Origin of the sequence: Sphingomonas panacisoli, assembly GCF_007859635.1 — a bacterium.
Taxonomy (GTDB): Bacteria; Pseudomonadota; Alphaproteobacteria; order Sphingomonadales; family Sphingomonadaceae; genus Sphingomonas; species Sphingomonas panacisoli.
In genome coordinates this window covers 2,638,386-2,737,500 of sequence record NZ_CP042306.1, presented here as the reverse complement: position 1 = coordinate 2,737,500, position 99,115 = coordinate 2,638,386, and the positions used below count along the sequence as shown (strand labels likewise).

The 99,115-nt window shown below is 65.3% G+C and carries 95 protein-coding genes, 1 tRNA gene, 2 rRNA genes and 2 pseudogenes (1 of these 100 running past the window's edge); 48 read left to right on the top strand and 52 right to left on the bottom strand.

Translation table 11 applies throughout. The features are described 5' to 3' along the window. Positions 1 to 212: 212 nt before the first annotated feature. The 3 genes from FPZ24_RS13595 (at position 213) to FPZ24_RS13585 (ending at position 3,454) form a co-directional block, all read left to right on the top strand. Positions 213 to 3,005: ribosomal RNA gene (locus tag FPZ24_RS13595) — 23S ribosomal RNA — on the top strand. A 164-nt stretch (positions 3,006 to 3,169) separates the two neighbouring features. Next, positions 3,170 to 3,284 (top strand): 5S ribosomal RNA (rrf, locus tag FPZ24_RS13590). 93 nt (positions 3,285 to 3,377) lie between these two features. Further along, positions 3,378 to 3,454: transfer RNA gene (locus FPZ24_RS13585), tRNA-Met, on the top strand. A 503-nt stretch (positions 3,455 to 3,957) separates the two neighbouring features. On the opposite strand, the gene FPZ24_RS13580 is transcribed toward FPZ24_RS13585, so the two are convergent. From FPZ24_RS13580 to FPZ24_RS13550, 7 genes are all read right to left on the bottom strand, one after another. Continuing rightward, positions 3,958 to 4,434 carry a recombinase family protein gene (locus FPZ24_RS13580; protein ID WP_146572846.1) on the bottom strand — a complete coding sequence of 159 codons (477 nt, stop codon included), beginning with the start codon at positions 4,432 to 4,434 and terminating at the stop codon, positions 3,958 to 3,960. 36 nt (positions 4,435 to 4,470) lie between these two features. Then, complete coding sequence (locus FPZ24_RS13575) at positions 4,471 to 5,025, bottom strand: recombinase family protein (RefSeq protein WP_146572844.1); 555 nt, start codon at positions 5,023 to 5,025, stop codon at positions 4,471 to 4,473. 685 nt (positions 5,026 to 5,710) lie between these two features. Next, on the bottom strand, positions 5,711 to 6,463 hold the full coding sequence (locus tag FPZ24_RS13570; RefSeq protein ID WP_240047477.1) for a PP2C family protein-serine/threonine phosphatase: 753 nt from the start codon (positions 6,461 to 6,463) through the stop codon (positions 5,711 to 5,713). Then, positions 6,460 to 7,473, bottom strand: coding sequence for a type VI secretion system-associated FHA domain protein (locus FPZ24_RS13565; protein ID WP_146572842.1), 1,014 nt, complete (start codon positions 7,471 to 7,473; stop codon positions 6,460 to 6,462). Before FPZ24_RS13565 ends, FPZ24_RS13570 begins: the two co-directional genes overlap by 4 nt. A gap of 15 nt (positions 7,474 to 7,488) precedes the next feature. Then, positions 7,489 to 9,177, bottom strand: a complete 1,689-nt coding sequence (locus tag FPZ24_RS13560) for a serine/threonine-protein kinase (protein ID WP_240047476.1) — start codon at positions 9,175 to 9,177, stop codon at positions 7,489 to 7,491. Continuing rightward, positions 9,174 to 9,914 (bottom strand): LysM peptidoglycan-binding domain-containing protein, encoded by a 741-nt coding sequence (locus FPZ24_RS13555; protein ID WP_146572840.1) that lies wholly within the window; start codon positions 9,912 to 9,914, stop codon positions 9,174 to 9,176. Before FPZ24_RS13555 ends, FPZ24_RS13560 begins: the two co-directional genes overlap by 4 nt. Then, positions 9,911 to 11,320, bottom strand: coding sequence for a putative bifunctional diguanylate cyclase/phosphodiesterase (locus FPZ24_RS13550; protein ID WP_240047474.1), 1,410 nt, complete (start codon positions 11,318 to 11,320; stop codon positions 9,911 to 9,913). Before FPZ24_RS13550 ends, FPZ24_RS13555 begins: the two co-directional genes overlap by 4 nt. 567 nt (positions 11,321 to 11,887) lie before the next feature. On the opposite strand from FPZ24_RS13550, the gene FPZ24_RS17645 reads away from it, so the two are divergent. After that, positions 11,888 to 13,216: a PEPxxWA-CTERM sorting domain-containing protein gene (locus FPZ24_RS17645; RefSeq protein WP_146572838.1), complete on the top strand. Its 1,329-nt coding sequence runs from the start codon at positions 11,888 to 11,890 to the stop codon at positions 13,214 to 13,216. 482 nt (positions 13,217 to 13,698) lie between these two features. On the opposite strand, the gene FPZ24_RS17270 is transcribed toward FPZ24_RS17645, so the two are convergent. From FPZ24_RS17270 to FPZ24_RS13530, 4 genes are all read right to left on the bottom strand, one after another. Next, positions 13,699 to 14,013, bottom strand: coding sequence for a hypothetical protein (locus FPZ24_RS17270; protein ID WP_186728864.1), 315 nt, complete (start codon positions 14,011 to 14,013; stop codon positions 13,699 to 13,701). A 310-nt stretch (positions 14,014 to 14,323) separates the two neighbouring features. Further along, complete coding sequence (locus FPZ24_RS13540) at positions 14,324 to 15,478, bottom strand: hypothetical protein (RefSeq protein ID WP_146572836.1); 1,155 nt, start codon at positions 15,476 to 15,478, stop codon at positions 14,324 to 14,326. A gap of 150 nt (positions 15,479 to 15,628) precedes the next feature. Beyond that, on the bottom strand, positions 15,629 to 16,684 hold the full coding sequence (locus FPZ24_RS13535) for a glycosyltransferase family 2 protein (protein ID WP_146572834.1): 1,056 nt from the start codon (positions 16,682 to 16,684) through the stop codon (positions 15,629 to 15,631). Beyond that, complete coding sequence (locus FPZ24_RS13530) at positions 16,681 to 19,149, bottom strand: DegT/DnrJ/EryC1/StrS family aminotransferase (protein WP_146572832.1); 2,469 nt, start codon at positions 19,147 to 19,149, stop codon at positions 16,681 to 16,683. Before FPZ24_RS13530 ends, FPZ24_RS13535 begins: the two co-directional genes overlap by 4 nt. Positions 19,150 to 19,275: 126 nt before the next feature. On the opposite strand from FPZ24_RS13530, the gene FPZ24_RS13525 reads away from it, so the two are divergent. The 4 genes from FPZ24_RS13525 to FPZ24_RS13510 are packed head-to-tail and all read left to right on the top strand — an operon-like array spanning position 19,276 to position 22,076. Further along, positions 19,276 to 19,623: a poly(R)-hydroxyalkanoic acid synthase subunit PhaE gene (locus FPZ24_RS13525; protein WP_146572830.1), complete on the top strand. Its 348-nt coding sequence runs from the start codon at positions 19,276 to 19,278 to the stop codon at positions 19,621 to 19,623. A 3-nt stretch (positions 19,624 to 19,626) separates the two neighbouring features. Continuing rightward, complete coding sequence (locus tag FPZ24_RS13520) at positions 19,627 to 20,697, top strand: PHA/PHB synthase family protein (RefSeq protein ID WP_240047473.1); 1,071 nt, start codon at positions 19,627 to 19,629, stop codon at positions 20,695 to 20,697. Then, positions 20,694 to 21,227 carry a GNAT family N-acetyltransferase gene (locus FPZ24_RS13515; RefSeq protein ID WP_146572828.1) on the top strand — a complete coding sequence of 178 codons (534 nt, stop codon included), beginning with the start codon at positions 20,694 to 20,696 and terminating at the stop codon, positions 21,225 to 21,227. Before FPZ24_RS13520 ends, FPZ24_RS13515 begins: the two co-directional genes overlap by 4 nt. A gap of 57 nt (positions 21,228 to 21,284) precedes the next feature. Beyond that, positions 21,285 to 22,076, top strand: coding sequence for an esterase/lipase family protein (locus FPZ24_RS13510; protein ID WP_146572826.1), 792 nt, complete (start codon positions 21,285 to 21,287; stop codon positions 22,074 to 22,076). Here the strand turns inward: FPZ24_RS13510 and FPZ24_RS13505 are convergent. From FPZ24_RS13505 to FPZ24_RS13495, 3 genes are read right to left on the bottom strand one after another with little or no spacing between them, the layout of a single operon-like run. Then, the gene (locus tag FPZ24_RS13505) at positions 22,073 to 22,648 is read right to left on the bottom strand and encodes a hypothetical protein (protein WP_205012842.1); all 576 of its coding nucleotides are present in this window, start codon (positions 22,646 to 22,648) and stop codon (positions 22,073 to 22,075) included. The two genes, FPZ24_RS13510 and FPZ24_RS13505, sit on opposite strands and share 4 nt — an antisense overlap. Positions 22,649 to 22,659: 11 nt before the next feature. Continuing rightward, positions 22,660 to 23,037 (bottom strand): phasin family protein, encoded by a 378-nt coding sequence (locus tag FPZ24_RS13500; protein WP_146572824.1) that lies wholly within the window; start codon positions 23,035 to 23,037, stop codon positions 22,660 to 22,662. Then, positions 23,037 to 24,557 (bottom strand): WS/DGAT/MGAT family O-acyltransferase, encoded by a 1,521-nt coding sequence (locus FPZ24_RS13495; RefSeq protein WP_146572822.1) that lies wholly within the window; start codon positions 24,555 to 24,557, stop codon positions 23,037 to 23,039. Before FPZ24_RS13495 ends, FPZ24_RS13500 begins: the two co-directional genes overlap by 1 nt. Before the next feature lie 386 nt (positions 24,558 to 24,943). Here FPZ24_RS13495 and FPZ24_RS13490 point away from each other — a divergent pair, with 386 nt between their 5' ends. Continuing rightward, a complete protein-coding gene (locus FPZ24_RS13490) occupies positions 24,944 to 25,390 on the top strand; it encodes a DUF6265 family protein (RefSeq protein ID WP_240047472.1) in 447 nt (148 codons plus the stop codon). An 82-nt stretch (positions 25,391 to 25,472) separates the two neighbouring features. Here FPZ24_RS13490 and FPZ24_RS13485 read toward each other — a convergent pair whose 3' ends face one another. The 5 genes from FPZ24_RS13485 to FPZ24_RS13465 form a co-directional block, all read right to left on the bottom strand. Next, positions 25,473 to 25,724: an ATP synthase F1 subunit epsilon gene (locus FPZ24_RS13485; protein ID WP_146572820.1), complete on the bottom strand. Its 252-nt coding sequence runs from the start codon at positions 25,722 to 25,724 to the stop codon at positions 25,473 to 25,475. Between the two features lie 161 nt (positions 25,725 to 25,885). Further along, complete coding sequence (atpD, locus tag FPZ24_RS13480; protein ID WP_240047470.1) at positions 25,886 to 27,418, bottom strand: F0F1 ATP synthase subunit beta; 1,533 nt, start codon at positions 27,416 to 27,418, stop codon at positions 25,886 to 25,888. Positions 27,419 to 27,519: 101 nt separating this feature from the next. Beyond that, complete coding sequence (locus FPZ24_RS13475) at positions 27,520 to 28,404, bottom strand: F0F1 ATP synthase subunit gamma (RefSeq protein ID WP_146572818.1); 885 nt, start codon at positions 28,402 to 28,404, stop codon at positions 27,520 to 27,522. A gap of 86 nt (positions 28,405 to 28,490) precedes the next feature. After that, complete coding sequence (atpA, locus tag FPZ24_RS13470) at positions 28,491 to 30,020, bottom strand: F0F1 ATP synthase subunit alpha (protein WP_146572816.1); 1,530 nt, start codon at positions 30,018 to 30,020, stop codon at positions 28,491 to 28,493. A gap of 5 nt (positions 30,021 to 30,025) precedes the next feature. After that, a complete protein-coding gene (locus FPZ24_RS13465) occupies positions 30,026 to 30,580 on the bottom strand; it encodes a F0F1 ATP synthase subunit delta (protein ID WP_146572813.1) in 555 nt (184 codons plus the stop codon). A gap of 171 nt (positions 30,581 to 30,751) precedes the next feature. Here FPZ24_RS13465 and FPZ24_RS13460 point away from each other — a divergent pair, with 171 nt between their 5' ends. Genes FPZ24_RS13460 through FPZ24_RS13430 form a run of 7 tightly spaced genes read left to right on the top strand, consistent with a single transcriptional unit; the run spans position 30,752 to position 35,689 of the window. Beyond that, complete coding sequence (locus FPZ24_RS13460) at positions 30,752 to 31,594, top strand: hypothetical protein (RefSeq protein ID WP_146572811.1); 843 nt, start codon at positions 30,752 to 30,754, stop codon at positions 31,592 to 31,594. Next, positions 31,591 to 32,268, top strand: a complete 678-nt coding sequence (locus FPZ24_RS13455) for a M24 family metallopeptidase (protein ID WP_240047469.1) — start codon at positions 31,591 to 31,593, stop codon at positions 32,266 to 32,268. Before FPZ24_RS13460 ends, FPZ24_RS13455 begins: the two co-directional genes overlap by 4 nt. A gap of 31 nt (positions 32,269 to 32,299) precedes the next feature. Beyond that, positions 32,300 to 32,686, top strand: coding sequence for a hypothetical protein (locus tag FPZ24_RS13450; RefSeq protein ID WP_146572809.1), 387 nt, complete (start codon positions 32,300 to 32,302; stop codon positions 32,684 to 32,686). Next, positions 32,686 to 33,201, top strand: coding sequence for a GNAT family N-acetyltransferase (locus tag FPZ24_RS13445; RefSeq protein ID WP_186728862.1), 516 nt, complete (start codon positions 32,686 to 32,688; stop codon positions 33,199 to 33,201). The genes FPZ24_RS13450 and FPZ24_RS13445 overlap by 1 nt, the downstream gene beginning before the upstream one ends. 49 nt (positions 33,202 to 33,250) lie before the next feature. Beyond that, positions 33,251 to 34,285 carry a bifunctional DNA-binding transcriptional regulator/O6-methylguanine-DNA methyltransferase Ada gene (ada, locus tag FPZ24_RS13440; protein ID WP_146572805.1) on the top strand — a complete coding sequence of 345 codons (1,035 nt, stop codon included), beginning with the start codon at positions 33,251 to 33,253 and terminating at the stop codon, positions 34,283 to 34,285. After that, complete coding sequence (locus FPZ24_RS13435) at positions 34,285 to 34,752, top strand: DUF1203 domain-containing protein (RefSeq protein ID WP_146572803.1); 468 nt, start codon at positions 34,285 to 34,287, stop codon at positions 34,750 to 34,752. The genes ada and FPZ24_RS13435 overlap by 1 nt, the downstream gene beginning before the upstream one ends. Before the next feature lie 37 nt (positions 34,753 to 34,789). Then, a complete protein-coding gene (locus tag FPZ24_RS13430) occupies positions 34,790 to 35,689 on the top strand; it encodes a CPBP family intramembrane glutamic endopeptidase (RefSeq protein ID WP_146572801.1) in 900 nt (299 codons plus the stop codon). Here the strand turns inward: FPZ24_RS13430 and FPZ24_RS13425 are convergent. The 3 genes from FPZ24_RS13425 to FPZ24_RS13415 are packed head-to-tail and all read right to left on the bottom strand — an operon-like array spanning position 35,665 to position 41,050. After that, the gene (locus tag FPZ24_RS13425; protein WP_146572799.1) at positions 35,665 to 37,215 is read right to left on the bottom strand and encodes a S1C family serine protease; all 1,551 of its coding nucleotides are present in this window, start codon (positions 37,213 to 37,215) and stop codon (positions 35,665 to 35,667) included. The genes FPZ24_RS13430 and FPZ24_RS13425 overlap by 25 nt on opposite strands. A gap of 49 nt (positions 37,216 to 37,264) precedes the next feature. After that, complete coding sequence (locus FPZ24_RS13420; protein ID WP_146572797.1) at positions 37,265 to 38,839, bottom strand: hypothetical protein; 1,575 nt, start codon at positions 38,837 to 38,839, stop codon at positions 37,265 to 37,267. A 42-nt stretch (positions 38,840 to 38,881) separates the two neighbouring features. After that, positions 38,882 to 41,050 carry a primosomal protein N' gene (locus tag FPZ24_RS13415; protein ID WP_146572795.1) on the bottom strand — a complete coding sequence of 723 codons (2,169 nt, stop codon included), beginning with the start codon at positions 41,048 to 41,050 and terminating at the stop codon, positions 38,882 to 38,884. 39 nt (positions 41,051 to 41,089) lie between these two features. Here FPZ24_RS13415 and FPZ24_RS13410 point away from each other — a divergent pair, with 39 nt between their 5' ends. After that, entirely contained in the window at positions 41,090 to 41,980 is an 891-nt protein-coding gene (locus FPZ24_RS13410; protein ID WP_146572793.1) for a tyrosine recombinase XerC, read from the top strand. On the opposite strand, the gene FPZ24_RS13405 is transcribed toward FPZ24_RS13410, so the two are convergent. Further along, entirely contained in the window at positions 41,977 to 42,576 is a 600-nt protein-coding gene (locus tag FPZ24_RS13405) for a DedA family protein (protein ID WP_146572791.1), read from the bottom strand. The two genes, FPZ24_RS13410 and FPZ24_RS13405, sit on opposite strands and share 4 nt — an antisense overlap. Positions 42,577 to 42,638: 62 nt before the next feature. Between FPZ24_RS13405 and FPZ24_RS13400 the strand changes: the two genes are divergently transcribed. Next, entirely contained in the window at positions 42,639 to 43,130 is a 492-nt protein-coding gene (locus FPZ24_RS13400) for a GAF domain-containing protein (RefSeq protein ID WP_146572789.1), read from the top strand. On the opposite strand, the gene gshB is transcribed toward FPZ24_RS13400, so the two are convergent. From gshB to rsmI, 4 genes are all read right to left on the bottom strand, one after another. Continuing rightward, positions 43,111 to 44,064: a glutathione synthase gene (gene gshB, locus FPZ24_RS13395; protein WP_146572787.1), complete on the bottom strand. Its 954-nt coding sequence runs from the start codon at positions 44,062 to 44,064 to the stop codon at positions 43,111 to 43,113. The two genes, FPZ24_RS13400 and gshB, sit on opposite strands and share 20 nt — an antisense overlap. Before the next feature lie 115 nt (positions 44,065 to 44,179). Beyond that, positions 44,180 to 44,545 carry a YraN family protein gene (locus FPZ24_RS13390; RefSeq protein WP_186728861.1) on the bottom strand — a complete coding sequence of 122 codons (366 nt, stop codon included), beginning with the start codon at positions 44,543 to 44,545 and terminating at the stop codon, positions 44,180 to 44,182. Continuing rightward, entirely contained in the window at positions 44,530 to 44,904 is a 375-nt protein-coding gene (locus FPZ24_RS13385; RefSeq protein WP_146572785.1) for a hypothetical protein, read from the bottom strand. The genes FPZ24_RS13390 and FPZ24_RS13385 overlap by 16 nt, the downstream gene beginning before the upstream one ends. Then, positions 44,901 to 45,746 (bottom strand): 16S rRNA (cytidine(1402)-2'-O)-methyltransferase, encoded by an 846-nt coding sequence (gene rsmI / locus FPZ24_RS13380; protein WP_146572783.1) that lies wholly within the window; start codon positions 45,744 to 45,746, stop codon positions 44,901 to 44,903. The genes FPZ24_RS13385 and rsmI overlap by 4 nt, the downstream gene beginning before the upstream one ends. A gap of 12 nt (positions 45,747 to 45,758) precedes the next feature. Between rsmI and FPZ24_RS13375 the strand changes: the two genes are divergently transcribed. Beyond that, on the top strand, positions 45,759 to 46,943 hold the full coding sequence (locus tag FPZ24_RS13375; protein ID WP_146572781.1) for a penicillin-binding protein activator: 1,185 nt from the start codon (positions 45,759 to 45,761) through the stop codon (positions 46,941 to 46,943). A gap of 121 nt (positions 46,944 to 47,064) precedes the next feature. Here FPZ24_RS13375 and hemW read toward each other — a convergent pair. From hemW to FPZ24_RS17640, 4 genes and pseudogenes are all read right to left on the bottom strand, one after another. Further along, a pseudogene (gene hemW / locus FPZ24_RS13370) lies at positions 47,065 to 48,280 on the bottom strand (radical SAM family heme chaperone HemW). After that, positions 48,246 to 48,875 (bottom strand): RdgB/HAM1 family non-canonical purine NTP pyrophosphatase, encoded by a 630-nt coding sequence (gene rdgB, locus FPZ24_RS13365; RefSeq protein WP_146572779.1) that lies wholly within the window; start codon positions 48,873 to 48,875, stop codon positions 48,246 to 48,248. The pseudogene hemW and the gene rdgB overlap by 35 nt, the downstream one beginning before the upstream one ends. Beyond that, positions 48,875 to 49,588: a ribonuclease PH gene (gene rph, locus FPZ24_RS13360; protein WP_146572777.1), complete on the bottom strand. Its 714-nt coding sequence runs from the start codon at positions 49,586 to 49,588 to the stop codon at positions 48,875 to 48,877. Before rph ends, rdgB begins: the two co-directional genes overlap by 1 nt. A gap of 140 nt (positions 49,589 to 49,728) precedes the next feature. Then, a complete protein-coding gene (locus tag FPZ24_RS17640; protein ID WP_240047468.1) occupies positions 49,729 to 50,490 on the bottom strand; it encodes a PEPxxWA-CTERM sorting domain-containing protein in 762 nt (253 codons plus the stop codon). Positions 50,491 to 50,651: 161 nt separating this feature from the next. Between FPZ24_RS17640 and hrcA the strand changes: the two genes are divergently transcribed. The 3 genes from hrcA to FPZ24_RS13340 all read left to right on the top strand — a co-directional run bounded on the left by hrcA (position 50,652) and on the right by FPZ24_RS13340 (position 53,799). Next, positions 50,652 to 51,695: a heat-inducible transcriptional repressor HrcA gene (hrcA, locus tag FPZ24_RS13350; RefSeq protein ID WP_146572775.1), complete on the top strand. Its 1,044-nt coding sequence runs from the start codon at positions 50,652 to 50,654 to the stop codon at positions 51,693 to 51,695. Between the two features lie 295 nt (positions 51,696 to 51,990). Next, on the top strand, positions 51,991 to 52,530 hold the full coding sequence (locus tag FPZ24_RS13345; RefSeq protein ID WP_146572773.1) for a nucleotide exchange factor GrpE: 540 nt from the start codon (positions 51,991 to 51,993) through the stop codon (positions 52,528 to 52,530). Between the two features lie 42 nt (positions 52,531 to 52,572). Beyond that, positions 52,573 to 53,799, top strand: a complete 1,227-nt coding sequence (locus tag FPZ24_RS13340; protein WP_146572770.1) for a threonine synthase — start codon at positions 52,573 to 52,575, stop codon at positions 53,797 to 53,799. An 85-nt stretch (positions 53,800 to 53,884) separates the two neighbouring features. Here the strand turns inward: FPZ24_RS13340 and FPZ24_RS13335 are convergent, their stop codons facing one another. From FPZ24_RS13335 to FPZ24_RS13325, 3 genes are all read right to left on the bottom strand, one after another. Further along, positions 53,885 to 55,051: a PrnB family protein gene (locus FPZ24_RS13335; protein ID WP_146572768.1), complete on the bottom strand. Its 1,167-nt coding sequence runs from the start codon at positions 55,049 to 55,051 to the stop codon at positions 53,885 to 53,887. Positions 55,052 to 55,113: 62 nt separating this feature from the next. Next, positions 55,114 to 55,560, bottom strand: coding sequence for a vgr related protein (locus tag FPZ24_RS13330; protein WP_146574529.1), 447 nt, complete (start codon positions 55,558 to 55,560; stop codon positions 55,114 to 55,116). Between the two features lie 35 nt (positions 55,561 to 55,595). Beyond that, positions 55,596 to 56,033, bottom strand: a complete 438-nt coding sequence (locus FPZ24_RS13325) for a copper chaperone PCu(A)C (RefSeq protein WP_146572766.1) — start codon at positions 56,031 to 56,033, stop codon at positions 55,596 to 55,598. Between the two features lie 178 nt (positions 56,034 to 56,211). Between FPZ24_RS13325 and dnaK the strand changes: the two genes are divergently transcribed. Both dnaK and dnaJ read left to right on the top strand, forming a co-directional pair. Beyond that, a complete protein-coding gene (gene dnaK / locus FPZ24_RS13320) occupies positions 56,212 to 58,125 on the top strand; it encodes a molecular chaperone DnaK (protein WP_146572764.1) in 1,914 nt (637 codons plus the stop codon). Between the two features lie 69 nt (positions 58,126 to 58,194). Beyond that, a complete protein-coding gene (gene dnaJ, locus FPZ24_RS13315) occupies positions 58,195 to 59,316 on the top strand; it encodes a molecular chaperone DnaJ (RefSeq protein ID WP_146572762.1) in 1,122 nt (373 codons plus the stop codon). Positions 59,317 to 59,601: 285 nt separating this feature from the next. Here dnaJ and FPZ24_RS13310 read toward each other — a convergent pair whose 3' ends face one another. The 3 genes from FPZ24_RS13310 to purB form a co-directional block, all read right to left on the bottom strand. Beyond that, positions 59,602 to 60,990, bottom strand: a complete 1,389-nt coding sequence (locus FPZ24_RS13310; protein ID WP_146572760.1) for a DUF1501 domain-containing protein — start codon at positions 60,988 to 60,990, stop codon at positions 59,602 to 59,604. A 1-nt stretch (position 60,991) separates the two neighbouring features. Next, a complete protein-coding gene (locus tag FPZ24_RS13305) occupies positions 60,992 to 62,704 on the bottom strand; it encodes a DUF1800 domain-containing protein (protein WP_146572757.1) in 1,713 nt (570 codons plus the stop codon). 160 nt (positions 62,705 to 62,864) lie between these two features. Beyond that, positions 62,865 to 64,178, bottom strand: coding sequence for an adenylosuccinate lyase (gene purB, locus FPZ24_RS13300; RefSeq protein ID WP_146572755.1), 1,314 nt, complete (start codon positions 64,176 to 64,178; stop codon positions 62,865 to 62,867). A gap of 305 nt (positions 64,179 to 64,483) precedes the next feature. On the opposite strand from purB, the gene FPZ24_RS13295 reads away from it, so the two are divergent. Further along, positions 64,484 to 65,143: an EF-hand domain-containing protein gene (locus FPZ24_RS13295; RefSeq protein ID WP_338061654.1), complete on the top strand. Its 660-nt coding sequence runs from the start codon at positions 64,484 to 64,486 to the stop codon at positions 65,141 to 65,143. A gap of 87 nt (positions 65,144 to 65,230) precedes the next feature. Here FPZ24_RS13295 and radC read toward each other — a convergent pair whose 3' ends face one another. Next, the gene (radC, locus tag FPZ24_RS13285) at positions 65,231 to 65,857 is read right to left on the bottom strand and encodes a RadC family protein (protein ID WP_240047467.1); all 627 of its coding nucleotides are present in this window, start codon (positions 65,855 to 65,857) and stop codon (positions 65,231 to 65,233) included. A 247-nt stretch (positions 65,858 to 66,104) separates the two neighbouring features. Between radC and FPZ24_RS13280 the strand changes: the two genes are divergently transcribed. From FPZ24_RS13280 to uvrC, 8 genes are all read left to right on the top strand, one after another. After that, positions 66,105 to 66,395: an AtpZ/AtpI family protein gene (locus FPZ24_RS13280; protein WP_146572751.1), complete on the top strand. Its 291-nt coding sequence runs from the start codon at positions 66,105 to 66,107 to the stop codon at positions 66,393 to 66,395. Next, a complete protein-coding gene (locus FPZ24_RS13275; RefSeq protein WP_146572749.1) occupies positions 66,395 to 67,177 on the top strand; it encodes a F0F1 ATP synthase subunit A in 783 nt (260 codons plus the stop codon). Before FPZ24_RS13280 ends, FPZ24_RS13275 begins: the two co-directional genes overlap by 1 nt. 56 nt (positions 67,178 to 67,233) lie before the next feature. Then, positions 67,234 to 67,446 carry a F0F1 ATP synthase subunit C gene (locus FPZ24_RS13270; protein ID WP_420853401.1) on the top strand — a complete coding sequence of 71 codons (213 nt, stop codon included), beginning with the start codon at positions 67,234 to 67,236 and terminating at the stop codon, positions 67,444 to 67,446. Positions 67,447 to 67,469: 23 nt separating this feature from the next. After that, on the top strand, positions 67,470 to 67,964 hold the full coding sequence (locus FPZ24_RS13265) for a F0F1 ATP synthase subunit B family protein (RefSeq protein WP_146572745.1): 495 nt from the start codon (positions 67,470 to 67,472) through the stop codon (positions 67,962 to 67,964). Further along, positions 67,957 to 68,505 (top strand): F0F1 ATP synthase subunit B family protein, encoded by a 549-nt coding sequence (locus FPZ24_RS13260; RefSeq protein WP_146572743.1) that lies wholly within the window; start codon positions 67,957 to 67,959, stop codon positions 68,503 to 68,505. The genes FPZ24_RS13265 and FPZ24_RS13260 overlap by 8 nt, the downstream gene beginning before the upstream one ends. Positions 68,506 to 68,587: 82 nt before the next feature. Then, a complete protein-coding gene (locus tag FPZ24_RS13255; RefSeq protein ID WP_186728859.1) occupies positions 68,588 to 68,887 on the top strand; it encodes a chorismate mutase in 300 nt (99 codons plus the stop codon). A gap of 66 nt (positions 68,888 to 68,953) precedes the next feature. Next, positions 68,954 to 69,277, top strand: coding sequence for a hypothetical protein (locus FPZ24_RS13250; RefSeq protein ID WP_146572741.1), 324 nt, complete (start codon positions 68,954 to 68,956; stop codon positions 69,275 to 69,277). A gap of 40 nt (positions 69,278 to 69,317) precedes the next feature. Further along, positions 69,318 to 71,243: an excinuclease ABC subunit UvrC gene (uvrC, locus tag FPZ24_RS13245; protein ID WP_146572739.1), complete on the top strand. Its 1,926-nt coding sequence runs from the start codon at positions 69,318 to 69,320 to the stop codon at positions 71,241 to 71,243. Positions 71,244 to 71,331: 88 nt separating this feature from the next. Here uvrC and FPZ24_RS13240 read toward each other — a convergent pair whose 3' ends face one another. Continuing rightward, positions 71,332 to 72,213 (bottom strand): SDR family oxidoreductase, encoded by an 882-nt coding sequence (locus tag FPZ24_RS13240; RefSeq protein ID WP_146572737.1) that lies wholly within the window; start codon positions 72,211 to 72,213, stop codon positions 71,332 to 71,334. 102 nt (positions 72,214 to 72,315) lie between these two features. Here FPZ24_RS13240 and FPZ24_RS13235 point away from each other — a divergent pair, with 102 nt between their 5' ends. Genes FPZ24_RS13235 through FPZ24_RS13215 form a run of 5 tightly spaced genes read left to right on the top strand, consistent with a single transcriptional unit; the run spans position 72,316 to position 77,003 of the window. Then, positions 72,316 to 73,266, top strand: coding sequence for a polysaccharide deacetylase family protein (locus FPZ24_RS13235; protein WP_186728857.1), 951 nt, complete (start codon positions 72,316 to 72,318; stop codon positions 73,264 to 73,266). A 26-nt stretch (positions 73,267 to 73,292) separates the two neighbouring features. After that, positions 73,293 to 74,192 carry a GNAT family N-acetyltransferase gene (locus FPZ24_RS13230; protein WP_240047466.1) on the top strand — a complete coding sequence of 300 codons (900 nt, stop codon included), beginning with the start codon at positions 73,293 to 73,295 and terminating at the stop codon, positions 74,190 to 74,192. 9 nt (positions 74,193 to 74,201) lie between these two features. Then, positions 74,202 to 74,813, top strand: coding sequence for a DNA repair protein RecO (gene recO / locus FPZ24_RS13225; RefSeq protein ID WP_146572733.1), 612 nt, complete (start codon positions 74,202 to 74,204; stop codon positions 74,811 to 74,813). A gap of 43 nt (positions 74,814 to 74,856) precedes the next feature. Next, positions 74,857 to 75,906 (top strand): 3-isopropylmalate dehydrogenase, encoded by a 1,050-nt coding sequence (gene leuB, locus FPZ24_RS13220; protein WP_146572731.1) that lies wholly within the window; start codon positions 74,857 to 74,859, stop codon positions 75,904 to 75,906. Further along, the gene (locus FPZ24_RS13215; protein WP_146572729.1) at positions 75,903 to 77,003 is read left to right on the top strand and encodes a glycosyltransferase; all 1,101 of its coding nucleotides are present in this window, start codon (positions 75,903 to 75,905) and stop codon (positions 77,001 to 77,003) included. The genes leuB and FPZ24_RS13215 overlap by 4 nt, the downstream gene beginning before the upstream one ends. A 95-nt stretch (positions 77,004 to 77,098) precedes the next feature. Here FPZ24_RS13215 and FPZ24_RS17635 read toward each other — a convergent pair whose 3' ends face one another. The 11 genes and pseudogenes from FPZ24_RS17635 to FPZ24_RS13170 form a co-directional block, all read right to left on the bottom strand. After that, positions 77,099 to 77,680 carry a dolichyl-phosphate-mannose--protein mannosyltransferase gene (locus tag FPZ24_RS17635; protein WP_240047465.1) on the bottom strand — a complete coding sequence of 194 codons (582 nt, stop codon included), beginning with the start codon at positions 77,678 to 77,680 and terminating at the stop codon, positions 77,099 to 77,101. After that, complete coding sequence (locus tag FPZ24_RS17630) at positions 77,626 to 78,375, bottom strand: phospholipid carrier-dependent glycosyltransferase (RefSeq protein ID WP_240047464.1); 750 nt, start codon at positions 78,373 to 78,375, stop codon at positions 77,626 to 77,628. Before FPZ24_RS17630 ends, FPZ24_RS17635 begins: the two co-directional genes overlap by 55 nt. A 47-nt stretch (positions 78,376 to 78,422) precedes the next feature. After that, positions 78,423 to 79,094 (bottom strand): dihydrofolate reductase family protein, encoded by a 672-nt coding sequence (locus FPZ24_RS13205; RefSeq protein WP_146572727.1) that lies wholly within the window; start codon positions 79,092 to 79,094, stop codon positions 78,423 to 78,425. Beyond that, entirely contained in the window at positions 79,087 to 79,569 is a 483-nt protein-coding gene (locus FPZ24_RS13200) for an SRPBCC domain-containing protein (protein ID WP_146572725.1), read from the bottom strand. Before FPZ24_RS13200 ends, FPZ24_RS13205 begins: the two co-directional genes overlap by 8 nt. Then, a complete protein-coding gene (locus FPZ24_RS13195) occupies positions 79,566 to 80,060 on the bottom strand; it encodes a VOC family protein (protein WP_146572723.1) in 495 nt (164 codons plus the stop codon). The genes FPZ24_RS13200 and FPZ24_RS13195 overlap by 4 nt, the downstream gene beginning before the upstream one ends. Before the next feature lie 24 nt (positions 80,061 to 80,084). Continuing rightward, positions 80,085 to 80,867: a VOC family protein gene (locus FPZ24_RS13190; protein ID WP_146572720.1), complete on the bottom strand. Its 783-nt coding sequence runs from the start codon at positions 80,865 to 80,867 to the stop codon at positions 80,085 to 80,087. Between the two features lie 23 nt (positions 80,868 to 80,890). Then, positions 80,891 to 81,613, bottom strand: coding sequence for a DUF1428 domain-containing protein (locus FPZ24_RS17970; protein WP_146572718.1), 723 nt, complete (start codon positions 81,611 to 81,613; stop codon positions 80,891 to 80,893). Further along, a complete protein-coding gene (locus FPZ24_RS17870; RefSeq protein ID WP_338061653.1) occupies positions 81,610 to 81,972 on the bottom strand; it encodes a glutathione binding-like protein in 363 nt (120 codons plus the stop codon). Before FPZ24_RS17870 ends, FPZ24_RS17970 begins: the two co-directional genes overlap by 4 nt. Before the next feature lie 139 nt (positions 81,973 to 82,111). Further along, a pseudogene (locus tag FPZ24_RS17865) lies at positions 82,112 to 82,309 on the bottom strand (glutathione S-transferase N-terminal domain-containing protein); the annotation flags it as partial. Next, positions 82,306 to 82,965, bottom strand: a complete 660-nt coding sequence (locus FPZ24_RS13175; RefSeq protein WP_146572716.1) for a glutathione S-transferase family protein — start codon at positions 82,963 to 82,965, stop codon at positions 82,306 to 82,308. The pseudogene FPZ24_RS17865 and the gene FPZ24_RS13175, both read right to left, overlap by 4 nt. Positions 82,966 to 83,141: 176 nt before the next feature. Further along, positions 83,142 to 83,579, bottom strand: a complete 438-nt coding sequence (locus FPZ24_RS13170; RefSeq protein WP_146572714.1) for a VOC family protein — start codon at positions 83,577 to 83,579, stop codon at positions 83,142 to 83,144. A gap of 65 nt (positions 83,580 to 83,644) precedes the next feature. Here FPZ24_RS13170 and FPZ24_RS13165 point away from each other — a divergent pair, with 65 nt between their 5' ends. Continuing rightward, positions 83,645 to 84,331, top strand: coding sequence for a winged helix-turn-helix transcriptional regulator (locus tag FPZ24_RS13165; protein ID WP_146572712.1), 687 nt, complete (start codon positions 83,645 to 83,647; stop codon positions 84,329 to 84,331). Between the two features lie 72 nt (positions 84,332 to 84,403). Further along, positions 84,404 to 85,408, top strand: a complete 1,005-nt coding sequence (gene cobS, locus FPZ24_RS13160) for a cobaltochelatase subunit CobS (protein ID WP_146572710.1) — start codon at positions 84,404 to 84,406, stop codon at positions 85,406 to 85,408. A 3-nt stretch (positions 85,409 to 85,411) separates the two neighbouring features. Here cobS and FPZ24_RS13155 read toward each other — a convergent pair whose 3' ends face one another. Beyond that, positions 85,412 to 85,975 (bottom strand): hypothetical protein, encoded by a 564-nt coding sequence (locus FPZ24_RS13155; RefSeq protein ID WP_146572708.1) that lies wholly within the window; start codon positions 85,973 to 85,975, stop codon positions 85,412 to 85,414. A gap of 82 nt (positions 85,976 to 86,057) precedes the next feature. Between FPZ24_RS13155 and FPZ24_RS13150 the strand changes: the two genes are divergently transcribed. The 8 genes from FPZ24_RS13150 to FPZ24_RS13115 all read left to right on the top strand — a co-directional run bounded on the left by FPZ24_RS13150 (position 86,058) and on the right by FPZ24_RS13115 (position 94,948). Continuing rightward, on the top strand, positions 86,058 to 87,035 hold the full coding sequence (locus tag FPZ24_RS13150; RefSeq protein WP_146572706.1) for a helix-turn-helix transcriptional regulator: 978 nt from the start codon (positions 86,058 to 86,060) through the stop codon (positions 87,033 to 87,035). Between the two features lie 18 nt (positions 87,036 to 87,053). Then, positions 87,054 to 88,877, top strand: a complete 1,824-nt coding sequence (gene cobT, locus FPZ24_RS13145) for a cobaltochelatase subunit CobT (protein WP_146572704.1) — start codon at positions 87,054 to 87,056, stop codon at positions 88,875 to 88,877. Continuing rightward, positions 88,874 to 89,551 carry a DUF6445 family protein gene (locus FPZ24_RS13140; protein WP_146572702.1) on the top strand — a complete coding sequence of 226 codons (678 nt, stop codon included), beginning with the start codon at positions 88,874 to 88,876 and terminating at the stop codon, positions 89,549 to 89,551. The genes cobT and FPZ24_RS13140 overlap by 4 nt, the downstream gene beginning before the upstream one ends. Next, positions 89,548 to 89,811 carry a ribbon-helix-helix domain-containing protein gene (locus FPZ24_RS13135; RefSeq protein ID WP_146572700.1) on the top strand — a complete coding sequence of 88 codons (264 nt, stop codon included), beginning with the start codon at positions 89,548 to 89,550 and terminating at the stop codon, positions 89,809 to 89,811. The genes FPZ24_RS13140 and FPZ24_RS13135 overlap by 4 nt, the downstream gene beginning before the upstream one ends. Before the next feature lie 70 nt (positions 89,812 to 89,881). After that, entirely contained in the window at positions 89,882 to 92,401 is a 2,520-nt protein-coding gene (locus FPZ24_RS13130) for a TonB-dependent receptor (RefSeq protein ID WP_146572698.1), read from the top strand. A gap of 20 nt (positions 92,402 to 92,421) precedes the next feature. Beyond that, complete coding sequence (locus FPZ24_RS13125) at positions 92,422 to 93,135, top strand: tetratricopeptide repeat protein (protein WP_240047462.1); 714 nt, start codon at positions 92,422 to 92,424, stop codon at positions 93,133 to 93,135. Then, on the top strand, positions 93,129 to 93,812 hold the full coding sequence (locus tag FPZ24_RS13120) for a Fe2+-dependent dioxygenase (protein ID WP_146572694.1): 684 nt from the start codon (positions 93,129 to 93,131) through the stop codon (positions 93,810 to 93,812). Before FPZ24_RS13125 ends, FPZ24_RS13120 begins: the two co-directional genes overlap by 7 nt. 8 nt (positions 93,813 to 93,820) lie before the next feature. Further along, positions 93,821 to 94,948 carry a PepSY-associated TM helix domain-containing protein gene (locus tag FPZ24_RS13115; RefSeq protein WP_146572691.1) on the top strand — a complete coding sequence of 376 codons (1,128 nt, stop codon included), beginning with the start codon at positions 93,821 to 93,823 and terminating at the stop codon, positions 94,946 to 94,948. Positions 94,949 to 95,097: 149 nt separating this feature from the next. Here FPZ24_RS13115 and FPZ24_RS13110 read toward each other — a convergent pair whose 3' ends face one another. Beyond that, positions 95,098 to 99,115, bottom strand: partial view of an NAD-glutamate dehydrogenase gene (locus FPZ24_RS13110; RefSeq protein ID WP_146572689.1) — the 3' portion only. The gene runs 590 nt beyond the window's last position; only the last 4,018 of its 4,608 coding nucleotides appear in the window; the start codon falls outside the window, past its right edge; its stop codon occupies positions 95,098 to 95,100.

Genomic DNA, 99,115 nt, shown 5'->3' with positions numbered 1-99,115 from the left:
AACTTGCGGCCGGTTCAATCACTACAGGGCGGCGATTATGGCTTCGGCTGTAAGCGTACGCCCATCAATCTGGCTGAGATTATAATCATCCACACCAAGATACTGCGCTACACTGCTCTGCCGAGTTTCGTGTCGTGTGTAGTTCTCCGTCGGAGCTCGCTCCGCCGGTTGGCCTAGACCGATCCAGTGTTGTCGTTGGTGGTGTGGACTCTCAAGCGTGAGGTAAGGGCAATTCGTGGATGCCTTGGCGTATACAGGCGATGAAGGACGTGGCACGCTGCGATAAGCTGCGGTGAGGTGTGAGCAACCTTTGACCCGCAGATTTCCGAATGGGGAAACCCACCCATCCCGTTTAACTTCTCTTCGAGCTTGCTCGGAGTGAAACTAAATTGGGTGAGGTATCACTTAGCTGAATAAAATAGGCTTCGTGAAGCGAACCCGGTGAACTGAAACATCTCAGTAGCCGGAGGAAAAGACATCAACCGAGATTCCGTTAGTAGTGGCGAGCGAACGCGGACCAGGCCAGTGCCTGTAATTCAACTAGCAGAACACTTTGGAAAGAGTGGCCTTAGCGGGTGACAGCCCCGTATGCGAAAGTGATGTTACAGGACTTGAGTAGGGCGGGACACGTGTAATCCTGTCTGAATATAGGGGGACCACCCTCTAAGCCTAAATACTCGTATACGACCGATAGCGAACTAGTACCGTGAGGGAAAGGTGAAAAGCACCCCGATGAGGGGAGTGAAACAGTACCTGAAACGGATTGCCTACAAGCAGTTGGAGGGTTCTTGAGACCTGACAGCGTACCTCTTGCATAATGGGTCTGTGACTTAATGTTTCAAGCAAGCTTAAGCCGATAGGTGTAGGCGCAGCGAAAGCGAGTCTGAATAGGGCGATTTAGTTTGAAGTATTAGACCCGAAACCCGGCGATCTAGGCATGACCAGGATGAAGGTGCGGTAACACGCACTGGAGGTCCGAACCGATTAACGTTGAAAAGTTACCGGATGAGTTGTGTTTAGGGGTGAAAGGCCAATCAAGCCGGGAAATAGCTGGTTCTCCGCGAAAACTATTGAGGTAGTGCCTCGCATGTTTACCGTAGGGGGTAGAGCACTGGATGGGCTAGGGGGTCGCGAGATCTACCAAACCTAACCAAACTCCGAATACCTACGAGTATAGTGCGGGAGACAGACGGCGGGTGCTAAGGTCCGTCGTCAAAAGGGAAACAGCCCTGACCTACAGCTAAGGTCCCCAAGTCATCACTAAGTGGGAAAGCATGTGGGAATCCCAAAACAACCAGGAGGTTGGCTTAGAAGCAGCCATCCTTTAAAGAAAGCGTAACAGCTCACTGGTCTAAATAAGGGTTCCTGCGGCGAAGATGTAACGGGGCTAAAGTGATGCACCGAAGCTTAGGGTGTGCAGCAATGCACGCGGTAGCGGAGCGTTCCGTAAGCCGTTGAAGCGATCTGGTAATGGGTCGTGGAGGTATCGGAAGTGCGAATGCAGACATGAGTAGCGATAAAGAGGGTGAGATGCCCTCTCGCCGAAAGACCAAGGGTTCCTGCGCAAGGCTAATCCGCGCAGGGTGAGCCGGCCCCTAAGACGAGCCCGAAGGGGGTAGTCGATGGGAATGCGGTTAATATTCCGCAGCCTGGTGGTGTGTGACGGATGCCGTGAGTTGTATGTCCTTAACGGATTGGACATGCTTCGAAGGTGTTCCAGGAAATAGCCCCACCGTATAGACCGTACCCGAAACCGACACAGGTGGTCAGGTAGAGTATACCAAGGCGCTTGAGAGAAGTGTCCTGAAGGAACTCGGCAAATTGCCTCCGTACCTTCGGAAGAAGGAGGCCCTCACTATGCGCAAGCATTTTGAGGGGGCACAGGCCAGGGGGTAGCGACTGTTTAGCAAAAACACAGGGCTCTGCTAAGTCGGCTTCAAGACGACGTATAGGGTCTGACGCCTGCCCGGTGCCTGAAGGTTAAGTGGAGGGGTGCAAGCTCCGAAATGAAGCCCAGGTAAACGGCGGCCGTAACTATAACGGTCCTAAGGTAGCGAAATTCCTTGTCGGGTAAGTTCCGACCTGCACGAATGGCGTAACGACTTCCCCACTGTCTCCAGGACATGCTCAGCGAAATTGAATTCCCCGTGAAGATGCGGGGTACCCGCGGTTAGACGGAAAGACCCCGTGCACCTTTACTGCAGCTTCAGAGTGGCATTAGGAAAGAACTGTGTAGCATAGGTGGGAGGCTTTGAAGCATCGGCGCCAGCCGGTGTGGAGCCATAGGTGAAATACCACCCTGTTGTTTTCTGATGTCTAACCTCGATCCATGAAACTGGATCAGGGACCCTCTGTGGCGGGTAGTTTGACTGGGGCGGTCGCCTCCTAAAGAGTAACGGAGGCGTGCGAAGGTTGGCTCAGGTCGGTTGGAAACCGACCGTTAGAGTGCAATGGCATAAGCCAGCCTGACTGCGAGACTGACAAGTCGAGCAGAGACGAAAGTCGGTCATAGTGATCCGGTGGTCCCTCGTGGAAGGGCCATCGCTCAACGGATAAAAGGTACGCCGGGGATAACAGGCTGATAACCCCCAAGAGCTCATATCGACGGGGTTGTTTGGCACCTCGATGTCGGCTCATCACATCCTGGGGCTGGAGCAGGTCCCAAGGGTTTGGCTGTTCGCCAATTAAAGTGGTACGTGAGCTGGGTTCAGAACGTCGCGAGACAGTTTGGTCCCTATCTGCCGTGGGCGTCGAAATTTGAGAGGAGTTGACCCTAGTACGAGAGGACCGGGTTGAACGTACCTCTGGTGTACCTGTCGTCGTGCCAACGGCGCAGCAGGGTAGCTATGTACGGACGGGATAACCGCTGAAAGCATCTAAGCGGGAAGCCTCCCTCGAGATAAGATTTCTTAGGACGGTGGTAGACCACCACCTTGATAGATCGGATGTGGAAGCGCGGTAACGCGTGGAGCTAACCGATACTAATTGTCCTATTCGCGCTTGAGAGTTCCACCATCAATGACAGCTCTGGCTGACATTGCGGTTGGATGATTGAGTTCGACGCCAGATTTTGAATACAATACGGTCGTCAGCTGCGATGCTTCGCAAGCTGGGCGTCTAAAAGTGCACGATTTTAAGAACCGCTTCACCGCATCCGCCGGCTTCATTGCCTGGTGGCCATAGCGTCGGTGTCCCACCCGATCCCATCCCGAACTCGGCCGTGAAACCCGACTGCGCCGATGGTACTATCGCTTAAGCGATGGAAGAGTAGGTCGTCGCCAGGCATTGTAGCTGGCGGGTGTGCGCGAAGCGTTTCTTTATGAACCCATTCACATGTCGATCGTCCCATCCCCCCTCCCCGGGGCGGTCGGCGCTGGCGCGGGGTGGAGCAGCCCGGTAGCTCGTCAGGCTCATAACCTGAAGGTCACAGGTTCAAATCCTGTCCCCGCAACCAACGCTAACAGACGATCCAAATCGGCCTCGCCTCGTGCGGGGCCGTTTGCGTTTGTGAGCGAGAGGATTGCTGCTAGCCTCCCTTGCACCGATAGTTCTACGCCCATTTCGCCTTCGCGGCGTGTCGCCACGATGTTGCTCAGGATTCCCCGGATTATCTCGCGAGCCTCGCCGGCGTTGGGGTTCTCCAAGCTAACCGCTTTCGCCAAGTCGGCAATCCTCGTCCGATATTGATCGGCAATGCCGGGGTGCAGTGCGACCACGGGCTCCGCGCCAAGATCAGCCAACTCCGACTTCGACTGGTCACGCTCGGCCGCGACGCTGCGCATCCGCGCGTTCAGCTCTTGCATCGTTCCTCGACCATCCGCGATTGCGTTGACCAAACGATCGATCTGACCTTGCGCGCGTGCAAGTTTGCGTTCGAGCACGACGCGGCCGCTAAGCCGTTCGCATCGACCTTCTTGCATTGCCCGATGATATTCGTGCACGAACACCGATATCACGTCAGCGGAGCGCACCGAGCACGCGGCTTTCTAGCTGTGCGGTCGATATCGTCGCACCGTTCCGACACCCTCGGCCATTCTGGCGGCCGCTACATCCCCAACGCTCCGCGCCGATCACAGTGTAACTGCCGCCGCACTCCCCGCATGTGACCAGCCCCGAAAATAGCCGCTTGGGCCGTCGCCGCTGTTGCGGCGGAATATCGGCCAGGGTCGCAAAGGCGTTGTGGACTGTGTCCCATGCCCCCCGGTCAACGATCGCCAGAGCAGGAACCTCCGTTATCACCCAATCGTCGCGCGGGTTGAGCTTCGCCACCCGCTTACGGGTCACCGGATGCTTCTCGAATCGTTGCCGATTGTAGACGATACGGCCGATGTAGAGGTCGTTGTTGAGGATGCCTGTGCAACGGCGCCGGTTGCCCAGGATCGTGGACACGTTCCACTTTCCTCCCCTTGGGGACCGTATGCCTTCCCGGTTCAACTGCTCGACAGTTGCCTTGGGGCTGCGCCCTTGGACCTATTCAGCGAAGATCCTGCGGACTACGTTGGCCTGTTCTTGGTCGATCGCGCGCTGGCCGCGATCCGGGCGCCCTTGCGCATCGATGGCCGGAATCAGCGCGTAACCGTATGACAAGCCTCCTGGTATGCGCCCGATCGCTACGCGGCCGAGTTGGCCGCGCCGCGTCTTCTCGCCGAGTTGGCGGAGAAACAGCGCCGCCATTGTGCCGTTGAGCCCGACGTGGATTTCCCCAACCTCGCCTTCCGAAAGCGTAATCAGTTGCACGCCGGCGAACCGAAGCTGCTTGTAGATCGCCGCGATGTCCTCTTGGTCGCGGCTGATCCGATCGATTGATTCTGCAAGCACCACGTCGAAACGGTCGAGTTGCGCGAGCAACACATTGAGTCCGGGCCGATCGCGCGTGGTGCCCGACAGGGCTAAATCGGGGTATACCCCAATGACATCCCATCCCTCGCGATCCGCACGCGACTTGCACAGCCGCGCCTGATCCTCGGCTGACTTCTCAGACTGCTTGTCGGTCGAGAATCGGGCGTAGATCGCGACACGGGTCATGACGTTCCTTGGATTCGCGAGCAAGATGCTCCGCTGCTAGCGCGCGCAAGGGCACGAGCCAACTCACGGAATTCGCGCGCTTTCGACCGTCACGGGTCTGGCCGTAGATGTGCAAATTCATGCGCGGAGGAGAACAATGCCTGCGCGTTCAAAATGGCGGTGAAAGCCATTGCTCGCCTTCTAAGGGCGCACAAAAAAACCCACCGGAAATCTCCGGCGGGCTGTTTAGGACGCTAATCTGCGATCCTTCTACCTATGTCAAATGGTTCTCTAATGTCAACCTTACGAGAATCCGCGCATATTCAATAGTATAAATAGGGAGCGTATCTTGGCTACGGCGCCTTGGAACGTTATTTTGCCGGCAAAAGCTCGATACTGCGGTCCAGCGGTTCAAGGTGGCCACTTGAAGTACGGCTAAGTTCATAATCGAAAAGTTAGTCATGGGCCGCAGCGCGCCCCAGAGTCGGTCATTGGCTGGCGATTGCTGCGTCCCCGAAACCGGTCATTCTATCGGTCCGATCAAGAACGGCGGCTAATGGGTGGAAACCTGTCGCTGGTGTCCGCCCCTCACATGGCGGCTTTTGGGCCAGTAGCCGCCTGGCAGCTCCCAGTTTGATAGGTAGACCAGCGGCCGTTCAGCCCTCGAGTGGGCGTTTCAACGAAATCCCTGTTTCCTCAGCGGAGATCAGCGCGACTTCAAAGGTCGGCAATCAATCAGAATCAGTGACACGTTGTCGCTTCCATCGCGGGCCAGAGCATTGGCGAGCATCCGGTCGGCCAGTCGGTCGATAGCTTCGCTGTCGGCGTCTCCGGCGGCGAGCGAACGCGAAAGCCCGTCGGAGCACAGTAGTAACCGGTCGCCAGGCAACAAACGAATGCTGACCGTCTGCAAGCGCGGATCATCGTCGACGCCGAGCGCACGCGTCACGACGTGCGACTGAGGATGACGTTCGGCGCGATCGGGCGTCAGCAGGCCGGCATCGACCAGTTCCTGCACTACGCTGTGATCGCGGGTCAGCAGTTCGAGACCGCCGCCGCGCAGGCGATACGCGCGGCTGTCGCCCGCCCAGGCGACGTGCGCGGTACCGTCTTGGATCATCGCAGCGACCACCGTCGTACCCGCCGCCGCGCCGAACCGCTCGTTGCGCTGGCGAATGTCGCCGTTCGCCTGCCCAAGTGCGACCAGCATGTCGGTAAAGCGGATCATGCCCTCGCCCGCGGTCAGCAAACGGAGCCGGTCGATTACCGCTTGGGCGGCGAGATCGCCGCCGGCATGGCCGCCCATGCCGTCGGCGACAGCCCAGACTCCTCGATCCGGACAATCGAATACGCGATCCTCGTTGATGATGCGGACCAGCCCGACATGACTGCGCGCAACCGAGGTAATGGTCGCCGACGTCGGGGCGGCGACGAAGCGGCCGAACGACATGGCGGTCATTGCGCGATACTCGCATTGGCTTGTGCTTCGGCAGCATCGTAGGCGGTGACGAATGCGCGTTCGAGCGATCCCCCTTCGCCGTCGGCGAGCTGCTTCGTCAGGTCGGCGTGACGAATCACTATCTCCTCAGCCTGGAGCGCGCCGCGGCTCTTGAGCAGCGACACGCGCGGCTCGATTGCGGCGTCGAGCGATTTGGGGTCGAAACTGCCGATCGCAGCGCGCAGGCTCCCATGCAGTCCTGCGAAGGTCGCGATCAAATGGCGCTTGATATCGCGAAACGATGCCTGGAGCGCCGCCGGACCCGAAAGAAAGCTGCCCGACCCGGCCAGCAGCAGGTCGATCGCCAGCCGTTGCGTCGGGGCCCACTTGAAGGGGTTGTTGTTGGCGCCGCCGATGGTCGTCCGCGATAATTTATATTGCCCGCGCGCCCGATCGCGTTCGGCCATCAGATCGCCGATACCCAGCACCATCTGGCGATAGACGGCACCGGCGCGGCGCATGATCTCGGCCGGGTCCTCGCTCGACAGCAACGATGCGTCGAGTCCTGCCCCCTCGCAGAATGCTTCGAGCAGCGAGCCGTTGGCGCTCGGCAGGATGACGCAGGCGTCGCTCCAGTCGTCGGGCACCGCAGTCGAATGGCCGAGCGGCGGGGTCATCACCATCGTGCGCGCGGGATCGACCGGCTCGTCTCCGTGCGGCGCGCGGCTCGCCTTCAGCCGGAACCGGCCGAAACGCAATGTCGACGGGATCGGCATCGCGACTTCGACCGCGTCGGGGAACCGCGTGCCGGTCGCGTCGTCGAACACGCCATTGGCGCCGAGCGCGCGTAGTGTCAGCCCGCCCTCGGCGACCGCCAGCTCGCAATGCGCGCGCGATAATTCGCAATCGGGATCAGCGATCGACCAATCGGCGGCGCTGTCGCGACCGATCCTCATCAGGCCGTCGCGGAGCAGCCGGGCGTCGATCGGCTGGACCTCGTTCGCCGTGTCGAACAGCTGGAGCATGAACATCGCGCGTGTTCCTCCTCAGGCGGCCAGGCGCGACGAGATGACTGTCGCGCGGACCTGGGCTTCACCGTCATTGGTGCTGGCCGTTGCGAGCCGTGGCTCGACCGCCGCCGCCGCGCGGTTGAACGCGTCGAACGCGGCGCCGAATTCATCACGCCGATGATGCGATATCCGCAACGCGAACCCCGCCTCCGGCGCGGCGTCGAGCGCCTTGCGCAATCGCGCAAGCGGCCGCGCGACCATCGCGCCGCTGAGATAGCCGATCAATAGCACGACCAGCATTACGACGGCCGACAGGACGATCAATGACGTCAACGTACTGGACAGCGCCGCGTCGAGCGAAGCGCGTCTGACCACCAGATCGACCCGGCCGAAATCGGCGCCGGCGTAGCGGATCGGTTGCAGGAAGCGGATGCCAGTACCCTGCCCGCGATCGGCGGCGGACGCCACTTGCGCGCCGTCGCCCGACTCGATCAGGGGCTCGCCGATGGGCTGGGCATAGCGCTTGCCGACCAGGCTGGCGTCGCCCGCCGCACGGACGATCCCGCCCATGTCGACCACCACCAGATCGCGGATCGCCGGATCCTTGCCGGCGGAGACCGCGAACGCCTGCAGCGCAGACCAATCCTGCTGGTCGGCAGGCAGCCCGGCATTTTCGGCCGCCAGCACGGCCGCATTGTTGGTGACGAAGGTCGCGGTCGATTTGCCGGCCACGATCGCCATGTGCTCAAGCGTCTGACGCTCGCGGCCAAGCGCCGTGGTGACGCAGATGGCAAGCGCGATCGCGGTGACGCTGGCGAGCGCCAGCGGCAATTTGATCCGCAGCGGCAGTCCGCGCTTGCCCGCCGGCGCGTCGCCCTGCGCGGCAATCTCGCGCGCCAGCGCGGCGGCTAGCGCGTCGCCGTCGGCGAAACGCTGTTCAGGCTTTTTGGCCAACAACTTGTCGATGATGAAGCGCAGGCCCGGCGGGCAATCGCCCGCGCTGCGATCGATCGGTTCGACCTTCTCCTGCGCGATCTGGATGGCGAGCGTCGCCAGCGCCGTGCCGGGAAACGCGACCTTACCAGTGATCATTTCATACAGCACGACGCCGAGCGAGAAGAGGTCGGAGCGCTGATCGACCGGCAGACCGAGCGCCTGTTCGGGACTCATATAGCGCGGCGTGCCGATCAGCTGACCGACCTGCGTTTGCGCGAACTTGCGGTCGGCGGTCGCGGCATCCATCTCGCCGACCCGAGCGACACCGAAATCGAGCAGCTTCGCCGTCTTGCCGTCGGCCGACAGCAGGATATTCGACGGCTTTATGTCGCGGTGCACGACGCCGCAGCGATGCGCATAGGCCACCGCGGCGGCGAGTTGCGCGCCGATCGTCAACACGCGTTCGTACGGGATCCGCCCTTGTTGCTGGAGAGCGACGTCGAGCGGTTGTCCGTCGATCAGCTCCATCGCGATATAGGCCGCACCCTGCGCTTCGCCGACATCGTAGATCGTCGCGATATTGGCGTGGCTGAGCGCCCCCGCAGCGCGCGCTTCGCGCAAGAACCGACCGGCAAGTTCGGGGTCGCGCGCGAACTCCGGCTTGAGAACCTTGATCGCCACCGTCCGGCCGATATCGGGGTCGTGTGCGCGATAGACGTCGGCCATCGCGCCTTCACCCAGACGGCCGTCCATCCGGTAGCGGCCCAGCATGGCATCGGACGTCGTCACTTGCGCGCCCGTACCGTCGCGGCGATCCGCTCGGCGCGGGTCAGGTCGCGCGCGATCAGCGGATTGGACGGATCGAGCTGCTTTGCCCGGCGCAGAAGGCCGACCGCGCGATCGACCCCGCCTTGATTGAGCGCCGCCAGTCCTGCCGTCCGCAACTGGCGCGCCGCGACGGGATTGGTGCCGGGATTGGTCGCAGGCGCTGCCGGCTTGACCGCTACGACCCTGGGCTTCGGCGCCGCGGGAGCGGCGACCGGTCTGGCTGGCTCGGGTTCCGCACGCCGCACGGGTTCGGGCCGCGGCGGCTCGCCCGGAATGCGAAGCATCTGCCCCCCAGCCAGCGTCACCGGAGCCCTCAGGCCATTGTAGCGGACCAGCTGATACGCTTTGAGCCGATTGCCGAGGAAGCGCTGCGCCAGCCCCTCCATCGTATCGCCGGCTCGCACCGTGTAGGGATAGCTCTGCGGACCGAGCAGATCCTTGGGATCGCCTTTGATCGACCCGGCGAGCATCGTGGCCGTGGGATTCATCGGATCGCGCTTCAGGATCGATTTGAGCTTGCCTGCGGCGGAGCCTTCCTTGCCCTGCATGAGCAGGCCGAACGCCAGCTCGGTCTCGTTCGCCGCCGTGACCCCGGCGGTGGGCGGCGTCGGGGCGGGGTTGACTCGGCTTGGCCCGCCGCACCCCGCCAGTACCGACGCGCCCAGCCCCGCGGCGATGATCCCGATACGCATACTCATGCCCTCAACTTTTCTTCGATCTGGTCCGGCGTGACGCCGAGCCGCAACAAGTCAGTCAGTCTCGCAGTATCTCGAACGAACGCGACGAACGCGTCGTTGCTCATCGGTCGCGCGAAATAATATCCCTGGAAGTGCCGACATCCATGGCGGCGCAGCCATTCATATTCCTCTCGCCGCTCGACGCCTTCGGCAAGCACGCGAATGCCGAGACCGCGGCCGAGCGCGACGATCGACTGGCAGATCGCCTGGCTGTCCGTGCGCATATCGACGTCGGCAACGAATTCTCGATCGATCTTGATCTTGTCGAAGGCGAGCGCCCGCAGCGAGCTGAACCCCGAATAGCCGGTGCCGAAATCATCGACCGCCAGCTTCACTCCCATCGCGCGCAATTCCTGGAATATACGTCGGCAATGCTTGGCGTCGCTGGTCGCAACGCTCTCCGTCAGCTCGATCTCGAGCGCGGTGGGCCCAAGCTCGTGCCGTTCGAGCGTACGCTGGACGAGGATCGGCAAGTCGTCGCGCTCGAGCTGCAGCCCCGACACGTTCACCGCGACCCGCAACGGATCGAGCCCCTGCGCCGCCCACTGCTGCACCTCTCGCGCGGCGGCGTTCAATGCCCACATGCCGATCTCGCTCGCCATCCCCATCGCCTCGACGATCGGAATGAAGCGCGCCGGCGGGATCGCGCCGCGCTCGGCATGATCCCAGCGGATCAGCGCTTCGGCGCCGCAAACGCGTCCCGCCCCGGCATCGATCAGCGGCTGGAATTCGAGCCGCAATTCGCGCCGCGACATGGCTTGCCGTAAATCCTGTTCGAGGGCGTAGCGATCGCGCGCGAGGCCGGCATAATCGACGACCGGTTGATCTGGCGTCGCGGTCGCCCCCGTCGCGAGCGTGAACGATGCCAGCGTGCGCGCGACGAAGGCCCCGGCCTCGATCCCATCCGCCTCGTCGAACCGCGCTTGCCGGATCTTGATTTGGGGAATGATGACGGTACCGTTGTCCTCGATCTCTTCGCCGAGCGCATAGCCGATCGCATCGAGTTCGGCGTGCGCGGCCGCTTCGTCGACGTCGCCGCCGAACCACAGCCCGACATGCCCGCGATCGACCTGCGCGACGAAACGGCTCGGAGGCAGCATGCTGCGCAGCCGCGAGGTCGACGCAGCAAAAATGCGCTCACCGAGCGCTGGGTCGAACGCAGTCAAACGGTCGAAATCGGCAAAAGCGATCGCGCCGAGCAAGCCGGCGCGGTCTGCCTTCATCTGCGCGAGCAACGCCTCGCGCATCGGCAAGCCGCTGATCGGATGCGCCGTCGCTAGCCGGTGGTTGAGCGACGCGATCTGCTCTTCGATCGCGGCGACGTCGTTACCGAGCCTATGCGATGACGACATATCGCTGCTCGCCACGTCGTTCCGCTGTGCCGCAATGCTGACGTCCCGCCGCAGTCGCCAGGCCCACACAAGCAGGCCGATGGCCGTCACCCCGAACAAAGCCGCGGCACTGATATTGATTGTGGAGGCCGCGAAAACGGCGGCCGCAACTGTCGCGCACGGTAGTGCGAAGCGAATCGCGGTAGATGGCTTGATCGAGCGTTCCACACCTTCGACCTAAGTCAAAAAGGATACGACGCCGTTAAAGCAAACTTGATGCAAATCAGCATCTTGGTGTTCGTCCGCGGAGCTCCGGCGCGGTCGCGTTAAATTGGAGCCCGCCTTCACGCGGGCGACGGCCGTCCTGTATCATAATCGACTTGATGCAGTCCGGAAAAGCGCAAGTCCCGCACAAAACCGCGATCAATTCTGGAAAAAAACTGGGACAGAATCTTTTCCGACTGTCCGCAGGATCATTTCGCGCCTTTTAACCAAGCCATCCCCACGGGAAGTGGCCGCACATCGCGCGACTCCACCATTCCCGCGCTGAATTACGCCGACGCGCAAAACGCGGCGGACACGTCAACATGGGGAGTTCGAGAGATGCAAAACAAAGTGGCGGCGGCGGCTGGGTTTGCGGCGCTGACTTTCGTTACGGTTCCGGCAAGTGCGCAAGTCGCGCCTGGTGGTGATCCGGTCCTGTACTGGAACCAAATAGCGATGGCGAATATCGACGGCGATCCAGGTCTCGGCGGGCGGGCGTATGCGATGGTCAATATCGCGGTGCATGACGCAATCAACGCGACCATGGGCTCGCCGGACCGCAGCTACACCGGCAGTGTCGCCAACGGCGGCGGCGATTCGCGCGCGGCGGCTGCGGTTGCGGCCCACGACGTCCTGGTGAACCTTTATCCGACAAAGACGGCAGCGTTCGACGCGGCGCTGACTGCCAGCCTCGCGACAATCGGCAATGGCAGCGCCAAGACGACAGGCATGGCAACCGGCCAGGCTTTCGCCAGCGCGACGATCGCCGCGCGCGCGAGTGATGGGTTTATCGCGCCGTTTCCGACCTACACACCTACCGGGCAACCTGGAAATTATGTGCCTACCACCCCGGGGCCAGGATTTCCCGTCGACGGTCAGTTCGCGACCGCGACGCCGTTCGTGATGACGTCGCCGACGCAATTTCGACCGGGACCACCACCGGCGCTCGACAGCATTGCCTATGCGGTTTCGCTCAACGACGTCGAGGCGATAGGCTCGATTAACAGCATCGTTCGAACTGCGGATCAGACGGCCAGCGCATTCTTTTGGGAAAACGATCCAGAGCGCCCCTATCTCGCAGCCGCGATCGACCAATCACTGGCGAGCGGAAAGTCCCCACTGGAAAACGCTCGCATTTTCGCGACGCTGACCACTGCAATCGCCGACGCGCCGATTACCGCGTTCGACGCTAAGAACCTGTATAACATCTGGCGCCCCGTGACCGCGATCCAGAACGCAGACATCGACGGCAACCCACTCACGACCGCCGATCCGACATGGCAGTCGTTGCTGGTAGCGCCACCGTTCCAGAGCTACATTTCCGCGCATTCGACCGTCGCCGGTACCGCGGCAAGTATTCTTGATCTTGTATATGGGACCGGGGTCGGATTCTGCGCCACCAACACTGTCGGTACACGTTGTTGGGATAGCTTCGATGCGGCAGCGCTCGATGATTCGAAGAGCCGGGAATACGGCGGCATCCACTTTAGCTTCGATGATCAGCAGGGATTGGCCTCTGGCTATCAGCTTGGTGCCTACGCCTTTAATCGGAACCTGTTTGGCGCAGTGCCCGAGCCGGCGACGTGGGCAATGATGATTGTCGGGTTCGGGGCGATCGGGGCTTCGATGCGGCGACGCCAATCTGCTGCGCGGGTGCGCTACATCTAAAAGTTTTCAATGGTGTGGGAGAGGCCGCCGGCCAGTCATCGGCGGCGTCATCAAGCCTGCTAGGTGTAGGCACAACGGCGGCTTTTGACGATATTTTGCGAACAGCTGCCTGACAGTTCTCGACCCAGGAGCAGCCGCACCGTGCGGGCGACGCTCTGCGCGGCAATGAATCGCATCAGCGTGTCGTGATTTTCGAGCAGGACGGGCAGAATACCTTGGGCGCGCGCATCCGCGATCGGCTGGTCGGTGGAGCTCGCTCAACGGATAGGGGTGGCGCGCACTTGCGACCTGCGGGCGTGAATATCCAAAACCTCGCGCGCACATCTGCATCCAAATGTTGGCCAATGGTGCTGACTGACCAACAGGGTATCCTCGTGTCACGACCGGGAGTTAAATAGCGAAACAATAAAGCCAATCAAAAACACGAATGTGTCTGAGACCAATCAGTTTCGCGCGCAACGCGCTGCCGCACCGCATTGCGGCTAAGTAGGACAAGAGGACCCAACCGGGGGCGTTTGTGCGTTGCGCTTTGTCGAAAAGCTTCCAAGGTTGAAAGGTTTGAGGAAGCATATGGCCCCAAACAGATTCATATAAGTAGCAGATAATACTTTGATATTTTCCTTGATCTGGAAGGTTGGAAGCATTGGAAGGGTTTTAGGATTGCGCGCACACATGCGCGCATGTGTGCGGAAGAATGTAAGAGACCCTTCCAACCCTTCCAAACCCGCTGAAAACTGCGCCCCCGCCATTCCATCGACCCTTCCAAGACCCTTCCGATTGGAAGGATGCAGCGTCATTGGCGGTCCCCACATATAGATCCGGCTTGAGGATGCTGATCAGGCTTGGCCAGCTTTACCAAAACAACCTCTGCTTCAACTCTCCGGACAGTTGAAACAGCCGCTTTGCGAATAGTTTCCGGAATCGTGACGTTTAGGGTGCGTCTAAGCCGATACGCGACACAACGTACTGCAGCGCATTAATCCTGTCCCCGCAACCAACGCCACCACGCAAATAAGCCCGCGAGTCCTAGCGACCGCGGGCTTTTTCGCGTCCTGCGCGCTCGGATGCCGGCGCGGGCATGTCCGCGAGCGCCCTCGCTGCGTTCGCCTAGCGCACGCGCACCGTCGCCGGCGCGCGAGAGAATTCCTTGGTGCTCGTCTGCGCGGAAATGAGCTGGTTGAGCAAGGCGATAACCTGCAGCGATCGGTCGACGATCGCACCCGAACCAGCCTCGCGGTCGCCGATGTCCGATGCGTAGATCGACCAGCGCGACCCGCGATGATCGATCGCGACCGCGGCGGCGCCCGGTACGTCGCGGCCGACCCTGAACAGCACGTCGCCGTCGGTATCGGTGTCAGGGATCTTGCCTTCCATCGTCGCCCGCAGCCGCTCGCCGAGATAATAGACGATGCCGTCGGTCGATCGAAACACGATGTTCATCGACAACTCGTTGCGCGGCGCATCCGGCCGCCGGTCGCCGCCTGCGGTGATCAGGCCGCTGACGCTCACCGCCTCGGCGGTCGATTCCACCAATCCCTTGAAGCTGCTGGTCTCGCGATTGGGCTTAGTCAGGAACGTCCGGCACGTCGACGCGAACTCCTGCGGCAGCCGCGCATCCAGGTTCTGGTCCGCCTTGGCGGTCATCGTGACGGTCGTGAGCGTCGGGTCGATCGGCGACGCGGTCTCCGTGATGTCGAACTTGTCGAGCGCGCCGCCGGCCAGCAACTTCATCGCATCCTTGCCCGGCACGGTGGCGGTATAGACATCGCCCTTCGCCAGCGGTCCGGTGTAGAACACGATCTTCTCGAACGATGCGGCGGTCACGCCCGGCGTGTAGCCGCCGGGTTCGTTGCGAACTTCGCCGATCACCTGATCCTGGTAGAGACATTCGACCTTCTGCACGACCAGCGGCGCGAGCATCTTGGGACGCCAGCCCTGCGACAGGAACAATCGGATCGTGTCTGGGCCGATCGGGGCGAGCATACCTTTGGAGAATTCGTCGCTGTTGAGCGGGATGATCGCAAAGGTCGGCGCGTTGGCGAAGCTGCCGCTGACGGTGGGCGTCACCGATGCGGGGCCGGGGCCGATCAGGTTGGCGGCATCCGCGCCGACCGACCCGCTCATGCTCAAACTCCCCTCGATCTGCGTGAACGCGGTATAATAGGTCGGCTCGCGATAGGCCGATCGGACGACGTTCAGCAGGATCATGCGGTCGCGCGTGTCGGCGACGACGCGGTTATAATCGACCGAGAAGCTCGTCATCGTCGGTCGCATCGATACGCAGCCCGATATCGCCGATCCGGCCAAGGCCAGCACGAGCCATCGTGATCCTGTCACCATCGCTTATCCCCCCCCCGCGCGGCATCGGACGACAAAGCCGCGCGACAGTCAAGCGGTCGCGCGGGAAGGGGGTCAGGCCGCGCGGTTGCGGCGGATGGCGTTGCGCGCGCCGCCGACCATGGTGGCGGTCAGCAGTTCGTCGACGCTCGAATAGCCCATGCCGAGATGATCGGGGCGTACCGCCATCGCGGCGGCGAGGCCGATCGTACCCGCCTTGAGCGCGGTGCGAACGACCTTGCCCCAACGAAGCGCGGTTTCCCAACGGATCATCGCCAGGCTTTCCTCGTCGACCGCGCGGCTCGCGAGGAAGTCGGCCTGCAGTTCGCCGATCAGTTCGCCCAGCCGTTCGAGCGTCATGCGATCGGGCACGGGGGTGCCGCGCATCAGATGATCGACGATCAGCCGCGCATCGGCATAGGGGTTCTGCGCACCGGCGGCGGCATAGCTTTCCTCGAGCACGCGCGTTGCGCTGGCCTGCATCGTATCGACATAGCGTTTCGACGCGCCGCGCTCATGCTTGCGGTAGAGAAGCGACGGATCGTCGAGCCGTGCGATCCCGCCGATCCGCGCCATTCGATTGTAGAGATCGAAATCCTCCGCATAGAGGAAATCGGGCCGCGTAAAGTCGCCTGCGGGTACGGCGTTACGGCGGACCATCACCGTCGACCAGACCAGCGGATTTTCGATGTGCAGGAGCCATTCGACCAGCCGTGGTGTTGTGACCGGCGATTTGATGCTCGACGTGACCGTGCCGTCCTCCAGGATCGCGGCGGCGGTCCCGAGCAGAACGATGTCGAGATGGGCATCGAGATAGGCGACCTGGCGGGCAAAGCGTTCCGGCAGGCAGATATCGTCCTGGTCGAGCCCGGCAACGTACCGCCCGCGTGCCTTGGCGAAGGCGCGGTTCCGACTGCGGACCGGGCCGGCGTTGTGCTTGGCGGCGATGATGCGCAGGCGCGGATCGGGGCAGGCGCGCAAGACGTCGAGCGTGTCGTCGGTCGAACAATCGTCGACGACGATGACTTCGAAATCGGCGAAGCTTTGTGCCCACAGGCTGTCGAGCGTCTCGCCGATCAGGTCAGCACCGTTATACGCCGCCATGACGACGCTGACGACCGGCTGGTTCATGCGACCGCGCGCTCCTGTTCGCCGAGCACTTGATCGACGATCATTTGCCCAACGTCGTTCTGCCACAACCACAAGCCGTTGGCCTGGCCCCTGAAGCTTGCCTCGCCGCCGAGGCGGCCCCACGGGACGAAGCCGGCGGCAAGGCCGATGCCGAATACGCCCGGGATCGGTCGGTCGTTCGCATCGAGCACGCGGCAATGCGGATCGACCATCGGCCGGCCGTCATGCGCGGCGAGTGCGATCGGTTGGCCGGCGACGTCGAACAGCGGCAGCGCGTGCGGGCGATAGCCGAGCGCCCCGATGACGAGATCGGCATCTTCGATCATCCGCCGCGCGGCGTTCTCGTTGTCGCCAATCAGGTGCGACGCGACACGCGGATCGGGCGCGCGGCCATCGACCTGCAGCATCCGCAGCACGAGCTCGCGCGCTTCGAGCCGGAAGCCGCCGAGGCGGTAGACGAAGCCCGATACCGGGCAGATGTCGTCGTCGGTGAAGTCGTCGAAGCTGTCGGCGCGCGCGGCCTCGGCGCTGTGATAGAAGGGGCGAAGCGGGCGTCGATGGAGCAGGGTGATCCCGCCGGCGCCGAACGCGATGCCGGGGCGGCTGCGGAGCATCAACGCGACGCTGGCGAGCGCACTGGTCGAGCCGCCGATGACCACGACCTTGGGATTTCGTTTGCTGCGCAGCACATCCGCAGCACGATCGAGCCCGCCGAGCGCCAGCAATTCGTCCGACTGCATCAGCTTGCCGTCGGCGAGTTGATGGAGCGGCACGCCGGCGACGTGCTGGCCGACGAGACGATTGAGCGGCTGGTGACCCCCTGTCGCGATCACGATGGTTGTCGAGCGATGGTCGCTAATCGCGCCGTCGGACAGTCGCCGCACGCGCGTGGACCAGCCGCCGTCGGGCTGGCGGCGCGCGTCGATAACTTCATGCCCCGTTGCGACGCGACCACCGTTCGCCGAGACGATCTGCGCCAGCCGATCGCCGGTCACGCGCAGCAGCGGCCCGGCATCGACCAGCGGCACGCCGAGCGCGCCGGCGAACTTCGCCACTTGGCGCGCCGCGGGATGATCGACCAACGCCGCGATCTCGGGATGCGGGTTGTCCTTGACCGCGCTGAGGAAGGTCTCTGCGGTCGAGTCCGAGGAAATGGCGTAGCGTCCAAGGCGTCCGCCGCCGAGCGCGTCGTCGCGTTCGACGATGGTCAGGCCGGCTTGCGCCAGGTCCGCGAGCTTGCCCTGCTTCGACGCTGCGGTGAGCAAAGCGGTGCCCGCGGGGCCGCCGCCGATCACCAGCATGGAATCGATTGCACTCGGGCGTGTCGAGATGCCTTGCGCGGCGACGATCGCATCGACCTGTGTCGCGATCGCGCGCGCATCCGCCGGGGTCATCGCGTCGGTGATCGGCAGAGAAATGACGCGCGCGGCGACGTCGTCGGCGACCGGTGTCGGTCCGGCCAGCGCATGGTCGCGGAACCAAGGCTGCTGCCCCAAATGCGGGCTGAAATACGCGCCGCAACCGATGCCTTCGGCCGCCAGCGCGGCAATCACGCGGTTGCGATCGACGTGAACTGGCAGCAGTGCCGGCATGAATTGCGTCGCACGGCGTTCGCCTGCGACCTGCTGCAGGGTCACGTTGGCCATCACATCGCGATAGGCCGTTTCGACCTCCGCGCGACTGGCGACCACCCGATCGATCTCGGCGAGCTTGAGCCGCGCCATGGCGGCGACGATCTCCGGCATCTTGGCGTTCAGCCCCGGCATCGTCGCCGCTCGGCTGCCGGCGAACCCGAAATTGCCCATCCGGCGCAGCTCGTCGATCACGGCAGGGTCGCCGCAATGGATCAACCCGCCCTCGGCCACGGCAAAGGTCTTGGTGGCGTGAAGCGAGTAGACGATCGCGAACGGCGCACCGGTACCGAACCCTTGTCCCTCGGCGTCGATCGTGCCCAGCGAAGCGGCGGCGTCGATCACCACACCCACCTGATAGCGCCGCATCAGCCAGGCATAGCGGTCGAGATCGATCGCGGTGCCGAACGTCGCATAGGGGATGACCGCGGCGATCCGATCGCCATGCCGTTGCAGCAGCCGCTCTTCGGCCGCCGCGCACATCGTCCAGTCGCCGGGATCGATATCGGCGAGCAGCGGCGTCAGTCCGCACCATTCGGCCGCCTGCGCGGTTGCCGCAAAAGTGAAGACTGGCATCAAAGCGAGCTTGCCGTGCCCGGGGGCTCGGCCGATCGCGTGCCGGATCGCCAGCATCAGGCCCAGCGTGGCGTTGCCGACCCCAAGGCAGGCGCCCTGGCCGTCGAACAGCTTCGCCGTCGCTTCCGCTTCGAACGCGCGCAGTTCCGGGCCGTTGTTGGAGTAGATTCCCGATTCCTCGACCCGCTTCAGCACGTCCAGATGCTCGCTCAGCCGCGGCGGGTTGGGATCGATCAGCGGATAGCGCAGGGCAGCCATGGTCGCCGCTATGCCAGACGGGACCTAAGAACCGGTTACGTGTGACGATGCAGCCGCCGCTGTGCCGTCCCACCGCAGCGAAAATGCTCGCTTGACGTATCCGGCAAGCGGACTCAGGATGTGCGCATGACTAGCACCGATCCGGCCGCGATGTTCCGCGAGATGCTGGGCGAATGGGAGAAGATGGCGAACAGTCTTGGCGGCGGCGTCGCCAAGTCGGACGAATTCACGCGCTTCATGCACGGCGCCACCGCCGCGCAAATGAACAATCAGGAAGCCGTGAATGCCATGATGACCCGTGCGCTGGCCGCCGCCAACATGCCGAGCCGCGCCGAAATCGAGGACCTGTCCGCTCGGCTCGCCCGAATGGAGGCGACGTTGGGCCGGATCGAGGAGAAACTCGGCGGTCCGCCGGAGCGCGCCAGCCGGCCCAAGCCGAGCCGGACGCGCAAACCCCCGGCGGCCAAGGGCTGACGCTTGGCGACCGCCGCCCTCGACATGGCCGACGCAGCGCGCGTCGAGTTTGAACGGGCGATGCAGCGCAACCTGAAAGGGCTCGAATACTTCCAGACCAGCGGGCCGACACTCGGCGCGACGCCCAAGGACGTGCTGATCGAACGCGGCACGATGCGGCTCTATCACTACCATCCGCGTACCGACGACGTGTATCGCGTGCCGATCCTGCTGGTGATGGCGACGACCAACCGCGGTTATATCTTCGACATGGTGCCGGGGCAAAGCCTGGTCGAATATCTCCTGGACGCCGGGTTCGACGTGTTCATGCTCGACTGGGATGCGCCGCGCGCCGACGAGAAGAATCTGACGCTGGAAAGCTATGTGCTCGATTTCCTGCCGGCCGCGGTCGCGCGGGTGAAGGCGGAGACGGGCGAGGATGACATCAACGTCGTCGGCTATTGTTTCGGCGGCGTGTTGTCGCTGCTTTGGGCGGCGCTGCATCCCGACGCGGGGCTCGCGAACCTCGTCACCTTCACCACGCCGGTCGATTTTTCGCAGATGGAGATGTTCCAGACCTGGGCCGATCGGCGCTTCTTCGACGTCGATAAGCTGGTCGATACGTTCGGCAATTGCCCGGGCGACTACCTCTACACGGCGTTCGATATGCTGCGCCCCGCCGCGCGCACCGCGGGCAATATCCGGCTCTACGACAATCTGTGGAACGACGAGTTCGTGAAGTCGTATCGCATGTTCGATCGCTGGACCTCGGACAGCCTGCCGCTGGCGGGCGAGTATTTCCGCCAGACGACGAAGAAACTGATGTGGGGCAATGAGTTGCTCGCGGGGACGCTCGATGTCGGTGGGCAGATAGTCGATCTGTCCGAGATCACGGTGCCGTTCCTTCACGTCACGGCCGAGCACGACCATATCGTCCCGACCGCGGCGTCCGCACCGCTGATCGACATGGTCGGATCGACCGACAAGCAGGGCATCATGCTCAAGGGCGGGCATGTCAGCTTGGTCGCCGGCCCGAACGCGATCAAGCGGCTGTGGCCAAACCTCGTCGCGTGGCTGGGAGAGCGATCGACATGAGCCACGTCATCCGCCGCTTCCGTCCCGAGGACCGCGACAAGGTGATCGCCTTCGCCGCGAGCCTGCCCGAGCACGATCTGCTGTTCCTCAGCCGCGACGTGCGCGAACCGCGTGTGGTCACGGCATGGCTCGATGCGATCGAAACCGGGGAGATCGACAGTCTGGTTGCCGAGGATGGCGGCGCGATCGTCGCGACCGCGGCGTTGGTCCACGATCCGCTCAGCTGGTCGCGCCATGTCGGTGAGGTGCGGTTGCTCGTTGCGTCCGGCCGACGCGGATCGGGGCTGGGGAGCGACTTGCTCCAGGCGATCTTCATGATCGCGCAGCAACGCGGCCTCGCCAAGCTGACCGCGCGGATGACGGTGGACCAGACCGGGTCGATCGCGCTTTTCGAAGGCGTCGGTTTCCGCGCGGAGGCGATGTTGAAAGATCAGGTGCGCGGGGCGGACGGCACAAGCCACGACATCGCCATCCTCAGCTACGACGCCGCGCGCGTCGCGGCGCGACATCAGGCGATCGGTATCGAATAGGGATCGAATCGGCGAGACGGCGCGTAGATGCCGCTCGCCATGCAGGGAGAAGAGTTGATGGCCAGTGCAGTACCCCCAACGAGCGTCAAGGCGCCGTCCGCGCTGCTCGCGCTGACCGAATTGCCGCGTGCTTTGTTCGAATTGGGCACATTGCCGTGGGCCGCGCCGATGCTGGCGACCGCGCCCAAGGGCGACGGGCATCCGGTCATCGTGCTGCCGGGCTTCGTCACCAGCGACCGGTCGACCGGTATCCTGCGCGGCTTCCTCAAGCGGCACGGTTATGCCGCGCATACCTGGGATCTCGGCCGCAACTTGGGTCCCAAGGCGATCGGGCATCAGGGCGAGAAGCTGATCGAGCGCGTGCTCGCGGTGCACGAGGCGAGCGGGCAGAAGGTCAGCCTGGTCGGCTGGAGCCTCGGTGGCGTCATGGCGCGACTGGTCGCCAAGCGCATCCCGCACGCGATCCGCCAGGTCATAACGCTCGGCTCGCCCTTTTCGGGCAGTCCCAAGGCGTCGAACGTCTGGCGTGCCTACGAAATGCTGACCGGCCAGAAGATCGACGCCGACCATACCAAGGCGCAACTCCACGAAGTCTCCGCGCCGCCCCCAGTGCCCTCGACCGCGATCTATTCGCGGGCCGACGGCGTCGTCGCGTGGCAGAATTGCTGCGAGGAAATCGGACCGATGTCCGACAATATCGAGGTCCATGGCAGTCATTGCGGCCTCGGGGTCAACGCCAGCGTGCTGTACGCGATCGCGGACCGGTTGGCGCAGGCCGAGGACGACTGGCACCCGTTCGAACGCAGCGGGCTGCGCGCTTTGGTCTATCCGTCGGCCGGACACGCCTAGCCGGTAGAGCGCGTCCTCAGCGTATCGACCGCGACCCAATTGCTCTCCCACGTCGCGCCGCCATCCGTCGAGAAAGCCTGGTCGAAATGCGCCTCGCTCGGTGAGACCAGGGTGATGACGAACCGCACCATCACGGCGCGCCCATCGACCATGTCCTGACCGTAGAAGACGCCGCGCTTCGACTCCCCGAACCCGCCATAGACCGGCGCGGTGAGCATCCCGTTGCGCAAAGACGCGAAGTTGAGGCTCCATTGCCGCGTCTGCGGATTGTAGAGCCGTAGCGATCCACCCTCGATCTTGCCCTTGGCGCCTGCGACCGAAAGCTCGACGAAATTGGCGCGCCCGTCGAGCAACGGCTTAACGACGCTGGTGCCCGTATATTCGGCCCAGTCGGGCGTCTGGCCGGATAGCGAGTTGCGCAGCACGCGAACCGACGTGGTCCACGTGCCGATTTCGAAGTCGAAATCCTTCTGGCCGTCGCGCGCCGCCGACAGTACCTCTTGGGCATGCGCCGGCAACATGCCGGCGGCCAGGCAGGCAAGCGCGATGGCCCCCAGAATGACGCGCAACATCGGCGAACGTCCTACTTCTTTTCCGTCCCGGTCGCCTCGCGGCCGATCTGCATGATCATCTCGCCGATCTCCCGCGCGTGCGCGAGCGAGCGGGCGCCCTGCTGGCGCAGATAGTCGCCCTGGATTTTCGCGACTTCGGCCGGGTTCGCGGCGGCCGCGGCGGCTCGCATCGCGGCGAACGCTTCGCGGGTGTTGAGTTCGGCCTGCTCGATCACCTTGAGGCTGACCGCCGAGCCCTGCTTGGCGATCTTCTCGCCCGATTTGCGGACGCGGTCGCCGGCCGCTTCGACGCGATCGGCGACGCCCTTCGCCGCCGTCGCCGCGCGGTCGGTCGCGTCCTTCGCGCGCTTGGCGCCTTTCTCGATCGCGTCCTTGACCTTCTTCGCCATCACTTCGCTCCTTTGGCAGCGCGCTTGGGCGCGGGTTTGGGCTTGGCCGGTGCCTTGCGCGGCGCCGGCTTGTTCTCGTTAGCTTCCTTCTTCGCGGCAGCGGGCTTGAGCGCCGCCGCTTTCAGCGCCTCGAACGACGACCGCAGCGCGGCCGCATAGACGTCGGGATCGGGCAGCATGTCGCGATCGGCGGTGAACGACACCGCGATCGTATCGACATAGGAATAGACCGGGTGGATCAACCCCATGCTGTCGAACACCGGCGCCGTTCCCGCCATCGCGACCATCTTCGCGCCGCAGAAATAGAGCGGCACCTTGGGGCCGGGTACGTTGGTCACGACGCAGTTGAACGCGGGCGCGTGCATATTCGCCGCGCCCACCCGCGTGTAGAGCCGCGCGCCCAGGCCCGCGAGGCCTGAGGGGATGAGCTTGCTGTAATCTGCCAGCGTCTTCGCCCCGACCGCGTTGGTCATCGCCTTCGAATTGACCGCGTCGTCATGGACGAAGCGCAGGCGTTCGAGCGGATCCTCGATCTGCGTGCCGAGCCCCACCACCATCGCCGACACGAGATTGCCGAGCGCCGCCTTCTCGCCCTCCTGCCGCACCGAAATCGGCGCCATCGCGGTCAGCGTTTCCTTGGGCAGGTCGCCTTTGTCCTTGAGGTAGCTGCGCAACGCCCCGCCGACGACCGTCAGGATCACATCGTTGACCGTCGCATCCGGCACCGCTTCCTTGATCGCGCGGACCTCGGCGAGCTTGAACGGCACGGCGTCCCACACGCGATGCGCGGAGACCTTGCCGTTGAAGCGCGTCTTGGGCGCGGGGCGGGTGTTCTTGAGACTGACGTCGCCCTTGCCGGCCTGCACCGCGAGCTTCGCCATGCCGGGCAGCGAGCGGCCGATCGTCTCGGCGATGCGCATCGGCTGGAGCAGATTGTTGAAGTAACTGCGCGCCAGCAGATCGGCGACGCGGGGCATGTTGTCGGGTTGCCAGGTGTCGGGCTTCTCCGGTGCGGTCATCTTCGCGTCGAGGTCGTGCACGGCGGCCGACATCTCGACCCCCGACATGCCGTCGATCGCTGCGTGATGGACCTTCGACACCAGGGCGAAGCAACCCGGCGGGATGCCGGGGATATTGTCGAGCCCCTCGACCACGGTGAATTCCCAGAGCGGCTTGGTCAGATCCATCGCGCGGGCGTGGAGCCGCGCGACCTGGATGCACAGCTGACGCCAGTCGCCAGGCTTGGGGAGGGCGATGTGGCGGACGTGGAATTCTATGTCGAACTCGGGGTCTTCGATCCAATAGGGATGATCGACGTCGAACGGCACGCGCACCAGTCGCTGGCGGAACGACCGCGCGCCCGGCAGGCGTTGTTCGATGAAGCGCAGGATGTCCTTGAACCGCACGAACCCGTCGGGCGCGGTGGAGGGATCATAGATGCCGACCGACCCGATATGCATCGGCGTATGCGGCGTTTCCATGTAGACGAACGACGCGTCCATCGCGCTCAATTGCTGCATCGGGCGGCTCTCCTGCTACGCCGGCTGGGCCGGTCTGCGAGCGAAGCGTAGCAGAGCGCGGGGCCGCTTGCGACTCCGGGGCTGCTCCCGTTTTGAGGCGCCGAAGGTTACATAGGTGACACTCGTGGCGCCGTTTGTCCGATTTGCACCGGTGATGCTTCGGCGAAGCGCCGGGGACGCGCCACCGCCGCGACGATCGTGCGCCACGGACGACACGTCCGCGCAACGATAACGCGCCGCCTAGGCGATGGCGACGCGCCGGTGACGCGCTGCTCGATGACGGGAAAAAGGCGCATCCGATGCATGGCGCGAGCCTGTCAGACGAAATCCTACATTGGAACGATATTATGCTATGCGCGCCGCATGACGCGCGGGGAGAGATGGCAATGCGGCGATTGATGGTGATGGGCCTAGCCCTGCTGGCGACGGGCGCGTCGAACGCGCCGGCGATGCCCGGCTGGATGAGCGGATGCTGGCTGGAGCAGAAGGGCCCCAACTGGACCGAGGAATGCTGGACCGGCCCGCGCGCCGACCACATGATGGGGTCGGGCCGCGACGGCCGCGGCGACCAGGTCAAGTCGTGGGAGACGATGCAGATCGAGCGCGGGGCCGATGGGACGCTGGTGTTCTACGGTTCGGTGAAGGGCGGGAAGCGGGTCGCGTTTCCGATGGTCTCGTCGGGACCGCGCGACATGGTGTTCGCCAATCCCAGCCACGATTATCCGCAGCGGATCCACTATTGGCGTGAGGGGATGGGGCTGAACGCCGAGATCAGCCTGATGGACGGCAGCCAGAAATATGGCTGGAAATACGGGCGTCAGGGCGGGAATTAAACCCTGTCGTCATGCCAGCGAAAGCTGGCATCTCTTGCGATAGGAGCGGCCTGAGACCCCAGCTTTCGCTGGGGCGACGCGGTCAGCCGGCCTGTTCGGCCAATATCGTGAGCCCCGTCGCCGACACTTCGGCGAAACCGCCCTGGATCGGCACCAGTTCGGGCTCGCTCTTCTCGGCCTTGTAGATCGCAAGGTTGCCGTCGCGGATCGTCGACATGACCGGCGCATGGCCTTCGAGCACGCCGAAATCGCCCTCGGTGCCGGGGACGACGACCTGATACACCTCCTCCGAGCGGAGGAGCTTTTCGGGGGTGACGAGTTCGAAGTGCAGCATTGCCTTGGTCCTGTTACCCCTCTCCCCTTGTGGGAGAGGGAGGGGGCCCGCCGCCGGAGGCGGTGGGAGGGTGAGGGGGAGTCCCCCTCATCCAACTTCGACTAGGCCGCTCCGCGACCAAGTCTTCGTATCCTTCTCCCACAAGGGGAGAAGGACCCAGCTTACGCCTCCTGCGCCATCTTCTCGGCCTTGGCGATCGCTTCATCGATACCGCCGACCATGTAGAAGGCGTTTTCGGGGAGGTGATCGTATTCGCCTTCGACGACCGCCTTGAACGACTTCACCGTGTCCTCGATCGCGACGAACTTGCCGGGGATGTTGGTGAATACCTCGGCGACGTGGAACGGTTGGCTCAGGAACTTCTGGATCTTGCGCGCGCGCGACACGGTCAGCTTATCTTCTTCCGACAGCTCGTCCATGCCCAGGATCGCGATGATGTCCTGCAGCGACTTGTACTTCTGCAAGATCGACTGAACCGCACGCGCGGTGTCGTAGTGATCCTGGCCGACGACGCGCGGCTCGAGCACGCGGCTGGTCGAATCGAGCGGATCGACCGCCGGATAGATGCCGAGTTCGGAGATCGCGCGGTTGAGCACGGTCGTCGCGTCCAAGTGGGCGAAAGAGGTCGCCGGCGCCGGGTCGGTCAAGTCGTCCGCGGGGACGTACACGGCCTGCACCGAAGTGATCGAGCCCTTGTTGGTCGAGGTGATGCGCTCCTGCAGCGCGCCCATGTCGGTCGACAGGGTCGGCTGATAGCCCACCGCCGACGGAATGCGGCCGAGCAGCGCCGACACTTCGGCGCCCGCCTGGGTGAAGCGGAAGATGTTGTCGACGAAGAAGAGCACGTCCTGGCCTTCCTGGTCGCGGAAATATTCGGCGATGGTCAGGCCCGACAGCGCGACGCGCGCCCGCGCCCCGGGAGGCTCGTTCATCTGGCCGTAGACCAGCGCGACCTTCGACCCTTCGGAAATGGCGTTGCCGTCTTTGTCCTTGGCGATGACGCCCGCGTCGAGGAATTCGTGGTAGAGATCGTTGCCCTCGCGGGTGCGCTCGCCGACGCCGGCGAACACCGACGTGCCGCCGTGACCCTTGGCGATGTTGTTGATCAGTTCCTGGATCAGCACGGTCTTGCCGACGCCGGCGCCGCCGAACAGGCCGATCTTGCCGCCCTTCGCGTACGGCGCGAGCAGGTCGATGACCTTGATGCCGGTGACCAGGATCGAGCTTTCGGTCGACTGATCGACGAACAGGGGCGCCGCGGCGTGGATCGGCGCGGTGTCGGTGGTCGCGACCGGGCCGCGCTCGTCGATCGGCTCGCCGATGACGTTGAGGATGCGGCCGAGCGTGGCCGGGCCGACCGGGACGCGGATCTGCGAGCCGGTGTCGGTGACGTTCTGGCCGCGGGTCAGACCCTCGGTCGAGTCCATCGCGATCGTGCGGACGGTGTTCTCGCCGAGATGCTGCGCGACTTCGAGGACCAGGCGGCTGCCGTTATTGTCGGTTTCGAGCGCCGAGAGGATCGCCGGGAGATTGTCCGGGAAGCTCACGTCGACGACGGCGCCGATCACCTGGCTGATGACACCGACATTGTTGGTTGTCGCCTTGGGCGCAGTTGCGGTCGGGGCCTTGGCGGCCTTCGGCGCAGCCGGCTTCTTGGCGGCGGGCTTCTTAGCGGCGGGGGCAGTGGTAGCCATCTCTACTCTCTTCTCTTCCTACGTGTTCCCCGGCGAAGGCCGGGGTCCAGTTGAGGGACCTTTGTAACTGGGCCCCGGCCTTCGCCGGGGAACAGTGATGATTAAAGGGCTTCTGCCCCGGAAATAATTTCAACCAATTCCGTCGTGATCGCGGCCTGGCGCTGGCGATTGTAGACGATGTTCAATCGCTTGATCAGGTCGCCGGCGTTGCGCGTGGCGTTGTCCATCGCGGTCATCTTCGACCCCTGCTCCGACGCGGCATTCTCCCGCATCGCGCGGAACAGCTGGATCGCGACGTTACGCGGAAGGAGATCAGCGAGGATTTCCTCCTCGTCGGGCTCGTATTCGACCGCCGCCGACACGCCGTCGGTCGCGATGCCCGACGCCGCCGGAATGGAGACCGGGATGAGTTGCTGCTCGGTGGGTTCCTGCGTCAGCACCGATTTGAAGTGCGAATAGAACAGGTGCGCGACGTCGAACTCGCCCGCCTCGTAACGTGCGATCAAGTCCTCGGCATAGCCCCGCGCATCGGCGAAGGCGAGCTTGCCGAGATCGCCCGGCTCGATCGAATGCACGAAGTCGTTGGGGTACAGGCGGTTGAGGACCGCACGGCCCTTCTTGCCGATCGTGTAGAACTTGACCGTCTTGCCCTGGGCGATCAACTCGCCGGCACGGCGCCGTGCCAGGCGCGCGATGTTGGTGTTGAACGCGCCGGCCAGACCCTTGTCGCTGGTGGTGACGACGAACAGGTGGACCTGATCCCTGCCGGTGCCCGCGAGCAGTTTCGGCGAGTTCGGACCGACGGTGATGGTCGACGCCAGGCTCGCCACGACCTTCTCCAGCCGCGACGCATAGGGACGCCCGGCCTCGGCCGCTTCCTGCGCACGACGCAGCTTCGCGGCGGCGACCATCTTCATCGCCTTGGTGATCTTCTGGGTCGATTTGACCGAGTTGATCCGGATTTTCAGGGCCTTCAGGCTAGCCATCGTTTTCCCAATTTCGTCATCCCAGCGAACGCTGGGATCTCAAGCCGCACGAGACCCCAGCTTTCGCTGGGGTGACGGTTAGTCACTTACGCAAACGTCTTGCCGAACGCGTCGAGCGCGGCCTTCAGCTTGTCGCGCGTACCGTCCTTCAGATCCTTGTCGTCGCGGATCGCCTTCAGCACGTCCTTATGGTTCGCGCGCAGGTCGGCGAGCATCGCCGCTTCGTAGCGGGTGACCGCTTCGACCGGGATGCCGTCGAGATAGCCCTGCGTACCCGCGAAGATGGAAGCGGTCTGCTCTTCGAACGGCAGCGGGCTGAACTGCGGCTGCTTGAGCAGCTCGGTCAGGCGCGCACCGCGATTGAGCAGCTTCTGGGTCGAGGCATCGAGGTCCGACCCGAACTGCGCGAACGCCGCCATCTCGCGATACTGGGCGAGTTCGAGCTTGATCGAGCCCGACACCTTCTTCATCGCCTTGGTCTGCGCGGCCGAGCCGACGCGGCTGACCGACAGGCCGACGTTGATGGCGGGACGGATGCCCGCGAAGAACAGGTCGGTTTCGAGGAAGATCTGGCCGTCGGTGATCGAGATCACGTTGGTCGGAATGTAGGCCGAGACGTCGCCCGCCTGGGTTTCGATGATCGGCAGCGCGGTCAGCGATCCGCCGCCGTTCGCGTCCGACATCTTGGCGGCGCGCTCGAGCAGACGCGAGTGGAGATAGAACACGTCGCCCGGATAGGCTTCGCGGCCCGGCGGGCGGCGCAGCAGCAGCGACATCTGGCGATACGCGACCGCCTGCTTCGACAGATCGTCGAACACGATCAGCGCGTGCATGCCGTTGTCGCGGAAATATTCGCCCATCGCGGTGCCGGTATAGGGTGCCAGGAACTGCAGCGGGGCCGGGTCCGACGCGGTCGCGGCGACCACGATCGAATAATCCATCGCGCCGTTTTCGGTCAGCGTGCGGACGAGCTGCGCGACGGTCGAACGCTTCTGGCCGACCGCGACGTAGACGCAATACAGCTTCTTCGTTTCGTCGTCGCCGGCATTGACCGACTTCTGGTTGATGAAGGTGTCGATCGCGACGGCCGACTTGCCGGTCTGACGGTCGCCGATGATCAGCTCGCGCTGGCCGCGGCCGACGGGCACGAGCGCGTCGATCGCCTTCAGGCCCGACTGCATCGGTTCGAACACCGACTGGCGCGGAATGATGCCCGGCGCCTTCACTTCGACGCGCGAACGCTGGTCGGAAACGATCGGCCCCTTGCCGTCGATCGGGTTGCCGAGACCGTCGACCACGCGGCCGAGCAGGCCCTTGCCGACAGGAACGTCGACGATAGTGCCGGTCCGCTTGACGACGTCGCCTTCCTTGATCTCGGCGTCCGAGCCGAAGATCACGACGCCGACATTATCGGCTTCGAGGTTGAGCGCCATGCCCTGCACGCCGTTCGCGAACTCGACCATCTCGCCCGCCTGGACGTTGTCGAGCCCGTGGATGCGGGCGATGCCGTCGCCGACCGACAGCACCTGGCCGGTTTCGGAGACTTCGGCCTCGGTGCCGAAATTGGCGATCTGGTCCTTGATGACCTTCGAGATTTCTGCGGCGCGGATATCCATGTTGCTTAGCCCTTCATCGCGTGCGCGAGAGTGTTGAGACGAGTGCGGATCGACGAATCGATCATCTGCGAGCCGATGCGGACGACGAGTCCGCCCAGCAGATTCTTGTCGACGTTGAGTTCCACCGCGACCTCACGGCCGACACGCTGGCGGAGCTGCTGCTTGAGTTCGATCACCTGCGCGTCCGACAGCGGGTGCGCCGAGGTCACGTCGGCGGTGGTCTCACCGCGATGGCGCGAGGCGAGGCCGCGGAACGCGCGGATGATCGCCGGCAATTGGTTCAGCCGGCGATTCTGCGCGAGCACGCCGAGGAAACTGGTGGTCGTGGCGTCGAGACCCATCGCCTTGGCCGCCGCCGCGACGCCCTTCGCCGCGTCGATGCGGCCGAGCAGCGGGCTGGTCGTCAGCGCCTTGAAATCAGCCGATTCGGCCAGCGCCTGACGCACGGTGGCGAGGCTCGCCTCGACCGTGTCGATCGCCTTCGAATCGCGCGCGAGCTCGAACAGCGCCGTTGCGTAGCGCCCACCTAAACTCGCTTGAATACCGCCGGATGACTCCACGCGATGAGGGTCCTCTTGAAAAGGTAATGTTGCCCATACGAAAAGAGGGCAGCCCGTTAGCCGCCCTCGGATGGGTTGGCGCGCGACTAGCAAAGGGGGGCGTGGGATGCAACCCGCTTGACCCCGCGGCGTTCGCCGTGTCGATTGTGTTTTCCGCCACAGGGGGACCGGATGGACGTCGAACTCGCCCAGGAACGAATGCTGCTGCTCGCCGACCGGTTCAACATGGACCATGCGGAGGGGCGCGCATGGATCAAGCGGACCGACGCGTTCGGGACGATGGCGAAGATCGGTAGCTTCCTGTCACGGCCCAAGGACGAGGATTTCGAGACCGTCTACCGCGAGCGGCGGTTGCAGCCGTTCTACCACGTCGCGTGTACCGCGACGATGACGTACGAGCGCGCGAAGGACTATCGCGTGCCGGTCGATCCCAACGTCGTGCAGGTCGAGGCCGACGGGAAGACGCATCCCGTCGATACCGGCGCGTTCACGATCAGCGGCGTCGAGCGATGCCACGACGAAATTCACCGCGCCGCTTATTACGACGCGATCAGCGGGGCGGCCGATGCCGGCGCTGCCCTATACCTAGGCCACAACGCGACGCTGATCGACGCCGACATCCTGGCCAAGACCGCCGCCGATGGCGCGGTGGTCGTTCCGCCCCAGGCCAAGGCGTCGATGCTGGTTCGCGACGTGCTGGCCAGTTCGATCGAGCGAATCACTGCGGACCGCGTGCTGGAGGAGAAGCTCTCGATCCATCACATCGATCTCTATTACCGCCCGGTCTATGCGTTCCGCTATCGCTGGCAGGGCAAGGAGGCCGTGGTCGAGTTCGACGGGGTCACCGGCGAAACCAAGGTCGGCGGCAACACGTTCGAACAATTCCTGGGCCGGGCGGTCGATGCCGAGTTCCTGATCAATGCGGGCGTCGAGGCGGCCGGCATCCTGATCCCCGGCGCACGGCTGGCCGAGATCGTCATTTCGAAGAGCATCAAGGCGGCCAAGGCGAAGTGACCACCGACCGCCGCGCCGAACTGCACGCCGCCGAAGGGAAGGCGCTGGCGCTGCTCGACATGATCGAGGCGCGCGGGCTGGTCGCGGCCGGGCGGACCGAGCGGGAGGTCGAGCAAGACATCTACGCGTTCGCGCTCGCCGAGTTCGGCGTCGAGAAGCATTGGCACAAAAGGATCGTTCGCGCCGGCGCCAACGGCCTTGCCACCGCGCGCGACAATCCGCCGGTCCTGACGATCGCCGACGACGATTTGGTCTATCTCGATCTGGGGCCAGTGTTCGAAGAGTGGGAGGCGGATGTCGGGCGCAGCTACGTCGTCGGCGACGATCCCGACAAGCATCGGCTGGTCGCCGACCTTTCGACGCAGTTCGATGCGGTGAAGGCGCGGTTCGATAGCGATCCCGATGTCACCGGCGCCGACCTCTATGCCTTCGCGTGCGACAATGCCGCCGCGGCTGGCTGGCGTTTCGGCGGGGTGATCGCGGGACATATCGTCGGCGAATTCCCGCATGCGCACCTGCCGGGCGAGAAAGATTTCTACCGGATCAATCCCGAGAATCCTGGGCGGCTGCGCGATCCCGATCCGTTGGGGCAGGAGCGGTTCTGGATTTTGGAGATCCATCTGGTCGACCCGGCCGGACGCTATGGCGGCTTCTACGAACGATTGATGTCGTGATAGATCGCTGACGGGGAGGGGAGGCGAGGCGATGAGTCGGGATCCGCTGGAGGGCGTCAGGCCCGATGATATGGCTGTTCCGCCTTTGCTACACAGCGGTCCACCCGTTTCGCCTGAACCCGCGGTGTCGTCAGCGACCTTAGTGTCTCCAGTCTCGCCGAATAGCGGCGGCAGGACGAATCGCTTCCTGCTGCTGTTCTTCATCGCCCTGGGTGCCATTCTCGCCGGGGGCACGGCCTATTTCATGAGTATCCCGCACACGCCGTTCCCTACCGCGCAGCCATCGGCAACCGCCGAGCCAATCGCTAACGTCGAGCAACCAAGCGCGAAAGCCGAGGCTCCCGGCGACCTGGTCGTCACGCAAGGCGCCCGGCCGGCTGACGACCCCTCGCCGGCGCCCAGCTCGACGCCCAAATGATGGATCGCCAACCACATCTGACGGGCGACCTGATCGAACTGAGACCCGCTACGCCCGACGATTTCGCCGCGCTGTTCGCCGTCGCGAGCGATCCGCAGATCTGGGAAGTCCATCCGGCGCACGACCGCTGGCAGGAGTCCGTGTTCCGCAAATTCTTCGACGACGGCATCGCGTCGGGCGGCATGCTCGTCGCGATCGATCGCGCGACGGGCGAGATCATCGGTAGCTCGCGCTACGAATTCGACCGCGCCGAACCGGGCGAGGTCGAGATCGGCTGGACCTTCCTCGCGCGCAGCCATTGGGGCGGAAGGTTCAATACCGAGATGAAGGCGCTGATGCTCGACCACGCCTTCCGTTCGGTCGAACGCGTCATCTTCCTGGTCGGCGACACCAACGTCCGCTCGCGCCGGGCGGTGGAGAAGATCGGCGGATACCTGACGCCGCGCGAGCATCGCGCCGAAATGGCGGGCAAGCCGGTGGTGCACGTCGTCTACGCGATCGACCGCTCGCTTTGAGCGCAATCGGCGGGAAGCGAGCCTTCGTGCGAACACTTAAATAGGGGCCATGACAAACGACCTCATCGACGCCACCGCCGCCTGGGCCGCTTTCGAACGCCGCGATCGCGCGTTCGACGGGCGCTTCGTCGGCGCGGTCAAGACCACCGGCATCTATTGCAAGCCGAGCTGCCCGGCGCGGCACCCGAAGCGCAAGCATGTCGAGTTCTTTCGTGACGGTGCCGAGGCGCGCGCCGCCGGGTATCGCGCCTGCCTGCGCTGCAAGCCCGACGAGGTCGGCCGCGATCGCATTGCCGTTGCGAAGGCCGTGGCGCTGATCGAAGCGGCGGAGGACGTCATTCCGCTCGAGCAACTTGCCGATCTGGTCGACTATGCGCCGCATCATTTCCACCGCTTGTTCAAGCGCGCGACCGGGGTGACGCCGGCGGCCTATGCGCGGGGCCTGCGCGCGACGCGGGTCGCGGCGGCGCTGAAGAGCGAGGACAGCGTGACCGGCGCGATCTACGAAGCCGGCTATTCGGCACCGAGCCGTTTCTACGAAGGCGGTGCGCGGCGGCTGGGCATGACGCCGAGTGCGTGGCGCAAGGGCGGCGCGGGCGTGACGATCCGCTGGACGATCGCCGACACCAGCTTGGGCAAATTGCTGATCGCGGCGACCGACAAGGGATTGTGTCGCGTCGCCTTCGACGAGGATGCGCTGAGCCTCGCGCAGCACTTCCCCAAGGCAGAAATCGTTCAGGGCGGCGCGGCGCTGGCGAGCCTGGCTGCGCGCGTCGTGGAAAGCGTCGAATCGCCCGAGCGCGACCATGACTTGCCGCTCGACGTCCAGGGGACCGCGTTCCAGGAAGCGGTGTGGCAGGCGTTGCGCGAGACTCCGGCGGGCGAGACGCGCACCTATGCCGAACTCGCCGCCGCGGCCGGTAATCCTAAGGCGGTGCGCGCCGCCGGCACCGCTTGCGGCAAGAACCATGTCGTGGTCGTCGTCCCCTGCCACCGCGCGCAACGCAGCGACGGGTCGATCGGCGGCTATGCTTATGGTGTCGATCGCAAAGTTGCATTGCGCACCCGCGAAGGCGTGAAGTGATGGCCTATATGATCCGCGGCCTCGACCCGGCGTCTTTCGAGCATCTGTTCGGGTTGAGCGACGCCGCGCTGGCCGAACACAATGCCGTCCGCCGCCGTGCCGACACCAAGCCGGGCTTTCCCTGCCGGGTGACGCTGGAGGATGCCGAACCGGGCGAGGACCTTATCCTGCTCAACCATCAGCATCTGCCGGTCGATAGTCCCTATCGCGGGTCCTACGCGATCTACGTCCGCGAGGGCGCAACCGAAGCGGCGGAATATCGCGATGCGGTGCCACTTCAACTGGCGCGCCGCCTATTGGCGCTGCGCGCGTTCGACGATGAGGGCATGCTGCTCAAGGCCGACGTGATCGACGGTAGCGAACTCGACGCGGTGATCGAGCCGTGGCTGGCCGATCCGGCGGTCGCCTACCTCCACGCCTACAATGCCAAGCCCGGCTGCTTCGCCGCGCGGATCGACAGAGGCTAGATCGCTGGACTAGGCTCGGCGCCCGAGGAGGGACGTCATGCAGCCTTGCGAACCGAACACACCACCGGGCAGCGTAGTGTGGCGCTTCATCCATCACCCGATGACCTTGCTGGTCCTGTCGGTACCGATGATTTTAGCGTGCGTGCTTCTGTACGGAACGATCAACCGGGCGATGGGGGCGAAGACCAATGATTCGGCCGGACTCCTGAGCGCGTTCATTGGTGCGGGCATCTTCTTCGGCGCTTATTGGCTGTTCGTTCGCTTCGTTGAGCGTCGGCCGGTCGATGAATTCGCTTTTCCGCCGGCGGCCAAGGAACTGGCGATCGGGTTTGCGATCGGCGTGGCGCTGTTGAGCGTGGTCGTCGGCGTGATCGCGGCGTTGGGCAGCTATCGCGTGATCGGCACGCGCGGCGCGGAGGTGCTGCCGCTTGCGTTGTCGATCGGCATCTTTCCGGGCTTCAGCGAGGAGATCGCGATCCGCGGACTGTTCTTCCGGCTGTTCGAGCGGTGGTTGGGGAGCTGGGCCGCACTGGCATTATCGGCGGCATTCTTCGGCGCCGGCCATCTCGCCAACCCAAACGCAACCTGGGTCGCCGCGGCCGGTATCGCATTCGAAGCAGGGATCATGCTGGCGGCGGTCTACATGATCACGCGGCGGTTGTGGGTCGCGATCGGGTTACACGCGGCGTGGAACTTCGCCGAGGGCGGGATCTACGGCACGCCGGTGTCGGGATTGAGCATAGACGGCTTGCTACGGCCTTGGATCGGCGGATCGGACCTCATTACGGGCGGGGCGTTCGGACCGGAAGCGTCGTTGCCGGCGATGGCGGTGGCGACCGCGGTCGGCGTCGTGTTCCTCGTTATCGCATGGCGGCGCGGCAACTTCATCGCGCCGTCCTGGGTCCGCCGCCGTCAGTTGGCCGGCGCGCAGGAATAGACCAGCTTCTCGCTATAGCTGGGCGGTAGCGCGGCGCGGATCGATTGCTGCTGCGTGCCGAGCTGCGTGCGCGCCTGCGCGTCGGCGGAACATTGCTTCAGCGGGATTTGCGAGCGGATCTTGCGCGCGGCATCCATCTGGTCGGCGCTCAGGAAGTAGCGATAGTTGGTATAGGCGCGCGTCTTCGGGTCGAATTCGACGACCGACACGGTCTGTTCGTCGCCCGGCACCAGCACGCGGACCCATTTGCCGTTATCGTCGGCATATTGCGTGCGCTCGTTCATGCAGCCGTCCTGGCCCCAATCGAGGCTGACATCGGATCCGCTCGACACCGTCAGGCGGCTGCGGTCGGGGACGAACTTGCACACCATCTTGCCGAGCGGGAGGATCGCTGGAGTCGGGCTCAGGTTGGCGACCGGCACTTCGTACCCGCCCTTGGCCGGGATCGGCTTGTCGCCGGGGCGCAGCACGAACACGATGATCGCCGCCAGCATCAGCACGCCGCCCGCCGACGCCGCCCAAACCGCCTCGCGCTGCTTGTCGCGCTGATAGAGCATTCCGCCGCCGCCGACCGCCAGCGCGCCGAGGACGAGCATCAGTGCTGCGATCGCGATGACGTTCTCGGTGCTGCGCTGGGCATCGATCCGCGCCTGCTCGGCCGCTTGCTCGCGCGCCAGTTGCGTCTTGGCCGCAGCGTCGCGGCGAGTGGCATCGGCGGCTTCGGCGGCGGCGCGGTCGGCGGCCTGATCCGCGCTCAACCGCGCTTCGAGCGTCATGCACGGATTGGTAACCGCGGCGAACGGTTGCTTGGCCTGGTTGAGGAACGCGGCGAGCTCGGCCTCGCTGATCGCGAAGGCAAAATTGGCGTCGCCTTCCTGCCCCTTGGTGATGGCTGAATTGACCCCAAGCACGCGGCCGCAGCGGTCGAGCACCGGTCCGCCCGAATTGCCGCGCGAAATGCTGGCGGTGTGGAGCAGCACGCTGACGCCGTTGACCGTCCGCGTCGCGGACAGCGACCCCTCCGACCGGACGGGCGCGAGCGGCTTGATGTAATCGGCGGCCGACTGCGCGCTGGCGATATCGACATTGCCCGGATAGCCGAGCGAGACGAGCCCGGTGCTGTCGTCGAGCGATCCGCCGTAGAGCGTGGCCGGCGGAATTTTCGCCCCGACGATCTCGATCAGCGCCAGGTCGCGCTTGCTGTCGATCGCGATGACGCGGCCCTGATACGATTTGCTGCCCTCGGACGGCACCACGCCGATCACGACATTGTCGGGATATTGCTGCGCGAGTGCCACGACGTGCGCGTTGGTGACGATCCGGTTCGGCCCGACCGCGAAGCCCGAGCCATGGCCGAATCCGACGACTTCCTGATCGACGATCGCGATGGTGACGACGCGGACCACGCTGCGCGACGTGGCGGCGATGTCGTCGGCGGCGACGCGGACGGGAAACAGGATCGTGGCGAACGCCAGCGCCAGCGCCGCCACCCATCGCCATCCAGTCTTGCGCAGATCGCTAGCCATTACCGGCGCCATGGCAGATTCGCACGCGGAGCGACAGGGGGGCGCGTGGTCAGTCGCCCTTGCCCTTGTCGCCTGGCTTCTTCTTGTCGCCGCCTTTCTTCTCGTCTTCGTGCTTGGCAGGCGGCGCGAGTGCCTTGCGCGCGCCTTCCTTGTCGCCGGCATCGAGCGCCTTCAGTGCCCGTTGGGCCAGCGCGGCTGGGCCGCTCGCTTCGATATTATACGCGACCGGATACAGCGCGATCCGCGCCTTCGCTTCGTCGAACCCGATCAGGACCGATGCCGCCTCCAGCCGCAGCGTCGGGTCATAGGGCGCGAGTTGATAGGCATAGAGCAGCCCGTTCTCGGCATTTTCGGTCGGCTTTTCCTTCGCTTCGATGAAGCTGGAATAATATAGAGCGAGTGGCGCCGGGGCCTGGGTATCGACCTTGTTGGCCGCGAGATAACAACGCCGTGCCGCCGTCCAGCGATCCTTGTCGGTGATCTTGTCGCGCACCAGCACCGCCTGCAGCGCCATTCCCTTGTACAACCAGGCATGGACCGACTTGGGATCGGCCGCGAGCGCTCGCTCGGCCGCCGCCAGAGAGGCGGCGTAATTCTTGGCGTCATACTCGGCTTCGGCCAGTTCGTTCTGCGCCGCCGGATCGTTTGGGAAGGGTGCGGCAAGTCGTCGCGCCAGTTCGGCAACGGCGGGCGCCGTCTTGTCGTCGACCCCACGTTGCGACGCGATCAGCGCCGGCATCGTCGCCGATTCGGCATTGGTGAGCGGCCGCACCGCGATCGCGCCGATCTTCAGTTCGGAGCCGCTGATCTCGTTGTACGGCAGGCTCTTGGTGGTGGCCCACGCGTTCATCTTGCCGTCGAGCTTGCTGAGCTCGCCGAAGGCCTTGGCAGCCTCGGCCGCCGTTTTGCCGCTGTTGATCGCCGTGATGTAGTCGGCGAGTTGCTTGCGTCGCCCGGCGTCGAAAGTGAGGTAGTGGGTCAGCAACCAGCCGCGCGAATACAGCGCGTCGCGCCGCTCCTCGTCCAGTTTGCCGGGATAGGGTTCGAGCAATTGGGAAGCGGGCAACAGGTTCGCCCGGTCGACCGTCCATTGCCGATAGGTCGGCGCGGCGCCGAACCGGACGCTGCCGTTGGACATGATCTGGGCGGTGGCGTGAAGTTCGGCGAAACCCTCGGTCAGCCACGGCGGAAACGCCGCGTCGGTCCAGTTGGTCAGCATGAAATGGTGGGTGTATTCGTGAAAGAGGATCGCCTGCGACGTGAAGCCGTAATTCCCGCCGCCGCCGGTACTGCGCGGCGTGAACGCGATCGAACCGGTGGCGCGCGGTTCGTAAAAACCCGCGACGGCGGACCCGCCGGCGCCGTAAATCTTCTGGAGCGCCGCGATGTCGCCGACCACGTAGATGGTGACGCGTGCCGACGGACCGCGCGTGTCTTCGGGCGTTTTGTGCCAGTAACGGATCGCCTGATCGAACCGTTCGAGGCGTTCGGTGAATGCCTTGATGTGATCGGCGCTGTCGTCGGAATAGACGACGAAATGCTTCGAACTCGCCTGATACCAGTCCGCGTTGGCCACGCCCGGAAGCGCCACCGCCGCGGCCGAGAGGAGAAGTTTCCGGATCATTGGCGCCCCCAAAAGTCTGATTTGGTGAATTTATCGCCGATTTCAGACAAAGCTATAGGGATCGATATCGACGATGACGCGCACTTTGCTCGGCCAGTCGAGCGCGCCGAGCCAGTCGCGGATGACGTCCTGCACGTCGAGCGCGCGGCGGGCATGGACGAGCAGGCGGTAGCGGTGGCGGCCGCGCAGCATCGCAAGCGGCGCCGGGGCGGGGCCGTAGACTTCCATGCCGTCGAGGCGCGGCGCGCTGCGGCCAACCAATTGCGCGATTTCGTGCGCGGCAGATTGGTCCTCCGACGACACCACGATCGCGGCATAGCGGCCGAACGGCGGGGCGCCGGCTTCGCGGCGGGCGTCTGTCTCGGCAGCGGTGAACGCCTCGGCGTCGCCCGATACCAGCGCAGCCATGACGGGGGCGGTCGGGTCGTGGGTCTGGATGTAGACGTGACCCGGTTTCTCGCCCCGCCCGGCGCGGCCGGCGACTTGCATGATCTGCTGGAAGGTCCGCTCCGCCGCGCGGAGGTCGCCACCGCCCAGCCCCAAATCGGCGTCGATCACCCCAACCAGCGTGAGGTTGGGAAAGTGATAGCCTTTCGTCACCAGTTGCGTGCCGATGACAATGTCGATGTCGCCCGCCTCCATGCGGCCGACGAACTCGGCCGCCTTGGCGGGTGACCAGATCGTGTCGCTGGTGACGATCGCGGTCTTCGCTTCGGGCCACAGCGCCGCGGCTTCGTCGGCGATGCGCTCGACGCCGGGGCCGCACGCGACCAGGCTGTCCTCCGCCTTGCATTCGGGACAGGCGTGCGGGGTCGGCATCATGTGCCCGCAATGGTGACACGACAGCCGGCGGACGAGGCGGTGCTCGACCATCCAGGCGGTGCAATTGGGGCATTGGAAGCGGTGGCCGCACGCGCGGCACAGGGTCAACGGCGCGTAGCCGCGGCGGTTGAGGAACAGCAACGCCTGTTCGCCGCGTGCAAGCGTCTCGTCGACGGCGTTCACCAGCTTGGGTGCGATCCAGCGGCCGCGTTCGGGCGGGTCGCGGAGCAGGTCGATCGCCTCGATCGCGGGCATTTCGGCGGCGCCGTAGCGGCCGGGCAGCTTGAGTTCGGCGTAATTGCCGATCTCGACCTGTTGCCGCGTCTCGATCGCGGGGGTGGCGGTGGCGAGAATGACGGGTACACCCTCGAACTTACCGCGCATCACCGCGACGTCGCGGGCGTGGTAGTGGACGCCCTCTTCCTGCTTGAAGCTGGTCTCGTGCGCTTCATCGACGACGATCAGGCCGAGATTCGAATAGGGCAGGAACAGTGCGGATCGCGCGCCGACGGTGACGAGCGCCTGGCCCGTCGCGATCGCGCGCCACGCGCGGCGGCGTTGCGATTGGCGGAGACCGGAATGCCACGCGACCGGCTCGCAGCCGAACCGCGCGGTGAAGCGCTGCAGGAACGGCTCGGTCAGCGCGATTTCGGGAAGCAGGACGAGCGTTTGACGCCCCGCGCGGATCGCGGCGGCGATCGCCTCGAAATAGACTTCGGTCTTGCCCGATCCAGTGACGCCGTCGAGCAAGGTGGGCTGGAAATCGTGGCGCTCGACCCCCGCGACCAGCGCATCCGCCGCCGCTTTTTGCTCCGCCGACAGCACCGGCACGGCGTGGTCGGGATCGGGGAGCGGGAAAGGGCTGTCGATATCGACCTCGACCGCTTCGATTGCACCCACCTTGACCAGCCCACGGATAACACCGTCGGACACGTCGGCGATCGTCGCCAGTTCGCGGATCAGCCCCTGGCGATCGGCGATCCGCTCGAGCGCCCGTTCGCGCTGCGGGGTCAGGCGATCCGGCATGTTCCCCGTCGCGCGATATTCGGTGACGGTGCGCGCGCCCTCCAGCGCCGAGGTCGAGGGCAACGCCATCCGCGCGACCGAGGCGGGCGCGGCGAGGTAATAGTCCGACGTCCACTCGATCAGCCGCCGCATCGCATCGGTCAGTGGTGGCACGGGCAGCACGCCCATCAGGTTGCGCAAGCGGTTGTCGCCGACCTCCGCGTCGGACTTCATCCGCTCGGGCTCCCACACGACGCCGAGCAACTGACGCGGGCCGAGCGGCGCCACGACGAGCGACCCCGGCTCGACCTCCATCCCATGCGGGACGCGATAATCGAGCGGGCCGAGCGCGGAATTCATGATGAGGACGCGGGCGCGGGACATAATAGCCCGACTAATATAGGAATGCCCGCAAGGGCAGCCATGACCGACGTTTCTCTTCCCGCCGCATTCGGCAAGCATCTGTCGCGCGACCGGCGGCGGTCGGCGCATACCGTGCGCGCCTATGAGGCGACGGCGGTGCGGCTGGTCCGGTTCCTCGGCGAGCATTGGGGCGAGGCGGTTGGAGCGGATGGATTGACGCGGGTGAGCGCGGCCGATCTGCGCGCGTATCTGGCGAAGCGGCGTGGCGAGGGGCTGGGGAATGCGTCGGCGGCGCGCGAGCTGTCGGCGGTGCGGACGTTCCTCAGATGGGCTGGCGGTGACGATGCCTCGCCGCGGATCAAGGGACCGCGCATCAAGAAGGGCGTACCGCGTCCGGTCTCGCCTGCCGATGCGGTGGCGCTGGCCGAAGATGTGGCCGACGATGCCGCCGAACCTTGGATCGGCGCGCGTGACTGGGCGATCCTGCTGCTGCTCTATGGCGCGGGGCTGCGCATCGGCGAGGCGGTCGGGCTGACCGGAGCGGTGCTGCCGTTGGGCGAAACGATGGCGGTCACCGGCAAGCGCGACAAGACGCGGATCGTGCCGATCCTGCCGCAGGTGCGCGATGCGATCGACGCGTATGTAGCCGGGTCGCCGTGGCCGGTGGTGCGCGGCGAACCGCTGTTCCGGGGGGCGAAGGGCGGGCCGCTATCGGCCGGTGTGGTGCGCAAGTCGGTGCAGGCCGCGCGGACGCGGTTGGGGCTGGCCGACCGCACGACGCCACATGCGTTGCGGCACAGTTTTGCCACACATCTGCTCGGACGCGGGGCCGATCTGCGCCAGCTGCAGGAATTGCTCGGCCATGCCAGCCTGAGCTCGACCCAGATCTATACCGCGGTCGATGCCGCGCATCTGCTCGACGTTTATCGTAACGCGCATCCGCGGGCTTAACCGCGCGGTTTCCAGGTGACGACTCGATAGAGATACCAGACCGTGATCGCGCCGCCGATCGCGACCGCTGCGGGCCCGGTCCACGCCTCCGCCTCGCGGAAATTGTGGCCGAGCCAATAACCCGCGCCGGTCAGGAACAGGTTCCAGACAAAGGTGCCGGCCAGCGTCCAGACGATGAACTTCCACCGCGGCATGTTCGAAATGCCCGCCGGCAGCGAGATGATCGACCGCCCGAACGGCATGAACCGCATCACGAAGATCAGCCATTGGCCGTGGCGGAAAAAGAAGGCGTCGATCTTCTCGACCTGCGACCATTCGACGGTCAGCCAGCGGCCGTTCCTATCGACGAACGGCTTGAGCTTCTGCAGCGGCACGTAGCGGCCGATCCAGTACCAGAAATAATTGCCGACGGTGGAGCCGACCGTCCCCGCGGCCATCACGCCCCAGAAATCGAGCTTGCCGTGCGCGACCGCGATTCCGGCAAAGCCCATGATGACTTCGGACGGGATCGGCGGAATGATGTTTTCGAGCGCCATCCAGACGAAGACGGCGAGATAGCCCCATTGCTCGAGGCCATCGAGGAACCATTGGGTCAAGTCGTTCGGCCCCCGCAACCATTGTTAGCGACAGGACGCGACAAGAGGCGTAGGCTGTGCGGATGCAGGGGGATATCACCGCCGATATCGCCGCGGTTCAGCGGATCGAGGGGGTACGCGACATCCTGCGTGAAGTCTGCGCGTTGACGGGCATGCACTTTTCCGCGGTGGCGCGCGTGACGGCCGATCGCTGGGTCGCTTGTCTTGTCGAGGATCACATCGCGTTCGGTTTGGAAGCGGGCGGCGAACTCGAACTCCAGACGACCATCTGCGACGAAATCCGTTGCAGCGGCGAAGGCGTGTTCATCGATCACGTCGCGGAAGAGCCGATGTGGCGCGTCCACCCGACCCCGATCCTCTACGGGTTCCAGAGCTACATCTCGATGCCGATCATCCGCGCCGATGGCAGTTTCTTCGGCACGTTGTGCGCGATCGACCCGGAGCCGCGAACGACGAGCCTGGCGGCGATCGTGCCGCTGATCCAAGCGATGGCGCAGCGGATCGCCGACGCACTCGACGCCGAAAGCGTGGGCGCTAGCGCGCATTCAGCTTAGCCTCGATCGCGTCCCATATCATCGCCGCGACGTCGATTCCGTCGAGCCGCTCGATCGCGACGATGCCGGTGGGCGAGGTGACGTTGATCTCGGTCAGCCACTCGCCGCCGATCACGTCGATCCCGACGAACAGCAGCCCGCGCTTCTTGAGTTCGGGGCCAAGCGCGGCGCAGATCTCGCGCTCCTTCGCGGTCAGTTCGGTCTTCGCCGCCGATCCGCCGACCGCCAGGTTGGAGCGGAACTCGCCCTCGCCGGGAATGCGGTTGATCGCGCCGGCGACCTCGCCGTCGACCAGCACGATGCGTTTGTCGCCCTGCGCGACGCCTGGCAGGAATGCCTGGAGCATGTGCGGCTCGCGCCATGTCTGGTTGAACACCTCGATCAGCGCCGACAGGTTCAGGCCGTCGCGGCCGACCTTGAAGATCGCCTTGCCGCCATTGCCGTGGATCGGCTTGACGACGATCTCGCCATGCTTGGCGAGGAACGCTTTGGCCTCGTCGAGGCTGCGCGTGACGAGCGTCGGCGGCATGAAGCGTGCATAGTCGAGCACGAACACCTTTTCGGGTGCGTTGCGGACGCTGGCCGGGTCGTTCACGACGAGCGTCTTATGCGCGATGCGTTCGAGCAGGTGGGTCGCGGTGATGTAGCCGAGGTCGAACGGGGGATCCTGGCGCATCAGCACGACATCCACCTCGTCGCCGAGGTCGAGATTTACCGGCTCGCCGAAGGTGAAATGCTTGCCTACGACACGCTCTACCGTGACCGGATGCGCCTTCGCCCAGACGCGGCCGTCGGCATAGTTCAGCGCGTCGGCGGTGTAGTGGAACAGCCGGTGCCCGCGCGCCTTTGCCGACAGCATCAGCGCGAAGCTCGGATCGCCCGCAATGTTGATCGACTCCATGGGGTCCATCTGAACGGCGACGGTCAGGCTCATTCTTCTTTCCTCGTCACCCCGGCGGAGGCCGGGGTCGCCAAGTTTCTACTACAGCCCGTGCCATGCAGCGGCCCCGGCCTTCGCCGGGGCGACGTAGAGAGGGAAACGGCGTCTGTCACCCGATCCACGCATTCTCGATATGGCGAGGAGGACGCCCGGGCGCCAGCAGGATCACATCGACGCGGATGTCGTCGCTCGGGCCGGCGTATCGCGGCATCAGCACTTCGGCAGCGGCCGCGACACGCGCCAAGCGGCGTTCGTCGATCGCGAAGTCGAGTTCGGCGTCGGTAGCGCGGGACTTTACCTCCACGAACGCAATGAGGTTGCCCTTGCGTGCAACGATATCGACTTCCCCCGCCGGCGTGCGGACGCGGCGGTCGAGGATGCGCCAGCCCCTCAATCGCAGCCACCAGCCGGCGATACGCTCGCCGCGCCGGCCGGAGGCTTCGGCGGAACGACGATCTTTTATTGACCGGGGCATTTGACCAGCCAGCCCCGGCGATCCCCGGACAATGACATCGCGTAGCGACCATGCCGCACGAAACGTATTCGCCATGTCTGGCGCAGGGGCTCGCCCGCGCCAAGAAAACCGGGCTCGGCATAGTCGCGCCGCTCGATCAGGGTTCGGCCGGATACACGCCACGTGCCACCTGTGCCTAGATCGCGCCAGCGACCATCCGCGCTGTATGTCGTCGTTTCATCACCGTCGAGGCCATCGGTGGAGGTCAGCCGGAGTGGGTGCCCCAGCGGGTAGCACCAGTCGCCCAGGAGCCAAGCCGGGCGGGTGGAACCGGTGGGTGCGCCGGACAACAATGCAAAAAGAATCCAGGAGACCGTCATGCTTGATCACCCTTCATCTCCAGCGCGCGAGCGTACAGCGCCTTGCGGTCGAGGTTGAGGCGCTTGGCGACCTCGCCGGCCGCCTTCGATGCGGGGAGGCGGGTGAGGGCTTCGGCGAGTGCGGCGTCGGCGTCCTCGGCGCTGGCGGCTTCCGGCTCGCCGGGTGGGGCAACGACCAGGACGATCTCGCCCTTCGGCGGGCCGGCTTCGGCGTAGCGCGCGGCGAGCGACGAGAGCGTGCCGGTCACCGCTTCCTCGAACTTCTTGGTGATCTCGCGCGTCACCGCCGCCTCGCGATCGCCGAGCCCGTCGGCCAAGGCGGCCAGCGTCGCGGCGAGGCGGGGACCCGATTCGTAAAAGACCAACGTCGCGCGGACGCTGGCGATCTCGGCAATCGACTCTGCCCGTGCGCCGGCCTTGGACGGCAGGAAGCCGACGAACAGGAATCGGTCGGTCGGCAATCCCGCCAGCGTCAGCGCCGCGACCGCCGCGCAGGGGCCGGGGATCGTCACCACCGCATGTCCCGCCGCCCGCGCGTCGCGGACCAATTTATAGCCCGGATCGGAAATCAGCGGCGTCCCCGCGTCGCTGACCAACGCGATCGCCTCGCCCCCGAGTCGCGCGATCAAACCGGGCCGGACGCGGTCGGCATTGTGGTCGTGATACGCCATCATCGGCCGCTTGACCCCGATGTGCCGCAACAGCCCCGCCGTCACGCGCGTGTCTTCGACGGCGATTAGCGCCGCGTTCGCCAGAACGTGCGCGGCGCGCGGCGACAAGTCGCCGAGATTGCCGATCGGGGTGGCGACGATGTAGAGACCGGGCATAAGAGTATCAGTCATCAGGGGATCGTCATGGCAGAGGGTGCAACCATAGGGCAACGCTTCACGGGCGTTCGGCGCATCGCGATGCTGGCCGTCGCGATCCTGGTATCGGCCTGTTCGACGGTCGTGCCGACCAAAGCGCCGCCGCCCGGACCCGCCGTCGTCGCACCGCCGGTCGAGCCGGCGATCATGCCCGGGCTGCCGACCGACAACGATCACCACATGGTCGCGCTGCTGGTGCCGCTGACCGGTCCCAACGGCGCGGTCGGACGCAGCATCGCCAACGCGACTCAGTTGGCCTTGCTCGACACCAACAACGCCGTGCTGCGCATCACCACCTACGACACCGCGCTGGGTGCGGCACCGGCCGCGCAGAAGGCGATCGACGAGGGGGCGCGGCTGATCCTCGGGCCGTTGCTGGCGGAGGATGTCCGCGCGGTGCTGCCCGTCGCCAAGCGTGCCGGCGTGACCGTCATCAGCTTTTCCAACGACACCAGCATCGCCGGGTCGGGCGCGTATCTGATGGGCTATTCGCCGGCGCAGTCGATCGAGCGCGTGGTCGAATATGCGCGGAGCCAGGGTATCACGACCTATGGCGGCCTGGTCGCCAACGGCGTGTACGGCCAGCGCGCCTCGACCTCGTTCCTGCGCGCGGTCGAAGGCGCGAAGGGTCAGGTGATCTCGCTCCAGCCTTATGACCGTTCGATCGCGTCGATCACGGCGGCGGCGTCGCGGCTGGGCAAGGCCGGGCCGGTCGGCGCCGTGCTGATCGCCGACGACGCGGCGGCCGCGGCCGGCGTCGTACCGCTGATGCGCAAGGGCGGCGAAGGCGGCGCGCGCGTGCTCGGCACCGAACGCTGGAACAACGACACGACGATCGGCGCGCGCGCGGCGCTGAACGGCGCCTGGTTCGCCAGCGTCAGCGACGCGCTGTACCGCCAATACGCGGTCAAATACCGTGCCCGCTTCGGCGCGGGGCCGTATCGCCTGTCGAGCATGGGCTACGATTCGGTGCTGCTGACGATCCGGATTACCCGTGACTGGCCGATCGGTCGGCCGTTCCCCGAAGCACGGCTGCGCGACCCGGGCGGGTTCGCCGGGATCGACGGCGCTTTCCGCTTCGGCGCCAACGGCGTCGCCGAACGCGCGCTGGAAGTGCAGGAAGTACGCGGCGGGACGACGGTGACGGTGTCGCCGGCGCCCTCTGGTTTCTAATGTAGAGCTCCCCTCCCTGGAAGGGAGGGGCTGGGGGTGGGTCGAGGCCAGGCGAGACGCTGGCCGATTGACACGACCCCGCCGCGTTGCGTTACGTCCACCCACCCTTAACCCCTCCCTTTCAGGGAGGGGAATTGATCGCCTCACGCACATCGACGACATCGCCCAGGATCGTGTTGAGGACGGGCATGCCGGCGTCCGTGGCGCGCAGGTGCGTGCCGTCCAGCGCGACGAATCCCTGATCCGCCAGCCGCGCGACCTTGCGCATATCGACGAGGAACTCGATCGGCCGTTCGCCGAGTGCCGCGATCCGCGTCAGGTCGATTCCCTCGGCCAGCCGCAGCCCCATCAGCATCGCCTCGGTCGCGCGTTCGGCGGGGGTCAGGCGGTCTTCGATTTCGATGCCGTGGCCGTTGCGCGATACCGCATCGATCCAGTTTTCGGGCTTGCGCCGCCGCTGCGTCGCAGAATCCGCCGCGCCGCCCGTGCGCGCCCGGGCCGATCCCGGCATAGTCGCCGTAGCGCCAATACGTCAGGTTGTGGCGGCTCTCCGCCCCCGGGCGTGCGTGGTTGGAGATTTCGTAGGCGGGCAGCCCGGCGCGCGCCGTCGTCTCGCGAGTCAGCGCGAACAGATCGGCCGCGCGGTCGGGATCGGGTAGAGCGAGACGACCTTCGCGTTCTTCGGTAGCGAAGCGCGTGCCGGGCTCGACGGTGAGTTGGTAGAGCGAGAGGTGTTCGGTGCCGAGCGCGAGGGCGCGAGTCAGTTCGGCGTGCCAGTCACCGAAGGACTGGTCGGGCCGGGCATAGATTAGGTCGAAGCTGACGCGATCGAACACGCGTTGCGCGACGTCGAGCGCACCCAAGCCTTCCGCGACATCGTGCGCGCGGCCGAGGAATGCGAGCGCCTCGTCGTTCAGTGCTTGTAAGCCCAAGCTGACGCGGTTCACCCCGCACGCCGCGAGATCGGCGAAGCGCGCCGCCTCGACCGATGAAGGGTTGGCCTCCAGCGTGATTTCGATGTCGGGAGCGAATCCCCAGGCTTGCTCGGCCGCGTGGAGTACCGCCGCGACCGTCGCGGGCGGCATCAACGACGGCGTGCCGCCACCGAAGAAGATCGATCCGAGCGTCCGCCCCGGTAGCGCCTGTGCTTCATGCGCCAGATCGGCGAGCATCGCGTCCCGCCACGCCGCCTGATCCACGCTGTCGCGAACGTGGCTGTTGAAGTCGCAATACGGGCATTTCGACACGCAAAACGGCCAGTGGACGTAGAGCGCGAGGGGCGTCGGGTCGGCGGACAATTGCTTAGAGGACCGCCGCGACCAATTGCCGGAACGCATCCGCGCGGTGAGTGAGGGGCGTCTTCTCGTCCGCCGCCATCTCGCCGAAGGTGCGGTCGTGGCCGTCGGGCAGGAACATCGCGTCGTAGCCGAAGCCGTTGCCGCCGCGCGGCGGCCAGACGAGCTGGCCCTCGACGCGCCCTTCGAACCATTCGACATGGCCGTCGGGCCAGGCGAGGGCGAGCGCGCAGACGAAATGCGCGTCGCGGTCGGTCTCCGGCCCGAGCTTCCGGATGTTGTCCTCGACCAACTGCATTGCGTGGCCGAAATCCTTCGACTCGCCCGCCCAGCGCGCGGAGAAGATGCCGGGATCGCCGTTGAGTGCCTCGACGCACAGCCCGCTGTCGTCCGCCAGCGCGGGAAGGCCCGACAGATCGGCGGCCTGCATCGCCTTCAGTTCGGCATTGGCGACGAAGGTGGTTCCCGTCTCTTCCGGTTCGGGCAAATCGAGCGACTTGGCCGACACCGGTTCGATCCCATAGGGCGCGAGGAGCGCGCGGATTTCCTTGACCTTGCCCTCGTTATGGCTGGCGATCACCAGCTTGCCGGGGGCAAGTTTCCGGATTTCCTGAGGGACCTCGCCTTCACCGCTCATTACGCGACCGCCTTTGCCTGGGCCGCGAAAATGTCGTTGCAGCCGATCCGTGCCAAACGCAGCAGACGCAAAAGGGCTTCCTCGTCGTACGTCGCATGCTCTGCGGTCGCCTGCGCTTCGGCGATATGGCCGTTTTCGAGCAGCACGAAATTGGCGTCGGCGTCGGCGTTCGAATCCTCATCGTAGTCGAGATCGAGGACGGGCGTGCCCTGATAGATGCCGCAACTGACCGCCGCGACTTTCTGCGTCAGCGGATCGGCCGCGATCTTGCCGTCCTTGAGCAGGCCGTTGACCGCGAGCCGCAGCGCGACCCACGCGCCGCTGATCGCTGCCGTCCGCGTGCCGCCATCGGCCTGGATCACGTCGCAATCGAGCGTGATCTGGTGTTCGCCGAGCAATTTGAGATCGGTGACCGCGCGCAAGCTACGCCCGATCAAACGCTGGATTTCCTGCGTGCGGCCCGACTGCTTGCCGCGCGCCGCTTCGCGATTGCCGCGGGTATGCGTCGCGCGCGGCAGCATGCCGTATTCGGCCGTCACCCAACCCTGGCCCTTGCCGCGCAGCCACGGCGGCAGGCGATCCTCGACACTCGCGGTGACCAGCACCTTGGTATCGCCAAAGCCGATCAGCACCGATCCTTCGGCGTGACGCGTGAAATGGGGTTCGATCGTGATGGCGCGCATCTGGTCGGGCGCACGGCCGCTGGGGCGCATGAAGGTCTCCTTAGGTCAGCGCAGCGCCGTACCCGCCGCCGCCGATGGTGTCACCCCTTCGCAAAAAGCAAAGGGCCGCTCCGGCGATTGCCGGAACGACCCTTGCGACGGACGAGCCCCCAAGCCCGTCGGAAACGCTTTTACGCGGCGGCGAGGACGCTCGCGCTGCGGCGACGGCTGCGAAGCGCGCCACCGACCAGGCCGAAGCCCAACACCAGCATGCCCCAAGTGGCCGGTTCCGGCACCGCGGTCAGGAAAACCTGGTCCTGACGGCTCGGCGACGACAGCACGTTCAGCGCGTAGTTGTTGTTCACCGTCCAAGTGCTGTTCTTCACGTTGGTGAGATACGTGTTGGCGAGCGTTTCCGCCGAAGTCAGCGCCGCCGTGTTGCTGCCCGAACTGCTGCCCGGCGTCGTCATGTAGAACGCGCTCGTGTTGGCGGTCACCGACCAGGTCGACTGCGTTTCGAACATAATCTCCCACACCGCCATCTGCGTGGCGGCCGAGATGTTGATCGCCGTTTGACCGGTTGCCGCGTTGAGCAGCGGCGTCGTGTTGGTCAGCAGCGCGTTGAGCGCGTTCGACTTTGCGGTCGTCATGCCGGCATAGGACGAGATCGGGACGATCTGGTAATCGGTATAGTTCACGTTGCCGAGCGAGATCGTCTGCGCCAGATCGATGCAATAGCTCAGGATGTCGAACGACGCATTGTTGCTGACGTAATTGCCCTTGAACTCGAACCGGCCGACACCGACGTCGCCGTTCAGTAGCGACGAATGAACCGTACCGCTCACCGAGCCGGGCGTGAACGCGATGTTGGTCACCTTAACGGCCTGCGCGGATGCGTTCGATGCCGCAAGCATCAATCCCGTTGCTGCAGCAAACGCCAAAAACTTCGACATGTCAGTCCCCTTTTACGCGGCCGAATCGACCTTATGCTGAACGCGGTATTAATCGGATCGACTTGGCACTCTAGATTTATTACTTTGGTTAATTGTCTCATGATTGGACTCGTCGGACATGCATTGAGCGTTGCCGCCGCCTTCGCCATATGATGGCTGTCATGAGCGCCACCCCCGTTGCCGAACTGTCCGATCGCGCGCGCGATATTTTTCGTGCGGTGGTGGAGGGGTACCTCGAGACCGGCCAGCCGGTCGGATCGCGGACGCTTGCCGATGCCGGGGCGTTCAGCCTGTCGCCCGCGTCGATCCGCAATGTCATGCATGAACTGGAGGCGCTGGGCCTGCTCGCCGCGCCGCATACCTCGGCCGGGCGGTTGCCGACCGATGTTGGCTTGCGACTATTCGTCGATGGGATGATGCGCGTCGCCGAGCCGTCGGCGGAAGAGCGCGCCGCGATCGAGGGCCGCGCGGTCCGCTCCGGGCCGGTCGAGGAAGCGCTGGCGGCGACCACCGCGGCGCTCAGCGGCCTGTCGGCCTGCGCCGGGCTGGTGATGGTGCCCAGGGCCGAACTGGTGCTGCGCTCGATCAGTTTCGTGCCGCTGTCGCCGGTTCGCGCGCTTGCGGTGATCGTGGGTGACGACGGCCAGGTCGAGAATCGCGTGGTCGATCTGGCGCCCGGCACCGCGCCCTCCGCACTGGTCGAGGCCGGCAATTACATGTCGGCGACGCTGTCGGGCCTGACCCTGGCGGAGGCGCGGGCGCGGCTGGATCGTCAGCTCGTCGCCGACCGCGCCGCGCTCGACACCGCAGCGGCGGCGCTGGTCGCACAGGGCATCGCGGTGTGGAGCGAGGACAGCGACCGCCGCCCGGTGCTGATCGTGAGGGGGCAGGGCCGCTTGATCGATGCCGCTGCCGCCGAGGACCTGGAGCGCGTCCGCGACCTGCTCGACGATCTCGAAGGGAAGCAGGAAATCGCGACCTTGCTCGACAGCGCGCGAACCGGCGATTCGACCCGCATCTTCATCGGTGCGGAGAACAAATTGTTCGCGCTGTCAGGCTCGTCGGTGATCGCGCGACCCTTTCGCGGGATCGACGGCCGCGTGGTCGGCGTGGTCGGCGTGATCGGTCCGACACGGTTGAACTATGCGCGCGTCGTGCCCATGGTAGATTTCACTGCCGCAACCCTCTCCCGCCTGATCGGTTGAGAGGTTGGGGTCCGAACTCAATTCGCACGAGGATCGTGATTGCCCATGGAAGCCTGCCGACAAGGAGCGCAGCGCAGTCGCGTAGCTGAGGCTACGCGCCAGCAAGCGACGCCGCTCGGCGGGCTTCCATGGGCAACCGCGCAGAGGCGGGCCGATTTTGGCCCCAGGACTGCGTCGCGCGTCGGTCACGATGCAAATAAGCATCGCTCCCTCCTTGCTCCTTGCCTGGAACCAAAATCGGCTCCGTCACGACCTCGTGCGAATTGAGTTCGGGCCCCTTAGCCAAGAGAGAATGATGAGCGAAGATAAGATCGAAACCGAAGACCTGCGCGCCGAGACTGCGGAGGGTGCGCCCGAACTGGCCGAGCACGACCGCGTCGCGCAGCTCGAAGCCGAACTCGCCGAAGCCAACAAGGCAGTGATGTACGCGCATGCCGAGGCGCAGAACGTCCGCCGCCGCGCCGAAAAGGAAGCCGCCGATTCGCGCGCCTATGCCGTGACCGGCTTCGCGCGCGACGTGCTGTCGGTCGCCGATAATCTGGAGCGCGGCCTGGCCGCGATCCCCGAGGAACTGCGCGGTGACGAGCGGCTGAAGGGACTGGTCACCGGCCTGGAAGCGACCAAGCGTGAATTGGACAACGTGTTCCAGCGCAACGGCATCACCCGCATCGCGGCGATGGGCCTGCCGCTCGATCCCAACCAGCACCAGGCGATGCTCGAACTGCCGAGCGATCAGGCGCCCGGCACGATCGTCCAGGAAATGCAGGCCGGCTATATGCTGCGCGACCGCCTCTTGCGGCCGGCGCTGGTGGGCGTGGCGAAAAAGGCTGACTAATCCGGGGTGACGGATGGGTTTGTGGCGCGTTAGAGCCGCACCATGAACTCGAATCTCAGCGCCGACCGCCCGACCTTCGTCACCCATCTCGAATGCTCGCTGACCGGCCAGCGGTACGAGGCGGACCAACTCCACAACCTATCCGCCGCGGGTAAGCCGTTGCTGGTGCGCTACGATCTGGGCGCGGTTCGCGGATTCCTGCCGCGCGCGATGGTCGAGGCGCGGGCGACCGATCTGTGGCGGTGGCGCGAATTGCTGCCGGTGCGGCGGACCGAGAATGTCGTCAGCCTGGGCGAGATCGAGACGCCGCTGGTGCCGATCCCGAAATCGAGCGGCTCGCCCAATGTACTGGTTAAGGACGAGGGACGGCTGCCGACCGGATCGTTCAAGGCGCGCGGGCTCGTCATGGCTGTCGCGATGGCCAAGGAGCTCGGCGTCACGCGGATCGCGATGCCGACCAACGGCAATGCCGGCGCGGCGCTCGCCGCCTATGCCAGCCGCGCGGGGATCGAGACGATCGTATTATGTCCCGACGACACGCCAGAAATCAACGTGCGCGAAATCGCGTTGCAGGGTGGGCGGGTGTACCGCGTCAACGGCCTGATCGACGAATGCGGCGCGATCGTCGCCAAGGGCGCGGCGGAGGGGCGCTGGTTCGATTTCTCGACGCTCAAGGAGCCGTACCGGATCGAGGGCAAGAAGACGATGGGGCTGGAACTCGCCGCCCAGTTCGGCTGGCGGCTGCCCAAGGCGATCTTTTATCCCACCGGCGGCGGCACCGGCCTGATCGGCATGTGGAAGGCGTTCGCCGAGATGGAGGCGCTGGGCTGGATCGGGCCCGAGCGGCCCAAGATGTTCGCGGTCCAAGCGAGCGGCTGTGCCCCGATCGTCCGCGCGTTCGAGGCGGGCGAGGAACATGCCGAGCGCTGGGAGGATGCGCATACCGTCGCCGCGGGCATTCGCGTGCCCAAGGCGATCGGCGACTTCCTGATCCTGCGCGCGGTGCGCGAGAGCGGGGGACGAGCATTGGCGATCGGCGATCCCGCGATCGTCAAGGCGGCCGAGGATTGCGTGAAGAAGGACGGCTTGCTGCTCTGTCCCGAAGGTGGCGCAACGCTGGCCGCCTATCGCCAGGCGTTGATCGACGGGCTGATCGACGAAGACGACGAGGTCGTGCTGTTCAACTGCGCGACCGGGCTCAAATATCCGATGCCCAAGGCGACGAAGAAGCTCGACAAGACCAAACCGGGCGATCTGTCGAAGCTTTAAGTCATCGTCATCCCGGCGCGTGCCGGGATTGCGAGCGTCGGTGCCGTACCGCCAGCGGCCCCGGCCTTCGCCGGGGCGACGTCCATCAGATCGTCTGCGCGCGGTTCTCGTCGCGGTGCTTTTTCAGGTATTTCATGAACGGCGTGCCGCCGGTGCCGACGTCGGGGTCGTTGCCGGCGCCCGAGCTCGCCTGTTTGTTGATGTAGCTGGCCGCGTATTCCAGGTGGCGGGTGCGGAAGCGGGCGACCTGTTCGACGCAGGCGTTGAACGCGTCCTTCAGGCTCTGCGACTGGCCCACCGCGAAGTCCCGCAACCGGCTCGACGCCTGCAGATCCTCGATGAAGGTGCGGTGCGTGCGCGGACGGTATTGGTGCAGATCCGCCAGGAACTCGCGCAGTTCGTCGTTGGTGTGGACGACCTGGAAAAGCGCATCCATCGCCGGGACGATCGAGCTCTGCGATCCGGTCTGGCCGCGGAACGGCTGCGGCTTGCCGGCGAACTTCTCGACGCCTTCATACACCAGGCCCTCGGGCATTGCCGGGTTGTTCTTCCAGCCATGGATGTAGGGGCGGACGCGGTTGTAATAGATATACGGGTCGCACTTCTCGATCATGCGATCGAAGATCGCGTTGGCTTCATCCCACACCTGGTTCATCTCGACCAGCATCGTCTCCACCGCGGCCGCATCGCCGGCGTCCGACGCACGGACCAACTTGACCGCAAGGTCGAGCGCGCGACCCGCGACCGCCTCGATCGCGACATGGACGAGGACGAACCAATTCTCGTCCTGCCCACCGAAGAAGTTCTGATCCATCGCGATATTGTCGAGCGTGACGCCGCCCGCTTTGTCGACGCGATACCAGTTATCGAGGACGTAGCCGGCATAGTTCATCACCGGCGGGAAGCCGATATGGTCGCTGAGCTTGACCAGCGGATCGGCGATGGTGACGGGCAGGTAATCGGGGGGCGTGGGCTCGCCCCAGACATAGGCCTGCGCCAGGAACGAATAGCGCACCATCGCGACGCCGATCTCGGCTTCGGATGCGCTTGCCAAAAAACCGTCGATGTCGGGGATCGGCAGGGCGGCGAGGAAATGCCGCACACGACCGGTGGTCAGTAGTTCGGAGAGCGTCGCCGCAGCCTCTTCGACCTCCGTGAAATCGTCCGGCAGCGTCACGTCGTCAATCTCGGTCTGCGCCAGATAGCCGCGATCGGCCGACAGGCCGTAATGGGCCAGATCGTGGATAGGCATGTGCGTTCGGTCCCCGCGGATTTAGTTTCCTGTGAAACCAGTCCCTAGCGATGGACGAAGCGCTACGCCACCCCCGGATCGTGCCGGTGCGGCGGCTGGAAAGGCAGGATGGTCCGCAATTGCGACAGCGGCGGGGCGCCGGCGAACGACGCGCCCAAGCCGATCAGGAAAGCATGGCGGACGATCTCGGCCTGCTGTTCGAGGCCGTATTTCTTCAGGGTCCAACCTGGCTTCACCGCATAATCGTAGCGCGCCCAGGGGACGCGCTTGAGCGGCAGGAAGATGCCTGATTGATGCTGCCAGATATGCGTCATCTCGTGGACGAACAGGCCTTGCGCGTTGATCCCGGCATGACTGAAATCGTCGCAATAGGCGGTGCCGTGGGGATGGAAATGAATTCGCCCGCGCGGGCTCATCACGACGTCGCGCGGTTGGAAGAACGCCCATTTGCCGAGCACGATGCGAACCGGCGCATAGTCGATCGCGTCGCCGAACATCGACCGCGCCATGTCGATCTCGCCGGGCGTCAAGGGGCGGGCGTCGCTCAATCGCCCGGAGCCGGATCGCCTGCGCCGACGACGCGGGCATGAACGACGACCTTCGGGCCATTGGCGAAGGTAAAGCTCAGCAGCGTCGTCGTGCCGGGTTGCACCTGCGGCTTCACGCCGAACAGCATGACATGCTTGCCGCCGGGCGCGAAGGTGACGGTATCGCCCGCACGCACCGCGACGAGCTTGATCGGCGCCATCGACGTCATGCCGTTGTTGCCCACACTTTCGTGCATCTCCGCGCGCTGCGCACCGGGCGCCTCGACCGCGACCAGCGTCTCGTCCCGCGCGCCGCCTTTCAGCGTGAAATAGGCGGCCGACGGGTTGCCGGGAACCGCGCTCAGCCGAACCCAGGGCTTGTCGACCGACGGCGCCGCCTGCTGCTGACACGCCGTCAGCACGACGAGTACGGGGACGAGCAGTCCGGTCTTCATCTGCAACGCTTTAACCCCCTTGGCCCACTCTGGGAAAATCCGCGAAAACCCTAGGGTGGCCGAATCCTTGCGGCAAGCGAAAGCCCCCCTATATCGCCCCCTGATAGGCGCTCGCATCGCCTCTCGTGAGGGATGCGGGCAGGGTTTTTATTTCGTTTTGAGGGGCCACAGAGGACCAATGGCAAAAGTAATCGGTATCGATCTCGGCACGACCAACAGCTGCGTTGCTGTCATGGAGGGCGGCAAGCCCAAGGTGATCGAGAATGCGGAAGGCGCGCGCACCACGCCGTCGATCGTCGCCTTCGCCAAGGACGGCGAGCGGCTGATCGGCCAGCCGGCCAAGCGCCAGGCGGTGACCAATCCCGACTCGACCGTGTTTGCGGTGAAGCGCTTGATCGGCCGCCGTTTCGACGACCCGATCACCAAGAAGGACACCGAGCTGGTTCCGTACGCCATCGTCAAGGGTGGCAATGGCGACGCTTGGGTCAAGGCCGGCGGCACCGACTATTCGCCGTCGCAGATTTCGGCCTTCATCCTCCAGAAGATGAAGGAAACCGCCGAATCGTATCTCGGCGAGACCGTGACGCAGGCGGTGATCACCGTTCCCGCTTACTTCAACGACGCGCAGCGCCAGGCGACCAAGGATGCCGGCCAGATTGCGGGTCTGGAAGTGCTGCGCATCATCAACGAGCCGACCGCGGCCGCGCTCGCTTATGGGCTGGAGAAGCAGGACGGCAAGACGATCGCGGTCTATGACCTCGGCGGCGGCACGTTCGATATCTCCGTCCTCGAGATCGGCGACGGCGTGTTCGAGGTGAAGGCCACCAACGGCGACACCTTCCTGGGCGGCGAGGATTTCGACAACAAGCTGCTCAACTTCCTGGCCGAAGACTTCAAGAAGGCCGAAGGCATCGACCTGACCAAGGACAAGCTCGCGCTGCAGCGGCTGAAGGAAGCCGCGGAAAAGGCGAAGATCGAGTTGTCGTCGGCGGCATCGACTGAGGTCAACCTGCCCTTCATCACCGCCGATGCCAACGGGCCGAAGCATCTGGTGAAGACGATCACCCGCGCCGACCTGGAAAAGTTGGTCGAGGATCTGATCAAGCGCACGCTCGATCCCTGCAAGAAGGCGTTGGCCGATGCCGGCGTCAAGGCGAGCGACATCAGCGAGGTCGTGTTGGTCGGCGGCATGACGCGCATGCCGCGCGTGCGTGAAATCGTGAAGGACTTCTTCGGCAAGGAGCCGCACACCGGCGTCAACCCGGACGAAGTCGTCGCGATGGGCGCCGCGATCCAGGCCGGCGTGCTGCAGGGCGACGTCAAGGACGTGCTGCTGCTCGACGTAACGCCGCTGTCGCTCGGCATCGAGACGCTGGGCGGCGTGTTCACCCGCATGATCGACCGCAACACGACGATCCCGACCAAGAAGGCGCAGACCTACTCGACCGCTGACGACAATCAGCAGGCGGTGACGATCCGCGTGTTCCAGGGCGAGCGCGAAATGGCGGCGGACAACAAGCTGCTGGGTCAGTTCGACTTGGTCGGCATCCCGCCCGCGTCGCGCGGCGTGCCGCAGATCGAGGTTACGTTCGACATCGACGCGAACGGCCTGGTCAACGTGTCCGCCAAGGACAAGGGCACCGGCAAGGAGCAGCAGATCCGCATTCAGGCCTCGGGCGGTCTGTCGGATTCGGACATCGAACAGATGGTGCGCGATGCGGAAGCATTCGCCGAGGACGACAAGAAGCGTCGTGACGCGGCCGAAGCCAAGAACAACGCGGAAAGCCTGATCCATACGACGGAGCGCCAGCTCGCCGACAATGGTGACAAGGTCGATGCGTCGCTGAAGGGTGAGATCGAGGCGGCGATCGCCGAGACCAAGACCGCGGTCGAGGGTGGCGATCCCGAAGCGATGAAGGAAAAGGCCTCGGCGCTGGCGCAGGTCGCGATGAAGCTCGGCCAGGCGATCTACGAGAAGCAGGCGGCCGAGGAAGCCTCGCCCGCGGCCGACGGTGCAGCAGCCGGCAGCGAAGCCGGTGGCGAAGATGTGGTCGATGCGGAATTCTCCGAAGTCGACGACACCAAGGCTTGATGTAATGCGTACCCCCCGTCACACCCGCCCTTGTCACATCGGGCGGCGTGACGGGGGCGGGGGCCTGCGATGAGTACCGAAGTCGATTATTACGAGCTGCTGGAGGTCGAGCGGACCGCCGACGACGCGACGATCAAGGCGTCGTATCGCAAGCTAGCGATGAAATTCCATCCGGATCGCAACGCCGGGTGCAAAGACAACGAAGCCAAGTTCAAGGCGGTCAGCGAAGCCTATGACTGTCTGAAGGATCCGCAGAAGCGCGCCGCCTACGATCGCTTCGGTCACGCCGCGTTCCAGCAGGGCGGGCCTGGCGGATTCGGCGGCGGCCAGGATTTCGGCGGTTTCTCCGATATTTTCGAAAGCGTGTTCGGCGAGTTCATGGGCGGCCGCGGCGGTGGCCAGCGCGGACCCCAGCGCGGCGCCGATCTGCGTTACGACATGGAAATCACGCTGGAGGACGCCTTCCACGGCAAGGCGGAGGAGATCACCGTCGATGTCGCCGGCATGTGCGACGCGTGCCACGGATCGGGCGCCAAGCCGGGCACCAGCGCCAAGACCTGCGGCACCTGCGCGGGCCATGGCAAGGTCCGCGCGCAGCAGGGCTTCTTCGTGGTCGAGCGCACCTGTCCGTCGTGCCATGGCGCGGGCGAAGTGATTGCCGATCCCTGCAAATCGTGCCGTGGCGAGGGTCGCGTCGAAAAGACCAAGACGCTGACCGTCAACATCCCGGCCGGTGTCGACGAAGGCACGCGGGTCCGGTTGACCGGCGAGGGTGAGGCTGGGCCGCGCGGCGCACCGGCTGGCGACCTCTACATTTTCCTGCACGTGAAGCGCCACGCCATCTTCCAGCGCGAGGGCACGACGTTGTTCGCGAACGCGCCGATCAGCTTCACGACGGCGGCACTAGGCGGGGCGATCACGATCCCCGGCCCGGACGGCGAACGCCACGAAATCAAGATTCCCGCCGGCGTCCAGTCGGGCAGAGAGGTGCGTCAGCGCGGTGCCGGTATGCCCGTGCTGCAGGGCAAGGGCCGCGGCGACTTGGTCGTCCGCATCGCGGTCGAGACGCCGACGAAACTGACGGCGAAGCAGCGCGAATTGCTCGAGGAATTTCGCTGCACCGAAACGGGCGACGAATGCCCGCAATCGCAGGGCTTTTTCCAGAAGGTCAAGAAAGCGGTCGGCGGCTGAAGCGGGCTGCCCTGTCCGCTCCGGGATTTCACCGGAGCGGTGGGGCCGCTGGTTAGAGGGAGATGATCCCCGCCACCAGCGCCAGGGTGCCGACGGTCACGAGCGTACCGGCGAGCATTTCCATGTAGCGCATGGTTGCTTCTCCTTTGCCGGTTAGGTCCGGCGAGGAGTTATTTGGAATTTATTGCTCAACTACGCAATATTATTTCAAGGCTTCGCAGATGCAGCATTTGCATCTGTGTGACAAGATTGCGGCACGATGTGGTTAATTTACCACGGCCTCTCTCAGACGAACCCGAGATTCCATGTCGAAGGATTGTAGTTGCCCATGTTCGGCAGCACCGTCGTCATCTGGCCGCTGGTCACACCGAACCAGCTCGCTAGCGTCGCGGCATATTGATCGACCGAGATCGTCGGTAGCAGCCGCCCCTGACCGACATCGTCCGGCGTGCCGTTGCCCACGGCGGGCGGCGTGCCATAGAATTTCTGGCCGTTGACCGCACCGCCCATCACGAAGTGCATGCTGCCCCAGCCATGGTCGGAGCCGTCGTCGTTCGATTGCAGCGTGCGGCCGAAATCGCTCGCAGTGAACGTCGTGACCTTGTCGGCGACGCCCAGCGCGGCGGTGGTGTCGTAAAATGCCTTCATCGCATCCGCGACGCGGCCCATCAGGGGTCCGTGATCGCGCACGAGGAAGTCGTGCATGTCGAAGCCGCCCAATGACACGAAGAACACCTGACGCTTGGCGCCGAGTTCGGACGACACCGAAATCATCCGCGCGACCATCTTGAGCTGATCGGCCAGGCTGTTGCCGGTCGGGAAGAGCGGGAAGTTGGCCGCGGGGGCGCTCGTCAGCGCGCCGCTCAGCTGCGTGTACGTGTCGAGCGCGCGCTTGGTCACCTTGGCGTGTTCGTTGGCCAGGATGTTGGTCGACGGGCCCGTGATCATCGACTTGAGCGTGCTCATCGCCGTCGCCGAGCTGTAGAGCGTGTTGCTGTTGTTGATCAACGCGATCGGGCCGCCGGTGCCGACGGCGTATTGCACCGCGCTGCTGCCGGTGAGGTACACCGCGTTGCCGCTGGTGTTGATGCACGTCAGCGTCGACGAGCCGTTGCCCGACTGGAACAGGTCGCCGATGCGTCCGCCCCAGCCCGTCGTCGCGCCTTCGGGGTTCGACGCCTGGAAATAGCTCTGCTGGTCGTTGTGACTGAACAATTTGGGCGGCAGCTTGACCGAATTGGCGTTATATTGCGCTTTAGTCGTCGGCTGAACGAGCGTGCCGACGTTGAGTGCCACCGCCAGCTTGCCGGCATTGAACAACGGCATCAGCGAGGCCATCGTCGGGGCGAGCGCATATTGCCGCCCGCCCGGTAGCGCGGTCGCGGGGTTCAGCAACGTTGCCGCCAGCGTCGCACGGTCGAGCGCGATGTTCGACCGCGCTGCTTGGTAGAGATTGTAGCTTGCCTGATCATAGGGCGGCAGCGTGTTGGCGTAGTCGTTGCCGCCGTACAGGAAGACGCAGACCAGCGCCTTATAGTCGGCCGTGACCGCGGCCGCCGCTTCGCCGATCGCGGCGAGGCTGGTGACGAAGGGCGTCGCGACGCCGGCGAGGCCGAGCGCGGCACCACGCTTCAGGAAAGCGCGGCGCGACTGATCGTGTTCGAAACAGCTCATGTCACTTCACCGTCAGGAAATCGGGGGACGCCAGCGTCAGCAGGATGGCGACGCCCACGCGGTTGATCGGGCCGTTGGTGGCGGTGGCGGAAATGCTGTCGACCGCCGTCTTGATCGACGCTTGGGTTGCGGTGCTCAGCTGGCCCGCGGCAAGCACTGTGTTGACCTCGGCCACCAAGGCGGCGCTGTCCGACGCCTTGGTCAGGATCGTCGTATAGTCGGGCTTGGCGTCGCCCGCACCGTTGGCGACGATGCTCTGAAAATAGTTGATGTACGCGACCACCGACTGTTCGTTGGTGATCTGGAATTCGGGCGCGACCAGCCCGGCCGCCGAGATCGCTGTCGCGGGCGGCGAGTAACCGGGGCGGAAGAAGTTGAAGACGCTAGGGCTCCGGCCGGGTGATTGCCCGATCCGGGTCGATGTGCTGCTGGTGTCGCCGAACGGCCAGGTATTGGCCGGCGAATTGACCCCGAACGCGCGCGCCCAGCCGGTCAGCCGCATGATCGGCTCGCGAATCTTGCCGGCATTGGCCGCGGTCAGCGCGGTGTCGTCGCGCGCTTCGCTGTCGGTCAGGATCGCCTTGATCACCGCCTTCATGTCGCCGCGCACACCCGCACCGTTATTCGCAAACGCCGCCGACACGCGGCCGACATAAGCCGGCGAGGGGTTGCTGGTGACGAGCCGTTGGATCAGCTGCTTCGACACGAACGGCGGCACGTTGGCGTGCGCGAAAATCGTGTCGAGCGCGACCTTGATCGCCGCCATCCCCCCGCCCGATGTGCTGGTGCCGAGGAAGCTGGCGGTACCGGTCTCGTTGATCGACGCCTGCATCGTCATCGGCGCCTTCATTCGGTCGGGCGTCGTGTTGTCGGAACTCGAATAGTTGAGCCCGGTGAACACGCGGGCCAGCCCGCTGACGTCGGCGGGCTTGTACGTCTCGACCGGATTGCCGCCCGACTGGACCAACGTGCCGTCCATGTTGAGCTGGTAGAGCCCGATCGTGAACAGCTGCATCAGCTCGCGCGCGTAATTCTCGTCGGGCTCCGACCCGCTCGCCGTGTTGGCCTTGCGGTTGCCGAGGAAGGTCAGGAACGATCCCATCGCGACGTTGGTCGTGATACCGTCCATGATGTCGCGGAAATTGCCGAACGCGTTGTTGAGCAGCACGTCGACATAGGCGGCGGTCGAAAACTGCACCCAGCTGGTGTTCACGCCGCCGATCCCGACGACGAGCATGTCGAGCAACGCCATGCCGACGCGCTGGCGCAGCTGGTCGGGCTCGACGATCAGCTGGCGCCACATCGTCGTGTCGAAACCGTTCTGGCTGTTGATGTTGGCGGCGGCGTTGTAGCCGTTGGCGACCAGCCAGTCGTAATGCGTCGTCGCGCGCGCCATCGCGAACTGATCGGTCAGCCAGCCGTCGATTCCGCGCGAGATCAGGCCGTCGATCGTCGTCCGGGTCGCGCCCATCGTCGCTTGGCCGAGGAAGCGGCTGGCCTGGGATTCGGTAAGCGGCGTGACGACGACCGGTGGCGGTGTCGGCGTTCCAGCGCTTCCGGTCGAGCCGCCGCCGCCGTCGCCGCACGCGGCGAGTGCTAGCGCCGACGCCAGCACCGTAACGGTCTGTAGCCGATCGGCGACCGGGATCACGTCGTCCTGAAGGTGATCATCGTCGAGCCCCGCGCCCGACGTGTCGAAAAGCAATGTATCCACGGCGCGCTCCCCCGCGTGTCGAGGCCTTTACGTACGGGATCGCGAATCCCTTCGCCATTCCGTCCGCTATGGCCCTACCGCAGGCGATAACCGGTTGGCCGCACCGGAATCGTAATGAATCTAGCGAAGATTCAAGTAACTATGGTCGCGGGTGAAAAGGTCAGCCGCCGAAGACGCGCGCGAAGATCGTATCGACATGCTTCAAATGGTAATCGAGATCGAATTTCTCCTCGATCTCGGCGGGCGACAGCGCGGCGGTGACTTCGGGATCGGCCTTGAGCAAGTCGAGCAGCGACAATTGCCCGTCCGATTCCCACACTTTCATCGCGTTGCGCTGAACCAGACGATAGGAATCTTCGCGGCTGACGCCGGCTTGGGTCAGCGCAAGCAGGACGCGTTGCGAATTGACGAGTCCGCCCATCTTGTTGAGATTTTTGGCCATCCGTTTTGGATAGATAAGCAGTTTGTCGATGACGCCGGTCAGCCGGCCCAGCGCGAAATCGAGCGTGATCGTCGCGTCGGGGCCGATATAGCGCTCCACCGACGAATGACTGATGTCGCGCTCGTGCCATAACGCCACGTTCTCGAGCGCCGGGGTGACGTAGCCGCGCACCATCCGCGCCAGACCGGTCAGGTTTTCGGTCAGCACCGGGTTGCGCTTGTGCGGCATCGCCGACGAGCCCTTTTGCCCGGGCGAGAAATATTCCTCCGCTTCGAGCACTTCGGTGCGCTGGAGGTGGCGGATTTCGGTCGCGAGGCGTTCGATCGACCCGGCGATGACGCCCAGCGTCGCGAAGAACATCGCATGGCGGTCGCGCGGGATGACCTGGGTCGAGACGGGCTCGACCGTCAGACCAAGCTTCTCGGCGACATGCGCTTCGACGCGCGGGTCGATGTTGGCGAAGGTGCCGACCGCGCCCGAAATCGCGCAGGTTGCGATGTCGGCGCGCGCCGCGACCAGCCGCGCGCGGTTGCGGTCGAATTCGGCATAGGCTTGCGCGAGTTTGAGCCCGAAGGTCACCGGCTCCGCGTGGATGCCGTGGCTGCGGCCGATCGTCGGGGTGAGCTTGTGCTCCTCGGCCCGCCGCTTGAGCACCGCGAGTAGCGCATCGAGATCGGCGATCAGGATGTCGGCAGCGTCGCGCAACTGGACGGCCAGGCACGTGTCGAGCACGTCGCTCGACGTCATCCCCTGATGCATGAAGCGTGCATCGTCGCCGACATTCTCCGCGACCCAAGTCAGGAACGCGATGACGTCGTGCTTGGTCACCGCCTCGATCGCGTCGATCGCGGCGACGTCGATCGTCGGGTTGGTGTTCCACCATTTCCAGAGCGAGGCGGCGGCTCCTTTCGGCACCACGCCGAGATCGGCCAGCGCATCGGTCGCATGGGCCTCGATCTCGAACCAGATCCGGAAGCGCGCTTCGGGCGTCCAGATCGCGGTCATCTCGGGACGGGAATAGCGCGGGACCATTGGCGGCCTTTCAGGACTGGCGGGGAATGACGGGGCCGATAGCAAGGCGGTCGGTACGCTTCAATCGGCGCCGCGCCCCACGCTTGTGGCGAAAGGGCGACGGTTCCCGAAAATCGCCGCCGAGTCGTCGCACGATCGGCACGCATGCGCGACGAAACGAGCCCGAGCGGCGACGAAATGACGTCATGACGAACTTATTTCGGACCCATATCGACTGTCGGCCGTTCTTTTATCGAGCCATTCGAGCGGTGCGCCGACCGGTACGCCGCGGAATCCGGACGACCTGAAAAACAAGGAGAGAGATCGTGTTGAAACACGTGCTGTTGAGTAGTGCCATGTTGATTGCCGTGCCTGCATTTGCGCAGACTGCGCCAGCCACGCCGCCCGCACCCGCTGCGCCGGCGACCCCGGCGCCCGCGCCGGCTGCGCCGATGACGGCGGCGCCAGCCCCTGCTGCGCCGCCTGCAGCCGCGCCCGCCGCACCGGCGGCCGATCCGGCGCCGGCGGCACCCGCCACGGCTACCGCGCCGGCCGACCCCGGTGCGCAGGTCGCCGATGTAGTGAACAAGGAATTCCCGAGCTACGACAAGAACGGCGACGGCAAGCTGAGCAAGGTGGAATTCAGCGCGTGGATGTTCGCGCTGCGCAAGGCGTCGAATCCCAATCTGAAGGACGACGCGGCGAACAAGACGTACGTCGCCGGTGCGTTCGCGACCGCCGACACCGACAAGTCGAAGAGCGTGTCGAAGGACGAGCTGACCAATTATCTGGTACAGGGCCAGAAGAATGCGCCGGCCGCGGCGCCTGCGCCTGAGCCCGCCCCGGCACCGGCAGCTCCGCCGGCGGCCGAACCCGCACCGGCTCCCGCGCCAGCCCCGGCTCCCGCCCCATCGGCGGCACCCGCGCCGGCTCCCGCACCAGCTCCAGCGCCCGCCGAACCGGCGCCGCCCAAGCCGGCCAAGTAACGGGCTTTCGTTCGGCGCCGTGACCTATGGCGCCCACGCAGGGGCCGCCGCGCTTTCCCCTTTGGCGCGGCGGCCTTCGCGCGTTCTTCAGATCAGCCCCTGGCCCTTCAGGCTGGTGAAACCCTTGGTGCCGATGATGATATGGTCATGCACCGTGATGCCCAGCTTCTTGCCGGCTTCGATCACCGACCGTGTCAGGTCGATATCGGCGCGGCTTGGCGCGGGGTCGCCCGAGGGGTGGTTGTGGACCAGGATGATCGCCGCGGACTTCAGCTCCATCGCGCGGCGGATGACTTCGCGGACATAGACCGGCGCTTCGTCGATCGATCCTTCGCTCATCAATTCGTCGCGGATCAGCATGTTGCGCGTGTTGAGGTGAAGCACGCGGACGCGTTCGTTGCCGTGATGCGCCATGTCGGCACGCAGATAATCGAGCAGTGCCTGCCAGTTCGCGAGCACCGGCTTTGCCGCGACCTCCGCGCGCAGCAGGCGGAGCGCGGCGGCGTGCGCGATCTTGATCGCGGCGACCGACGTGTCGCCCATGCCCTTCACCTGCGCGATCGCTTCGGGCGACGCCGTCAGCAACCCGCCGATCCCGCCGAATTCCTTGAGCAGCGCCTTGGCCAGCGGTTTGGTGTCGCGACGCGGAATGGCGACGGCCAGCAGGTATTCGACGAGTTCGTGATCGAGTAGCCCGTCGGCATCGGCGAACAACCGCTCGCGCAGCCGCGCGCGATGGCCATGATTGTCGCTCCCCCGTCGCTCATGGCGTCAGCGTTATCGGCATGGACCAGCCCGCGCAATCGGCGACGCCCACAACGGTTGACTCGGGCAGACCCGTTTTCTAAACGCGCGCCTAGCAAACGGGGGCTGCGGCCTTTCCGCTGCCCGCCCATTCGTTAATGGCCGTCGCCCGCTTGCCAAAGCGTGGCGGCGTTTCTTTATCAGGACTTTGAACGCGTTGGCCGATACCCGCCAGAACGATGACCTTGACCGCCGGATCGCGAATGCGCGCGCCGTCGAAGAGGCGCGGACGGGTGGCATACCGGCGGGCGGCCCGGGCAAGGGCTATGGCCAGGGCTCGCGCGTGCTGATGGAGCTGATCGGCGCCCCGCTCGGCGGCGGCGTGCTCGGCTGGGCGATCGATCATTGGTTTACCGGCACCCATTGGGGGCTGATCGTCGGAATCGTGCTCGGCGTCGTCGTCGCGTTCCGCAACATCTTCCGCATTTCGAAGGAGCGTGCCGAGTAATGGCCGGCGACATCAACCCGATGGAACAGTTCGAAGTCGGCCATTTGGTCGATTTGAAGCTGTTCGGCTACGACGTCTCGTTCACCAACTCGGCGCTGTTCATGGTCGTCGTGTTCGTGCTGCTCGCCGGTTTCATGGCAGGCGGGATGAAGCGTCAGCTGATCCCCGGCCGCTGGCAGGCGGCGGCGGAAGGCGCGGTGTCGTTCATCGATTCGATGGTCAACGTGAACATCGGATCGGGCGGCAAGAAGTTCGCGCCGTATATCTTCTCGCTGTTCTTCTTCATCCTGTTCGCGAACTTGGTCGGCATTCTTCCGCTGGCGATCCTGCCCGGTCTGCATACCTTTGCGGTGACCAGTCACATCACAGTGACCGCGGTGCTGGCGTTCTTCTCGTTCGGGATCGTGCTGCTGGTCGGCTTCTGGAAGCATGGCCTGAAGTTCTTCTCGCTGTTCGTGCCGCACGGCGCGCCGTGGCCGCTGCTGATCGTGATCGTGCCGGTCGAATTGATCTCGTTCCTGGTGCGTCCGTTCTCGCTGGGTCTGCGACTGTTCGTCGCGATGACCGCTGGGCACATTCTGCTCGAAGTATTCGGCAGCTTTGCGGTGCAAGGTCTCAATGCAGGTTTTGACGGCAGTCCCGTCGGCTTCCTCGTCTGGTTCTGCAGCTTCGCGATGATCATCGGCGTCAGCGCGCTCGAACTGCTGGTCTGCGCGATCCAGGCGTACGTGTTCGCGCTGCTCACCTCGCTTTACCTCCACGACGCGGTGCATCTGCACTAAGTCACGCAACAACCCACTGAATTTCTAAGGAGCTTATCATGGACCATACTTCTGCAATGTACCTGGGTGCCGGTCTCGCCGCGATCGGCGTCGGCATGGCCGCCATCGGCGTGGGCAACGTCTTCGGCTCGTTCCTCGAGGGCGCGCTGCGCAATCCGTCGGCCGCCGACGGTCAGCAGGGCCGCCTGTTCATCGGCTTCGCCGCCGCCGAACTTCTGGGCCTGATCGCGTTCGTCGTCGCGATCCTCATCCTGTTCGTCGTCAAGTAAGCCACTAGAAGCGAGCGCTTCCGATGCCTCAGATATCCCAAGCAGCGTCCATCTACGCCTCGCAGCTATTCTGGCTCGCGATCGTGTTTGCGGCCGTCTATTTCGGGATCGGCCGGGCGATGGTGCCGAAGATCGAGCGGACGATCGACGATCGTAACGCCCGCATCGCGGCCGACCTGGCGGCGGCACAAGCAGCGCGCGACACCGCGCACGCGTCAGAGGAGGGCTACAATGCCAGCCTCGACGCGGCGCGGGGCTCGGCCCTTAAACTGGTCGCCGACGCCAAGGCAAAGGCCGCGGCATCGACCGAGACCAAGGTCAAGGCGGGCAATGCCGATCAGGAAGCGGCGCTGGCGGAAGCCACCGCTCGGATCGGCAAGGCCAAGGACAAGGCCCTGGCGGACATCGAAAGCACGACCGTCGATGCGGTCGAGGCGATCGTCGGCAAGCTGTCGGGATCGACTCCCGACCGCGCCACGGTGGCGGCACGCGTGAAGGCGGAACTGACCAATGGCTGAGGGCAACACGCTCACCGCGGTAACCGGCACGACCGAACTGCATGCCGAGCCGACCGCGCTCGGGCTGACCGCACCCGCTTGGGTGGCGTTGGCGATGCTGGTGGTGATCGGCATCATGCTGTTCGCGAAGGTGCCGGCGCTGATCGGGCGGATGCTCGACGGCAAGATCGCGACGATCCGCCAGCAACTGGACGAGGCCGCCGCATTGCGTGCCGAGGCCGAGGGGCTGCTGGCCGAGGCCAAGAAGCGTGACGCCGCGAGCGCCGGCGACGCCAAGGCGATCGTCGAGCATGCCGAACAGGAAGCCAAGGCGCTGATCGCCAAAGCACAGACCGACGCCGCCGACCTCGTCGCGCGTCGCGGTCAGATGGCCGAGGACAAGATCGCCGCCGCCGAACGTACCGCCCTCGCCGAAGTCCGCGCCAAGGCCGCCGACGCCGCGACCCGCGCCGCCGCGTCGATCATCGCCGACACGCATGGCGCCGGTGCCGACAAGCCGCTGGTCGACAAGGCGATCGCCGGGCTGGGCCGGCTGAACTAGTTCCTCCGTTCGTGCTGAGCTTGTCGAAGCACGTGTTGAGGTCACGCCCTACGACAGGCTCAGGGCGAACGGTGGAAGTAAAATGATCGCTCCCGAAGACTGCCAATCGATGGCCGAAGTGCGCGCCGGGATAGACGCGCTCGACGTGCAGATCGTGGAGATGCTCGCAATCCGTTTCCGCTTCATGACCGCCGCGGCGCGGATCAAGGCGGATCGCGGCGCTGTGCGCGACGAGGACCGCAAGGCCGCCGTCATCGCCAATGCCAAGGCCGAGGCCGCACGCATCGGCGTACCGCCGGAGGTCGTCGGCGACATCTGGGAGCGATTGGTAGAGGGATCGATCGCCTACGAGTTCGATCGCTGGGACGAACACCGCGCCTGATCGCGCCGGCTTGATTCAACCGTAAAGTCCCGCCAAGCAGTGCATCCCATTCGAGAGGGTTCCTGCATGAAATATCTATTCGCCGCCGCCATGTTTGCCGCCACGCCCGCGCTCGCGCAGACTGCGCCGGCGCCTGCCCCCGCACCGACGACGGCACCGGCCCCTGTCGCCGCCGCGCGCCTCAACCTCGACACGCCGATCGAGACGATCGTAGCCGATCCCAAGGGCAAGGATGTGTTGACCGCGGATCTGGCCGGCGACGTCACCGCCAACCCGTCCTACGACCAGTTCAAGTCGATGAGCCTGAACCAGGTCAAGGGCTTCGCGCCGGACAAGCTGACCGACGCCGTGCTGGCCAAGGTCGCTGCCGACCTCGCCGCGATCAAGTAAATCTGGCGATACGCCCGGCGAGTCCCTAGATTCGTCGGGCATGTCCGACCCGAACTCCCCCAATAGATTCAACGAAGAAAAGGCGGCCTTCGCCGTTCGCGGCGAAGGGAATGCGCCCGATCTCGCCGCCGGTGTCGCGGCGATCCGCAACGTGCTGAAAACGTTGCCCATCCGGCCGGGCGTCTATCGCATGCAGGATGCGCGCGGCGACGTGCTGTATGTCGGGAAGGCACGGGCGCTCAAGAATCGCGTGACCAACTACACCCAGGTCGACCGCCTCCCCAAACGCCTCCAGCGGATGGTCGCGCAGACGCGGTCGATGACGATCGTCACGACCAACAACGAGGCTGAGGCACTGCTGCTGGAGGCGCAGCTGATCAAGCGGTTCCGCCCTGCCTACAACGTGCTGCTGCGCGACGACAAAAGCTTCCCATTCATCCTGCTGCGCGCCGACCACGACTTCCCGCGGGTCCAAAAGCATCGCGGGGCGCGGCGGGCGAAGGGCAATTATTACGGGCCGTTCGCGAGCGCGGGCAGCGTCAACAACACGCTCAACGCGCTGCAGAAACTGTTCCTGCTGCGAAGCTGCACCGACGGCTTCTTCAAGACGCGCGATCGACCGTGCCTGCTCTACCAGATCAAGCGGTGCTCGGCGCCGTGCGTCGATCGCATCAGCCGTGAGGATTATGCCGAGCTGGTCGGCGATGCGAAGGACTTCCTGGGCGGCAAGTCGACCAAGGTGCAGACCAAGCTCGGTGCGCAAATGTCGGCCGCGGCGGACAATATGGATTTCGAGCTGGCCGCGGTGCTGCGCGACCGGCTGAAGGCGCTGACCTTCATCCAGGGGACGCAGGCGATCAACGCCGAGGGTGTGGGCGATGCCGACGTGTTCGCGCTGGCGTGCAAGGACGGCACGATGGGGATCCAGGCCTTCTTCATCCGCGGCGGGCAGAATTGGGGCCATCGCAGCTTCTTTCCCGCGCACACGACGGACGTTCCCGAAGACGAGGTGCTCACGCAGTTCCTGACGCAATTCTACGAGGAGGTGCCGCCGGCGCGGACGATCCTGCTCGACCGCGAGTTGGAGGAGGGGGCGTTGCTGAGCGAGGCGCTGGCCGAGCGCAACGGCTACAAGGTCGCGCTGTCGGTGCCGCAACGCGGCGACCGGCGGCGGCTGATGGAACAGGCCAAGCGCAACGCGGTCGAGGCGCTCGACCGGCGGCTGGCGGAATCGACGACTCAGGCGAAACTGCTGCGCGAAGTTGCCGATCTGTTCGACCTTTCCGAGCCGCCGGACCGCATCGAGGTTTATGACAACAGCCACATCCAGGGGACCAACGCGCTCGGCGCGATGGTCGTCGCGGGGCCGGAGGGTTTCCGTAAGGGCCAGTATCGCAAGTGGAACATCAAGGGGAACGAGGCGGCGACCGACAGCGACGTCGGCATGATGCGCGAGGTATTCCGCCGCCGCTTCGCGCGCCAGCTGGAGGAGGCACCGGATCGTGACGCCGGCACCTGGCCCGACCTTGTCTTGATCGACGGCGGCAAGCCGCAACTCAACGCCGCCCGGACGGTGTTGGAGGAACTAGGTGTCGAGGACATCTGCCTGGTCGGCGTCGCCAAGGGAGCGTTCCACGGCCGCGAGGGGCGCGAGGTCTTTCACCTGCTCAATGGGCAGGAGCGCATGCTGCCGCAGAATTCTCCCGTCCTGTTCTACCTCCAGCGACTACGCGACGAGGTCCACCGCTTCGCGATCGGCGCGCATCGCGACAAGCGCGCCAAGGCGATCGGCGCGAGCCCGCTCGACGAGGTGCCGGGAATCGGCCCGGCGCGAAAAAAGGCGCTATTGATGCATTTCGGCACCGCGCGGTCGGTGCGCGGGGCCAGCCTGGAGGATCTGCAGAAGGCGCCCGGCGTCAGTGCGGCGGTCGCGCAGCAGGTCTACGACTTCTACCACTCGCGATAGGTAATCGTCGCCCCGGCGCAGGCCGGGGCCGCTGGCCGTATCGCGCCGTCGTCAGAGGCCCCGGCCTGCGCCGGGGCGACGGATCTTATTAAAAGTAGTTCGCCCGTATGTCGTCGAGCAGCCCGATCCCACGCGGTTCCCAGCCTAACGTTTCGCGGGTGATCGCGTTGGACGTCGGATTGTCCGACCCGGCGAACCCGGCCATCCAGCCGAAATAGCCGGGCGCTTCCTCCTGCGCGATGCTGCGCACTGGCACGCCGAGCCCCTCGCCGATCACCGCCGCGATGTCGCGCATTGCGACGCCTTCCTCGCCGACGCCGTGCCACGTCGCGCCGGCCTGCGCCTGCTCGATGGCGAGCCGATAGAGCCGTCCCGCGTCCGCGCGGTGCACCGCCGACCAGCGATTGGCGCCGTCGCCGACATAGGCGGCATAGCCCTTCTCGCGCGCCATGCCGATCAGCATCGGGATGAAGCCATGATCGCCCGCATCGTGGACGCTGGGCGACAGTCGCACCACGCCACCGCGTACGCCCTCTGCGCCGGTCACAACCTTCTCGGTATCGCCGCGCGTCACCCCGCCGCCGTGCGATCCGGCGGCGTCGCGCTCGGTCGCGAGCCGGCCGGGCGCGAGCATCAACGTGCCCGAGGTGCCGATGAACGGTTTGTCAGATCCGGCGAGCGAGGCGATCATCGCCTTCACCGCGGCGTTGTCGGTCTCGATGTTCGACTGAAACTTCGAGAAGTCGTGAATGAAAGCGAGGTGGATGACGCCGTCCGCCGCCGCCGTGCCGGCAAGCAGACTGTCGATATCGGTCAGGTCGCCGCGATGGACGTCCGCGCCCGCCTCGGTCAGCGCCGTCGCCGACGCATCGCTCCGTGCGAGACCGAGCACCTGATGCCCGTTGTCGAGCAATTCGCGCACCACCGCCTGGCCGACGAACCCGCTGGCACCCGTCACAAAAACACGCATCGCTCTCTCCTCGCTTGACGCGTGCCGAGGTGGTCGGTCGCGCCGCGGCAAACAAGGGCGCGATTGGCAAAATCTTCACCCCGACCGGCTAGGCGTCGGCCCATGACCGCCGTGTTCCTGACGATCGATACCGAGTTGATGTGGCGCCACCATTCGGCCGGCCTGCCGTTGACCGATCAGGTTGAGCGGTCGCTGGAGCCTGCCGGGGTCGGCATCGCGTACCAACTCGCGACGCTCGCGCGGCACGGGCTCAAGGCGACGTTCTTCGTCGATCCGATGCCGACGATGGTGTTCGGGCTCGACGCGATCCGGCCGGTGGTCGAAGCGATCGTCGCGGCGGGGCAGGAGGTGCAGCTGCATCTCCATCCCAATTGGGCCGGCGCGCGCACGGACGACGTCGCGCGGCACGCGCGGTTCGAGCTGATCGACTACAGCCTGGACGAACAGCGGGCGTTGATCGCGGGCGCGCGCGATCTGCTGAAAGCATGCGGGGCGCCGGATCCGATTGCGTTCCGCGCGGGCAGCTATGCCGCGAACGACGACACACTGATCGCGCTGGCCGAGCTCGGTTTCGCCTATGACAGCAGCCACAACGGCGCCGACGCGCCGTGGCCGAGCGCGATCGGCCTGCCGCCGCGTCAGATCGCGCCGGTGGAGCACAAAGGCGTCGTCGAAGTGCCGGTAACGCTGATCGAGGACGTGCCGGGGTCGTTGCGGCAGTTCCAGATTTGTGCGCTGTCGCAGGGGGAAATGCGCGCCGCGCTCGATCACGCGGTGAGCGCGGGTCACGAAGCGGTGACGATCGTCGGACACAGCTTCGAACTCGCCAATCGCGCAGGGACGCGGGCCAATGGCGTGCATGTCGGGCGGTTCGAGGCGCTGTGCGGTATGCTGGCGGACGCGCGCGAGACGTTGCCGACTACGCAGTTTCGCGACCTTCCTTCCTTCTCCTGCGAAAGCGAGGCGGCCCCGCTCGGTCCCAATCGCCTCCGCACGCGCTGGCGGCAGGCCGAGCAGTTGTGGTCGAACCTGGTCGAGGAACGCGCGGCGTGACGCCAAATGTTCCTGGGGCCCGTCCCTTGCCGCTGAAGTTCCAGGTCGGGGCGCGGACGCTGGCGTCGATCCGCCGCAATCTCGTTCGCGTACCGCTCGATCTCGACGCGGCGATCGAGGGACGATTGCCGGCCTTCCCGGCGCTCAGCCCCGCCGCCGATGGGTATCTCGTTACTTCGCTGCCAGAACGGCTGAGCGATGCGCTCGGCAAAACCGCCGGCGCGATGATTGCATTCGAACGGCAACGTTACACGCGCCGGTATGCCGACCTGACGACCGGATTCGACGCGTATCTCGAGCAACTGTCCGGCAACACGCGATCGGCGATCAAGCGCAAGGGCAAGAAGGTCGCGCAGGCTTCGGGCGGACAACTCGACGTGCGGCGCTATGCCACGCCCGAACAACTCGCCGAATTCCACGGCATCGCCCGACGACTGGCGCTCGGCACCTATCAGGAGCGGCTGATGGGCGCGGGGCTCCCAGATACGCCCGATTTCACGCAGCGCATGTATGCGATGGCGGCTGAGGGCAACGTGCGAGCCTGGCTGCTATTCGTCGGGGATGCTCCGGCGGCGTATCTCTACTGTCCGATCCACAGCGGCACCGCGATCTACGAATTCGTCGGCCACGATCCCGAATTCAACGATCTATCTGTAGGCGCCGTGCTCCAGGTCGAGGCGTTGCGCGACTTGGCCGCCGATCCGGGCGTCGCGCGGTTCGATTTCACCGAGGGTGACGGTCAGCACAAACGCCAGTTCGCGACGGGCGGCGTGCAGTGTTGTGACGTGCTGTTGCTACGCCCGACGCTCGCCAACCGCGCAACGATTGCGGCGCTGGCCGGGTTCGACGGAAGCATGGCGCTCGCGAAGAGCGCAGTCGCGTGGCTCGGCTTGCAGGACGTGGCCAAGAAGGTTCGCCGCGCCTAGACCGTCGCCATGCACCTCCGCGCGCAAGCCCTGATCCTCGGCGTTCGCCAGCATGGCGAGCATGGTGCGATCGTGCGGTCGCTGACCCAGGAAGCCGGGATGGTCGCGGGCTATGTCCGTGGGGGCCGGTCGCGGACGATCCGGCCGATCCTGCAACCCGCCAACCTCGTGATGGGCGAATGGCGCGCGCGGACCGAGGACCAGCTCGCCGGGCTGACCGTCGAACTCGTCCATAGCCGCGCACCCCTTTACGGCGAGCCGCTGGCAGCCGCGGCGCTCGAATGGGTCACGGCGCTGACCGCGGTCGCGCTGCCGGAGAACCAGCCCTATCCGCGCCTCTACGCCGCGCTCGACGGGATGATCGGCGCGATCGAGGCGGCGCCGGCCGCGCGGGGCTGGGCGGTGGCATTGGTGCGGTACGAGGATCTGCTCCTCGCCGAACTCGGTTACGGGCTGGACGAGGCTCCTGCGGTAACGGGCGACAGCGGCTGGCCCGACATCCTGGTCGGCCTCGCGCTCACCGGGGGTGAGATCGAAGCGCATCTGCTGACCGATCGCCGCGCGGAGGCGCTGACGGCGCGCGCGCGACTGATCGACCGGCTCAAGCGTGCGGTTGCGTGACGCGCCAAGGCTCGGCAAAGGCGAGGCGAGAAGGGAAACCCGCTTGTCATTGATCGCCTTGCTGCCCGGGGACGGGATCGGACCCGAAGTCGTCGCCGAAGCACGCCGCGTGCTCGACGCGCTGGCGCTCGACCTGACGTTCGAGGAAGCGCCGGTCGGCGGCGCGGCGTATCTGGCGCAAGGCCAGCCGTTGCCGCCCGACACGCTGGCACTCGCTAAGCGCGCCGACGCGATCCTGTTCGGTGCGGTGGGCGATCCGCAATTCGATGCGCTCGAACGCCGCTTGCGGCCTGAAGCTGCGATCCTGGGTCTGCGCCGCGAACTCGGACTGTACGCCAATCTTCGCCCGGCGACGCTGACCCCTGGCCTGGAAGACGCGTCGCCGCTCAAGCCGGACATCGCGCGCGCGATCGACATGATCATCGTCCGCGAATCCAACGGCGACATCTATTTCGGCGAGAAGGGGCATCGCACCGGCCTGGGCGGCGTGCGCGAAGGCTTCGACCTGATGAAATATGACGAGACCGAAGTGGCGCGCATCGCGCACGTCGCGTTCGGCATCGCGCGCCGCCGCAAGCGGAAATTGTGCTCGATCGACAAGGCCAACGTGCTCGAAACATCGCAGCTGTGGCGCGACGTCGTCAACGAAGTGTCGGGGGATTACGACGACGTCGAACTGACGCACATGTACGTCGACAATGCGGCGATGCAGATGGTGCGCAACCCCGGCCAGTTCGACGTGATCCTGACCGGCAACATGTTCGGCGACATCCTGTCCGACGAGGCAAGCATGTGCGTCGGATCGATCGGCATGCTGCCGTCAGCGACCCTGTCGAGCTGGCGCGACACGCTCGGCCTGTACGAGCCGATCCACGGCTCGGCGCCCGATATTGCGGGGCAGGGCAAGGCCAATCCGTGCGCGGCGATCCTGTCCGCGGCGATGATGCTGCGACACTCGCTGAACATGATGGAAGCGGCGATGCGGATCGAGGGCGCTGTGGCGCAGGCGATCGCGGGCGGGGCGCGGACGCCCGATCTGGGCGGAAGCCTCTCGACAAACGCGATGGGCGACGCGATTCTCGCGCACCTATGACCGAAGCCCTCGACCTCGCGGTCGTCATCCCGACGTTCAACGAGCGTAAGAACGTGCCGCTGCTGATCGAGAAGCTCGACGCGGCGCTGTCCGGGCTCTCGTGGGAAGCGATCTTCGTCGACGACGACAGCCCCGATGGGACTGCGGACGCGGCGCGCGACCTCGGCATGCGCGATCGGCGGGTGCGGGTGATCCAGCGGATCGGGCGGCGGGGGCTGAGTTCGGCGACGATCGAAGGGATGTGCGCGACCGCCGCGCCTTTGGTCGCGGTGATCGACGGCGATTTGCAGCACGACGAGACGATCCTGCCCGGCATGGTCCGCGCACTTCAGGCCGATCCGGCGCTCGACCTCGTCGTCGGCTCTCGTTTCGTCGAAGGCGGCGGGACCGGCGAGTGGGACAAGGACCGCGTCGCCAAATCGGCGTTCGCCACCAGGCTGTCGCGCCGCGTGCTCAAGGCTGATCTCGGCGATCCGATGAGCGGGTTCTTCATGGCGCGGACGGCGATGGTGCGTGAAATCACGCCGCATCTGTCGGCGATCGGGTTCAAGATCCTGCTCGACATCATGACGACGGCGCCGCGCCCGCTGAAGTTCAAGGAACTGCCCTACACCTTTCGGTTGCGGACCGAGGGCGAGTCCAAGCTCGATCACGTCGTCGCGATGGAGTTCCTCATTGCACTGTACGATCGCATCATGGGCCGGTTCATTCCGGTGCGGTTCGCGATGTTCTCCGCGATCGGTGCGGTCGGAGCGCTGGTGCACTTCCTGGTGCTCGGCCTGATGTTCAAGACGTTGGCGATCGGCTTCATCAAATCGACCATCGCCGCGACCGCGATCGCGATGACGTTCAACTTCTTCGTCAACAACGCGCTGACCTATCGCGATGCGCGGTTGAAGGGGACGCGCGCGCTGATCGACGGTTGGGTGTCATTCTGCGCGGTCTGTTCGGTCGGCGCGGTGGCGAACGTCGGCGTGGCGGCGTTTCTCTACGACGCTCGGTCGGATACGTGGATCGTGTCGGCGCTGGCCGGTATCCTGGTCAGCGCGGTGTGGAATTTCGCACTGTCGTCGCGGTTCGTGTGGGGCCGGTACTGAACTCCAGCGGCGCGAAGTGAATTCGCGCCGTCGGTCGGAGCGTTGCTCCGCCGGCCGCACTGGCCGTCGAGACGCGAAATAGCGCTGCTATTTCGCTACGGCCAGGTGCTAAACCACATCCAGTGCTGGAACGCCTGGTCGTTCGCCAATGGCGCTGCCGATAGGATCGGGAAGAAATACACCGCCAGCCCGAACGTCATGACCAGGAAGCCCTCATCCCAATATTTGAGCTTGCCGTGCGCGTAGCGATCCCACGCGGCCGCGAGTGCGATCGGCAGCGCGATCGAGGGGACGTAGTAATAATAGAAGAAGCCGAGCGACTTCGGGATAATCGCCCACGGCAGGTACGCCGCGACCCAGAGCAAGCCTGCGGTCAGCAGCCGCCCGTTCCGTACGCCGCCCCACACGCAGGCCAGGACCGCGATCAAACCGCCCCACATGACCGCCGGATTGCCAAGCATCAGAATGCCGCGCATCGCCCCATCGGCGGGCTCGTAGAGATACCAGATCGGACGGATCATCAGCGGCCACGTCCACCAGTCGGACTGATAGGTGTGATGCGGCAACACCTGCGTCTGCTGCGCGTACATCGTCGCCTGGAACGGCAGCAACTTCGCCAGCGTCATCGGATCGTCGCGATAGAAGAAGGCCGGCAGGAACGTCGCGAAATAGGCCAACGCCGCGACCAGCCCGAACGCGGCGAGTGCGGGGATGGCGGGCAGCCCCCCCAGTGAGGCTGGTCCTTGGCCGAAAAGATCGCGGCCAGCGATCGCTTCGCCGCGCGCGCATCTCGCCAGCGAACGATCAGGAACGCCAGTCCAGCAAAGGCTAGATAGGGCAGTGCCAGCCACTTCGCCGACACGGCCAGCCCGAACAGCGCGCCCGCCAGTATCCAGCGCGGCCACACGCGTCCCGGCGGCGCGTCCATCGCCCACAGCATCGCCGCGACGGCCAGCACCATGAACGCGGCGAGAAATCCGTCGAGCATCGCGATCCGCGCCTCGACATAGATCGTGAAGTTGAGCAGCGCGAACGCCGCGCCCAGCACTGCGGGCCGTATCCGCCGGAACAGCAACCAAAGGATCGCGAATACGCCCATCACTGTCGCGCTGCCCGCGATCGTCGAGAAGAACCGCCACCCAAGGCTATCGTCGCCGAACAACGCGATGCCGGCGGCGATGAACTCCTTCGCCAGCATCGGATGTTCGGTGTTCATCGGCGACTGCAACGCGAGCAATGCGCGCGCGGCGGGGACGTAGTGGATTTCGTCGAACACCAGCATGTGCGGCGTCGCGACGCCCCACAGGAACAGCATTTCCGCCACCAGCCCGATCAGGATCGCGACGAGAAACGGGCGGGGACGACTGGTCATCCCCGCCCGATTAACCGCTGGCACGGATCAGCGATAGCGCGTTGTGCCTACCAGTTGCCGTCCTGCATCTTGCGTTGCCGCTCCGCCTCACGATCGCTTGTCGCGGGAGAGGGCTGGTGCGGCGCCGTGGCGGGGATCGGGCCGGCGGGTTCGTAGGTCGCGACGACGGTGCCAGCCGGCGTGACCGTATGATCGACCATCTTGAGCGCACCCGGCGGCGTGCCGTCGCCGAACAGTCGCTTCCCCTTCCCGAGCGTCAGCGGATAGGTCATCAGCACCAGCCGATCGAGCAACCCCGCCTTCAGCAGGCCGGGATAGATCGTGCTCGACCCCCAGATCCTGAGTTCGGGGCCATCGCTCGCCTTGAGCGCCGCGACATCGTCAATGCTCGTCAGGCGATGGCTGTTTTCCCATTCGAGCGGCTGGTCGCCGTGGGTGAGAACGTACTTTCCGGCACGGTCGAACGCACGGCCGACCGGGGCTTCGTCGCCTTCGACATAGGGCCAGAATGCGGCGAAGATGTCGTAGGTGCGCCGTCCGAGAAGCAGATCGTACTCGCCGTCGAGCAGCGGCCCCATCGTCTCGTCGGCGGCGGGGTCGGGAAACTTGAACTGCCAGCCGCCCTGGTCGAATCCGCCGGTCGGGTCCTCGGTGGTGCCGCCCGGCGCTTGCATGACGCCGTCGAGCGATTGGAAGACGGCGCCGACGATCCTACGCATCGGCCGTCGCCGCGAGTCTCCTCGCGACCTCCTCCAACTGGTCGGCGCAGATGCCCCAGCCTTGCTCGAACCCCATATCGGCATGCGCCTTGCGGTCGGCCTCGCTCCAATGGCGCGCACTCGAGCGGAACTTGGTCCGGCCGACGCCCGCGTCGGCGAATTCGAACATGCCGACGATCCCGACCGGCTGCGCGTCCTGCGGGTTCCAGTCCGCGTCGAGCATGTTACAGAACACGAAGCGCTCGCCCGGGACCACTTCCAGCAGCACGCCGTCGCCCGGATGCGTTTCGCCGTTGGGGCCGTGCATGGTGATCGAAAAGCGCCCGCCGCTCTTCCAATCGAGCGCGACGATCTCCGACGTCCACGGGCGCGGACACCACCATTCGGGCAGATGATCGACGACCGCGCGCCACACCGCGTCAAGCGGCGCGTCGAAGGTGCGGTCGATCGCGAGTTCGTGCGCCGGCCCGCTCATGCCACCGGCTCCCCGGCGCGTGCGGCCTCGATCGTGGCGATGTCGATTTTCTTCATCTTCATCATCGCTTCGAACGAACGCTTGGCGGCCGCCTTGTCGGGATCGCTGTTCGCTTCGAGCAGCGCGCGCGGCGTGATCTGCCACGAAAAGCCCCATTTGTCCTTGCACCAGCCGCACATGCTTTCCTGCCCGCCGCCATCGACGATCGCGTTCCAGTAGCGGTCGGTTTCCTCCTGGTCCTCGGTCACGACCATGAAGCTGACCGCTTCGGTGGGCTTGAACATGTCGCCGCCGTTCAAGCCGGAGAACGCCTGGCCGAGCAACGTGAACTCGACCACGATCTCGTTACCCGCGCCGCCATCGGGATAGTCGGCGGGGGCGTCCATCTTCCCGCCGACATGGCTGTCGGGGAAGGTCGCGGCATAGAATTCGGCGGCTTCGCGCGCCTGGCCATGGTCGAACCACAATACGGTGGTGAGCTTGTTGGTCATCGTCTCTCTCCTAGGTTTTTTGAATTATGCGTCGCCGGGGCCGACCGCGCCGAACACGGTACCGTGCGGGTCGGTCGCGACGATGATGCGGTCGCCGCCGGGGACTTCGTGCGGCCCCATCATCACTGTGCCGCCGGCCTCGCCGACCTTCCTGGCAGTGTCCTCGATATCCGGCGTACGGAAATAGAAGCGCCAGCCGGTCGGCGATCCGTTCGATTGCTTCATCGTCGCGCCGATCGTCGTGTCGCCGACCGCGACGAAGACATAGTCGCCCATGTCGCCGGGCATTTCCATCTTGTCGGGATAGTTCCAGCCGAACGTGTCGGCGTAGAACTTGTTGCCCGCACCCTGGTCGGACGTGGTCAGTTCGTTCCAGTTGCATTTGCCCATGCCCATTCGGTCATAGGCGGTGCTGCTCTCCGGGCTCGATCCGCGCATGATGTAAAACGGATTGCCCTGCGGGTCGGTGACGAACGCCGCGCGGCCAGCGCCGGGAATGTCGAACGGCTCCATCAATACGCCGCCGCCATTCGCCTTCAGCTTCGCGAACGACACATCGACATCATCGACGCCGATATAGAACAGCCAGGTCGGCTTCGCGCCGCCGCTCTTCATCTCGTCGGTCAGTTGCATCACGCCGCCAACCATGCTGCCGTCGGCGGTCTGGATCATGCGATAGTCCATCGGACTGTTGTCGGGCTTGCCGCCGATCGTCCAGCCGATGACGTGGTCGTAGAATTTCTTCGACGCGTCGTGATCCGGCGTCAGCAACTCGTACCAGATCGGCGTACCTTCGGGATTGGGCATCGTCTTTCTCCTGGGGATGTCGGTTATTGGTGGTCGGTGTCGAGGATCGGCGTGAATCCGCCGAAGATCGCGCGCTTCATGTCGAAACCGGGGGTGATCGCGGTCAGTTCGGGGTTCTGCATCATGCCCTCGAACGCCTTGTCGCGGGTCGCCTTGTCGGGCCATTCGATCCAGCCGAAGATGACTTGCTCCCCGGCCTCCGCCGCGACCGCGCGCTTGAAGTCGGTGACCTTGCCGTCGGGCACGTCCGCGCCCCAGCCGTCCATCACGCGCAACGCGCCCTGGTCGAGGAAATAGCTGTCGAGCTTTTCGGAATGCGCGGTGAAGGTGTCTTTCCCGTCGCCGGGCGCCGGGCCGACGACGCCGTCGACATAGCCCGCCGCTTTGACCGCGTCGCCGCGCTCGAACACCGGTTCGAACCCGGCATAGATCATCCGCTTCATGTCGAACGGCACGTCGCCGTCCGGCTGCATCCGCTCGTCGGCCATCAGCTTCTCGGCCGCTGCGTCGCACGTCGCGCGGTCGAGCCAGGTCACCCACGAATAGACGATCTTCTCGCCTGGCTCGGCGGCGACCGCACGGCGCAGGTCGGTGACCTTGCCGTCCGGCACGTCGTCTTCCCAGCACTCGACGGTGCGGGTCGCGCCATATTCGGCGAAGATCGGCGCGGCCTTCGCGGCCATTGCGCGATATGCTTCCTTGCGATCCGGCTTCACCGGGATCACGAAGCCTTGGAAATAGGTCATGCCGTCTCTCCTTGTTTCATCTTTTCCGCCCAGGCAGCGAACCATTCGGGCGCCTCGCCGGTGAACCCGTCCATCTGCGCGGCCAGCGCGCGCTGGAAGGCGGGTCGGTCGATCCCGCGGTGCATGTACGCGGCCAGATTGTCATATGCCTCGACGAAGCCCTGATCGATCAGGATCCGCAGCACGCTGACCATCAACAGATCGCCCGCGGTGAAGGTTTCACCGTCCAGCCAGGTCTTGTCGCCGAGCCGTGCCGACAAGTCCTTCAGCCGCCCGTGGATGCGCTCCTCGACCGATCCGCGGCGCATTTCGGACCACGGCTTGTCGGCTTCGAATAGGGTGACATACGACAGGTCCATGATCGACGGCTCGACCGAGTTGAGCGCGGCGAACATCCATTCGATCGCGCGCGCGCGCGCCGGCATCCTTGGGCAGCAGGCCGTCGTACGTCTCGGCGACGTGGAGCACGATCGCGCCCGATTCGAACAGGGTCAGGCCGTCCTGCTCGTACGTTGGAACCTGCCCGAACGGCTGGCGCGCGCGGTGCTGCGCTTCCTTCTGCTCGCCCTGGTTGAGGTAGTTCACCTCATAGGGCTGGCCGACTTCCTCGAGCGCCCAGCGGACGCGCAGGTCGCGAACCTGGCCTTGCGCGAAGGGCGGCACCCAATCGAACGCTGTGATGGTCGGTTTGGTCATGCTTCACTCTCCTGGGGTCGGGTGTTGAAGGCCAGTTGCGCGTCGAATGCGCGCTTGTAGGCCGGCCGGGCCTCGCCGCGCGCGACATAGGCGGCGAGGGTGGGAAATTCGTCGAGCAGGCCCGCCGGACGGAACCGCAGCAGCACCGACACCATCATCAAGTCACCGGCGCTGAACGCGCCGTCGAGCCATTCGTTCTCGCCGAGCGCGGCGGCGAGGCGCTGGAGCGGCTTGCGCGCGCGTTCCATGACGATCGGCAGGCGCTCCGCGGCCCACGGCTTGTCGCCCTCGACGATCTTGGCGTTGAACAATTCGAGGATCGCCGGCTCGACCGAATTGACCGCGGCGAACATCCACATCTGCGCGCGCGCCTGGCCGTCGGCATCGTCGGGCAGCAGGCCGGGATAGCTCTGGGCGATGTGCAGGATGATCCCGCCCGTTTCGAACAGCGTTAGGCCGCCCGCCTCGAAGGTCGGGATTTGGCCGAACGGGTTGCGCGCGAGGTGCTGGGGCTGCTTGAGCGCCTCGAAGGTCATCGGCTTGACCTCATAGGCCTGGCCGACCTCTTCGAGCGCCCAGCGGACGCGGGTGTCGCGCGCGAGGCCGCGGCCGCCATCGGGCGAACGGTCGAACGCGGTGATGACGGGGGTCGTCATTCCATCTCTCCTAATCGTGCTGCGTGACGGCCTTGCGTCAGGACATCATCGGCAGCGCGGCGAGCGCTTGGTAGTTGAGGATCACCAGGCCCGTCGCGGTGAACGCGACGAGACCGGTAACCAGCGAGCGGAAACGAACGAGCATGATCGATCTCCCAATTGGGGGGGCGAGCCGTTCAGGCTTCGACGATCGGTTGATGTTCGGGCGGGCCGGCTTCGGCGGCGGCGGGGTCCATCCAGAACGGGCCCCAGCCGTGACCGTCGAGATCCTCGAACGCGCGGCTGTACATGAAGCCCATGTCCTCCGGGCCGTGCGGTTCGGTGCCGCCGGCGGCGGACGCGGCGTCGGTGATCGTATCGACGTCCGCCTTGCTGTCGAATGACAGCGCGAACAGCGCGCTGGCGGTCGTCTTGGCGTCGCCGATCGTCTTGGGCGTGAACGTCGAGAAGAACGGCTTCGCGAGCAGCATCACGAAGATCGAGTCGGACCATACCATCGACGAGGCCTGTTCGTTGGAAAACTGCTCGTTCTTGGTGAAGCCGATCGCTTCATAGAAAGCGGTCGATTTGGCGACATCGGCGACGGGCAGGTTCACGAAGATCATCTTGGTCATGTCAAAGCACTCCTTTGCGAATCGGGACTTGCATTTTCTGAACGACTCGGTTACAAAAAGCAACCATGGAGTTACAAAAAATAACTAGAAGCAAAAAAACTGCGCAAAAACGGTGGTATGACGATGCGTGCGGCACGGCGCTGGCGCTCGAATTCGTCGGCGAACGCTGGGCGCTGCTGATCATTCGCGAGCTGCTCTACGGTCCGCGGCGGTTCGGGGAGATCAGGGCAAACCTGCCCGGGATCAGCGCCAACGTGCTGACGCAGCGGCTGGAAAGCCTGGAAGAAGCAGAGATCGTCGTGCGCCGCCGCTTGCCGTCGCCCGCGAACGTCCAAGTCTACGCACTAACCGATTGGGGGCTGGAGGCTGAAGTGCCGATCCGCGAGATGGGCCGTTGGGCGGCGCGATCGCCGCGGCACGATCCGCTCGCGTTCATGTCGACGGCATCGGCGATGACGTCGCTGCGGACGCTGATCGATCCGGTCAAGGCGGCGGCGGTGAAGATGACGGTGGCATTCCACTTCCCGGACGACGCTTTCGTCGCGCGCGTCGGTGACGGGGAGATCGTGATCTTGCGGAGTGATGCGCCGGACGCGGATGTCACGTTTACCGGCGACACGCTGGCGATGCGCCGGACGATCTACGGCAAGGAAGGATTCGACGGCGACGGCCTGCTCGCGCTGGCGGGCGATCGCGCAACCGCGCAGGCGTTCATCGATCTGTTCACCTTGCCGGAGAAGATCGCGTCCTGACGCGTTGCAATGCACAACGTGTCTCGACTTCGCGCCGTCCCTACGGTTAGGAGGGCGCGCGAAGGAAGTACGATGACCGACATCCCGAATACCCAGCCCGACAGTCGCGAGACGACGATCCTCGATGCGCCCGACCAGATGAAGTCGGTGCGCGACCTGTTCGGGATCGATTCGGACATGCAGGTGCCGGCGTTCAGCGAGGCGGATGAGCGCGTTCCGGACCTCGATCCGGCCTACGTGTTCGATCCCGACACGACGCTCGCGATCCTGGCGGGTTTCGCGCACAATCGCCGCGTGATGGTGCAGGGCTATCACGGTACCGGCAAATCGACGCACATCGAGCAGGTGGCGGCGCGGCTGAACTGGCCGTGCATCCGCATCAACCTGGACGCGCATATCAGCCGCATCGACCTGATCGGCCGCGACGCGATCGTGCTGCGCGACGGGCAGCAGGTGACCGAGTTCCGCGAAGGGCTGTTGCCCTGGGCGCTGCAGACGCCGACCGCTTTGGTGTTCGACGAATACGATGCGGGCCGGCCCGACGTGATGTTCGTGATCCAGCGCGTGCTGGAGACCGAGGGCAAGCTGACCCTGCTCGATCAGAACCGCGTGATCCGCCCGAACCCCTATTTCCGGCTGTTCTCGACCGCCAATACGGTCGGTCTTGGCGACACGAGCGGGCTCTATCACGGCACGCAACAGATCAACCAGGGCCAGATGGACCGCTGGAACATCGTCGTCACGCTCAACTATCTGCCGGCGCAGGTCGAAGCGCAGATCGTGCTCGCGAAATCGGGCGAATACGACAAGCCCGAGGGCAAGGCGATCGTCGACAACATGGTCCGCGTCGCCGACCTGACGCGCAAGGGCTTCATCAACGGCGACATCTCGACCGTGATGAGCCCGCGCACGGTGATCACCTGGGCGCAGAACGCGATGATCTTCGACGATATCGGCTTCGCGTTCCGGCTGAGCTTCCTCAACAAGTGCGACGAAGCCGAGCGCGCGCTGGTGGCGGAATATTACCAGCGCGTGTTCGGGAAGGACCTGCCGGAGAGCGTGGTCGCGAAGGCGTAGGTTCTACGCCCGCGTCCATTCCATCAGCCACAGGCCTTCCCAGGTCTTGCCGTTGTCGCGCGAGATCAGCGACGACCAATTGTGCGACACGCCGGGGACGATCTTGTCCCAGATGCCGCGATAGATGACCGGCTTGCCGTTTTCGGTGTCGGGCGAGTCGAAGATGCCGGCGCCGTTCTCGAAGCTGCCGGTCACGCCGTCACGGCCCATCACCCCGGCTTTGCCGTTGACCCAGTAATCGGTCCAGACCTTCTTCTCGAGGTCGAGCGTGCGCAGGCCCATGCCGGAAAAATCGCGCGCCGGGATGCGGAGTTCCTCGACGCTGACCACCCCTTTCAGGATGCCGCGGACGGTCGCTTCGCCGGGGAATTCGAGCCAGCTGTCGGTGGTTTTGTTGCGCCACTTGTTCGCGATCTTCCAATCGCCGGTCAGGAAATCGAAGTCACCGGGCTTGCCGGGCGTGGGGGCCTTGGCTTGCGGTCGCGCAACGGCGGGCGCGCCGATCAGGCCGGCAAGCGATAGTGCGGCGGCGCTGGTGACGATGGTTCGGCGTGAAAGCTGAGTCATGATGTCCTCCCGAAAACATGAAATCATCCTACGCCCGCATACCTGACATTCCGCGTCAGGATTTTTCGGCTATGGTGCAAAAATGCGCGCGAGCCGCCTCCTGTCGATCCTGATCCTGTTGCAGCTACGGGTACGGCTGACCGCGCAGCAGCTCGCCGACGAGTTCGAAGTGTCGGTTCGCACCATCTATCGCGACGTCGATGCGCTGAGCGCTGCCGGTGTGCCGGTCTATGCCGATCGTGGGCCGGGCGGCGGGTTTCAACTGCTCGACGGTTACAAGACGCAGCTGACGGGGCTCGCCGGCGACGAGGCGGAGGCGGTGCCGCTGATCGGGATGCCTGGCCCGGCGGCGGCGCTCGGGCTCGGCGCGGCGGCGCAGCGCGCGCAGGGCAAGTTGATGGTGTCGATGTCGTCGGCGCAGCGCGACCGCGCGGGACGGATGAGCGCGCGGTTCCATGTCGATCCGCTCGACTGGTATCGCGAGGAGGATGTCGCCGATCACGTCCCGTCGCTCGTCCGTGCCGTGCTCGACCAGCATCCGATCGTCATCACCTACAAGAGCTGGACCGCGACGCGCGAGCATCGCGTCGAGCCGCTCGGTCTCGTGATGAAGGGCGGCGCCTGGTACCTCGCCGCGCTGAGCAAGGGCAATCTGCGCACCTTTAAAGCGGGGAAGATCCTGACGCTGACGGTTGAGGAAACGCGGTTCGAGCGTCCGGCTGATTTCGATCTGGCGGCAAGCTGGCAAGCGCAGCTCGATCGGTTCAGCGCCGAGCTCCGCCCGACGACGGCGCGGGTGCGCGCGACCGTGGAGGGGCGGCGGCGGCTGGCCGAACTCGGCGATTTTGCAGCGAACGCGGTACGAAACGCTGATCAGGTGAACGATGCGTGGGCAGACCTGTCGCTGCCGATAGAATCGATCGACCAGGCGGCGCTGCTGCTGATCGGATTCGGCGACGAGGTCGAAGCGCTCGGCCCGCCCGACCTGCGGGATCGCATCGTCGCGATCGGCCTCGCGGCGGCGGCACGGCACGGGGAAGGGGTTGCATCGCGCGCCTAGCGCTCCAAAGAGAAGGCCATGGCGCAGGATTCCCCGCTCGATCGCTTCAAGGCCGTGCTCGGCGGTACGTCGCGCGCGCTCGCCGACGAGCCGGAGATCGAGCTGGCCTTTACCGCCGACGCGCCGACGCAATCGGGCAAGCACATCAAGGTACCGATGCCGGCGCGGACCTTGCCGGCCGATCAGGTTGCCGAAGCGCGTGGGTTTGCCGACGGGTTCGCGTTGCGGCTCAAGCATCATAACGCTGCGCTCCATCTCAAGTCCGCGCCGCACGACGCGGTCGCGCGCGCGGTATTCGACGCTGCCGAGCGCGCGCGGGTCGAGGCGCTGGGGTCGCGCGGTTATCAGGGGATCGCCGACAACCTGGCGCACGCGCTCGATCAGAAACTGCGTAGCGATCCGATCACGCGGGCGCGGACGCGCGACGAGGTGCCGCTCTCGACGGCCATCGGCCTGATGGTGCGCGAACGGCTGACCGGCGAGGAAGCGCCCGCCGTCGCACAGCCGGGGCTGACACTCGTTCGCGAATGGATCGAGGAGAAAGCGGGCGCCGATCTCGACGCGCTGCGCATGGCGCTCGACGACCAGCGCGCGTTCGCCAGCCTGGCGACCAAGTTGCTCGAGGACCTCGAACTGGTCGAGGGCGACCAGATTCCCGAGGATACCGACGACGGCGGCAATGACGACGACGGTACCGACGAGCAGGACCAGGGCGACGAAGGCGAAGACCAGGGCGAGCAGGGCCAGGGCGAGGTCGAGGCCCGGGGCGAGCAGTCCGAGGCCGAGAGCGACGACGGCGAGGGCGCCGAGGCCGGCGACGAAGATTACGAGGACTCCGAGGGCGAGGCCGGCGACGAGGGCGAGGACGGCATGCTCCCCGTCCGTCCCAACCGCCCGTTCAGCGACCTGTCGCCGCAGTTCGACTATAAGGCGTGGACGACGTCGTACGACGAAGTGATTGCGGCCAATGAACTGTGCGATGTCGAGGAATTGGCGCGGCTGCGCTCGTATCTCGATCAGCAACTCATCCACTTGCAGGGCGCGGTGACGAAGCTCGCCAATCGGCTGCAACGACGGTTGATGGCGCAGCAGAACCGGTCGTGGGATTTCGACCAGGAAGAAGGACTGCTTGACGCGGCGCGGCTGGCCCGCGTTGTGGTTTCGCCGGGGCAGTCGCTCAGCTACAAGGTCGAGCGCGAAACCGAGTTCAAGGACACCGTCGTCACGCTGCTGATCGACAATTCGGGTTCGATGCGTGGGCGGCCGATCTCGATCGCGGCGATCAGCGCCGACATCCTGGCGCGTACGCTGGAGCGATGCGGCGTGAAGACCGAGATCCTCGGCTTCACCACCCGCGCATGGAAGGGCGGGCAGGCACGCGAGAACTGGCTCGCTGCGGGCCGTCCGCCGCAGCCGGGACGGCTCAACGATCTGCGCCATATCGTCTATAAGCAAGCCGACGAGCCGTGGCGCCGTGCCAAGCCGTCACTCGGGTTGATGATGCGCGAGGGGCTGCTCAAGGAGAATATCGACGGGGAGGCGTTGCTGTGGGCGCACAACCGGCTGATCGGGCGGCCGGAGGAGCGCAAGATCCTGATGGTGATTTCGGACGGCGCGCCGGTCGATGATTCGACGCTATCGGTCAATTCAGGCTCGTACCTGGAACGTCATTTGCGTCAGGTGATCGGCTGGATCGAAAGCCGTTCGCCGGTGGAGCTCGCCGCGATCGGCATCGGTCACGACGTGACGCGCTATTACGAGCGCGCCGTCACCATCATGGATGCCGATCAGCTCGGCGGAACGATCATCGAACAGCTTGCGGCGTTGTTCGACAAGCAGTGACGCCAGATATCCGCCATATCGGCAGCGCGAACAGTCCGTTGATCGTGATCGACGGTTTCAGTGGTGATGTGGAGGCGATCGTCGATCAGGCCGCGGCGATGGCGCCGTTCCCGGCTGCGGCGCGTGGGCAGTATCCGGGGTTGCGGCGGATCATCGCGCCCGGCGAGTCTGCCGCCGGTTATGTCTCGCACACGTTGAAGACCGTCGCGCCGCTGATCTTCGCGGAATTCGGCGTCAAACGGTTCGACGTTCACTATGCCAGCTTTTCGATGGTCACGGTCGACCCCGCCGAACTTCTGCCGCAGCAGCGCGTGCCGCACTTCGATTCGACGCATCCCGGCTATATCGCGATCCTGCACTATCTGCGCACCAGCCCCGAAAGCGGAACGGCCTTTTATCGCCAGCGAGCGACTGGGATCGACACGGTCGACGAAGACAATGTCGGGGCATTCGCGGCGGCGGCGGACGAAGCGGCCGCGGGCTCGGCCGGTTATATACGCGACAGCAACGAGGCGTTCGAGCGGATCGCGATGGTCGAGGCGGTGCCCGATCGACTGGTCATCTATCCAGGTCGCCTGCTCCATTCCGGACTGGTGTCGCACGATCCCAACTTCAGCGACGATCCCCGCGTCGGACGGCTGACCGCCAATCTGTTCATCCAAGGACAGATGTGAGCATTGCGCCACCGCCGGGCGGGTTCGCCGGACCGGTCAAGCGGTCAATCACCATCGCTGGACATGAGACGTCGATCACGCTCGAGCCTGGCTTCTGGCAGGCGCTGGAGGCCGCCGCCGCTATTCGCGCGTTGCCGCTCAGCGCGCTGGTCGCAGAGATCGACGCCCTGCGGATCCAGGCCGACGATCCGCCAAATCTCGCCAGTGCGCTGCGGACCTGGGTGCTGGCGGATGCGCGCAACGCAAGCGGACAGAATTGAAAATCACTCGCAATAGCGTTGACACTGCGAACGACTCTCAATAGCGGACCTCCCACACAGGGAGATAAGAATGACTCGCAACACCGCCGCCCATCGCATCGCCAAGCCCGCTTTCCTGGCGCTGTCGTGCGTCGGCGCCTTCGCGACGCATCCGGTGCTGGCGAAGGACGGGCCCGATCCGTTGCCCGCGACCGACGACAATGATGATAGTGATCGCCGCGACATCGTCATCACCGACCAGAAGCTAAAGGAACAGCCTGGGCCGAAGGACGTCGCGCCGATCGTCAACACGCCCAAGTCGGTCATCGTCCTCGACAAGAGCGTGATCGAGCAGACCGGGTCGAACTCGCTGCAGGACGCGATGCGCACCGTGCCCGGCATCACCTTTGCCGCGGCCGAGGGCGGTAATCCGCTCGGCGACCGCCCCTTCATTCGCGGCTTCGACGCTCAAGGGTCGATCTTCATCGACGGCGTGCGCGATCTCGCGTCGCAGAACCGCGAAGTGTTTTCGATCGACTCTGTCCAGATCATCCGCGGATCGGATTCGACGCTCGGGGGGCGTGGCTCGGCTGGCGGCACGATCAACATCATCTCGCGCTTGCCGACTGCCGGCACCTACGGCTCGATCTCGGCGAGCTACGGCAATGGCGATTACAAGCGCGTCACGGGCGACCTGAACGTGAAGATCGCCGATACCGTCGCGTTCCGCATCCAGGGCGTATGGCACGACCAGAACGTCGTCGATCGCGACGCCATCTACAATCGCCGCTGGGGCTTCGCGCCGTCGGTCACGATCGGCGTGGGTACCTCCACCCGGCTGACCGCGAGCTATTACTACCTCGAAGGCCACGAGCTGCCCGACAGCGGCATACCGTTTCTCTACGTTTGCTCGGCAACCGTCTGCAACGTGCCGACCGGCAACACGTTCACGACGCCCGCGATCGGCCGCATCACGACGCTCAACGGTACGACGGGGGTTGTGAAGCGTTCGGCCTTCTACGGCCTCGTCGATCGCGATTTTCGCGATACGCGTGACCAGCAGGCGATGATCCGTGTCGAACACGACTTCGGCAACGTGACGTTGCGGAACGTCGCGCGCTTCACCGACGATTATCAGGCGTACAGCTATACCCAGCCCGACGACACGCAGGGCAACGTGTTCGGCAATCCGGCATTCGTCGCGGGGTCAATAAATCCCGCGGATGGTGGCGCGCGATTGACCGGTGGCGGCTATGTCTGGCGCCGATCCAACAACCGCTATAGCCAGACCAACACGCTGACCGACCAGATCGACCTGTACGGCAAGGTCAAGACCGGCGGGATCGAGCACAGCTTCGCGGTCGGCGCCGAATTCTCATGGGAAAAGGCGCGCCGAGGGACGTTCGTGATGGCGACGGGGTCGACGATCAGCCCGCGCTGCGACACGTTCACTGTATCGCGTTTCTATTGTGCCAGCTTGTTCAATCCCAATCCCAACGATGCGTTCGTGAACTATGCCTCGGATACCTCGACCGTGCGGACGCCGATCGCCAAGGGCGCGGCGAATACCGAAACGCAGAACGATGCGAATACGATCTCATTCTACGGTTTCGATTCGATCACGCTGACCCCCGCGCTGATCGTCAATCTCGGCGCCAGGTTCGACCGCTTCACCTCGAGCACGGTGCCGGCATTCACGGCGGGTACCAACTCGTTCCGCCTGTCGCGCACCGACGAGCTGTTCAACTGGCAAGCGGGTCTGGTGTTCAAGCCGACCAGCGAGACCAGCATCTACGCGAGCTACGCCACCGCGGCGACGCCGCCCAACACGCTGCTGGGCGAAGGGCGCGAGGACAATGCGCTGCCGACGACCAATACCGCTGCCAATCTGGCGATCCTCGACAGCCTGAAGGTTCAGAAGACCAAGTCGTACGAGGTCGGTGCCAAGGCCAGCCTGTTCCGCGAAAAGCTCTCGCTGTCGGGCGCCGCGTTCCAGACCGAAATCACCAACGCTCGCGTGACCGACGCCAACAACAATCCGGCGTTCATCGGCAAGACCCGCATCCGCGGCTTCGAACTGAGCGCGAGCGGCGTGATCGTCGACGGCTGGACGGTGTTCGGCGGTTACACCTATCTCGATCCGAAGATCCTCGACGGCGGCTTCACCGCTCTGACCGCGGCGGCCAACGGGGCGGCGGCGGCGAAGACCGTGCTGGTGCCGTCGGCGAGCAACGGCAAGCAAGTGCCGCTGATCACGAAGAACAGCTTCACCTTCACCACCAATTATCAGGTGACGAAGCAGTTCTCGATCGGCGGCAGCGCGATCTATAGCGGCCGGCAATATAGCGGTTATGCCGACAACCGCATCGCGACGCAGACGACGGCTGGGGTCGTGACGGTCACGCCGGCGACCAAGTTCCTGGAGCGTGGCATCGACGGCTACTGGCGGTTCGATGCGCAGGCACGGTTTGCGCTGACCAAGAACATCGCGCTGAGCGTCAACGCGCAGAACCTGACCAACAAGGTCTATTTCAGCTCTACCTTCACCAACCACTACGCGACGATCGCGCCCGGACGGACGGTGTTCGGGACGGTGGAGTTCAAGTTCTGACGGTCACGGCGGACCCTTCCGTGGCCGAACCTGCCGCGCGCATCCCGGACGATCCCGGGGAGCGCGCGGCGTTTCTTCGTGCGCTCGCCGAGGGTGGCGATGCAGAGGCGCAGGCGTTGTACGCGCAGCTATTGCTCGACGGGAACGGCGTGGCGCAGGATGCGGCGGCCGGGTTCGCCTGGTTCAATCGCGCCGCGGCGCAGGGGCATCTGATGAGCCTCAACATGGTCGGGCGCTGCTACGATCTCGGCTGGGGCGTCGCGATCGACAAGGCTCGGGCCGCCGAATGCTATCGGATTGCGGCTGAGCAGGGGCTCGATTGGGCGATGTACAACTATGCGACCTTGCTCGCGTTGGGACACGGCGTCACCGAGGACAAGGCGGCGGCATTCGGCTGGTTCCAGAAAGCGGCGCGGATGGGTAACGCCAAGGCGATGAACTATGTCGGCAGCTTTCACGAGGACGGCTGGGTGGTGTCGCGCGACATGGCGAAGGCGGCGCGGCACTATGCGCGCGCTGCAGAGGGCGGCGATTTCCGTGGATGCTTCAACCATGCGCGGATGCTGAGCGATAAGGGGCGAACCGAAGAGGCGCTGACCTGGATCGAGCGCGCGGGGACGACCGCGACGCCGGCATTCGTCGAAAAGGCGGGGGCATTCCTCGATGCGTCGTCGGTGCCGGCGTTTCGTGCGCGGGGCCGGGCGGCGATCGAGCGAGGCGCGGCACGATGCTGATCGCGATCCCCGACGTGCTGGACGCGAGCGACGTGGCGAAGGTGCGTGCGCTGATCGACGGCGCCGCATGGATCGACGGCAATGCGACGTCGGGGCATCAGTCTGCGCTCGCCAAGCGGAACGAGCAATTGCCCGAAGAGTCGGTGGCCGCGCGCGATGCCGGGTCGCTGGTGCTTGACGCGCTGTCCGCAACGCCACTGTTCGTCGCGGCCGCGCTACCGCTCAAAGTCTATCCGCCGCTCTTCAACCGCTACACAGGCGGGGACACGTTCGGCGCGCATGTCGACAGCGCGATCCGCATCCGACGCGGCACCGACTTCCGCGTCCGCAGCGACCTGTCGGCGACGCTCTTCCTCGCCGATCCCGACAGCTATAACGGCGGCGAGCTGGTGATCGAGGATTCGTTCGGCGAGCAGCGCGTCAAGCTTCCGGCCGGGCATATGGTGCTCTATCCCGCCTCCAGCGTGCACCGGGTCGAACCCGTCGCGTGCGGCACAAGGGTCGCGTCCTTCTTCTGGATCCAGTCGATGGTTCGCGACGACGGCGCGCGGCGCATTCTGTTCGAACTCGACCAGGCGGTGCAGGATGTCGCCGGCCGGCTCGGCGCGAACGATCCGGCGGCGGTGCGGCTGACCGGCACCTATCACAATCTGCTGCGGCGCTGGGCCGAGGCGTAAGGGACACCATGACCAAGATCGGCCTCCGCAATACGTGGTTTCAGGTGCATAAGTGGATCGGGCTCGCGCTGGCGATCCTGATCATTCCATTGTGCGTGACCGGCGCGGCCCTGGTGTGGGACGAAGCGCTCGACCATGTCGTCAACCCGCAGCGTTATGCGGTCGGCAACGGTCCGGCGCTCACGCCCGATCAGCTGGCGACGGCGGCGCAGGCAGCGGTCGGCACCGCGAAGATCGCGACGATCAAGCTGCCCGCCGAATCCGGCGCGCCTGCGATCGCATCGACCGGCCCGATGCCGAGCAAGACGCAAGGCCCGGCGGCGCGGACCAACGTCTATCTCGACCCGGCGACGGGAAAGGTACTCGACGTCGCGAACAGTCGGTCGGGGCTGATCATGACGATGCACATGATCCACGGCACGATGCTGATCCCGGTCTGGGGTCGCCCGATCGTCGGGTGGATCGGCGTCGCGATGCTGTTTTCGTGTTTCACCGGCATCTGGCTGTGGTGGCCGACCGTCGGCAAGTGGATGCGAGGGCTGCGCTGGCGGCGGCATCGCAACCTCGACACGAACTTGCATCACCTGTTCGGCTTCTGGATCGCAGTGCCGTTGTTCGTGCTGTCGCTGACCGGCGCGTGGATTAGTTTCCCGACCTTCTTCGGTCCGCTGGTCGGCGAGAATGCGCGGCCGATGGGGTTCAGCGCGGAACGGGCGGCGATGAACAAGGCGCAACCGCTAGGCACGACGCGGATGCCGCTGGCGACGGCGGAAGCGGCGGCGCTGGCGAAGCAACCTGGCAGCGTCACGCAGATCGCCTGGCCGACCGATTACAAGGCGATCTGGCAGTTCACGATCAAGCCGGCCAAGGGCAAGCCCGCGACCCTCGCCGTGGACGACGCGAGCGGCATCGCGTCGATCGCGCCCGACGCCAATCGTGGCCAGGCCGGCATCGCCCGGCTGATGCGCCAGATTCACGACGGCACCGGCATGGGCATCGTGTGGCAGGCGATCATCTTCCTCGGCGGTCTGCTGCCGGCGATTCTGGCGATCACCGGCGTCATCATGTGGTGGCGTGCGCGAGGATGGAAGGCGGAGCTCAAGGCCAAGCAGAAGGCGCGGGCGTCGGCCGCGTGATCGATTAGAAAGAGCCGTCTCTCGTGACGAGATGACGACTCTTTCCGTTGCGACCCGAAAGAAGGGGGGATCAGGTCCCGGCATCAAAATGCCCTAATTGACTCACGTGTCAATTAAGATCGTTTCGATACTGAAATCAGTTGTGGATATTAGCGTCCCAGCAGCACCCGGGCCTGCCCGGCAATCTGCGCGAGCATCGCGGCGTTGGGTGCCGCCGCCGCCCGAGCGCGATCGACGACGCCCTTGAACTGCGCGACACGACCCGCATTCGCCGCGAGCCACGCATCCACGCAGCCCTCGGGATCCTTGCCGCCCGCGCGTTCGAGGAATTCGAGGCGCAACTGCTGGAAATCGCGCGCCAGGCCAGCGATCAGCAGGCGCTCCCACGGATCGCTCGAATTGATGCGCGCCGCGTTCGCCTGCGCCCAATCGAGCCCGAGCGCCTGGCCTAAATGGGTGAAGGCGCGAGTCAGCACGATCTCGTCTATCCCGGTTTCCGCGCCGAGATCGGCGAGGCCCACGGCGCCGTCCAGTTCAAACAGCCGCACGACTTTCTTCGCCAAACCGGCCGGTGCGCCGACCGCCTGCAAGTTCGCCGAAATCCGTGCGCTCTGGCTCGACGCTTCTTCGAGCAGCAATTGCTTGGTCTGGCGGTCGAGCGCACCGACGCCCTTGCCCAATCGCGCGAGTGTGGCGCCTGGGCTGGTGCCCGGCTTCATCACGCGGAGCAGATCGGCGATCTGGCTGCGCACCGCGACCGCGACCTCGTCGAACAATGCGAGGCGCCCGGCCTCGGGCATCGCGGTCGTCTCGATCTCGCGCCACAACGCGCCCAGGTCGAACAGCCGCTCGACCACAACGAACATCGCCGCGATGTCGCCCATCGCCGCGCCTTCTTCCTCGGCCAGCTCGAACGGATGCAGCACGCCCAGTCGGTTGATGATCCGGTTGGCGAGCTTGGTCGCGACGATTTCGCTGCGCAGGCGGTGTTCGTCGATCGCGGTCGCGAACTTCTTGCGCATCGCCGGCGGGAAGGCCGCATGGAGGTCGGGCCGCAACTCGTCGTCCTGACCGAGATCGGTGTGCTCGATCGCATCCTGCAGCGCGAGCTTTGCGGTCGCCAGCAGTACGGCGAGTTCGGGCCGGGTCAGTCCATGACCCTCGGCCTCGCGGCGCAGCAGCGTACCGTTGTCGCCTAGCCCTTCGACCACGCGGTCGAGCCGTCCGGTGCCTTCGAAAATCTCGATCAGTCGGACGTAGCTCGGCAACGCCTGCGCGCCGTCCTGCTCCATGATCGACAGCGCGAGCGTCTGAAGGCGGTTATCCTCCAGCACGAGGTGCGCGACATCGTCGGTCATCGATGCGAGCAAAGTGTTGCGCGCGGCGAACTTCAGCCGCCCTTCGATCATCTCGCGGTTCAGCGCGATCTTGATGTTGACCTCGTTGTCCGAACAATCGACGCCGGCCGAATTGTCGATAAAGTCGGTGTTGAGACGGCCGCCGCGCGATGCGAACGCGATGCGCGCGGCTTGCGTCACGCCCAGGTTCGCACCCTCGCCGATCGCGGTCGCGCGCAGATCCTCGGCGTTGACGCGGAGACGATCGTTGGCTGGGTCGCCGACCTCGATATGGTTTTCGGACGCCGCCTTCACATAAGTGCCGATGCCGCCGAACCAGATCAGATCGACCGGGCTCTTGAGGATCGCGGAGATCAGCGCGGCCGGCTCCAGCTCGTCGGCGCTGATGTCGAGCGCGGCCTTCACTTCCTTGGTCAGCGGAACCGTCTTGGCGGTGCGCGGGAAGACGCCGCCGCCCTTGGAGATCAGCGACGGGTTGTAGTCCGCCCAGCTCGACCGCGGCAGTGCGAACATGCGGGCGCGTTCGGCCCAGCTCGCCGCTGGATCGGGATCGGGGTCGAGGAAGATGTGGCGATGGTCGAACGCCGCGACGATCTTGAGCGTCTGCGACAGCAACATGCCGTTGCCGAACACGTCGCCCGACATGTCGCCGCAGCCGACGACGCGGATCGTCTCGGTCTGCACGTCCACCCCGCGCTCGGCGAAGTGGCGCTGGACGGAAACCCACGCGCCCTTGGCGGTGATGCCCATCGCCTTGTGGTCGTAGCCCACCGAGCCGCCGCTCGCGAATGCGTCGCCCAGCCAGAAGCCGTGGTCGATTGCGATTGCGTTGGCGACGTCGCTGAACGTCGCGGTGCCCTTGTCGGCGGCGACGACGAAGTACGGATCCTCGCCATCGTGGATCGCGACGCCCTGCGGGTGCACGATTTTGCCCTCGACGATGTTGTCGGTGACCGACAGCAAGGTACGGATGAAGATGCGGTAGCTTTCGGTGCCTTCGGCCAGCCACGCATCGCGATCGACCGCGGGCGAGGGGAGCTGCTTCGGATAGAAACCGCCCTTGGCGCCGGTCGGCACGATGACGGCGTTCTTGACGCGCTGCGCCTTCATCAGGCCGAGGATTTCGGTGCGGAAGTCGTCGCGGCGATCCGACCAGCGCAGCCCGCCGCGCGCGACCGGACCGGCGCGGAGATGAATACCCTCGACGCGTGGGCTATACACCCAGATCTCGCGCCACGGCAGCGGGGCGGGGAGGCCGGGGACCAAATGGCTGTCGAGCTTGAACGCCAGCGCCTCTTCGGCCGCCGGGGTGAACGCGTTGGTGCGGAGCGTCGCTGCGATCACGCCCTTGATCGAGCGCAGGATGCGATCGTCGTCGATCGCCGACACATCGTTCAGCCCCTTGGCGATCGCCTTTTCGGCCAGCGCGATGCCGTCGCCCCGCGTTCCGGCGGGCGAATGGGCGGCGAAAAAGCGGTCGATCAGCGCCTGCGCCACGTCGGGCGCGCGACGCAGCGCATCGACGACGGTCAGCAAGCCGTAGGACATGCCGGCCTGGCGCAGATAGCGGAACCACGCGCGGAACAGCACGGCCGACGCCGGCGCCATGTTGAGATCGACGATCAGGCGGTTGAACGCGTCGTTTTCGGCCGTGCCCTCCAGCACTTGCGCGATCGCGGTTTCGAGCACGGCGGTGTCGCCGTCGAATACGTTGGCGGCGCCGCCCGCGGCCTCGATCAGGAATTCGTGGATGAAGCCCTGGCCGTCATCGGTCAAAGCCGTCGGTACTTCCTCGATCACCCGGAAGCCGAAATTCTCGAGCACCGGCACCGCATCCGACAGCGCGATCGCGCCGCCGAGACGATAGAGGTTGAGCCGCGCCTGGCCCTGCTCGTCGCGGTACAGCCGGACAGCGCGCTGTCCGGGATCCTCGAGCGTCGCGAGGCTGAGGATGTCGCGCGCCGCTTCGTCGGCGGTATTCATCGTGCGATAGCTTTGCGGGAAGCAGTTCGCCCAGCGCAGCGCAAGGCGCGTCGCGCGAGTCGCGTCGGCCTCGGCGAGCGCGGCTTCGACGCCCGGCGCCCAGCCGCGCATCATGCGCGCGAGCCGCGCGTCGAGCGCCGCTTCGTCGGGCATCGCGTCACGTCCGCGCAGGTCGATCGTGTAGCGGATCAGCGCGACGACATCGTCCATCGCCACCGCCCAGTTGAGCACCGGGCCACCCGCCGCTTCCGCCAGCATATCGCCGACGGCAAGACGCCGCGCGGTGGTCAGTTCGTCGCGCGGCAGCCACACGAAGGCGAACAGATGTCGGCCGAGGATCGACTTGGCGAGGACCAGCTTGGGCCGCGGCCGGTCGGCCAGGCTCATCGCGGTCAGCGCGACATCCTCCAGCGCCTGCGGGCTGAACGCAATCAGCAGGTCGTGGGGCAGGGTGGTCAGCGCATGCTCGAGCGCCTTGCCGGCATGCCCCTTGGGATCGAACCCGAACTTCTTCTGCAACTGCGCGAGGCGCGTGCGGAGCAGGGGAATGTCGTCGGGCGGCGTGTTGAGCGCGGACGAGGTCCACAAGCCAGCATGGATCGACAGGCCCGTTACCTTGCCGCCGTCGCGGATCGGCACGACGACCAGGTCGAGCGGGATGTGGCGGTGGACGCCCGAAATGAAATTGGACTTGAGCAGCAACGGGGCTTCGCCGCCATCCTCGAACCATTTGACCGCCAGCGCGCGTGACGCTTCGGCCAGGATCGGCACCTCGTGCTTGTTGCGGCAAATGCCGAGCGGCGACTTCGCGCCGGCGTCGCGACCG

What these genes read in the sequence shown, in the direction of transcription:
- FPZ24_RS13575 (WP_146572844.1), bottom strand. Translation starts at nt 5,025, where the DNA reads ATGACCCGTGTCGCGATCTACGCCCGATTCTCGACCGACAAGCAGTCT.
- FPZ24_RS13570 (WP_240047477.1), bottom strand. Translation starts at nt 6,463, where the DNA reads ATGACCGCCATGTCGTTCGGCCGCTTCGTCGCCGCCCCGACGTCGGCG.
- FPZ24_RS13565 (WP_146572842.1), bottom strand. Translation starts at nt 7,473, where the DNA reads ATGTTCATGCTCCAGCTGTTCGACACGGCGAACGAGGTCCAGCCGATC.
- FPZ24_RS13555 (WP_146572840.1), bottom strand. Translation starts at nt 9,914, where the DNA reads ATGAGTATGCGTATCGGGATCATCGCCGCGGGGCTGGGCGCGTCGGTA.
- FPZ24_RS17645 (WP_146572838.1), top strand. Translation starts at nt 11,888, where the DNA reads ATGCAAAACAAAGTGGCGGCGGCGGCTGGGTTTGCGGCGCTGACTTTC.
- FPZ24_RS17270 (WP_186728864.1), bottom strand. Translation starts at nt 14,013, where the DNA reads ATGACGCTGCATCCTTCCAATCGGAAGGGTCTTGGAAGGGTCGATGGA.
- FPZ24_RS13540 (WP_146572836.1), bottom strand. Translation starts at nt 15,478, where the DNA reads ATGACGAGCTTCTCGGTCGATTATAACCGCGTCGTCGCCGACACGCGC.
- FPZ24_RS13535 (WP_146572834.1), bottom strand. Translation starts at nt 16,684, where the DNA reads ATGAACCAGCCGGTCGTCAGCGTCGTCATGGCGGCGTATAACGGTGCT.
- FPZ24_RS13530 (WP_146572832.1), bottom strand. Translation starts at nt 19,149, where the DNA reads ATGGCTGCCCTGCGCTATCCGCTGATCGATCCCAACCCGCCGCGGCTG.
- FPZ24_RS13525 (WP_146572830.1), top strand. Translation starts at nt 19,276, where the DNA reads ATGACTAGCACCGATCCGGCCGCGATGTTCCGCGAGATGCTGGGCGAA.
- FPZ24_RS13515 (WP_146572828.1), top strand. Translation starts at nt 20,694, where the DNA reads ATGAGCCACGTCATCCGCCGCTTCCGTCCCGAGGACCGCGACAAGGTG.
- FPZ24_RS13510 (WP_146572826.1), top strand. Translation starts at nt 21,285, where the DNA reads ATGGCCAGTGCAGTACCCCCAACGAGCGTCAAGGCGCCGTCCGCGCTG.
- FPZ24_RS13505 (WP_205012842.1), bottom strand. Translation starts at nt 22,648, where the DNA reads ATGTTGCGCGTCATTCTGGGGGCCATCGCGCTTGCCTGCCTGGCCGCC.
- FPZ24_RS13500 (WP_146572824.1), bottom strand. Translation starts at nt 23,037, where the DNA reads ATGGCGAAGAAGGTCAAGGACGCGATCGAGAAAGGCGCCAAGCGCGCG.
- FPZ24_RS13495 (WP_146572822.1), bottom strand. Translation starts at nt 24,557, where the DNA reads ATGCAGCAATTGAGCGCGATGGACGCGTCGTTCGTCTACATGGAAACG.
- FPZ24_RS13490 (WP_240047472.1), top strand. Translation starts at nt 24,944, where the DNA reads ATGCGGCGATTGATGGTGATGGGCCTAGCCCTGCTGGCGACGGGCGCG.
- FPZ24_RS13485 (WP_146572820.1), bottom strand. Translation starts at nt 25,724, where the DNA reads ATGCTGCACTTCGAACTCGTCACCCCCGAAAAGCTCCTCCGCTCGGAG.
- atpD (WP_240047470.1), bottom strand. Translation starts at nt 27,418, where the DNA reads ATGGCTACCACTGCCCCCGCCGCTAAGAAGCCCGCCGCCAAGAAGCCG.
- FPZ24_RS13475 (WP_146572818.1), bottom strand. Translation starts at nt 28,404, where the DNA reads ATGGCTAGCCTGAAGGCCCTGAAAATCCGGATCAACTCGGTCAAATCG.
- atpA (WP_146572816.1), bottom strand. Translation starts at nt 30,020, where the DNA reads ATGGATATCCGCGCCGCAGAAATCTCGAAGGTCATCAAGGACCAGATC.
- FPZ24_RS13460 (WP_146572811.1), top strand. Translation starts at nt 30,752, where the DNA reads ATGGACGTCGAACTCGCCCAGGAACGAATGCTGCTGCTCGCCGACCGG.
- FPZ24_RS13450 (WP_146572809.1), top strand. Translation starts at nt 32,300, where the DNA reads ATGAGTCGGGATCCGCTGGAGGGCGTCAGGCCCGATGATATGGCTGTT.
- FPZ24_RS13445 (WP_186728862.1), top strand. Translation starts at nt 32,686, where the DNA reads ATGGATCGCCAACCACATCTGACGGGCGACCTGATCGAACTGAGACCC.
- ada (WP_146572805.1), top strand. Translation starts at nt 33,251, where the DNA reads ATGACAAACGACCTCATCGACGCCACCGCCGCCTGGGCCGCTTTCGAA.
- FPZ24_RS13435 (WP_146572803.1), top strand. Translation starts at nt 34,285, where the DNA reads ATGGCCTATATGATCCGCGGCCTCGACCCGGCGTCTTTCGAGCATCTG.
- FPZ24_RS13430 (WP_146572801.1), top strand. Translation starts at nt 34,790, where the DNA reads ATGCAGCCTTGCGAACCGAACACACCACCGGGCAGCGTAGTGTGGCGC.
- FPZ24_RS13425 (WP_146572799.1), bottom strand. Translation starts at nt 37,215, where the DNA reads ATGGCTAGCGATCTGCGCAAGACTGGATGGCGATGGGTGGCGGCGCTG.
- FPZ24_RS13420 (WP_146572797.1), bottom strand. Translation starts at nt 38,839, where the DNA reads ATGATCCGGAAACTTCTCCTCTCGGCCGCGGCGGTGGCGCTTCCGGGC.
- FPZ24_RS13415 (WP_146572795.1), bottom strand. Translation starts at nt 41,050, where the DNA reads ATGTCCCGCGCCCGCGTCCTCATCATGAATTCCGCGCTCGGCCCGCTC.
- FPZ24_RS13410 (WP_146572793.1), top strand. Translation starts at nt 41,090, where the DNA reads ATGACCGACGTTTCTCTTCCCGCCGCATTCGGCAAGCATCTGTCGCGC.
- FPZ24_RS13400 (WP_146572789.1), top strand. Translation starts at nt 42,639, where the DNA reads ATGCAGGGGGATATCACCGCCGATATCGCCGCGGTTCAGCGGATCGAG.
- gshB (WP_146572787.1), bottom strand. Translation starts at nt 44,064, where the DNA reads ATGAGCCTGACCGTCGCCGTTCAGATGGACCCCATGGAGTCGATCAAC.
- FPZ24_RS13390 (WP_186728861.1), bottom strand. Translation starts at nt 44,545, where the DNA reads ATGCCCCGGTCAATAAAAGATCGTCGTTCCGCCGAAGCCTCCGGCCGG.
- FPZ24_RS13385 (WP_146572785.1), bottom strand. Translation starts at nt 44,904, where the DNA reads ATGACGGTCTCCTGGATTCTTTTTGCATTGTTGTCCGGCGCACCCACC.
- rsmI (WP_146572783.1), bottom strand. Translation starts at nt 45,746, where the DNA reads ATGACTGATACTCTTATGCCCGGTCTCTACATCGTCGCCACCCCGATC.
- FPZ24_RS13375 (WP_146572781.1), top strand. Translation starts at nt 45,759, where the DNA reads ATGGCAGAGGGTGCAACCATAGGGCAACGCTTCACGGGCGTTCGGCGC.
- rdgB (WP_146572779.1), bottom strand. Translation starts at nt 48,875, where the DNA reads ATGAGCGGTGAAGGCGAGGTCCCTCAGGAAATCCGGAAACTTGCCCCC.
- rph (WP_146572777.1), bottom strand. Translation starts at nt 49,588, where the DNA reads ATGCGCCCCAGCGGCCGTGCGCCCGACCAGATGCGCGCCATCACGATC.
- FPZ24_RS17640 (WP_240047468.1), bottom strand. Translation starts at nt 50,490, where the DNA reads ATGTCGAAGTTTTTGGCGTTTGCTGCAGCAACGGGATTGATGCTTGCG.
- hrcA (WP_146572775.1), top strand. Translation starts at nt 50,652, where the DNA reads ATGAGCGCCACCCCCGTTGCCGAACTGTCCGATCGCGCGCGCGATATT.
- FPZ24_RS13345 (WP_146572773.1), top strand. Translation starts at nt 51,991, where the DNA reads ATGAGCGAAGATAAGATCGAAACCGAAGACCTGCGCGCCGAGACTGCG.
- FPZ24_RS13340 (WP_146572770.1), top strand. Translation starts at nt 52,573, where the DNA reads ATGAACTCGAATCTCAGCGCCGACCGCCCGACCTTCGTCACCCATCTC.
- FPZ24_RS13335 (WP_146572768.1), bottom strand. Translation starts at nt 55,051, where the DNA reads ATGCCTATCCACGATCTGGCCCATTACGGCCTGTCGGCCGATCGCGGC.
- FPZ24_RS13330 (WP_146574529.1), bottom strand. Translation starts at nt 55,560, where the DNA reads ATGGCGCGGTCGATGTTCGGCGACGCGATCGACTATGCGCCGGTTCGC.
- FPZ24_RS13325 (WP_146572766.1), bottom strand. Translation starts at nt 56,033, where the DNA reads ATGAAGACCGGACTGCTCGTCCCCGTACTCGTCGTGCTGACGGCGTGT.
- dnaK (WP_146572764.1), top strand. Translation starts at nt 56,212, where the DNA reads ATGGCAAAAGTAATCGGTATCGATCTCGGCACGACCAACAGCTGCGTT.
- dnaJ (WP_146572762.1), top strand. Translation starts at nt 58,195, where the DNA reads ATGAGTACCGAAGTCGATTATTACGAGCTGCTGGAGGTCGAGCGGACC.
- FPZ24_RS13310 (WP_146572760.1), bottom strand. Translation starts at nt 60,990, where the DNA reads ATGAGCTGTTTCGAACACGATCAGTCGCGCCGCGCTTTCCTGAAGCGT.
- purB (WP_146572755.1), bottom strand. Translation starts at nt 64,178, where the DNA reads ATGGTCCCGCGCTATTCCCGTCCCGAGATGACCGCGATCTGGACGCCC.
- FPZ24_RS13275 (WP_146572749.1), top strand. Translation starts at nt 66,395, where the DNA reads ATGGCCGGCGACATCAACCCGATGGAACAGTTCGAAGTCGGCCATTTG.
- FPZ24_RS13270 (WP_420853401.1), top strand. Translation starts at nt 67,234, where the DNA reads ATGTACCTGGGTGCCGGTCTCGCCGCGATCGGCGTCGGCATGGCCGCC.
- FPZ24_RS13265 (WP_146572745.1), top strand. Translation starts at nt 67,470, where the DNA reads ATGCCTCAGATATCCCAAGCAGCGTCCATCTACGCCTCGCAGCTATTC.
- FPZ24_RS13260 (WP_146572743.1), top strand. Translation starts at nt 67,957, where the DNA reads ATGGCTGAGGGCAACACGCTCACCGCGGTAACCGGCACGACCGAACTG.
- FPZ24_RS13255 (WP_186728859.1), top strand. Translation starts at nt 68,588, where the DNA reads ATGATCGCTCCCGAAGACTGCCAATCGATGGCCGAAGTGCGCGCCGGG.
- FPZ24_RS13250 (WP_146572741.1), top strand. Translation starts at nt 68,954, where the DNA reads ATGAAATATCTATTCGCCGCCGCCATGTTTGCCGCCACGCCCGCGCTC.
- uvrC (WP_146572739.1), top strand. Translation starts at nt 69,318, where the DNA reads ATGTCCGACCCGAACTCCCCCAATAGATTCAACGAAGAAAAGGCGGCC.
- FPZ24_RS13240 (WP_146572737.1), bottom strand. Translation starts at nt 72,213, where the DNA reads ATGCGTGTTTTTGTGACGGGTGCCAGCGGGTTCGTCGGCCAGGCGGTG.
- FPZ24_RS13235 (WP_186728857.1), top strand. Translation starts at nt 72,316, where the DNA reads ATGACCGCCGTGTTCCTGACGATCGATACCGAGTTGATGTGGCGCCAC.
- recO (WP_146572733.1), top strand. Translation starts at nt 74,202, where the DNA reads ATGCACCTCCGCGCGCAAGCCCTGATCCTCGGCGTTCGCCAGCATGGC.
- FPZ24_RS13215 (WP_146572729.1), top strand. Translation starts at nt 75,903, where the DNA reads ATGACCGAAGCCCTCGACCTCGCGGTCGTCATCCCGACGTTCAACGAG.
- FPZ24_RS17630 (WP_240047464.1), bottom strand. Translation starts at nt 78,375, where the DNA reads ATGACCAGTCGTCCCCGCCCGTTTCTCGTCGCGATCCTGATCGGGCTG.
- FPZ24_RS13205 (WP_146572727.1), bottom strand. Translation starts at nt 79,094, where the DNA reads ATGCGTAGGATCGTCGGCGCCGTCTTCCAATCGCTCGACGGCGTCATG.
- FPZ24_RS13200 (WP_146572725.1), bottom strand. Translation starts at nt 79,569, where the DNA reads ATGAGCGGGCCGGCGCACGAACTCGCGATCGACCGCACCTTCGACGCG.
- FPZ24_RS13195 (WP_146572723.1), bottom strand. Translation starts at nt 80,060, where the DNA reads ATGACCAACAAGCTCACCACCGTATTGTGGTTCGACCATGGCCAGGCG.
- FPZ24_RS13190 (WP_146572720.1), bottom strand. Translation starts at nt 80,867, where the DNA reads ATGCCCAATCCCGAAGGTACGCCGATCTGGTACGAGTTGCTGACGCCG.
- FPZ24_RS17970 (WP_146572718.1), bottom strand. Translation starts at nt 81,613, where the DNA reads ATGACCTATTTCCAAGGCTTCGTGATCCCGGTGAAGCCGGATCGCAAG.
- FPZ24_RS17870 (WP_338061653.1), bottom strand. Translation starts at nt 81,972, where the DNA reads ATGGACCTGTCGTATGTCACCCTATTCGAAGCCGACAAGCCGTGGTCC.
- FPZ24_RS13175 (WP_146572716.1), bottom strand. Translation starts at nt 82,965, where the DNA reads ATGACGACCCCCGTCATCACCGCGTTCGACCGTTCGCCCGATGGCGGC.
- FPZ24_RS13170 (WP_146572714.1), bottom strand. Translation starts at nt 83,579, where the DNA reads ATGACCAAGATGATCTTCGTGAACCTGCCCGTCGCCGATGTCGCCAAA.
- FPZ24_RS13165 (WP_146572712.1), top strand. Translation starts at nt 83,645, where the DNA reads ATGGAGTTACAAAAAATAACTAGAAGCAAAAAAACTGCGCAAAAACGG.
- cobS (WP_146572710.1), top strand. Translation starts at nt 84,404, where the DNA reads ATGACCGACATCCCGAATACCCAGCCCGACAGTCGCGAGACGACGATC.
- FPZ24_RS13155 (WP_146572708.1), bottom strand. Translation starts at nt 85,975, where the DNA reads ATGACTCAGCTTTCACGCCGAACCATCGTCACCAGCGCCGCCGCACTA.
- FPZ24_RS13150 (WP_146572706.1), top strand. Translation starts at nt 86,058, where the DNA reads ATGCGCGCGAGCCGCCTCCTGTCGATCCTGATCCTGTTGCAGCTACGG.
- cobT (WP_146572704.1), top strand. Translation starts at nt 87,054, where the DNA reads ATGGCGCAGGATTCCCCGCTCGATCGCTTCAAGGCCGTGCTCGGCGGT.
- FPZ24_RS13130 (WP_146572698.1), top strand. Translation starts at nt 89,882, where the DNA reads ATGACTCGCAACACCGCCGCCCATCGCATCGCCAAGCCCGCTTTCCTG.
- FPZ24_RS13120 (WP_146572694.1), top strand. Translation starts at nt 93,129, where the DNA reads ATGCTGATCGCGATCCCCGACGTGCTGGACGCGAGCGACGTGGCGAAG.
- FPZ24_RS13115 (WP_146572691.1), top strand. Translation starts at nt 93,821, where the DNA reads ATGACCAAGATCGGCCTCCGCAATACGTGGTTTCAGGTGCATAAGTGG.